The organism is Rhodopila sp. (assembly GCF_965277165.1).
Taxonomy (GTDB): Bacteria; Pseudomonadota; Alphaproteobacteria; order Acetobacterales; family Acetobacteraceae; genus Rhodopila.
The window spans coordinates 2,748,171-2,862,856 of sequence record NZ_CBDICE010000006.1 but is presented as its reverse complement, the minus strand read 5'-3'; the positions used below and the strand labels follow the sequence as shown (position 1 = coordinate 2,862,856).

General features: G+C 64.5%; 100 protein-coding genes, 1 tRNA gene and 2 pseudogenes (1 of these 103 only partly in view). 50 read left to right on the top strand and 53 right to left on the bottom strand.

Features of this window, described 5'->3' with window-relative positions; all coding sequences use genetic code 11:
• Positions 1-51: 51 nt before the first annotated feature.
• From ACQY4Y_RS25325 to ACQY4Y_RS25290, 8 genes are all read right to left on the bottom strand, one after another.
• Positions 52-357, bottom strand: a complete 306-nt coding sequence (locus ACQY4Y_RS25325; protein ID WP_428493326.1) for a hypothetical protein — start codon at positions 355-357, stop codon at positions 52-54.
• A 123-nt stretch (positions 358-480) separates the two neighbouring features.
• Positions 481-2,886: an endopeptidase La gene (gene lon / locus ACQY4Y_RS25320; RefSeq protein ID WP_428493325.1), complete on the bottom strand. Its 2,406-nt coding sequence runs from the start codon at positions 2,884-2,886 to the stop codon at positions 481-483.
• Positions 2,886-3,275 carry an Hsp20/alpha crystallin family protein gene (locus ACQY4Y_RS25315; RefSeq protein WP_428493324.1) on the bottom strand — a complete coding sequence of 130 codons (390 nt, stop codon included), beginning with the start codon at positions 3,273-3,275 and terminating at the stop codon, positions 2,886-2,888. Before ACQY4Y_RS25315 ends, lon begins: the two co-directional genes overlap by 1 nt.
• 79 nt (positions 3,276-3,354) lie before the next feature.
• Positions 3,355-5,082: a ubiquinone-dependent pyruvate dehydrogenase gene (gene poxB, locus ACQY4Y_RS25310; protein ID WP_428493323.1), complete on the bottom strand. Its 1,728-nt coding sequence runs from the start codon at positions 5,080-5,082 to the stop codon at positions 3,355-3,357.
• On the bottom strand, positions 5,079-6,692 hold the full coding sequence (locus tag ACQY4Y_RS25305; protein ID WP_428493322.1) for an AMP-binding protein: 1,614 nt from the start codon (positions 6,690-6,692) through the stop codon (positions 5,079-5,081). Before ACQY4Y_RS25305 ends, poxB begins: the two co-directional genes overlap by 4 nt.
• A gap of 80 nt (positions 6,693-6,772) precedes the next feature.
• Positions 6,773-7,573: an SDR family NAD(P)-dependent oxidoreductase gene (locus ACQY4Y_RS25300; protein WP_428493321.1), complete on the bottom strand. Its 801-nt coding sequence runs from the start codon at positions 7,571-7,573 to the stop codon at positions 6,773-6,775.
• 15 nt (positions 7,574-7,588) lie between these two features.
• The gene (locus ACQY4Y_RS25295) at positions 7,589-9,235 is read right to left on the bottom strand and encodes a flavin-containing monooxygenase (protein ID WP_428493320.1); all 1,647 of its coding nucleotides are present in this window, start codon (positions 9,233-9,235) and stop codon (positions 7,589-7,591) included.
• Between the two features lie 63 nt (positions 9,236-9,298).
• Positions 9,299-10,252, bottom strand: coding sequence for a peptidyl-alpha-hydroxyglycine alpha-amidating lyase family protein (locus tag ACQY4Y_RS25290; RefSeq protein ID WP_428493319.1), 954 nt, complete (start codon positions 10,250-10,252; stop codon positions 9,299-9,301).
• A 150-nt stretch (positions 10,253-10,402) separates the two neighbouring features.
• Between ACQY4Y_RS25290 and ACQY4Y_RS25285 the strand changes: the two genes are divergently transcribed.
• Positions 10,403-11,233 (top strand): SDR family NAD(P)-dependent oxidoreductase, encoded by an 831-nt coding sequence (locus tag ACQY4Y_RS25285; protein WP_428493318.1) that lies wholly within the window; start codon positions 10,403-10,405, stop codon positions 11,231-11,233.
• Positions 11,234-11,556: 323 nt separating this feature from the next.
• On the opposite strand, the gene ACQY4Y_RS25280 is transcribed toward ACQY4Y_RS25285, so the two are convergent.
• Together ACQY4Y_RS25280 and ACQY4Y_RS25275 are read right to left on the bottom strand one after the other, a co-directional pair.
• Positions 11,557-12,246: an SDR family NAD(P)-dependent oxidoreductase gene (locus ACQY4Y_RS25280; RefSeq protein WP_428493317.1), complete on the bottom strand. Its 690-nt coding sequence runs from the start codon at positions 12,244-12,246 to the stop codon at positions 11,557-11,559.
• Complete coding sequence (locus tag ACQY4Y_RS25275; protein WP_428493316.1) at positions 12,243-12,974, bottom strand: SDR family NAD(P)-dependent oxidoreductase; 732 nt, start codon at positions 12,972-12,974, stop codon at positions 12,243-12,245. The genes ACQY4Y_RS25280 and ACQY4Y_RS25275 overlap by 4 nt, the downstream gene beginning before the upstream one ends.
• 60 nt (positions 12,975-13,034) lie before the next feature.
• Between ACQY4Y_RS25275 and ACQY4Y_RS25270 the strand changes: the two genes are divergently transcribed.
• From ACQY4Y_RS25270 to ACQY4Y_RS25255, 4 genes are read left to right on the top strand one after another with little or no spacing between them, the layout of a single operon-like run.
• Entirely contained in the window at positions 13,035-14,036 is a 1,002-nt protein-coding gene (locus ACQY4Y_RS25270) for an ABC transporter substrate-binding protein (protein ID WP_428493315.1), read from the top strand.
• A 7-nt stretch (positions 14,037-14,043) separates the two neighbouring features.
• A complete protein-coding gene (locus tag ACQY4Y_RS25265; protein ID WP_428493314.1) occupies positions 14,044-14,778 on the top strand; it encodes an ABC transporter ATP-binding protein in 735 nt (244 codons plus the stop codon).
• A 42-nt stretch (positions 14,779-14,820) separates the two neighbouring features.
• Positions 14,821-15,570, top strand: coding sequence for an ABC transporter permease (locus ACQY4Y_RS25260; RefSeq protein ID WP_428493313.1), 750 nt, complete (start codon positions 14,821-14,823; stop codon positions 15,568-15,570).
• Positions 15,567-16,412, top strand: a complete 846-nt coding sequence (locus tag ACQY4Y_RS25255) for an SDR family oxidoreductase (RefSeq protein ID WP_428493312.1) — start codon at positions 15,567-15,569, stop codon at positions 16,410-16,412. The genes ACQY4Y_RS25260 and ACQY4Y_RS25255 overlap by 4 nt, the downstream gene beginning before the upstream one ends.
• Here ACQY4Y_RS25255 and ACQY4Y_RS25250 read toward each other — a convergent pair.
• The 3 genes from ACQY4Y_RS25250 to ACQY4Y_RS25240 are packed head-to-tail and all read right to left on the bottom strand — an operon-like array spanning position 16,368 to position 17,751.
• Positions 16,368-17,126 (bottom strand): alpha/beta hydrolase, encoded by a 759-nt coding sequence (locus ACQY4Y_RS25250; RefSeq protein WP_428493311.1) that lies wholly within the window; start codon positions 17,124-17,126, stop codon positions 16,368-16,370. The two genes, ACQY4Y_RS25255 and ACQY4Y_RS25250, sit on opposite strands and share 45 nt — an antisense overlap.
• 33 nt (positions 17,127-17,159) lie before the next feature.
• Complete coding sequence (locus ACQY4Y_RS25245) at positions 17,160-17,486, bottom strand: CcdB family protein (RefSeq protein ID WP_428493310.1); 327 nt, start codon at positions 17,484-17,486, stop codon at positions 17,160-17,162.
• Positions 17,455-17,751, bottom strand: a complete 297-nt coding sequence (locus ACQY4Y_RS25240; RefSeq protein WP_428493309.1) for a type II toxin-antitoxin system CcdA family antitoxin — start codon at positions 17,749-17,751, stop codon at positions 17,455-17,457. Before ACQY4Y_RS25240 ends, ACQY4Y_RS25245 begins: the two co-directional genes overlap by 32 nt.
• Positions 17,752-17,829: 78 nt before the next feature.
• Between ACQY4Y_RS25240 and ACQY4Y_RS25235 the strand changes: the two genes are divergently transcribed.
• Positions 17,830-18,972 (top strand): glycosyltransferase family 4 protein, encoded by a 1,143-nt coding sequence (locus ACQY4Y_RS25235; RefSeq protein WP_428493308.1) that lies wholly within the window; start codon positions 17,830-17,832, stop codon positions 18,970-18,972.
• Positions 18,973-19,075: 103 nt separating this feature from the next.
• Here the strand turns inward: ACQY4Y_RS25235 and ACQY4Y_RS25230 are convergent, their stop codons facing one another.
• The 3 genes and pseudogenes from ACQY4Y_RS25230 to ACQY4Y_RS25220 form a co-directional block, all read right to left on the bottom strand.
• On the bottom strand, positions 19,076-20,023 hold the full coding sequence (locus ACQY4Y_RS25230) for a bifunctional helix-turn-helix transcriptional regulator/GNAT family N-acetyltransferase (RefSeq protein WP_428493307.1): 948 nt from the start codon (positions 20,021-20,023) through the stop codon (positions 19,076-19,078).
• Positions 20,024-20,064: 41 nt separating this feature from the next.
• Positions 20,065-21,636: pseudogene (locus ACQY4Y_RS25225) on the bottom strand (ABC transporter substrate-binding protein).
• Positions 21,637-21,638: 2 nt separating this feature from the next.
• Positions 21,639-22,661 carry a histone deacetylase family protein gene (locus ACQY4Y_RS25220; RefSeq protein ID WP_428493306.1) on the bottom strand — a complete coding sequence of 341 codons (1,023 nt, stop codon included), beginning with the start codon at positions 22,659-22,661 and terminating at the stop codon, positions 21,639-21,641.
• A gap of 162 nt (positions 22,662-22,823) precedes the next feature.
• Here ACQY4Y_RS25220 and ACQY4Y_RS25215 point away from each other — a divergent pair, with 162 nt between their 5' ends.
• Complete coding sequence (locus ACQY4Y_RS25215; RefSeq protein ID WP_428493305.1) at positions 22,824-23,480, top strand: hypothetical protein; 657 nt, start codon at positions 22,824-22,826, stop codon at positions 23,478-23,480.
• A 265-nt stretch (positions 23,481-23,745) separates the two neighbouring features.
• Positions 23,746-25,620 (top strand): alkaline phosphatase family protein, encoded by a 1,875-nt coding sequence (locus ACQY4Y_RS25210; protein WP_428493304.1) that lies wholly within the window; start codon positions 23,746-23,748, stop codon positions 25,618-25,620.
• Positions 25,621-25,719: 99 nt separating this feature from the next.
• On the opposite strand, the gene cysE is transcribed toward ACQY4Y_RS25210, so the two are convergent.
• The 4 genes from cysE to ACQY4Y_RS25190 all read right to left on the bottom strand — a co-directional run bounded on the left by cysE (position 25,720) and on the right by ACQY4Y_RS25190 (position 30,376).
• On the bottom strand, positions 25,720-26,580 hold the full coding sequence (gene cysE, locus ACQY4Y_RS25205) for a serine O-acetyltransferase (RefSeq protein ID WP_428493303.1): 861 nt from the start codon (positions 26,578-26,580) through the stop codon (positions 25,720-25,722).
• A gap of 219 nt (positions 26,581-26,799) precedes the next feature.
• Entirely contained in the window at positions 26,800-27,831 is a 1,032-nt protein-coding gene (locus tag ACQY4Y_RS25200; protein WP_428493302.1) for a YihY/virulence factor BrkB family protein, read from the bottom strand.
• Positions 27,832-28,062: 231 nt separating this feature from the next.
• Positions 28,063-29,274, bottom strand: coding sequence for an MFS transporter (locus ACQY4Y_RS25195; protein ID WP_428493301.1), 1,212 nt, complete (start codon positions 29,272-29,274; stop codon positions 28,063-28,065).
• A 46-nt stretch (positions 29,275-29,320) separates the two neighbouring features.
• Entirely contained in the window at positions 29,321-30,376 is a 1,056-nt protein-coding gene (locus ACQY4Y_RS25190; RefSeq protein ID WP_428493300.1) for a glycosyltransferase family 4 protein, read from the bottom strand.
• Positions 30,377-30,638: 262 nt separating this feature from the next.
• On the opposite strand from ACQY4Y_RS25190, the gene ACQY4Y_RS25185 reads away from it, so the two are divergent.
• Positions 30,639-32,441: an ABC transporter ATP-binding protein gene (locus tag ACQY4Y_RS25185; protein ID WP_428493299.1), complete on the top strand. Its 1,803-nt coding sequence runs from the start codon at positions 30,639-30,641 to the stop codon at positions 32,439-32,441.
• 52 nt (positions 32,442-32,493) lie between these two features.
• Here ACQY4Y_RS25185 and ACQY4Y_RS25180 read toward each other — a convergent pair whose 3' ends face one another.
• Positions 32,494-33,168: a hypothetical protein gene (locus ACQY4Y_RS25180; RefSeq protein WP_428493298.1), complete on the bottom strand. Its 675-nt coding sequence runs from the start codon at positions 33,166-33,168 to the stop codon at positions 32,494-32,496.
• Between the two features lie 322 nt (positions 33,169-33,490).
• On the opposite strand from ACQY4Y_RS25180, the gene ACQY4Y_RS25175 reads away from it, so the two are divergent.
• Positions 33,491-34,387 (top strand): TauD/TfdA dioxygenase family protein, encoded by an 897-nt coding sequence (locus tag ACQY4Y_RS25175; RefSeq protein WP_428493297.1) that lies wholly within the window; start codon positions 33,491-33,493, stop codon positions 34,385-34,387.
• 12 nt (positions 34,388-34,399) lie between these two features.
• Positions 34,400-35,278 carry a TauD/TfdA dioxygenase family protein gene (locus ACQY4Y_RS25170; protein WP_428493296.1) on the top strand — a complete coding sequence of 293 codons (879 nt, stop codon included), beginning with the start codon at positions 34,400-34,402 and terminating at the stop codon, positions 35,276-35,278.
• Positions 35,279-35,344: 66 nt separating this feature from the next.
• Here ACQY4Y_RS25170 and ACQY4Y_RS25165 read toward each other — a convergent pair whose 3' ends face one another.
• On the bottom strand, positions 35,345-35,977 hold the full coding sequence (locus ACQY4Y_RS25165) for an ABC transporter substrate-binding protein (RefSeq protein ID WP_428493295.1): 633 nt from the start codon (positions 35,975-35,977) through the stop codon (positions 35,345-35,347).
• Positions 35,978-36,182: 205 nt separating this feature from the next.
• Here ACQY4Y_RS25165 and ACQY4Y_RS25160 point away from each other — a divergent pair, with 205 nt between their 5' ends.
• On the top strand, positions 36,183-37,502 hold the full coding sequence (locus ACQY4Y_RS25160; RefSeq protein ID WP_428493294.1) for a sulfotransferase family protein: 1,320 nt from the start codon (positions 36,183-36,185) through the stop codon (positions 37,500-37,502).
• 160 nt (positions 37,503-37,662) lie between these two features.
• Here ACQY4Y_RS25160 and xrtA read toward each other — a convergent pair whose 3' ends face one another.
• From xrtA to ACQY4Y_RS25110, 10 genes are all read right to left on the bottom strand, one after another.
• Positions 37,663-39,234 carry an exosortase A gene (gene xrtA, locus ACQY4Y_RS25155; protein WP_428493293.1) on the bottom strand — a complete coding sequence of 524 codons (1,572 nt, stop codon included), beginning with the start codon at positions 39,232-39,234 and terminating at the stop codon, positions 37,663-37,665.
• The gene (locus ACQY4Y_RS25150; RefSeq protein WP_428493292.1) at positions 39,234-40,499 is read right to left on the bottom strand and encodes a TIGR03087 family PEP-CTERM/XrtA system glycosyltransferase; all 1,266 of its coding nucleotides are present in this window, start codon (positions 40,497-40,499) and stop codon (positions 39,234-39,236) included. Before ACQY4Y_RS25150 ends, xrtA begins: the two co-directional genes overlap by 1 nt.
• Positions 40,500-40,541: 42 nt before the next feature.
• Positions 40,542-41,582 (bottom strand): FemAB family XrtA/PEP-CTERM system-associated protein, encoded by a 1,041-nt coding sequence (locus ACQY4Y_RS25145; RefSeq protein ID WP_428493291.1) that lies wholly within the window; start codon positions 41,580-41,582, stop codon positions 40,542-40,544.
• A gap of 5 nt (positions 41,583-41,587) precedes the next feature.
• The gene (locus ACQY4Y_RS25140) at positions 41,588-42,463 is read right to left on the bottom strand and encodes an XrtA system polysaccharide deacetylase (protein WP_428493290.1); all 876 of its coding nucleotides are present in this window, start codon (positions 42,461-42,463) and stop codon (positions 41,588-41,590) included.
• Entirely contained in the window at positions 42,460-43,431 is a 972-nt protein-coding gene (locus ACQY4Y_RS25135) for an AAA family ATPase (protein WP_428493289.1), read from the bottom strand. Before ACQY4Y_RS25135 ends, ACQY4Y_RS25140 begins: the two co-directional genes overlap by 4 nt.
• 8 nt (positions 43,432-43,439) lie before the next feature.
• Positions 43,440-45,224 (bottom strand): hypothetical protein, encoded by a 1,785-nt coding sequence (locus tag ACQY4Y_RS25130; RefSeq protein WP_428493288.1) that lies wholly within the window; start codon positions 45,222-45,224, stop codon positions 43,440-43,442.
• Positions 45,225-45,248: 24 nt separating this feature from the next.
• Positions 45,249-46,481, bottom strand: a complete 1,233-nt coding sequence (locus ACQY4Y_RS25125) for a P-loop NTPase (protein ID WP_428493287.1) — start codon at positions 46,479-46,481, stop codon at positions 45,249-45,251.
• A gap of 97 nt (positions 46,482-46,578) precedes the next feature.
• A complete protein-coding gene (locus ACQY4Y_RS25120; RefSeq protein WP_428493286.1) occupies positions 46,579-48,123 on the bottom strand; it encodes an XrtA system polysaccharide chain length determinant in 1,545 nt (514 codons plus the stop codon).
• 13 nt (positions 48,124-48,136) lie between these two features.
• Positions 48,137-48,826, bottom strand: a complete 690-nt coding sequence (locus tag ACQY4Y_RS25115; protein ID WP_428493285.1) for an XrtA/PEP-CTERM system exopolysaccharide export protein — start codon at positions 48,824-48,826, stop codon at positions 48,137-48,139.
• Positions 48,827-48,915: 89 nt separating this feature from the next.
• A tRNA-Val gene (locus ACQY4Y_RS25110) sits at positions 48,916-48,989 on the bottom strand.
• Between the two features lie 494 nt (positions 48,990-49,483).
• On the opposite strand from ACQY4Y_RS25110, the gene ACQY4Y_RS25105 reads away from it, so the two are divergent.
• The 9 genes from ACQY4Y_RS25105 (at position 49,484) to ACQY4Y_RS25065 (ending at position 61,738) form a co-directional block, all read left to right on the top strand.
• On the top strand, positions 49,484-50,245 hold the full coding sequence (locus ACQY4Y_RS25105) for a sugar transferase (RefSeq protein ID WP_428493284.1): 762 nt from the start codon (positions 49,484-49,486) through the stop codon (positions 50,243-50,245).
• A 33-nt stretch (positions 50,246-50,278) separates the two neighbouring features.
• On the top strand, positions 50,279-52,378 hold the full coding sequence (prsK, locus tag ACQY4Y_RS25100; RefSeq protein ID WP_428493283.1) for an XrtA/PEP-CTERM system histidine kinase PrsK: 2,100 nt from the start codon (positions 50,279-50,281) through the stop codon (positions 52,376-52,378).
• 83 nt (positions 52,379-52,461) lie between these two features.
• Positions 52,462-53,868 (top strand): PEP-CTERM-box response regulator transcription factor, encoded by a 1,407-nt coding sequence (gene prsR, locus ACQY4Y_RS25095; RefSeq protein ID WP_428493282.1) that lies wholly within the window; start codon positions 52,462-52,464, stop codon positions 53,866-53,868.
• Between the two features lie 5 nt (positions 53,869-53,873).
• A complete protein-coding gene (gene prsT, locus ACQY4Y_RS25090; RefSeq protein WP_428493281.1) occupies positions 53,874-56,636 on the top strand; it encodes an XrtA/PEP-CTERM system TPR-repeat protein PrsT in 2,763 nt (920 codons plus the stop codon).
• Positions 56,637-56,677: 41 nt separating this feature from the next.
• Positions 56,678-57,871 carry a glycosyltransferase gene (locus ACQY4Y_RS25085; protein ID WP_428493280.1) on the top strand — a complete coding sequence of 398 codons (1,194 nt, stop codon included), beginning with the start codon at positions 56,678-56,680 and terminating at the stop codon, positions 57,869-57,871.
• A 120-nt stretch (positions 57,872-57,991) separates the two neighbouring features.
• On the top strand, positions 57,992-60,016 hold the full coding sequence (locus ACQY4Y_RS25080; protein WP_428493279.1) for an FUSC family protein: 2,025 nt from the start codon (positions 57,992-57,994) through the stop codon (positions 60,014-60,016).
• A gap of 1 nt (position 60,017) precedes the next feature.
• Complete coding sequence (locus ACQY4Y_RS25075; RefSeq protein WP_428493278.1) at positions 60,018-60,212, top strand: DUF1656 domain-containing protein; 195 nt, start codon at positions 60,018-60,020, stop codon at positions 60,210-60,212.
• 102 nt (positions 60,213-60,314) lie between these two features.
• Positions 60,315-60,755, top strand: a complete 441-nt coding sequence (locus ACQY4Y_RS25070; RefSeq protein ID WP_428491809.1) for a hypothetical protein — start codon at positions 60,315-60,317, stop codon at positions 60,753-60,755.
• A gap of 89 nt (positions 60,756-60,844) precedes the next feature.
• Entirely contained in the window at positions 60,845-61,738 is an 894-nt protein-coding gene (locus ACQY4Y_RS25065; protein WP_428491786.1) for a hypothetical protein, read from the top strand.
• A gap of 11 nt (positions 61,739-61,749) precedes the next feature.
• Here ACQY4Y_RS25065 and ACQY4Y_RS25060 read toward each other — a convergent pair whose 3' ends face one another.
• Positions 61,750-62,724 (bottom strand): IS1595 family transposase, encoded by a 975-nt coding sequence (locus tag ACQY4Y_RS25060; protein ID WP_428491787.1) that lies wholly within the window; start codon positions 62,722-62,724, stop codon positions 61,750-61,752.
• Between ACQY4Y_RS25060 and ACQY4Y_RS25055 the strand changes: the two genes are divergently transcribed.
• From ACQY4Y_RS25055 to ACQY4Y_RS25040, 4 genes and pseudogenes are all read left to right on the top strand, one after another.
• Positions 62,660-63,067, top strand: coding sequence for a DUF6471 domain-containing protein (locus ACQY4Y_RS25055; protein ID WP_428491788.1), 408 nt, complete (start codon positions 62,660-62,662; stop codon positions 63,065-63,067). The genes ACQY4Y_RS25060 and ACQY4Y_RS25055 overlap by 65 nt on opposite strands.
• Positions 63,068-63,244: 177 nt before the next feature.
• Complete coding sequence (locus ACQY4Y_RS25050) at positions 63,245-63,991, top strand: hypothetical protein (RefSeq protein WP_428491810.1); 747 nt, start codon at positions 63,245-63,247, stop codon at positions 63,989-63,991.
• 48 nt (positions 63,992-64,039) lie between these two features.
• Positions 64,040-66,937: pseudogene (locus ACQY4Y_RS25045) on the top strand (beta strand repeat-containing protein); the annotation flags it as partial.
• Between the two features lie 90 nt (positions 66,938-67,027).
• Positions 67,028-69,850 (top strand): Ig-like domain-containing protein, encoded by a 2,823-nt coding sequence (locus tag ACQY4Y_RS25040; protein ID WP_428493714.1) that lies wholly within the window; start codon positions 67,028-67,030, stop codon positions 69,848-69,850.
• Between the two features lie 568 nt (positions 69,851-70,418).
• On the opposite strand, the gene ACQY4Y_RS25035 is transcribed toward ACQY4Y_RS25040, so the two are convergent.
• From ACQY4Y_RS25035 to ACQY4Y_RS25025, 3 genes are all read right to left on the bottom strand, one after another.
• Entirely contained in the window at positions 70,419-71,009 is a 591-nt protein-coding gene (locus ACQY4Y_RS25035) for an HU family DNA-binding protein (RefSeq protein ID WP_428493277.1), read from the bottom strand.
• Between the two features lie 255 nt (positions 71,010-71,264).
• Entirely contained in the window at positions 71,265-71,471 is a 207-nt protein-coding gene (locus ACQY4Y_RS25030; protein WP_428493276.1) for a hypothetical protein, read from the bottom strand.
• A gap of 599 nt (positions 71,472-72,070) precedes the next feature.
• A protein-coding gene (locus tag ACQY4Y_RS25025) for an IS630 family transposase (RefSeq protein WP_428490713.1) occupies positions 72,071-73,218 on the bottom strand; the annotation gives its coding sequence in 2 pieces (ribosomal slippage) (positions 72,071-72,759 and positions 72,759-73,218; 1,149 coding nt in all).
• A 121-nt stretch (positions 73,219-73,339) separates the two neighbouring features.
• On the opposite strand from ACQY4Y_RS25025, the gene ACQY4Y_RS25020 reads away from it, so the two are divergent.
• Positions 73,340-74,401 (top strand): IS630 family transposase, encoded by a 1,062-nt coding sequence (locus ACQY4Y_RS25020; protein WP_428493640.1) that lies wholly within the window; start codon positions 73,340-73,342, stop codon positions 74,399-74,401.
• Between the two features lie 295 nt (positions 74,402-74,696).
• On the opposite strand, the gene ACQY4Y_RS25015 is transcribed toward ACQY4Y_RS25020, so the two are convergent.
• Complete coding sequence (locus ACQY4Y_RS25015) at positions 74,697-74,849, bottom strand: hypothetical protein (protein WP_428493732.1); 153 nt, start codon at positions 74,847-74,849, stop codon at positions 74,697-74,699.
• 84 nt (positions 74,850-74,933) lie between these two features.
• Positions 74,934-75,626 carry a response regulator transcription factor gene (locus ACQY4Y_RS25010; protein ID WP_428493275.1) on the bottom strand — a complete coding sequence of 231 codons (693 nt, stop codon included), beginning with the start codon at positions 75,624-75,626 and terminating at the stop codon, positions 74,934-74,936.
• A gap of 156 nt (positions 75,627-75,782) precedes the next feature.
• On the opposite strand from ACQY4Y_RS25010, the gene ACQY4Y_RS25005 reads away from it, so the two are divergent.
• Both ACQY4Y_RS25005 and ACQY4Y_RS25000 read left to right on the top strand, forming a co-directional pair.
• Positions 75,783-76,466, top strand: coding sequence for a response regulator transcription factor (locus ACQY4Y_RS25005; RefSeq protein WP_428493274.1), 684 nt, complete (start codon positions 75,783-75,785; stop codon positions 76,464-76,466).
• A complete protein-coding gene (locus tag ACQY4Y_RS25000) occupies positions 76,453-77,886 on the top strand; it encodes a sensor histidine kinase (protein WP_428493273.1) in 1,434 nt (477 codons plus the stop codon). Before ACQY4Y_RS25005 ends, ACQY4Y_RS25000 begins: the two co-directional genes overlap by 14 nt.
• Positions 77,887-77,961: 75 nt before the next feature.
• Here the strand turns inward: ACQY4Y_RS25000 and gshB are convergent, their stop codons facing one another.
• Together gshB and ACQY4Y_RS24990 are read right to left on the bottom strand one after the other, a co-directional pair.
• The gene (gene gshB, locus ACQY4Y_RS24995; protein ID WP_428493272.1) at positions 77,962-78,945 is read right to left on the bottom strand and encodes a glutathione synthase; all 984 of its coding nucleotides are present in this window, start codon (positions 78,943-78,945) and stop codon (positions 77,962-77,964) included.
• Between the two features lie 107 nt (positions 78,946-79,052).
• The gene (locus tag ACQY4Y_RS24990) at positions 79,053-80,183 is read right to left on the bottom strand and encodes a glycosyltransferase family 4 protein (RefSeq protein ID WP_428493271.1); all 1,131 of its coding nucleotides are present in this window, start codon (positions 80,181-80,183) and stop codon (positions 79,053-79,055) included.
• A 292-nt stretch (positions 80,184-80,475) separates the two neighbouring features.
• On the opposite strand from ACQY4Y_RS24990, the gene hslV reads away from it, so the two are divergent.
• The 9 genes from hslV to ACQY4Y_RS24945 all read left to right on the top strand — a co-directional run bounded on the left by hslV (position 80,476) and on the right by ACQY4Y_RS24945 (position 87,717).
• Positions 80,476-81,054: an ATP-dependent protease subunit HslV gene (gene hslV / locus ACQY4Y_RS24985; RefSeq protein ID WP_428493270.1), complete on the top strand. Its 579-nt coding sequence runs from the start codon at positions 80,476-80,478 to the stop codon at positions 81,052-81,054.
• On the top strand, positions 81,054-82,376 hold the full coding sequence (gene hslU, locus ACQY4Y_RS24980) for an ATP-dependent protease ATPase subunit HslU (protein ID WP_428493269.1): 1,323 nt from the start codon (positions 81,054-81,056) through the stop codon (positions 82,374-82,376). The genes hslV and hslU overlap by 1 nt, the downstream gene beginning before the upstream one ends.
• Before the next feature lie 225 nt (positions 82,377-82,601).
• Positions 82,602-82,826 carry an AbrB/MazE/SpoVT family DNA-binding domain-containing protein gene (locus ACQY4Y_RS24975; RefSeq protein WP_428493268.1) on the top strand — a complete coding sequence of 75 codons (225 nt, stop codon included), beginning with the start codon at positions 82,602-82,604 and terminating at the stop codon, positions 82,824-82,826.
• Complete coding sequence (locus ACQY4Y_RS24970) at positions 82,823-83,206, top strand: type II toxin-antitoxin system death-on-curing family toxin (protein WP_428493267.1); 384 nt, start codon at positions 82,823-82,825, stop codon at positions 83,204-83,206. The genes ACQY4Y_RS24975 and ACQY4Y_RS24970 overlap by 4 nt, the downstream gene beginning before the upstream one ends.
• Before the next feature lie 193 nt (positions 83,207-83,399).
• Entirely contained in the window at positions 83,400-84,434 is a 1,035-nt protein-coding gene (dctP, locus tag ACQY4Y_RS24965; RefSeq protein ID WP_428493266.1) for a TRAP transporter substrate-binding protein DctP, read from the top strand.
• Entirely contained in the window at positions 84,435-85,022 is a 588-nt protein-coding gene (locus tag ACQY4Y_RS24960; RefSeq protein WP_428493265.1) for a TRAP transporter small permease, read from the top strand.
• A gap of 4 nt (positions 85,023-85,026) precedes the next feature.
• On the top strand, positions 85,027-86,307 hold the full coding sequence (locus ACQY4Y_RS24955; RefSeq protein WP_428493264.1) for a TRAP transporter large permease: 1,281 nt from the start codon (positions 85,027-85,029) through the stop codon (positions 86,305-86,307).
• Positions 86,297-87,106 (top strand): nucleoside phosphorylase, encoded by an 810-nt coding sequence (locus ACQY4Y_RS24950; RefSeq protein WP_428493263.1) that lies wholly within the window; start codon positions 86,297-86,299, stop codon positions 87,104-87,106. The genes ACQY4Y_RS24955 and ACQY4Y_RS24950 overlap by 11 nt, the downstream gene beginning before the upstream one ends.
• A complete protein-coding gene (locus ACQY4Y_RS24945; protein WP_428493262.1) occupies positions 87,103-87,717 on the top strand; it encodes a hypothetical protein in 615 nt (204 codons plus the stop codon). The genes ACQY4Y_RS24950 and ACQY4Y_RS24945 overlap by 4 nt, the downstream gene beginning before the upstream one ends.
• Here the strand turns inward: ACQY4Y_RS24945 and ACQY4Y_RS24940 are convergent.
• Positions 87,704-89,641 carry a hypothetical protein gene (locus ACQY4Y_RS24940; protein WP_428493261.1) on the bottom strand — a complete coding sequence of 646 codons (1,938 nt, stop codon included), beginning with the start codon at positions 89,639-89,641 and terminating at the stop codon, positions 87,704-87,706. The two genes, ACQY4Y_RS24945 and ACQY4Y_RS24940, sit on opposite strands and share 14 nt — an antisense overlap.
• Before the next feature lie 303 nt (positions 89,642-89,944).
• On the opposite strand from ACQY4Y_RS24940, the gene ACQY4Y_RS24935 reads away from it, so the two are divergent.
• Together ACQY4Y_RS24935 and ACQY4Y_RS24930 are read left to right on the top strand one after the other, a co-directional pair.
• A complete protein-coding gene (locus ACQY4Y_RS24935; protein WP_428493260.1) occupies positions 89,945-90,943 on the top strand; it encodes an AraC family transcriptional regulator in 999 nt (332 codons plus the stop codon).
• Between the two features lie 187 nt (positions 90,944-91,130).
• Complete coding sequence (locus tag ACQY4Y_RS24930) at positions 91,131-92,762, top strand: acyl-CoA synthetase (RefSeq protein ID WP_428493259.1); 1,632 nt, start codon at positions 91,131-91,133, stop codon at positions 92,760-92,762.
• Between the two features lie 6 nt (positions 92,763-92,768).
• Here the strand turns inward: ACQY4Y_RS24930 and bla are convergent, their stop codons facing one another.
• The 3 genes from bla to ACQY4Y_RS24915 are packed head-to-tail and all read right to left on the bottom strand — an operon-like array spanning position 92,769 to position 95,967.
• The gene (bla, locus tag ACQY4Y_RS24925; RefSeq protein ID WP_428493713.1) at positions 92,769-93,617 is read right to left on the bottom strand and encodes a class A beta-lactamase; all 849 of its coding nucleotides are present in this window, start codon (positions 93,615-93,617) and stop codon (positions 92,769-92,771) included.
• Between the two features lie 43 nt (positions 93,618-93,660).
• On the bottom strand, positions 93,661-94,569 hold the full coding sequence (locus ACQY4Y_RS24920; protein WP_428493258.1) for an alpha/beta hydrolase: 909 nt from the start codon (positions 94,567-94,569) through the stop codon (positions 93,661-93,663).
• Between the two features lie 30 nt (positions 94,570-94,599).
• On the bottom strand, positions 94,600-95,967 hold the full coding sequence (locus ACQY4Y_RS24915; protein ID WP_428493257.1) for an LLM class flavin-dependent oxidoreductase: 1,368 nt from the start codon (positions 95,965-95,967) through the stop codon (positions 94,600-94,602).
• 360 nt (positions 95,968-96,327) lie between these two features.
• On the opposite strand from ACQY4Y_RS24915, the gene ACQY4Y_RS24910 reads away from it, so the two are divergent.
• Both ACQY4Y_RS24910 and pstS read left to right on the top strand, forming a co-directional pair.
• Positions 96,328-97,806: an MFS transporter gene (locus ACQY4Y_RS24910; RefSeq protein WP_428493256.1), complete on the top strand. Its 1,479-nt coding sequence runs from the start codon at positions 96,328-96,330 to the stop codon at positions 97,804-97,806.
• On the top strand, positions 97,803-98,879 hold the full coding sequence (gene pstS, locus ACQY4Y_RS24905; RefSeq protein ID WP_428493255.1) for a phosphate ABC transporter substrate-binding protein PstS: 1,077 nt from the start codon (positions 97,803-97,805) through the stop codon (positions 98,877-98,879). The genes ACQY4Y_RS24910 and pstS overlap by 4 nt, the downstream gene beginning before the upstream one ends.
• Positions 98,880-98,980: 101 nt before the next feature.
• Here pstS and ACQY4Y_RS24900 read toward each other — a convergent pair whose 3' ends face one another.
• Positions 98,981-100,186: an amidohydrolase family protein gene (locus ACQY4Y_RS24900; RefSeq protein ID WP_428493254.1), complete on the bottom strand. Its 1,206-nt coding sequence runs from the start codon at positions 100,184-100,186 to the stop codon at positions 98,981-98,983.
• A gap of 144 nt (positions 100,187-100,330) precedes the next feature.
• Here ACQY4Y_RS24900 and ACQY4Y_RS24895 point away from each other — a divergent pair, with 144 nt between their 5' ends.
• Positions 100,331-101,515: an acetyl-CoA C-acyltransferase family protein gene (locus ACQY4Y_RS24895; protein ID WP_428493253.1), complete on the top strand. Its 1,185-nt coding sequence runs from the start codon at positions 100,331-100,333 to the stop codon at positions 101,513-101,515.
• A 23-nt stretch (positions 101,516-101,538) separates the two neighbouring features.
• On the opposite strand, the gene mscL is transcribed toward ACQY4Y_RS24895, so the two are convergent.
• The 3 genes from mscL to ACQY4Y_RS24880 form a co-directional block, all read right to left on the bottom strand.
• Positions 101,539-102,015 carry a large-conductance mechanosensitive channel protein MscL gene (gene mscL, locus ACQY4Y_RS24890; RefSeq protein WP_428493252.1) on the bottom strand — a complete coding sequence of 159 codons (477 nt, stop codon included), beginning with the start codon at positions 102,013-102,015 and terminating at the stop codon, positions 101,539-101,541.
• Between the two features lie 206 nt (positions 102,016-102,221).
• Positions 102,222-102,965, bottom strand: coding sequence for a flagellar type III secretion system pore protein FliP (gene fliP, locus ACQY4Y_RS24885; RefSeq protein WP_428493251.1), 744 nt, complete (start codon positions 102,963-102,965; stop codon positions 102,222-102,224).
• Positions 102,962-103,216 (bottom strand): hypothetical protein, encoded by a 255-nt coding sequence (locus ACQY4Y_RS24880; protein ID WP_428493250.1) that lies wholly within the window; start codon positions 103,214-103,216, stop codon positions 102,962-102,964. The genes fliP and ACQY4Y_RS24880 overlap by 4 nt, the downstream gene beginning before the upstream one ends.
• 213 nt (positions 103,217-103,429) lie before the next feature.
• Between ACQY4Y_RS24880 and flgB the strand changes: the two genes are divergently transcribed.
• The 8 genes from flgB (at position 103,430) to ACQY4Y_RS24840 (ending at position 108,354) form a co-directional block, all read left to right on the top strand.
• Positions 103,430-103,792, top strand: coding sequence for a flagellar basal body rod protein FlgB (flgB, locus tag ACQY4Y_RS24875; protein ID WP_428493249.1), 363 nt, complete (start codon positions 103,430-103,432; stop codon positions 103,790-103,792).
• Positions 103,793-103,794: 2 nt separating this feature from the next.
• A complete protein-coding gene (gene flgC / locus ACQY4Y_RS24870; RefSeq protein WP_428493248.1) occupies positions 103,795-104,208 on the top strand; it encodes a flagellar basal body rod protein FlgC in 414 nt (137 codons plus the stop codon).
• Entirely contained in the window at positions 104,205-104,510 is a 306-nt protein-coding gene (gene fliE / locus ACQY4Y_RS24865) for a flagellar hook-basal body complex protein FliE (RefSeq protein ID WP_428493247.1), read from the top strand. Before flgC ends, fliE begins: the two co-directional genes overlap by 4 nt.
• Before the next feature lie 3 nt (positions 104,511-104,513).
• Positions 104,514-104,786, top strand: a complete 273-nt coding sequence (gene fliQ / locus ACQY4Y_RS24860) for a flagellar biosynthesis protein FliQ (RefSeq protein WP_428493246.1) — start codon at positions 104,514-104,516, stop codon at positions 104,784-104,786.
• Positions 104,783-105,553 carry a flagellar biosynthetic protein FliR gene (locus ACQY4Y_RS24855; protein WP_428493245.1) on the top strand — a complete coding sequence of 257 codons (771 nt, stop codon included), beginning with the start codon at positions 104,783-104,785 and terminating at the stop codon, positions 105,551-105,553. The genes fliQ and ACQY4Y_RS24855 overlap by 4 nt, the downstream gene beginning before the upstream one ends.
• A gap of 3 nt (positions 105,554-105,556) precedes the next feature.
• On the top strand, positions 105,557-106,627 hold the full coding sequence (locus tag ACQY4Y_RS24850) for an EscU/YscU/HrcU family type III secretion system export apparatus switch protein (RefSeq protein ID WP_428493244.1): 1,071 nt from the start codon (positions 105,557-105,559) through the stop codon (positions 106,625-106,627).
• Positions 106,628-106,886: 259 nt separating this feature from the next.
• On the top strand, positions 106,887-107,927 hold the full coding sequence (recA, locus tag ACQY4Y_RS24845; protein ID WP_428493243.1) for a recombinase RecA: 1,041 nt from the start codon (positions 106,887-106,889) through the stop codon (positions 107,925-107,927).
• The gene (locus ACQY4Y_RS24840; RefSeq protein WP_428493242.1) at positions 107,896-108,354 is read left to right on the top strand and encodes a cytidine deaminase; all 459 of its coding nucleotides are present in this window, start codon (positions 107,896-107,898) and stop codon (positions 108,352-108,354) included. The genes recA and ACQY4Y_RS24840 overlap by 32 nt, the downstream gene beginning before the upstream one ends.
• A 237-nt stretch (positions 108,355-108,591) precedes the next feature.
• On the opposite strand, the gene ACQY4Y_RS24835 is transcribed toward ACQY4Y_RS24840, so the two are convergent.
• The 5 genes from ACQY4Y_RS24835 to ACQY4Y_RS24815 all read right to left on the bottom strand — a co-directional run.
• Complete coding sequence (locus tag ACQY4Y_RS24835) at positions 108,592-109,416, bottom strand: IS3 family transposase (protein WP_428490752.1); 825 nt, start codon at positions 109,414-109,416, stop codon at positions 108,592-108,594.
• Positions 109,389-109,739, bottom strand: coding sequence for a transposase (locus tag ACQY4Y_RS24830; protein WP_428489847.1), 351 nt, complete (start codon positions 109,737-109,739; stop codon positions 109,389-109,391). Before ACQY4Y_RS24830 ends, ACQY4Y_RS24835 begins: the two co-directional genes overlap by 28 nt.
• Positions 109,740-109,952: 213 nt before the next feature.
• Positions 109,953-111,095 carry an ISNCY family transposase gene (locus ACQY4Y_RS24825; RefSeq protein WP_428493241.1) on the bottom strand — a complete coding sequence of 381 codons (1,143 nt, stop codon included), beginning with the start codon at positions 111,093-111,095 and terminating at the stop codon, positions 109,953-109,955.
• A gap of 244 nt (positions 111,096-111,339) precedes the next feature.
• Entirely contained in the window at positions 111,340-112,341 is a 1,002-nt protein-coding gene (locus ACQY4Y_RS24820) for a hypothetical protein (RefSeq protein ID WP_428493240.1), read from the bottom strand.
• Between the two features lie 39 nt (positions 112,342-112,380).
• Positions 112,381-114,686 carry the 3' portion of a hypothetical protein gene (locus ACQY4Y_RS24815; RefSeq protein ID WP_428493239.1) on the bottom strand. Its footprint extends 1,078 nt past the window's final position, so 2,306 of the gene's 3,384 nt are visible here — the last part of the coding sequence; its start codon lies off the right edge, out of view; it ends in the stop codon at positions 112,381-112,383.

The following is a 114,686-nucleotide window of genomic DNA, read 5'->3' as shown; positions in this document are numbered from 1 at the left end:
GCCTGAGCAGGCGCCGCGACCCGACAGTGTATTCAAGGTCCTCGGTAAGATTCAGCTTTGGTCAGGCAGCCTGGCGCGGCGGCGCGTGGCATCATGTCTGGCCAGCCATCCGCGTCGCCAATCTTCATAGCGAATGGTGCCACGCGGATAGGGGTTTTCGTCCAGTCCTCGTTCCAGCGCCGCGCAGTAGCCTTCGTTGTCCAGACCCCGCAGCTCGGCTTGTTTGTGATTCCAGCCGGCTCGCCATTCGGCGTGACGAATCGTGCCGGGTGGGTAAGGATTGTCTGAAATCTTCTGTCCGTTGGCTGCGGCGAGGTATCCCTCGTCTTCCTGCTGATGGGTCTTGAAAGACGTCATGGCCGTAGCCTCCCGGTCATGCTGCTGCAGGCACTGTGGCGATCTTTTCGCGGTTCAACAACCTGCCCTTCGACGGCGCTTGCAAACGGGTTCGTCCGCGAGTGGGGCACCGTCCGAACGCGATCATCGCGCGGTTGCGGACACGCTTTCGGCGTCGGAGCGCCGGATCGTTCCGCCGGGGGCCTGATCGTCCGACGCCAGGGTCGCGGCGAGCGCGTCGCCGACGGTTTCCAGCCATACGAAGCGCAGCTTGTCGCGCGCGCTGGGCGGGATATCGTCCCAATCGCGGCGATTGCGGGCCGGCAGCATCACCGTGGTGATGCCGGCCCGGGCGGCGGCCACGACCTTCTCGCGGATGCCGCCGACCGGCAGCACCACGCCGCGCAGGCTGATTTCGCCGGTCATCGCGATCGCCGGGTTGACCGCGCGGCCCAGCATCAACGAGGCGAGCGAGACGAACATTGCCACCCCGGCCGAGGGGCCATCCTTGGGGATCGCTCCGGCTGGGACGTGGACGTGGATATCGCTGCGCTCGAACAGCGGCGGATCGATCCCGAGGTCGGTGGCGCGCGACTTCAGCAGGCTGAGCGCCGCCTGCGCGCTCTCCTTCATCACGTCGCCGAGCTGGCCGGTGAGGATGAGCTTGCCGCTGCCGGGCATGCGGGTGCTTTCGATGAACAGGATGTCGCCGCCGACCGGCGTCCAGGCCAGGCCGGTGGCGATTCCGGGCATGGCGACGCGATCCGCCACCTCGGGGTCGAAGCGGCCGGCGCCGAGGATGGGTGCCAGGTCATCGGGGGCGATGCGCACAGCGTCGGCACGACCTTCGGCGAAGCGGGCGGCGACGTTGCGTAGCACCGCGCCGATCTCGCGTTCGAGGCTGCGCACGCCGGCTTCACGCGTGTAGCCGCTGATGATCGCCGACAGCGCCGGGTCGGTGAATGCGACCTGCTGTTGCGACAGCCCGTTGTGCCGGAGTTGCCTCGGCACCAGGTAACGCCGAGCGATGGCGAGCTTTTCGTCCTCGGTGTAGCCGGACAGGGAGACGACTTCCATGCGGTCTCGCAACGGTGCTGGCACGGTATCCATCTGGTTGGCGGTGGCGATGAACAGCGCGCGGCTGAGGTCGAACGGCACGCCGAGATAGGCGTCGCGGAAGCTGTTGTTCTGCTCCGGGTCCAGCACTTCCAGCAGGGCCGAGGATGGGTCACCCTGGAAGCCGCCGGCGCCCAGCTTGTCGATTTCGTCCAGCATCATGACGCAGGCGCGCGACCCGGTTCGGCGGATCGCCTGGATGATGTTGCCGGGCAGCGAGCCGATATAGGTGCGGCGGTGACCGCGGATTTCGCTTTCGTCGTGCACGCCGCCCAGGCTGACGCGTATGAACGGGCGGCCGGTGGCGCGGGCGATGGATTGCCCGAGCGAGGTCTTGCCGACGCCGGGTGGTCCGACGAAGCACAGGATCGGCCCGCGTCCTTCCGGGTTCAGCTTGCGCACCGCGAGGAATTCCAGGATACGTCGCTTGATTTTTTCTAGCGCGTAATGATCCTGGTCGAGCACCTGACGTGCCTCGGCGATGTCGATCGGCTTTTCCTCGCCCAGTTTCCACGGCAGCTCGGAGAGCCATTCCAGATAGGTGCGGACCATGCCGGATTCGGGGCCGCCATCGGGCATCCGCTCCAGCCGGCGCAGTTCACGCCTGGCCTGGCGGTCGACTTCCTCGGGCAGGCCGGCCTGGTCCAGCGCGCGCTTGAGGTCGGCGAGTTCCGGCGAGGAGCCGTCGTCCTCGCCCAGTTCCTTTTGGATCTGCTTGAGCTGTTCGCGCAGCATGAACTCGCGCTGGCGGCCTTCCATGGACTGGCGGGTGCGGTTGCCGATGTCAGAGGACAGGCGCAGCACCTCGAGCCGGTAGGCGAGTCGCCACAGCACGCTGTCGAGCCGTTCGCGCAGGTCCACGGTTTCCAGGATGGCCTGTTTCTCGGCTTGGGTGAGGTCCAGCAGGCTTGTCACCAGGTCGGCGAGCATCCCCGGTTGTTCAAGGTTCTGCACGGCGGCGACCAATTCGGCCGGGGCCTGCTCGATCAGGCTGAGGGTTTCCAGCGCGCGTTCGCGCAGTTGGTGGACGCGTGCCGCGATTTCAGTGCCGTCGGTTGTCGGTTCGGCGATGCGCTCCACGGTGACGCTGGGATACGACGGGCCGTCGGTGCGGGTCAGGAGACGGATCCGGCCGACGCCCTGAACGATGGCGTGATGGGTGCCGTCGCGGGCGGTGACGTAGCGCAGCAGGCGCGCTTCCGTGCCGATCGGGTGGAGGTCGGCCAGGTCGGGGACTTCCTGCGCCGGATCGCGCTGCAGCGCGACGGCGACAGATGCGCCGTCCCGCGCCGCTGCCTGCAGCGCGGCGATCGTCTGTGAGTGAACCGGTGCCAGCGGCATCAGAACGCCGGGGAACAGCACGGTGGCGCTGGGAATGAGGATCAACGTGTTGTCCGGTGCTGTCGTGGCCTGGTCGGGTAATGTGGTGCCCATCAGGTCAGCCTCCGCAGGACGATGGTCAGGCAGCCATCGACGAGGTCGCGGCGGACCAGCTCGTAGGTGCCGGGGGGCAACGCCAGACGACGCTCGAAGCGCCCGTGCGGCAGCTCCATGCGATGGATGCGGGCCGGCCCGTGCACGGCGGGCAGGCGGCGAATGCCGGTGACCGCGATTTCGCCGCCGCCGATCACCAGGTCGACGTCGGCGGCGCCTACGCCGGGCAGTGCGACGATCATGGTGAGTTCGCCGGCGGTTTCCAGCAGGTCGACCGGCGGCTCCCATCCGAGCGATGCGGGGTGGAAGAAGTCTCGGTGCAGACGGTCCGCGCGGGCAACGACCGCGAGGGCATCGATCCACATCAATTCTGTTGCCGTTCGCGCCATGGGAGTTTCCCTAAGAGTAGAGCTCTGGTCGGATTTAGTTGGCGGGGGCCAGTGTTCCAGCGATCGCGCCAGCGCGTTGTCAGCGCAGCAGATTGGTGCGGGCCAGGTCCAGCAGTTGGGACCCGCGCCCGTCCATGATAGCCCTGAGGGTGAAAAGGCCGAAGCCCTTCACCTCGGCTGCCTTGATGTGCGGCGGGATGGTCAGTTCCTGGGTCGCGGTGACGACGTCGAGCAGTGCGGCGCCGGGGTGGTGGAGGAAGTCGGTGATGGCTATTTCCAGGTCTTTCGGGTCTTCGACACGAATGGCATGGACGCCGGCGGCGCGGGCCATGGCGGCGAAGTCGGGATTGACCAAGTTGACGCCCCAGTCGAGTTGGCCGGCGGCCTGCATCTCCATCTGCACGAAGCCGAGGGTGGAATTGTTATAGAGAACGACTTTGACCGGCAGGTCGGCCTGCTGCAGCGTCAGGAAATCGCCCATCAGCATGGCGAACCCGCCATCGCCGGACAGCGAGATCACCTGTCGGCCGGGGAACGCCGCCTGCGCGCCGATCGCGTGCGGCAAGGCGTTCGCCATCGAGCCGTGGACGAAGGATCCGATCAGCCGGCGCCGGCCGTTCATCGCCACGTAGCGGGCCGCCCATACTGTCGGCGTGCCGACGTCGCAGGTAAAAACGGCGTCGGCGGCGGCCAGCCTGTCGAGGGTCCTGGTCAGGTACTGCGGATGGATCGGCTTGCGGCCCGGCGTGCCCACGGCGAGGTCGTCGAGGCCGGTTCGCGCTTTCTTGTAGTGGGCGATGCTGTCGTCGAGATGCGTGCGTTCGGTACGTTCGGTCAGTCTGGGCAACAGCGCCGTGATCGTTTCGTTCACGTCGCCAACAAGACCAAGTTCGATCTTGCAGCGCCGGCCGAGGTTTTCCGGCCGCAGATCCACTTGCGCGATGCGCGCGTCTGTGGGGTAGAACTGCCGGTAGGGGAAATCGGTTCCGAGCATCAGCAGGGTGTCGCATCTGAGCATTGCCCGGTAGCCGGAGGCAAAGCCGATCAGGCCGGTCATGCCGACGTCGAACGGGTTGTCCCACTCCACCGCCTCCTTGCCGCCGAGGGCGTGGACAATGGGCGATTTCAGCCGTTCGGCCAGCCGCATAAGCGAGTCGTGGGCACCAGCGCAGCCGCGGCCGCAGAGCAGCGTGACCTTGCGCGATTCATTCAGCAGGTGTGCCAGCGCATCCAGGTCGTCGTCGTGCGGGCGCACCAGCGGAGGCGCGGGTAGCAGGGCTCGGGTTGCGGCCATGCGATCGACGTTCTCGGCTGCCAGCAATGCCACGTCGCCGGGGATGACGACGACGGCGACGCCACGCTGCCCGACCGCGGCGCGGATCGCGCATTCCAGGGTCCGGGGAAGCTGGTTCGGCGACGAAACCAGTTCGCAGTACAGGCTGCATTCCTGGAACACCCGTTCGGGGTGGGTTTCCTGAAAATAGCCTGAACCGATCTCGCCGCTGGGGATCTGGGCGGCGATGGCGAGCACCGGCACCCTGGAGCGGTTGGCATCGTAGAGGCCGTTGATCAGGTGGGTGTTGCCCGGCCCACAGGACCCGGCGCAGACCGCCAGCCTGCCGGTCAGATGCGCCTCACCGGCCGCGGCAAAGGCGGCGGTTTCCTCGTGGCGGACGTGGACCCACTGGATGGCATCGCGGACGCGCAATGCCTCGGTGATGCCGTTCAGACTGTCGCCCGGCACGCCGTAGATACGCTCGATGCCGGCGTTCCGAAGCGTGTCGACGACGAGTTCGGCGACATTCATGGATCGAGCCCCAGGCGACCGTCGGTCTGCCACTGCCGCAACTCCTGCTTGGCGATTTTTCCGGTCGGACCATGCGGCAATTCGTCAACGAACGCCACCGCATCCGGAAGCCACCATTTCGGCACCATGTGCGCCAGGTGAACCAGCAGGTCCTGCCTGGTCACCGGCGCCGTTACGACGACGATCAGCAGCGGGCGCTCTTGCCAGCGCCAATGCGGCATCGCGATGACTGCTGCCTCGCGAACCGCGGGGTGGGCGGACGCGGCTTCTTCCAGGGCCTGGCTGCTGATCCACTCGCCACCGGACTTGATGACGTCCTTGCTGCGGTCGACGATGTGAAGCGTGTTGTCGGCGTCGATCTTGGCGACATCGCCGGTCCGCAGCCAGCCGTCCGGGGTCATCGCCTCGATCTCCGGGCGGCGGAAGTAGCCGGCGGCGGTCCAATGGCCGCGCGCCTGCAGGTGCCCGGGGGTGACGCCGTCGCGAGGCAGCGGATTGCCGTCGTCATCGGCGATGCGGATTTCGGCGCCGAACACCGGCTTGCCTTGGGTGCGCATCGCCGTCAGGGCCTGATCCGGCGGCAGGTCGCGTAGCGCGAAGGACATGGTAGCGGCGCTGGTCGTTTCGGTCATGCCCCACCCGTGGATGGTGCGCACACTGTGATCGCGCAGGTAGGCTTCCATCATCGCCAGCGGCGGTGCGGCGCCGCCGGAGAACAGCCGGTTCAGCCGTCCCAGCCCGGCCCCGGTTTCCCGGCAGTGTCGCAGCAGGTCGAGGAAGATGGTCGGCACACCGGGGGCCACGGTGACGCCGTGGTCGAGGATCAGGCGGTGCAGGAAGGCGCTGTCGGCGCGCCGTCCGGGCAGCACCAGGCTGGCGCCGTACATCGGGCCGAAGAATGGCACCGCCCAGCCGTTGCAGTGAAAGAAACCGGGGATGGCGATGATCGCGTCATCGGCGCTGAGTGCCCAGGCATTGCCGCCGCCGGCGGATAATGCGTTCAGCACCGTGCCGTGATGGCTGTAGAGCGCCCCCTTCGGCGCCCCGGTTGTGCCGGAGGTGAAGCACAGCAGGCACGCCGCGCGTTCGTCCAGTAGTGGCCAAGTGAAGCCGGGGTCGCCGTCCGCCAGCAGGTCTTCATGGAACAATAGCTCTGGCAGCGTGCTGTGGGGCACGGCGCCGGGCGGTGCCATCATCACATAGCGCCGCACGGTCTGAAGTTGCGGCGCCAACTGTTCGGCCAACGCCAGCGTATCGGCGTCGATGAACAGCGTGTGATAGCCAGCGAAATTGATCGCATAGGCGATCTGCGCCGGTGGCAGTCGTGGATTGGCGGTGTGCAGCACGGCGCCGATCCCGGTCGCGGCATACAGCAACTCCAGGTGCCGGTGGGTGTTCCACGCCAGCGAGCCGACCATGTGGTCGGACCCGAATCCCAGATGCTGCAACGCAGCCGCCAGTCGCCGTGCCCGCAGCGCCAGCTGGGCATAGTCGAAGTCGATGCAATCGTTACCGTAACGGCCAATCACCTTCACGGCGCCGAACGTCGTGGCGCCGTGTTCCAGGACGGTGGAAAGCAGCAGCGGCAAATCCTGATTGAGCCCGTGCATGACTCGACGTTTCCCTGGCTGCGAGCCATTCCGCGGCCCGACGCACGATCGGACAAACGGATGGCACAGGCTGTGGCGCGTCAGTTTGCCGTCATGCCGCCGTCGATTACGAGTTCGCTGCCGGTGACCCAGGACGCTTCGTCCGACGCCAGATAGAGGCAGCCCATCGCGATATCGACCGGCTTGCCAAAGCGGCCAAGCGGGGTGGCGGCCATGCGTGCCTGGCCGCTTTCGTTGCCCAGCAGGCCGGGCCGCGCCATGGGGGTGTCGACGAATCCGGGGTGGATGGAATTTACCCGGATCTGATCCTTCGCGTATTGAATCGCCACCGACTTGGAGAAGATGCGAACCGCGCCCTTCGACGCGTGATAGGCGGCATTGGCGAACGACCCGACGATGCCGCAGATCGAGGAAATATTGATCACCGACCCGCCGCCGGCCCGCTGCATCGCGGCAATCACGCCGCGCGTGCCCAGGAACACGCCGGTCGCGTTGACTTCCATGATCCGGTTCCAGCCTTCCAGGGTCTGGTCCACCAGCGCGGTACCGGCGATGTTGCCGACCTGAACGGTCATGCCCGCGGGTCGACCCGAGATGCCGGCGATGTTCGCCAATACATTTATCTGGCCGAATTTGCCTTCGACAGCTTCGGCCAGTGCCGTCCATTCGGATTCGGAGCAGACATCCAGCCGCTGGTACTGTGCCGTGCCTCCGGCGTCGGTGATTTCATTCGCAACCGATTGGCCCATGTCGTCCTGCACGTCGCACAGCACGACCGAGGCACCCTGGCTGGCGAATACCCGAGCGGTCTCGGCACCGATGCCGGAGGCGGCGCCGGTGACGATCGTTACTTTACCTTTGATCCGTTCACCCTTTTGCACGTTGTCTTCTCCCTGCTACGTCGTCATCACGAAACCTTCGTAGCCGTTGTTGGCTACCGCGTCGCATTTCTGATTGTAGCCGGCGAAGCCGCCGACATAGGGCATGAATACCCTGGGCTTGCCGGGAATGTTCGCGCCGACATACCAGGAATTTGCCAACGGATAGAGCGTGCTGTCGGCGACCTCGTTGACGTGCTGGACCCATGCGTCCTGGGCCGGGCGAGCGGCTTCGATTTTAGTGAAGCCTTGCTCGCGCATATGGACCAGGCAATCGGCGATCCAATCGGTGTGCTGCTCGATCGCCAGGATCATCTGTGTCTTCACCGATGGGCTGCCCGGACCGGTCACCACGAACATGTTGGGAAATCCGGCCATCATCAGCCCCAGATAGGTGCGCGGGCCGGCCTGCCATTCGTCGGCCAAAGTGCCGCCGTCCTGGACTCGAATGTCGATTTCGCGCAATGCGCCGGTCATCGCATCGAACCCTGTGGCAAACACGATTGCATCGAACGGACCGTGTTCGGTGCTGGCGGTTCGCAGGCCGCTTGCGGTGATCTCGACGATCGGGTCGTGCTTGACGTCCACGAGCGAGACGTTGTTGCGATTGTAAGTTTCATAGTAGTTGGTGTCGAGGCACAGCCGCTTGGTGCCGATCGGATGGTCCTTCGGTGCCAGGATTTCGGCGATCGCTGGACTGTGGACGATGCCGCGGATTTTCTGGCGGACGAACTCCGCGGCCGTGTCGTTCGATGCCTGGTCCACCAGCAGGTCAGTGTAGGAATAGAGAAAGCTGATGCTGCCGCCTTCGGCCCATTTCGCCTCGTAGGCACGCTGGCGCTCTTGCTCGGTTACCTGCCGTGCCGATTGGGTCGGTGCCGGGTGACCGGCGATGCCGAACGGCGTTTCCAGGGCGGCACGCCGGCGCGCGGGGTAGTGTTCCTTGTGTCGGCGTTCCCTTTCCGGATCGAGCGGTGCGTTGCGTGCCGGCAGGCTGAAGTTCGCGGTGCGCTGGAACACGGTCAGGCGGTCCGCCTGCGCGGCGATCAGGGGGATCATCTGCACGCCGGAGGATCCGGTGCCGATGACCGCGACACGCTGGCTGGAGAAATCCACTCCTTCATGTGGCCAGAGGCCGCTGTGGTAGCATCGGCCGCGGAAGCCGGCGAGGCCCTTGAAGTCGGGCACGCGCGGGGTCGACAGATTGCCGCTTGCCATGACGCAGAATCGTGCGCTGACGACGTCGCCCGGTTCGGTCTTCAGCGTCCAGCGGCGCACATCCGGGTCGAACAGCGCCGAGGTCACGCGGGTGTTGAGCTGGATGTCGCGGCGAAGGTCGAAGCGGTCGGCGACGTGGTTGATGTAGCGCAGGATCTCGGGCTGGGTACCGTAACGTTCGGGCCAGACCCATTGCTGCTGCAGGTCGTTTGAGAACGAATAGGAGTACTCCATGCTTTCGACGTCGCAACGGGCGCCGGGATAGCGGTTCCAGAACCAGGTTCCGCCGACGCCGGAGCCGGCCTCGAATAGCCGCACGGTGAGGCCCAGCGCGCGCAGTCGGTGCAGCGCGTAGAGACCGCCGAGACCGCCGCCGACCACGATCACGTCGTAGTGCGCCGGGGGCGGCGCGGAGGCGGTGCGGGTTTCTTGCATTGCTTCTGACATGGTGAGGACTTTCGTCAGTGCCGGTAGCCGTCGTCGATCCGATCGAGCTTGCGCATCAGGGAGTCAGAGTTTGCGGAATTTCCGTAACGACTGCAGATCGTCGGGCATGGGTTGGTTCGGGAACAGTTGTGGCCATTGGGTCCAGGACACCTCGCCGACATAGATATCGCCTCGGCTGTCCACGGATAGGCCATGCGGCGCCAAGAATTGGTCCGGGCCCAGGCCGGCACGGATGCCGCCCAGCCTGGCCAGGTGTTTGCCGGTGTGGTCGGTGATGGTCACGCGAGGACCGAGGTTCGGAGCGTCACGGTTCACGCGCTGCACCGGGCCGAGTTCGCCGATGTAGCAGATCGGACATTTCCCTGCCGGCATGAACAATCCGCATGGGCGGTGCAGGTTGTTCCACTGGGTCTCGTATTTACCGTCGGCGTCGAATACCTGGACGCGGTGGTTCTCGCGGTCGGCGACGTAGACCCAGCCGTCGGCGTCGCAGGTGATGTTGTGGGCGATGTTGAACTCGCCGGGATTTGTGCCGGAACTGCCCCAGGACATCAGCAGGCGCCCGTCGGGAGCGTATTTGTGGACGCGGGCGTTGCCGTAGCCGTCGGAGACGTAGAGATCGCCTTGCGGCGACATCGCGGTGTGGGTGCAGCGGTGGAATGGATCGCCGCTCATGTAAGGGGCGGGTTTTCCCGGCGTGCCGAGGGTGAGCAGGATCTTGCCTTCGGTGGTGCACTGGCGGACGGTGTGGTCGGCGTCGTCGGTGAGCCACAGGGTTTCGTCGGGCGCGACGAAGACGCCGTGGGCGCGGGGGAAGATGCCCTCGCCCCACGAGCGCAGGAAGTTGCCGTCGCGGTCGAACACGATCATCGGGTGTTCGCCGCGGTTGAAGACGTAGACGTTGTCGCGGCTATCGACGCCGATGCCGCCGATTTCCTTGAACAACCAGCCGGGGGGAAGTTTGGCCCAGTCGTCGACCGGTTCGTAGGTGAAATCGCCGCTGCCCATGGTGGTCATTTTGGTTTCCCCTGTTGATTGGTCCGGGGGGAAGCTTGTCATGGGATCAGCGCCCGTGCCAGGGACAGGCAGCGTCGGCAGGTCTGCGGCGCCGCTGGGTTTGCCAACCGGGCCGCGGCCGTGGTGACATCCCGTTCCGGTTTCGCCGACATGAGGGACGCCGGATCGGAGAACGATGCGATGACGCCGAACGAGGAATGGGGCCTGGCGGGAAAGGTGGCGATCGTCACCGGTGGCGGGGCGCAGGGGGACGGGATCGGCAACGGCCGCGCGGCGGCGATGCTGCTGGCGCGCGGCGGAGCCAGGGTGCTGGTGGTCGATCGCGACGTGGCGCTGGCCGAACGCACGGTGGCGATGATCGCCGAGGAGGGCGGGGAAGCGGCGGCGGGCGGCTATGACGTCACTTCGTCAGATCAATGTGCCGCGATGGTCCAGGATGCGGTGTCGCGCTGGGGGCGGCTCGATTGCCTGGACAATAACGTGGGCATCGGCAGTAAGGGTAGCGTAGTGGAGGAATCCGAGGCGAACTGGGCGCGGGTGATGCAGGTGAATGTGGACAGCATGTTCCTGACCTGCAAGCACGCGATTCCGGCGATGATCCGCACCGCCGGCGGCGGGTCGATCGTCAACGTTTCGTCGATCTCGGCGCTGCGGCCGCGCGGCCTGACGGCCTATAGCGTTTCCAAGGGCGCGGTGATCGCGCTGACCAAGGCGATCGCGGTGGATCATGGGCCGCAGGGCATCCGGGCGAACTGCGTTGCGCCGGGACCGGTTTATACGCCGATGGTGTATGGCTCCGGCATGACGGATCAGGCGCGCGACACGCGCCGACAAGCCTCGGTGCTGGGGCTGGAGGGCACGGGTTGGGATATCGGGGCAGCGGTGCGGTTTCTGCTGTCGGGGCAAGCTCGTTACATTACCGGCCAGATTGTGGTGGTGGACGGGGGTGCCACGCTGGTTGGTCCAAAACGGGCGCACTGAGCACCAGAGTCGTTTCCTAGGATGTTGTCCCATCCATTGGTTGATTGTGCTTGCGTCGGGGCGGCCGGTGTCAAGCCCAAGCCGCCTTCGGCGGTCGCTGCGCGAGGCTTGACACCGGCCACCCCGACGAAGCGAGGCTCGGTATCGGATGTGTCGGGAGGTTTGGGCAGCTTGCGAAGCCGGCAAGGCGGATCAGAAGCAACCGATGGGCCAGAGGCGTGGAATAACAAGCTTTGGCGGTTCGGGGGCGTTTGCCAGGATGCGCAGGAATTGAAGCAGCGGCGCGGGTCGGGTGTGGCGTTGCGCGCGTGACGGCGCGCACTTCAGGGCAGCGCGAGGGCGCCGCCGTCGATCGGCAGGGCGTGGCCGGTGATGCCTCGGGATTCCGGCCGCAGCAGCCAGATCGTTGCATCGGCAACTTCCGCGGGCGTGGCGATACGCTGCGTAGGCACCGCGGCGGCGGCCTGTTCGGCGGTGATGCCCAATTCGGCGTATCGTTGCTCAGCCATCGCGGTATCGACCCAGCCGGGACACAGCGCGTTGACGGTGATGCCGCGCGGTGCCAGCGCCAGCGCCAGCGCTCGGGTGAAGCCGACCACGGCGTGCTTGGCGGCGCAATAGGCGGTCTGGTCGGGCACGCCGCGCAGGCCTAGCACCGAGGCGATGTTGACAATCCGGCCGGCGTCGTCGGGCAGCAACGGCAGCGCCGCCTTGCAGCAGTGGTAGGTGCCGTGCAGGTTGGAGTCGATGATGGCGTGCCATAGCGTATCGTCGCCATCAAGCGGGTTGGCCCCGGCGGTGCCGGCACAGTTCACCAACGTATCGATCCGGGTTAGCTGGGCAAACGCCGCGCGCACGGCGGCCGGGTCGGCGACGTCGCAGGCGATAAAACGGTGCGGCGATGGCGCCGGGTTTCGCGCCAGCACCAGCACTTCGCCCCCGGCCTGCGCCAGGCGGTCAGCGACCGCTCGGCCGATGCCGCACGTGCCGCCGGTGACGACGGCAAGCGTCATTGCGCGGTGCCGCCGCCATCGACCGGCAGCACAACGCCGGTGATGAACGATGCGGCGTCCGATGCCAGGAAGGCGACCGCGGCGGCGATTTCCGCCGGGTCGGCGAAGCGGCCGAGCGGGACGCCGGATTTGTAGGCCTCGGTGGAGGAGACCCCGAAGCGGTCGGGGTACCGGGCCGCCAGATCGCCGATCACAGTGTCCAGCATCGCCGTCTGCGTCGAACCGGGAGCGATACAATTTATCCGGATGCCGAAGCGGGCCCAATCCAGCGCCGCCGAACGCGACAGTTGGGCGATGGCGGCTTTCGATGCGCCGTAGGCGGCGCTGACCTGCTTGCCGATCAGCGCCTGGTCGGATGCGATGTTGACGATGGCACCTCGGCGGCGCTCGGCCATGTCCGGCAGCACCGCGCGCATCAGCGTATAGGCGGCGAGGAAGTTGATGCGGAACACCCGCTCGACCTCAGCCGGCGGGGTTTCGGCGACGCTGCCGAGTACCGTTACGCCAGCGTTATTGATCAGGATGTCGATCGGGCGGTCCCGAGTCAGCGCGGCCAGGCGATGTTCCAGCGTGGCGGTGTCGGCGAGGTCGAAATCGGGCAGGTCGAGGCCGATCACCTCGGCGCCGTCACGCGTCAGGACGTCGGAAATGGCGCCACCAATGCCGCCGCGATGGCCGGTGACGATGGCCCGCCGGCCGGCCAGTCCGAAACTCAGTTGCGCACCCATCTTGCCTCGCGGTGGATCGGTGCCATTGTCGCCGCGAATTACCGGAAAGGAGTCCCCCCGATGCGTCGGATGGTCGCGATCCTGTCTTTGTTGTTCGTCTCCGGGTCGTTCGTCTCGGGCGTCGCCCACGCCAACGACAAGGTCATCTTTGGTCTGGATTGGAAGGCGGAGGCGGAATATGGCGGGTATTATCAGGCCGTCGCCACCGGGATCTATGCCAAGCATGGGCTGGACGTGACGATCCAGCAGGGCGGCCCGCAGGTCAACCACACGCAGTTGCTTCTGGCCGGGCGGCTGGATTTCGACATCTCGTCGAATTCGTTCCTGGCGTTGAACTTCGCCAAGGAGAATATCCCGTTCCGCGCGGTGGCGGGCATGTTCCAGAAGGATCCCTCGGTGCTGATCGCCCATCCCGGTCAGGGGAACGACAGTTTTCCGGCGCTAAAGGGCAAGCCGATCATGATCAGCGCCGATACCCGCGTCGGCTGGTGGACCTTCCTGAAGGCGAAATTCGGCTACAGCGACAGCCAGATCCGGCCCTACACCTTCAACCTGGCGCCGTTCCTGACAAACAAGAAGGCAATCCAGCAGGGCTACCTTGGATCGGAACCGTTCTCGATCAAGCAAGCGGCGCATTTCGATCCGGTGGTGCTGCTGATCGCCGACGCCGGCTTCAAGGGTTATGCCAGCATGATCGCCACGTCTGACAAGAAGATCCAGCAGCAACCGGACCTGGTGAAGCGGTTCGTCGATGCCTCGATCGAGGGCTGGTATTCCTATCTGTATGGCGATCCGGCGCCGGGCAACGCGCTGATCAAGCAGGCCAATCCGGAGATGAACGACGCGCTGATCGCCTATGGGATCAGTACGCTGAAAGCGCACGGCATCCTGGATTCGGGGGATGCGCTGCAGTCCGGGATCGGCGCGATGACTGACCAGAGATGGGCGGAGTTCTATCAGTCCACGGTGGCGGCGGGGGTTTATCCGAAGGGGCTGGATGTCAGCAAGGCTTACACGTTGCAGTTCATTAATCATAAGGTCGGGATGGATCTGAAGCATTGAGCCCGCGTTGCTGAGCGTCAGCCATGTCGGGCGGCGGTTTCCAGGTGGCACGGAAGCGTTGCGCGACACCTCGCTGCGGCTGTCGGAATCGGACTTCGTCGCCCTGCTGGGGCCATCGGGCTGCGGCAAATCGACCCTGCTGCGGCTGATCGCGGGGCTGGACCAACCCGACGACGGCCGGCTGGAGTGGGATGGCGAGGCGCCGGCGCCGGGCGATATCGGCTACGTATTCCAGGACGCCACGCTGCTGCCCTGGGCGAGCGCGGAGGACAACGTGTTCCTGCCGCTGCGGCTGCGTGGGCTTTCGCGAGCAGCGGCAGCGGCAGCGGTGCGGGCGGCGCTGGCGCGCGTCGGGCTAGGCGGCTTCGAGCATGCCAGGCCGCGCGAATTGTCGGGCGGGATGCGGATGCGGGTCTCGATCGCACGCGCGCTGGTGACGCGGCCGCGTCTGCTGCTGATGGACGAGCCGTTCGCGGCGCTGGACGAGTTCACTCGGCACCGGTTGCAGGCCGATCTGCTGGAGGTGTGGCGGGATGCGGGGTGCACGGTGGTGTTCGTAACGCACTCGATCTACGAGGCGGCGTTCCTGGCGCGGCGGATTTTTCTGATGACGTCGCGGCCCGGACGCATCGACCGCGAGATCCAATCGGAGCTGACCCCAGGGCCGGAGACCCGGCTCGATCCGGCTTATGCCGCGTTGGTCGCCGAGATCGGGCACGGCCTGGAGGCGGCCCTGAGATGAAGTTTGCGGGAGATGAGGGTTGCGGGAGATGAGGTTGGGGCGATGAGGTATGCGCCGGCACTGTTCGGGCTGGGGGCGCTGGTGCTGTGGCAGGCGGCGGTGCGGATCGGCGGCGTGCCGGTGTATCAATTGCCCGGTCCGATCGCGATCGCAGGCGCGTTCGGTGCCGATCCGCTGGGATTGCTGCGCGCGCTGGCCTCGACCTTGCTGGTGACGTTCGCGGCGCTAGCGGTGGCGGCGGTGCTGGGGGCGGCGATGGCGGTGGCGATGTCGGCCAGCCGGCTGGCTCAGGCGGCGATCGGGCCCTGGGCGGTGGCGCTGCAGGTCACGCCGCTGCCGGCGATCGCGCCACTGATCATCATCTGGGTGGGAGAGCCGTTCGTTGCGCTGGTGGTGTGCGCCACGATCGTGGCGTTCTTCCCGTTGTTCGCCAACACCGTCGCCGGGCTGGCCTCTGCCGAACCGGAGCTGAACGACCTGTTCCGGCTATATGGCGCTAGCCGCTGGCGGACCATGGCGCTGTTGAGGCTGCCGGCGGCGCTGCCGTATTTTTTGTCGGGCCTCAGAATCTCGGGCGGGCTGGCGCTGGTGGGGGCGGTGGTGGCGGAACTGGTCGCCGGGTCCGGTGGGTTCGCATCGGGGCTGGCCTATCTTATCCTGGAGGCGAGTTTTCGCTTGGAGATGCCCAGGATGTTCGCCGCCTTGGTTCTGCTGGCGCTGGCCGGCATCATATTGAATTTCGGCCTGGGAGCGGTCGGCGGCTTCGTGTTGCGGCGGCGGGGCATGGCATGAACCGGCTGCTGATCTTCGGCCTGGGGTATTGCGGGTTGGCGATCGGGGCGTCAGCGCGGGCGCAGGGCATTTCGGTCAGCGGCACACGCCGCGACGGCGCGGACGGGGCGATTGCATTCGACGCAGCGGAGCCCGCGATCCGGTCGGCGACGCATCTGCTGAGCACCGCCGCGCCGGATGCGTCCGGCGATCCGGTGCTGGCGCGCTATGCGGGCGCGATCGCCTCGGCACCGGCGCTGCGCTGGATCGGCTATTTGTCCAGCACCGCGGTTTACGGCGACCGGGATGGCGGCTGGGTGGATGAGGATACTCCCGCTGCCCCGTCGCAGGCGCGCGGGCAGCGCCGGCTGGATGCCGAGGCGGCATGGACCGGTTTCGCCGATCGGTGCGCGGTGGATATTTTTCGCCTGGCTGGGATTTATGGGCCGGGACGATCGGCGTTTGACGACCTGCTTGCGGGTCGGGGTCGGCGGATGATCAAGCCGGGCCACAAGTTCGGTCGGATCCATCGTGACGATATCACGCGCGCCGTGGTGGCGGCGATGCGGCAGGACCGCGTGGGCGGCGGGCGGGTGCTGAACCTGGCCGATGACGAACCGGCGGAAAGCGCGGCGGTGGTGACCGAGGCCGCCGCTCTGCTGGGGGTGGAGGCGCCCCCGGAGGTGGCGTTCGAGACGGCGCGGCCGGCGATGAGCGCGATGGCGCTCAGTTTCTGGTCGGAAAACCGCAAGATTGCCAGCGCCAAGACCAAGGCCGCGCTGGGGATCGAGTGGCTGTATCCGAGCTATCGGGAGGGTTTACGGGCTACTTTGGTCGAGCAGCGCGGCGATGGTCTGGCGTAGCAGCGCCAGATCGGCCGGGCGAGACAGGCGGTGGTCGCCGTCTTTCACCAGGCTGACGCGGACGTCCTGGGATTCCGCCTGTTCGGCGATTTGCAGCGCCAGGTCCCATGGCACGTCAGGATCCGCTTGGCCGTGCAGCAGCCGCAGCGGGCAGCGGATCGGGATGCGGCGGCTTAGCAGCAGATGGTTGGCGCCGTCCTGGATCAGCGCGTGAGTGATCGGGGTCGGATCGCCATACTGGCTGGGCACGTATAGCACGCCGTCGCGCCGCAGCGTCGCCTGCTCCGCCGGCGTCATCGCGTCCCACATCAGGCGTTGGGTGAAGTCCGGAGCGGCGGCGATGCCAACCAACGCGGCGACACGGTCGGGTCTGGCGATGGCGGCAAGCAGCGCGATCCAGCCGCCCATCGAGGAACCGACCAGGATCAGTTGGCCGGTGGTCAGCGCATCGATCACGGCCAGCGCGTCGGCGCTCCAGGCACCGATCGTGCCGGCCAGGAAATCGCCGCTGCTGGCGCCGTGGCCGGAATAGTCGAAGCGCAACATGGCGTGGCCTCGATCGGCGCAGAACGCGGCCAGCGCGGTTGCCTTGTCGCCGGTCATGTCGGAGCGGAAGCCGGGCAGGAACACGACGGTGGGTTCGCGGCCCGGATGATGCGCCCAGGCGAGTTTGGTGCCGTTGCCGCGGTCGAGGTGGCCGGTGGGCTGGGTCATTTGGGTTGGGTCATTTGGGCTGGAATTTTGCAGTCAGATGCCAAAGAACAGCCAATCCAGGGCTCGGGTGAGGTCGTCACGGTAGTGGGCGATGGAGCCGACCGGATGGCGCAGCAGGCGGGTGGAGAGGTTGGTGATCAAATTGAACAAAACGGCGTAATGCTGGCCGTTGTGCTCCACGATCGGCACTAATCTGGTGGTCAGGCTTCGTGGCGGAACCGGCGTCAGTGGGGCGACGATCCGATATTGGCTCTCGACCGCGCGGGCCTGCAGGTCGACGAGGAAGGGGAAGCCTTGTCGCTCCTTGCGGCTTGGGTTGACAAACAGGTCATGCTGCATCGTCGCTCGGTTCGATCGCATCCTCCTCGTCCGGCATGAACATCGCCCGGGATTCGGGGAACGGGTGGCCATACTTGGCGACGATTTCTTCGACGAATCGTGAGGCTTCGCGAATTTCCTCCCGAATCTTGGCTTTCTCGGCCTGCTCGAACGCGGCGACCAAGGCGGCCTCGGCGACTCGGGAAATGTTGATGCCGTGGGCTGCCGATCGGGCGACCAAGTCGGCATTCAAGGTGACACTGACGGTGCGGCGCTTGGCGTTGTGATCGTAGAGCGTGGTCCACATGGCGACATTTCCGTGTCAACATACAAGGGTGAAATTACCCGTGCTTTCGGGCTTTGGCAAGCATGATAGCCTGCGCCGATGTCATCCTTGCCCGCGTCCGCGGTGGTGTTGCAGGTGCTTCCGTCGCTGGTCACCGGCGGGGTGGAGCGGAGCACGGTGGAGATTGCCCAGGCGGTGGCCGAAGCCGGCGGCACGGCGCTGGTGGCCAGCGCGGGGGGCCAGTTGGTGAGCCAGATCGAGCGGGCCGGCGGCATTCACGTCACGTTGCCACTGAACACGAAATCGCCGCTCGGCATCTGGCACAATGGCCGGGCGCTGGAGGCATTGGTCCGCGAACGAACGGTGTCGCTGATCCATGCACGGTCGCGGGCGCCGGGGTGGTCGGCGTGGCTGGCCGGCCAGCGCACCGGGGTGCCGCTGGTCACCACCTATCACGGCACCTATAGCGAGGCGCTGCCGTTCAAGCGGCGCTACAACAGCGTGATGGCGCGCGGATGCATCGTCATCGTCGCGAGCCGGTTCATTGCCGACCTGGTGGCCAGCCGGCATGGCGTCGATCCGGCTCGGATTCGGGTGATTCCCCGCGGCGTCGATCCCGCGGTGTTCGATCCGGCGGCGGTTTCCGCCGGCCGGATCGCCAAACTGGCGGCGCAATGGCGACTGCCGCAGGGTGTTCGCACCGTTGTGCTGCCCGGACGGCTGACCGCGTGGAAGGGACATGCGGTGCTGCTGGATGCGATCGCTCGGCTGGGGCGGCCGGAGGTTATGTGCGTGCTGGTCGGGTCGCACCAGGGGCGTCATCGCTACGCCGAGGGACTGCGGCGTCAGGCGGTGCGGCTGGGGATCGGTGAGCGGGTGCGGCTGGTGGGGCCGTGCGAAGACATGCCGGCGGCGCTGGCGTTGTCGGACGTGGTGGTGCATGCCTCGACCCAGGCCGAGGCGTTCGGCCGGGTGGTGATCGAGGCGCAGGCGATGGGGCGGTCGGTGATCGCCGCCGACCTGGGTGGCCCGGTGGAGACGGTGCGGCCGGGCGAGACCGGATGGCGGGTGGCGCCGAACGACCCGGTTGCGCTGGCCCGGGCGATTGGTGTCGCGCTGGATATGGACCCGGCGGAGCGTGCGGCACTGGGGGCGCGGGCCAGGGCCTCGGTGCCGACGGTGCGGGCGATGCAGGATGCGACGCTGGAGGTTTACCGCGCGGTGCTGGCGCAGGTTCGGTGATGCGCGTCAGAGCAATATCGGGTCCGGTTCATCCGATATTGCTCTGCGATTGTTCACGAGGGCGATTCACGCTTTTGGTGATGCCACCAAAAGTGATCGCGCTCTACAGGACGAGGTCCCAGGTCTCGCCGACCAGGTGCTTGCCGAAGGACTGATGCGGCTGGGTGTCGACACAGGTAAATCCGGCGGCCTGGTAGATTCGGCGAGCGGGCAGCAGCACGTCGTTGGTCCATAGCGTCAGGGTGCGATAGCCACTGTCGCGGGCGAAGTCGATGCAGGCGTCGACCAGGCGGCGGCCGAGTCCGGTGCCTCGGACGGCGGGTTCGGCGTAGAGCAGGCGCAGTTTGGCGACGGTTGCGGAGGCGCGCATGACGAACACCGAACCCATGACGACGCCGTCGCGTTCGGCGATCCAGCCGCGCTCGGTCTTGGGGTCGTGACGCTTGACGAAGGCGGCGAGGATCTCCGCCGCGAGGGCTTCGTAGGTTTCGTCCCAGCCGTATTCCTGGGCGTAGAGAATGGCCTGGCGATGGGCGATCCAGCCGAGATCGCCGAGCCGATGCGGTCGCAGGATGACGGGCGGGGGCGGCGGTGCTTCGGTGCTGATGAGCTGTTCGATCGTTCGCATGGCGCTGACAAGTTCCGCTGCCTGGGGTTGGCTCAAGCGGTCGATCATCGCCCGAACGTCCTGTTGCGAGGCCCGATCCAGCGGCGCGAAGGCGGCCGCTCCGGCCGCGGTGAGAGTGAGCAAGGTCTGGCGGCCGTCATGCGGGGATAGCGATCGAGTGATCAGGCCGCGCTGGTCGAACGCCTTGAGGATTCGGCTGAGATAGCCGGCATCCAGCGCCAGGTCGCGGCTGAGGTCGGCCGCGGTTGGCGCCGGGCGGTGGGCGAGTTCGTAAAGCACGCGTGCTTCGGTCAGCGAGAAGTCCGATTTCAGCAGACCCTCGCCCAGCAGGCCGAGTTGGCGGGTGTAGTAACGGCCGAACCGGCGGATGGCGGCGATGGTTTCGGCCTGGATGACTGGGGTTATGGCTTGGGACTCGGTCATTGCCTGCGCAGGGTCGGCAATTTAGTTGACTGAGTCAAATTTCAGGTTTTGCGCAGGTTCCAGAACACGGCGTAGCCGGTCAGCACATCGGTGACGGAACGGGCGTAGACGGTCGGCGGCAGAATTTGACCGAGCGGGATGTAGGGGACGTCCAGAAAGGCTTGTTGCTGGATTTGCGCGGCGATGCGCTTGCGATCGGCGAGGTCGGTGGCGAACAGCCAGTCGTTGCGCAGTTGCTCGAGCTTGGCGCTGGTCGGCCAGCCGCGCGAGGCGGCTTTGCCATTGCCTCGGATATAGGTGTGCACGGCGGGGTCGAATTCGTCGAGGCCGGACCAGTAGGTGTGGAACAGGCTCCAGCCGCCTTGTTCGACCGGATCCTGTTTCGCCAGACGCTGCAGCACGCTGCCCCAATCGGCGTATTGCGCATCGACGTTGATGCCGATGCGCTTGAGCAGGTCGGCGCCGACGTCGCCCAGCGCCTTCAACACCGGGAAGTCGGATGGGATCAGCAGCACCGTACGCTCATTCTTTTAGCCAGAGGCGACGACCGCCTTGGCCACCGCGGCGAGGTTGCGCGGACTGGTCAGCACCGCCATGCCGGCATCGCTTGCCATCGGCGAGGCCGGGCAGAAGATGCCGACACCGTCGCGCCAATTTGTCGGATCACCGGCGGCCGCTGCCATGTAGTCGTCCTGGCTGACGGCGCCCAGAAGAGCGCGGCGCAGGCTTGGGTTGTTGAACGGCGGCTGCAGGTGGTTCAGCCGCATGTTGCCGAGGAAGCCCAACGGGTCGGGCGGCGGCAGGGTGAGATTTTTGCTTGCTCTCAGTAACGGCAGCAGATCGAAGGTCGGCGCCTCCCACCAATCCATTTCGCCCGCTTGCATGGCGGCCGCGGCGGTGCCGGGGTCGGGGATGACGGTCCACTCGACCCGATCGACGTGGACGATCTTGGGGCCGGCGGTGAAGCTGGGGATGCCATCGGGGCGCGGCAGGTAGGCTGGATTGCGCTGGTAGACGACGCGGGCGCCGGCGACGCGCTCATCGGCCTGGAAGCGGAACGGTCCGCTGCCGACCATCTGGGTGACCTGCTTGAAAGGGTCGGTGACGGCCAGTCGTTCCGGCATCATGACGCAGACGTTGGAGCCTGGCTTGCCGAGGGCGGCGAGCAGCAGCGGGAAGGATCGTTTCAGACGAAAGCGGATGGTCTTGTCATCTGGGGCGGAGAGTTCGTCGGTGACCGCCATGACGGACTGGCCGAAGCTGTCGCGGGCGCCCCAGCGGCGGATGCTGGCGACGCAGTCGCGGGCGAGCACTTTTTCGCCGTCGTGCCAGAACAATCCGTCGCGCAGCGTCATTTCCCAGGTCAGGCCGTCGGCGGTGGTGGTATCGCCGGCAACCATCTGCGGCGAGACCCGGAACGCGCTGTCGGTGCCGTAGAGGGTATCGAACACCATCATGGCGTGGTTGCGGGTGACGTAGGAGGCGGTCCAGATCGGGTCGAGCACGGCGAGGTCGGACTGCGGGATGAAGCGCAGCACGCTGGCCCCGGCGGCGCGGCCGATGCGCGGCGCGGTGAGCGCCGTGGCGGCGGCGAGCAGGCTGCGGCGGCGCATGGTCAGATCAATTCCAGGCCGGTGAGGAAGGCGGTCAGGTTGGCGGCGAGTCGTTCGACCAGATAGCCGCCTTCCTGGATCAGCACGGTCGGCAGGCCCAGTGCGGCGATCTGGCGACCGACCGTTGCGAAGCCGGCGGCGGTGACGGCGAGGTTGGCGGCAGGGTCGCCAAGCTGGGCGTCGAAGCCAGCCGACACGATCAGTGCCGATGGTCGCCTGGCGGCGATGGCATCGAGCCCCTGCTCTACCGCCGCGGTGAAACCGTCGTCGCCTGTGTCGGCGGGCAGCGGCAGGTTGAGGTTGCAGCCGAGGCCTGGGCCTTCGCCGGTTTCGTCGGCGTATCCGGCGAACCAAGGATACAGGCCGGCGGGGTCACCGTGGATCGAGACGTAGTGCACGTCGTCACGTTGGTAGAAGATCTGCTGGGTGCCGTTGCCGTGGTGGACGTCGAAATCGAGGATGGCGACGCGGCCGCTGCCTCGGTCGAGCATGCGTTGCGCCGCGATCGCTGCGTTGTTCAGGTAGCAGAAGCCGCCAGCCATGTCGGTGTGGGCGTGATGGCCGGGCGGACGGCACAGCGCGTAGGCATATCGTTGTCCTGAAATAACGTCGTCGGCAGCGTCGATCGCGGCGTGGGCGGAGCCGAGCGCGGCGGACCAGGTGGCGGCGACGATCGGCGCGCTGACGCTGCTGAGATACCAACCGGCCTGTCCCATTACCGCGTCGGGCCGGCGTGCCTTGTGGCGCACCGCGTAGGCCGGGGCACGCAGGATCGGACCGGTGTTGGCGAGCGCCTGAAAGCGGCTGAAAGCGGTTTGCAGGAAGGCCAGATAGCCGGCGTCGTGCAGACGCTGGATCGGGGCCAGGCCGTGATCGGCGCAGGGCTTGGTGGCGAGGCCGGCGGCGCGCACCGCACCGAGCAGCGCGTCGGCTCGCGCTGGGGTCTCCCAGTAGGGGCGGGTATCGCCTGGGTTGGTGAAGCGGTCGGGATCGTGGGCGGCGTGGTCGGTGGTGATGACGATCATTCAGATGCTCCAGCGGGGCGCCGTGGTTGGAGGAGGCAAATGTATCGACGTAGCGTACGGCTGGCCTGGATGGCGCGCAAATTTGTACACTTGCGTTTCCCGGTGTGCTCGGCCTTGATGCTGCGTCTTGGTTGCACAAGCAAATTGATGGGGGAGGCTGCGATGGCGAATTTCAGGTCTGTGGTATTTGTTGCGGCTGCAAGCCTTGGGATTGGGTTGTTCGCGGGTTCGGTGGCGGCGGCACCTGCCGGTCAGGAAGCGCGGCCTCCGACCGCTCAGCCGGCGGCCGGGGTCAGCCGGGTGCGCGGGGTGATCGATGTGATCAACCCGCACGAAATGCGGGTTGCCACGCGCTCGGGCCATGAGGTCTCGTTGAAGCTGGCGAACAATGCCACGGTGACCTGGATCGAGCCGATCGCGGTGACGGCGATCAAGCCGGGGTCGTTCATCGGCACCGCCGCGGTGAAGCAGCCGGACGGCACGTTGAAAGCGCTGGAAGTTCAGGTATTCCCGGAATCGATGCGCGGTGTCGGCGAGGGCCATCGGCCGTGGGACCTGGGGGCCGACAGCAGCATGACCAACGGCACAGTCGGCGACCTGAAGGTTTCCAACGGGCGCACCTTGACCCTGACCTACAAGGGTGGCGAGCAAACTGTGTTCGTGCCGGAAAAGGCGCCGATCATCACCTATGCGCCGGCGACCACGGCGGCGCTGACAAAGGGCGCTCACGTCATCGTGTTCGCGATGCAGAATCCGGACGAGACGTTGACGGCGACGCGGGTTGGCGTCGGCAGGAATGGGCTGGTGCCGCCGATGTAGGCTGGTTGGCGTTGTGCGGGCGGCACGGTTCGGCCGGCCGGAGTGCTGATTCGGACGCCACGTATTTTGGGGCGGCACGGTGAGTGGTGCGCAGGTTTGCGAGGGGGAAATATTTGCAGTTTCGTGAGTATTCAAACCGCCATTTAACTGTCAGCCGAATGTAACCTTGCGGCGGTAGGTATTCCCCTGCCTACCACCAGGCCAGTGAGGAAGCATTATGCTAAGGGAACGTCGAAAAACTGTCAGTTATCTGGCAATGTTATCTATGCTAACGAATTTCGTTGCACCGCTGGCGTTCGCTGCGCCGCTGCAGGCCAATGATGACAACACCACGACGCCGATCAAGCATGTGATCGTCATCTATGGCGAGAATCGCAGCTTTGATCATCTGTTCGCCACCTATACCTCGCCATCCGGCGACAAGGTGAACAACCTGCTTTCCGAGGGTATCGTCAACGCCGACGGCAGCGCAGGGCCGAACTTCGTCAAGGCGGTGCAGTCGATGGCGAGCGACACCTCCGGTTTCCAGATCGCGCCGTCGAAGACCGGTCCGTATCAGACCCTGCCGCCGTTGAACGCCGGTGGTCCAACGGCCAACAGCGACAGCGCTCCGCCGTTCAATACCATCGCGCAGGCGCAGGACGCGACCAGTGACCTGCTGCCGCGCGGCTACAAGCTGTTGTTGACCGGGGCGACCGGGCTGACCTCGGGGGCGTTGGATACCAGGCTGCCGAATGTCAGCAGCTTGCCGAACGGGCCTTATTCGTTGACCCCGGGCATTTCGTATGACGCCTACGCGGCCAGTCCGGTGCATCGGTTCTACCAGATGTGGCAGCAGGTGGATTGCGATATCAGCCACGCGAGCTCGAGCAATCCCAGCGGCTGTCTGAATGACCTGTTCCCGTGGGTCGAAGCGACGATCGGGGCCGGCACCAACGGCGCCGCGCTGACGCCGGGCGGGATCACGCCGTCGGGCGAAGGGTCGGTGTCGATGGGCTTCTACAATGTCGCTCAGGGCGACATGCCGTATTTCAAGAAGCTGTCCGACAACTACACGATTAGCGACAACTACCACCAGCCGGCCAAGGGCGGCACCGGCTTGGACAGCATCTTCGCCGGGTTCGGCGACGCGATCTGGTACAGCGACGGCAAGGGAACCGCGACCCCGCCGCCCAGCGGCCAGATCGAGGACCCCAATCCGCAGAGCGGCAGCAACAACGTCTATACGAACGACGGTTACGGCAGTTCGACGACCGGCAAGGGCGGTTCGTACAGCGAGTGCAGCGATTCAAGCCAGCCGGGGGTCAAGCCGATCCTGGACTACCTCGGCGCGCTGCCCACCAAGGTCAATCCCAATTGCGACGCGGGGCATTACTACCTGCTGAACAACTACAATCCTGGCTATTATTCTGACGGGTCGATCGATCCGACGACGTTCACCATTCCGCCGGTCTCGACACCGAGCATTGGCGACGACCTGTTGAACAACGCGGTGTCGTTCGCGTGGTTCGGCGAAGGCTGGGATCAGTCGGTGGCGGAACCGGCGAACCCGAACAACGTCTACTGCAACATCTGTAACCCGTTCAATTACGAGTCGAAGTTCATGGCCGATCCGTCGCTGCGCAATGTTGCCACGCAGGATACCGCGGATTTCTATAATGACTTGCACACTGGCACGCTTCCGGCGGTTTCCTTCGTCAAGCCATCCGACGTGAATGACGGTCATCCGGGTTCCTCGAAATTCGACATTTTCGAGAACTTCACCCAGAAGCTGCTGCGTGAGCTGCGCAAGAACCCCGATCTCTGGAAGTCCACGGCGGTGTTCATCACGGTCGATGAAGGCGGCGGCTACTGGGACTCGGGCTATATCCAGACGCTGGACTTCTTTGGCGATGGCACGCGGATCCCGCTGATCGTGGTGTCACCGTATTCGACGGGTGGGCACGTCAATCACACCTACACGGATCACGTCTCGATCCTGAAGTTCATCGAGAAGAACTGGAGCCTGCCACCGATCTCGCGCCGCAGCCGGGATAATCTGCCAAACCCGCAGGCGGGGCCGAGTGCCTATATTCCGGGCAACCGTCCGGCCATTGGCGACCTGATGGATATGTTCAACTTCAGCAGCCAGGGCGGGTAGTGACCGAGGCGACGATGAATGCAGGCCGGAGCAGGTTGCTCCGGTCTTTTGCGTTGTGGCGGAGGGAGTCCCGGCCGGGGGTGGGAATGGCGCGGGGATTCAGATGGTGTAGTTGAACGACGCGTAGCTGAGATCGCTCAACGCCTGGTCCATCGACCGCGATGGCTCGTCGGTTTCGACGATACGCACGACCTTGGCCGGCACGCCGGCCACCGTGGCGTGCGCCGGTACCGACTTCAGCACGACCGAACCGGCGGCGACGCGGGCGTGCGGGCCGACCTCGATATTGCCCAGGATGGCGGCGCCGGCCCCGATCACCACGCCATTGCCGACCTTGGGGTGACGATCGCCGGAATTCTTGCCGCTGCCGCCGAGGGTGACCTGGTGCATAAGGGAGACGTTGTCGCCGATTGTTGCGGTCTCACCCACGACGAGGCCGGTTGCGTGGTCGAGGAAGATGCCGTGGCCGAATTTTGCTGCAGGATGGATGTCGGTCTGGAACACCTCGGACGATCGGCTTTGCAGGTAGAGCGCGAAATCGCGTTCGCCGTTGTGCCACAGCCAGTGGTTCAACCGGTGTGCCTGGATTGCGTGGAAGCCCTTGAAATAGAGGAACGGCTCGATCAATCGGTTGCAGGCCGGGTCGCGGTCCAGCACCGCGGCGATGTCGGCCTTGGCGGCCTCGACCAGGCAGCCATCATCCTCGGCCGCCTTGCCGAAGGCCTGCACGATCAGCGGCAGCGAGATGGTGTCGCTTTTCAGCCGGGCGGCGACGCGGTGGAAAACCGCGGCCTCGAAACTGGGCTGATTGAGGATCGAGTCAAAGAACAGCGAGGCGAGCTTGGGTTCGGCCTCGTAGGCCGCCTCGGCTTCCTGGCGCAGCCGGGCCCACAGCGCGTCGGTGACAGCGGCGGCGTGATCGGGATGAACCAGCGTCAGGTGGCACGGGCTTGGGCGCATGTCCTTGGGGTTTCCGCGGTTTCGAGCTGTCCAGGATGGGACGCTTTGACACTACATGTTCGGATCAGCGGGGGCTTCGTCAACTCCCTTTATCGACCTGTCGCGTGCCCGGGTCCGCTCGAGGCCGGTAACACCCAGGCATGGCGTTGTTTTCGCTCGAACTTCCGACACTGGTGGCGGTGCCATCGCGGGTCGGGATGAATTGGTCTTCTGGCAGCGTCAGGATGCTGTCTCGCCGATCACGCTGGCGGCGCGGGCGCGAAGGCCGGGTGTGGGCTCGGGCTGGACGACGGTTGAATCGGCGTCGGTTTGTTTTTCGGCCTGGGCGTTGATCACCGCGCCGAACAAGGTGACGAAGGAGGACAGATACAGCCAGGTCAGCATCACGATGACCCCGCCGAGCGATCCGTAGGTTTTATCGTAGCTGTTGAAATGCGAGACGTAGATGGTGAACGCCAGCGATCCGATCAGCCACAGCAGGGTGGCCACGATCGCGCCTGGGGATACCCAGTGCCAGCGCGCAATGTGGCGATTGGGGGCGAACCGATACAGCAGCGCGAGGCCCAGCATGACCACCACGAGAAGCAGTGGCCATTCAAGCACCAAAAGCAGCCATTTGGCTGACCCGGTCAGGCCGACGAACTGGATCACCGCCGGCAGCACGCCGATCAGGGCGATGACGATCGTTCCGCCGACCAGCACCAGCAGGGTCAGACCAATGGCGAGCAGGTTGAGCTTGAAGAATCCCCTGGTCTCTTTCTGGTCGTAGGCGATGTTGAACGCGCTGATCAGGCCACTGATGCCGCGTGAGGCGCTCCATAGCGCCAGCAGCAGGGCGATGCCGGCGCTGATGCTGAGCGATCCATGCGGGGCGGTGACCAGGTTGTGCAACTCGTCACCGATCAGTTGCGCGGTTTGCGGCGGCAGCACGTTGGACATGGAGGCGACCTGGCGTTCCACCTGCACCGGGTCGAACAGCAGGCCGTAGATCGAGACCAGCGCGGCAAGAGCGGGGAACAAGGCGAGCAGAACGGCGTAGGTCACTCCGCCCGAAGCCAGGAAAATGTTGTTGTCCGAGACCTCTTTCCAGGAACGGACCAGGATGTCCTTCCAGCGGCGCGGTGGGATCTGATGCGGCTCGTCGGCGAGACCCCGGACCTGTCGCGCGGTCTTGCGGCGTGGCGTTTCGGTGGATGGGGGCGCGATGACGTCAAGGTCGCGCTTCAACTTGTCAAGGCGTGACTGGGTCATCGTTGGGTTCCCTGACGGCGTCACGTGGATAAACGGTATTTGCCTGCGGCGGTTCCGCATTCGGCCGGACGATGCCGGGCGGAGTAGGGCCGGGCGGAGTAGGGCCGGGCTGAGTGGGACTGGGCGGAGTAGGGCCGGGCGGAGTAGGGCCGGGCTGAGTGGGACTGGGCGGAGTAGGGCCGGGCGGAGTAGGGCCGGGCGGAGTGGGGCCGGGCTGAGTGGATCGCGGCGTCAGTGTGCCGGCTGGCGAATTTGCGCAGCAGGCTTGGTCCGTCTTGTCTCCGGCATGGCGATCCAGAGCAAGCCGACCGCGGCGGCTCCGACCGCGGCCAGCAGCAGAAACGTCGTCGCCTCGCCGAACCGATCGCCGATCCAGCCGGCGATCAGCGTGGCGCAGGTGGCCCCGAGGCCGGACGCCAACCCAAGCGCGCCGATCGCCAGGTTGAGAAAGCCGGTTCGCCGGGTCAGGTCGGCGGCGATCAGCGGCAGCATCAAGCCGAATACCGCGGCACTGACGCCGTCCAGCGCCTGCAGGACGGTCAGCGGCAACGCGCCTGGCACCACGGCGAACAGCAGAGCACGCAGCGGCACGGCGGCGAACCCGACCATCAGCACCGGGCGCCGGCCGATGCGCTGCGCCAGGGTGCCAGCCCAGGGCGCAAGCATCGCGGTGACGATTTGCGGCACGATGATCGTCGCGGAAACCACCAGGCCGGGCGCTCCGCCGCCGCGTGCCAGCCCGTTCAGCGCGATCGGCAGCAGCGCGGCGTTGGCAAGCTGAAACAACACGACGGCGGCGGCGAACACGTGCAGCGTCGGATCGGCGAAAATCTGCCAGGGTTTGTGCTCTCGCTCGCGCGGGTGGCGCAGCGCCGAGTGGTCATCTTCGGGGTCGACGCAGTCCGCCATCCGGATCATCACCAGGCTGGCCAGCGCCGGCACCACGAGGCCGGCGGTCACCAGGAACACGGCCCGCTGCGAGATCGCCGCGGCCGCCGCGCCAAGCAGGGCAGCTGACGCGGCGTTGCCGAGCGCGTCGTAGCGGGTGTTCTGACCGAGTCGTTCGCTGTAGCTGTCGTGGCCGCAGATCGAAAGCGTCAGCGCGGCGATTGCCGGGGTCATGACGCAACTGGCCAAGCCGTGCAGGATCTGGGCGCTGAAGACCAGTGTATGGGTCGGAGCGAGGCACAGCATCAGGGCACCGGCGCCGAGTGCGATCAGCGCGCCGGCGGCGGGGATCCGTTTGCGGTGGATCTGGTCAACCAGCATTCCGCCGGGAAGTTGGCCTAGCAGGGCGGCGAAGGTGCCGATACTCAGCGCCAGGCCGAGCGCGCCGAGCGTCCAGCCGCTGAGTGTCAGCCAGACTGCGATGAACGGGCCGAACCCAGCCTGGACCGCGGCTGTAAAAAAGTTCAGTCCGTTCAGGCCCAGCCGGCTTCGCACGTGATCGATCGCCTTGAGCGTGCCGGCGCGGTGCCCGCCGGCAGTCCTACGCTGTCAGAGCGTGCAGCTTGGGAGTCGGCTGGGCAAGTTCTTCATAGAGATCGACGTAGTCCTCGGCCATGCGGCGGGCGGTGAAGCGGCGGTCGAACGTGGCGCGGACACGGGCGCGATCGATGGTGTGGAGCTTGCCGCAGGCGGCGACCGCCTGATCGATGTCGTCGACGATGAAACCGCTGACCCCTTGATCCAGCACTTCCGGTACCGACCCGCAGTTGAAAGCAATCACCGGCGTGCCGCAGGCCATCGCCTCGATCATCACCAGGCCGAACGGTTCCGGCCAGGCGATCGGGAAAATCAGTGCGTGCGCCGCGGACAGGAAGGCGGGCTTCTGCGCGTCGTTGATCTCGCCGATGAATTCGACGTCGGGGTTGGCTTGGATCAGCGGCTTGATCAGGGTGTCGTAGTATTCCTTGTCGGCGTTATCCACCTTGGCGGCGATCTTCAGTTTCATCCCGGCTCGGCCGGCGATCCTGATGGCGCGGTCGACGCCCTTTTCCGGCGAGATGCGGCCGAGAAACGCAGCGTAGTGCTGCGCGCCTGGTTGTGGTGTTAGCAGGTCGGCAGGCATGCCGTGCGGCACGGTGCGCACCCAGTTCAAGCGCGGGATCGGCCGGCGCTGGCTGTCGGAGATCGAAACGAAGGGACAATCGGCGAAGCTGGCGTAGGCGTCGACGAACTCCTGAATATCAAGCCGGCCGTGCAAGGTGGTCAGGAACGGCACTTGCTGTCGGCTGAACAGTGATAGCGGGAAATAATCGATGTGGAAGTGCAGGACGTCGAAGTCGTCCTTACGCTGGTATATCAATTCGACCATACGATGGTATATGGCGATCCAGTCCTTGACCGAGGGATCCAGGCGCAGCGCCTGATCACGCATTGGGGCCAGCTTGGCGGAGGTTACTGAATCGCCGCTGGCGAACAGGGTGACGTCGTGGCCCATGGCCACCAGTTCCTGGGTCAGCGAGTAGACCACACGTTCGGTTCCGCCATACAGTTTTGGTGGCACCGCCTCAAACAGGGGCGATATTTGAGCAATACGCATAAGTATTCGGCCCCTGAATGGACTGGCGGTTTAGTGGCAGAAAGCGCTTTTTTCTTGTGATCGTGTCCACACAACTTATGCTTGACTTCACAATCCAGAGGCACTTATCTATAGTAGGTTATAGCTTTTGAATGTGGCGAAAAGTCGGCGTGTTCGGTCCAATCTTCGGGTTTCAGCCCGATGGTTCCCAGGGCGGGACATGGCGAAGGCGAGCCAGCGGCCCGGGTCCGCGTTTATCCCGGTTGAGGAGCCCGCCTTCGTTATGCCGCACCGACCGGGTATCCAGGTCCCGCGTTCCGAAGCCTTCCCCGCGATGCGCAGCCGCGCGCTGTCGTTTCTGTTCGGCTACATGCGCGGCCATCCCGCCGGTCACCTGGTGGTGGTGGTGTCGGTAATCGCCGCGGTGACCTGCGCGGTGTCCACCCAGTACGGCATGAAATACCTGGTCGATATCGTGGCATCCGGGCCGCAGGCCGCCGGGGCCCAGGTGTGGACCGCGTTCGCCTTGTTGTGTGCCCTGGTGGCGGCGGACAATCTGTCGTGGCGGGTCGGCAGCTACGCCGCGCATCGGGCTTTCGTCGCGGTCACCGGCGACATCAGGCGAGACTTGTTCGCTCATCTGGCCGGGCACTCGCCGACCTACTTCGCGGACCGCCTGCCGGGGGCGCTGGCAAGCCGCATCACCGCCACTGCCAACGCCGCGTTCACCGTGGAGAGCACCGGGGCCTGGAACGTGCTGCCGCCGAGCTTCGGCGTGCTGCTGTCGATCTGCGTCATCGGCACGGTCAATCTGGCGCTGGCCGCAACCCTGATGGCGATCGCCCTGCTGCTCGGCGCGGTGGTTTTCGTCATGGCCCGCCGCGGCACCGCACGCCACCGCGACTATGCCGAAAAGGCAGCCGCGGTGGATGGCGAACTGGTCGACATCCTGGGCAATTTCGGCGTCGTGCGAGCGTTCGGTGCGACCTTCCGCGAGCAAACCCGGGTCGGCGATCGGATCCGGACCGAGATGGCCTCGCGCCGCCGCAGCCTGTTCTACCTGGAGCATATCCGCCTGCTGCATGCGGTGCTGACCGCGCTGCTGATCGCGGGGGTGATCGCCTGGGGCATCATCCTGTGGCAGAACGGCCAGGCCAAGGTCGGCGATCTGGTGCTGATTACCTCGCTGGCTTTCGGCATCCTGCACGGCAGTCGCGATCTGGCGGTGGCGCTGGTCGATCTGACCCAGCACGTCGCCCGGCTGCAGGAAGCGATCTCGACGCTGCTGGTGCCACATGATCTGAACGATCGGCCGGGCGCCGGCGCGCTGCCCACCGGACCTGCCCAGCTGGCGTTCGAGCATGTGCGCTTCGCCTATGCGGAGCGCGCCGCCGTGTTGAACGACTTCAACCTGCTGATCGCTCCGGGCCAGCGCGTCGGGCTGGTCGGGCTGTCGGGTGCCGGCAAGTCAACCGTGCTGGCCCTGCTGCAACGCTTCTACGAGGTCGATGGCGGACACATTTCGATCGATGGGCATGACATCCGCGAGGTGACCCAGGACAGTCTGCGCAACGTCATGGCGCTGGTGCCGCAGGATGTGTCGCTGTTCCACCGTTCAGTGCTGGAGAACATCCGCTACGCGCGCCCCGATGCGACCGAGGCCGAGGTGCTGGCCGCCGCCGACATGGCGCACTGCCGGTCGTTCATCGAGGCCATGCCGGACGGTTTCGCCACCATCGTCGGCGACCGCGGGGTGAAGCTGTCGGGCGGACAGCGCCAGCGCTTGGCGATCGCCCGCGCGTTGCTGAAGAACGCGCCGATCCTGCTGCTGGATGAGGCCACCAGCGCGCTGGATACCGAATCCGAGCAGGCGATCCAGCACGCGCTGGACCGTCTGATGGCGGGCCGCACGGTGATCGCCATCGCCCACCGCCTGTCGACGCTGCAACGCTTCGACCGCATCATCGTCATGGATCGCGGACGTATCGTGGATGACGGCACCCCCGCCGACCTGGCCGACCGGCCCGGACCCTATCGCGACCTGTTGCGCAAGCAAGGGATGGACCCGGTGGCCGCGGCGGCCTGAGGCATCAACGTTGCCGTTCGACGCCGCCGCTGGGCGAGGCTGACATCGCCACTCAGGCGAACAACATCGCCGGTGGCTGGCCGGAGGGATGGGCATGATCGAACACCACCCAGGCGTGGTGATGCTGGGCGTGGTTGGTCCGCTCTCCCATGTCGAACCAGCGGATGCGATGGGTCAGCACGATCACAGCGGCGAACGGCGCGGCCGACATCACCTGTGCCACCCGTTTGCCGGCAATCCATTGCAGGCGCACCAACAACGCAAGCTGTCCTTCCGTGCTGGCGGTCAGCTTCAGCGCATGGCGCAGAAAGCCCATCATCGCCGCCGAGGAGCGGGACTGGCCCTGATGCGAACCGGAATCGCCATAGGGCGGATTGGTCACGATGCTTCGGCACCCGTCCGGCACCGTCCGGCAGGCGAGGAAATCGACCCCCGAACGGCCGAAGCCGCGTTCGGCGATGTCGGTCGACACGACGCCGTAGCGATGCGCCGCGAGCACGCTGGACATCGCGCCGTCGCCGCAGCAGGGCTCCCATATCGGGCCGCGGAATTGCACATGATTTAGCAGCGCCTCGGTCACCCAGGAGGGTGTCGCGTAGAAATCGCGCGCTTCGCGCTGATAGCCGGAAACGTGGATCGCGCGAACATCGACCGGCCGCGGAGGTTTCGCGACTGGGGAGCGGAGCGTGTCGGCCTCGGCGATTGGCAGTCCGAGTTGGGGGAGCATCAGGCCATTCTCATGCATGGGGTCGGGTTTGCATTGCGATACTCCGGTGCGGAATCCTTACGCCGCGCCACGACTCGGCAGAGCAAAAATCCAGCCGATTCGGAGGCGAATAGTACCGTGCGCGCGGTGGGCCGAGCAAGCAGCGGATGATGGCCGCGAGCGGAAAAGGCAGCCCCGAAACGGATGGCAACCGCGATCGATCAACGTCGGCTCGGTTCTTGCCGGCACTTCCCCGGCGGCCCGTATTGGAGAACCGGCGCTGTCGCGGTTACACTCCCCATCCGTTCGATAGACCACACCGCGGCGAGAGGCGATCAGAAGCATGCGCATCACGGCGTTGAATCCGGACTTCGTCGGCGAGGTGTCCGACATCGATATCAGCGCGAAGCTGTCATCCGACGCGGTGGCGGCGATCGAGGCCGGGATGGATCGCCATGCCGTGCTGGTGTTCCCGGGCCAGACGCTGACCGACGAGCAGCAATGCACCTACAGCCGCAACTTCGGCGAACTGGAGGCGACGTTGATCGGCCAGATGTCGAAGCCCGCTGAACGGCGCCTGGGCGCGGTGGAGATCGGCGACATCTCGAACCTCGACCCGGCCGGCCGGTTGCGTGCGCGCGACGACAGCCGGCGGATGTATTCGCTGGGCAACCGGCTGTGGCATTCCGACGCGTCGTTCCGGGCGACCGGCGCGGGGTATTCCCTGCTGTCGGCGCGCGTTGTCCCGGGTGCGGGGGGCAATACCGAGTTCGCCGACATGCGTGCCGCCTACGACGCGCTGGAGGACGCGACCAAGGCCGAAATCGAGGATCTCGTCACCGAACATTCGATCGCCTTCTCACGCGGCGAGCTGGGGTTTTCCGACTACGGCGCGGGCAACGAGGACAAGGTCCGCCCGGTGCGCCATCGGCTGGTGCGGACCCATCCGGTCACGGGCCGCAAGTCGCTGTATCTTTCGGCCCATATCGGCACCATCGTGGACTGGCCGATGCCGGAGGCGCGGGCTTTCATCCGTGACATGACAGAGCACGCGACCCAGCCGCGGTTCGTGCATGCGCATCGCTGGCGGGTCAACGACCTGGTGATGTGGGACAACCGCACCACGATGCATCGCGTTCGACGCTACAGCGACCTGCGAGAGGTGCGCGACCTGCGGCGGACATCGATCAAGGGAACCGCAATGACGGCACCGCAGGCCCCTGCTCTCGCCGCTGAATAACGGAGGACCGTCATGTCTATTACGATCAAACAACTGACACCGGGCTTCATCGGCGAGGTTTCCGGCATCGACGTAACCCAGACGCTGACCAGCGCCCAGGCCGCCGAACTCGAGGCCGGCATGGATCGCTATGCGGTGCTGATCTACCACGATCAGCGGTTCAGCGATGACCAGCAGAAAGCATTCAGCCGCAATTTCGGAGCGCTGGAGGACACCGCCTCGGCCACCATCGTCACCGGGCGGCGACTGGATGCCGACATGGCGGATGTGTCGAACCTCGGCGTGGACCACAAGCCGCTGGCGCGCGACGACCGGCGCCGGCTGTTCAACCTCGGCAACCAGCTCTGGCATTCCGATAGCAGTTTCAAGGCGGTGCCGGCGAAATTCTCGCTGCTGTCGGGGCGCGTCGTGGTCGATGCCGGCGGCAACACCGAATTCGCCGACATGCGCGCGGCCTACGACGCGCTGGACGACCGGACCAAGGCCGAGATCGAGGACCTGGTCTGCGAGCATTCGCTGATCTATTCCCGCGGCTTGCTGGGCTTCACCGACATCACGGATCAGGAAAGAGCGAGCTTCCGGCCAGTGCGCCAACGCCTGGTCCGGGTGCATCCGGCCAGCGGGCGGAAATCGCTTTATCTGTCGTCCCATATCGGCACCATCATCGGCTGGCCGATGCCCGAGGCGCGGGCGTTCATTCGTGACCTGAGCGAGCACGCGGTGCAGCCTCGGTTCACCTATTCACACAAATGGAGACCGTTCGACCTGGTGATGTGGGACAACCGTGCCACGATGCATCGGGTGCGGCGCTTCGATGAAACCCAGGTGCGGGATATGCGCCGGACCACGGTGGCTGGCGACAGCGTGACCGCGGAGCAGTTGGCGGCGTGACCGGCGGTCGCGTTGGCGCGCGCACCCCTGGGGCGGTCGTGTTTCGGGGGGACGCGCTTGCCCGGATCAGGCGGCCCCATCGGACAGGTCTATGGACTTGTTGCGCAGGCTGTCAGCCAGGGCCTGCGGGCCGCCCCGGGTCAATAGCCGGCGAAAATCCGAGCGCTGTACCGCCACGCGGCTGATCGACCCGTCGGCCAGCACATCGACCACACGCCAGCTGGACCCGCTGTCACGCATCACGTAATCCAGCTCATGAGTGGTCCCCGATTTGGGAATGATCCGGGTCTGCACCACCTGCTCGGCGCCGACCGCTCGGGTTGTCGGGGCGATTTCGAAACGCTGACCGTTGAAGTGGTTGAAGCTGTTGACGTAGCTGACCACCGTGTAGCGGCGGAACGCGTCGGTCAGCATGGCCTGCTGCTGCGGTGGCAACGCCGCCCAGCTGGCGCCGACCGATTCCTTCAGCACCGCGCCGAGATTGAAGGTCTGATCGATCACCGGGGCCAACATGGAGAAGCGCTGGCGAAACGGCGTCGCCGGACCGGCCTTCATGATCTCCAGCAGGCCATCGATGAGGCGGCGTATCGGCTCAATAACCGCATTGGTGTCGGTTGCGCGGGCCGGAACCGCCGCGCCGACGAAGATTGCGGCGACCCCCGCCATCAATCCGCGCCGGCGGCAGTAAATCGTATTCATCGGAGCAATCCTATACCCGATAGGCGTTTTCGGCATCCATGTTGGGTTTTGGACTGACATCATCCAGATACAAAGACATCGTTGTATTTCATCCGGTGTTTCCGGATCACCTCGGCTCACTACTTTGTGTCCTGGAAATAGGTTTTCGACTCCTTGGCTCATTATCAGATGGCAGGATCGCAGCGTTTCAGCGGGAGACTTGACTTTGACGATCACGACCACGGCGCTTCGCCTGTCGGACAAGGTCGGTGCGTCACTAGGCTTGATGGACCGGCCGCTCGACCCCGATCCGCTCATTCGCAAGGCGCGACACCAAACCGGGCTGAGCGATTTCGGCGATGCGTCTTTCATTGGCCCGCTGACCCGGTTGCTTGACGCGTGTTACGCCGAATCGGCACTCAGCATCGTGGGCCGGCAGGCGACGAAGTGGGATGTCGTGCGGTTCCTGTCCAACCTGCTGATTCTGCAGGATGCCGCGGTTCGATGTCCGGCAATCGAGGAGACGCCGATCCGCCGGCCTGTGTTCATCACCGGCCTGCCGCGCAGCGGCACCACTTTTTTGCATCGTCTGATGTTGATGGACCCGGCGAACCGGGCGCCGGCGGTGTGGGAAACGATTACCCCGTCCCCCTCGGCCGGGACGCGTGAGCAACGCATTGCCCGTGTCACCCGCCAGTTGCGGACCTTCGAGTGGCTGGCGCCGGAGTTCCCCGCGCTGCACCCGCTGCGGGCGACCTCGCCGCAGGAATGCAGCGAGATCACCGCCCATGTATTCCGCAGCCTGCGCTTCGATACCAACTACCACATACCATCCTACAGCGACTGGTTGGATGCCGATGTTGTCCGCCACCTGCCTGCATACCGGTTCCACAAGCGGTTCCTGCAGTTTCTGCAGCATCAGGATGGGCGCGATGGGGACATGTCGGGCGTAACCTTGGGCGGGGCGCGGCGATGGGTGCTGAAATGCCCGGAACATCTGTTTGCGTTGCAGGCGATCCGTGCGGTCTATCCGGACGCGAGGCTGGTTTTCGTGCATCGCGATCCGGTGAAGGTTCTGCTGTCCCAGGCCCGGTTGACCGAGGTTCTGCGCCGTCCGTTCACCCGCCGGCTCGATCCGCGCGCGCTTGGTCCACACGAGAGCCGGCGTTGGCTGGATGGGACTCGGCGGATGATGACGGCGGGCGACGACGCCGGCTTCCTGGACCCGATCTGTCACGTTCACCACATCGACCTGATCAGCGATCCGATCAGCACGGTCGAGGGTGTGTATCGCCATTTCGGCATGACGCTGGCACCGCGGCTGGCGGCCGATATCGAAGCGCGTGTCGCGTCCAATCCCAATGGTGGTTACGGCGAGCATAGCTACCACTTCGAGGACCACGGGCTCGACGAACAGCAGGAGAGGGCCAAGTTCCGGCCTTATATGGTGCATTTCGGCGTGACCGCCGAGGCCGGGCCGAGGCGTCGAGCCAATCCGGGATCGCAGCGGGTCGCCTGCGGTGAGGAGCCGACGCTGCAGTCCTGACTTGCGCCGACGACAGGCCGATGGCGCCGCGCCCTGTGACCGGGCCGAACCAGTGGGCCGATCCCAGCAGAAGCATCCCATGCGGTCGGATGAACTGGGCCACAAAATCAACCCTAGTGGTTCAGATCAGGCGGCACTACTTTCGGCCTGATTCGAACCACTAGCGGGCCGACAGGCGGGCGATGGTTGGGTCGAGAGCAGCGTGGGAGCGCAGGAAGGTTGCCAGGCCGGCCTCGGCCTCGCTGCGTTCGCCGGGGGAAAGCGCGGACCAGTCCACCGCCGGGGTCAGGGTCACGACAATCGGTGTGAAGGGTGATCCAAGAAGACTGTCGATCGCCATTCCGATTCGCATTGCCAGCCCCGGCCGAATCGGCTTGCCGTCGACCCAGACTGACACGGCGATAGCGAACGCGGGATCGTTGGAGGTGATGATCCGCCAGGTGCTGGGGGTCGCCTCACCGGTTGCCAGCCAGTGCTCCTCGTGCCCCTCGGTGTCGGCGCGCATCACCAGGCGGCCACGCTCGGCCATCAGCGGCGCGGCGGTGATCCAGGGCGAGAACACCCGCCAAGTCATCCGCATCGGCAGACCGCCGCACAGGACAAGTTGGCTACGGGCGGGAAGCACGGCGGCGTCGGAGGCGATGGCGCGCACGGTGCAGCCGGGTGCAACATCGATGGCTTGGGGCGCGGCAACCGGCGCCGCGGTGGCGCTGGTCAGCGCGGCCGCCAGCGTCGGGCTGAGCGCCGCCACGATGACCGTCGCCAGTGCGATGAAGCCGGCGCGAAGCATGGTCGGCGGAATGGCGTTACGCTGGGTTCGCGATCCGGCGGACGGCGGGTGCGGCGTTGCCGGGGCGGTGCGAACCTGATCCTGGCGGAACGGCAGTCCCAGCACGACCAGCAGCAGGAGTACTGCCGAGAAGAACAGCCAGCCGTAGATGATGTGATCGGCCGCCGCCGCCTTGGCGCTGTTCAGAAGATATCCCAGATAGACGATGCCAAGGCCGCGGAACCCGTTGGCGATGACCGGCACGATGATGGAAACCAGGACGAACACCCCCCGCCGCAGCGGAGTGCGATACATCAACAGCGCATAGAGGCAGCCGAAGGCGATCGCGGCGATCAGGAAGCGCAGCCCGGCGCAGGCCTCGGCGACGAAGAAGGTGCCTTGGGGGATTTCGATGGTGTAGCCGTCGATGTAGGCGGGAATGCCAATTATCCGCAGGCCGACACGGATGAATCCGGTGGTGAAGGCCTGCAGGTCCGGCGTCAGGAACTCCCCGAACGGCACCAGAAAGTAGAGATACAGCAACGGTCCGGCCATCGCCCACCACAGCCGCCGGCCGAGCAGCGCGAAGAGCAGCAGCTCGACGAAGCTGACGGCGACGAGTTGCCTTCCCTCCATGATGCCCAGCCGTTCGGCCAGCAGCCAGACGCCGGCGAGCGGCAGTCCGAGCAGCACGGCGGCAGGCATCGGGCAGGGGGATGACGCGGTCAGATCGGAACGTCGGTCCCACAGCAGATACAGCGCGATCGGTATGACCAGGTAACAGTGATTATAGGCGGTGGAGTCGTTCCAGGTTTGGATCGCGGCCACCACCTCCGGGCGGAACAGCGCGGCCAGCAGCAGCACGCCGACACCGGCTGCCAGCCCGACCCGCCGGCGGTCCTGAGCGGCGGGGTCAGCCTGAAGCCGGTGCGGTGCGACGTGGTCGAGCACGGGCGCGTCCATCAGTGGCGGCTTTCGGCGCGTTGCAGACGTGGTGAGCGGTGCTCAGCCTGGACCGCGGCTTGTGGCACCAAGGGGCACAGGATGTCGTCGAAGCCGCGCAACGTCACCTGCCAGTCATAGTTGCTGATGATACGACGGCGAGCGGCGGTGCCGATGGCGACGCCTTCCTTGGTGGTGGCCAGGCGAGTGCAGGCGGCGGCGAAATCAGCCGCGCTGTCGGCGAGGATGGCTTCCAGCATCGGCACGGCGGCGATGCCTTCAAGCGCGTCGGCGGTGAGCACGACGGGGCGGGCCATCGCCATTGCCTCCAGCACCTTGTTCTGGATGCCGCGGGCGATTCGCATTGGGGCGACCCCGGCGGTGGCGTGGGCGATATAGGGGCGGACGTCCGGCACTCGGCCGGTGACGAAGACGCCATCGCGTTGTTGCAGCTTTCGCACCTCGGGGCTGGGGTTGCTGCCGACGACATGGAACTGGGCGGCGGGGAGGCTGGCCTGGATCAGCGGTAGGATCTCGCCGGCGAACCAGACAGCGGCATCGACGTTCGGCGGGTAATCCATGGTGCCGGTGAAGACGAAGTTCGGCCTCGTAGTGTCGTATGGCGGCGGATACTGCGGCCCTGGGTCGAAATAGCGATGATCGACGCCGTTGCTGACGCCGCGGATGGTGTTGGCGCAATCCGGGTTGTGGCGGGCGAACAATGCGGCCTCGGCGTCGGAGACCAGCACGGAAAGCGCGGAGTGGCGGGCGATGCGTCGCTCCAGTTCGGCGATCTTGCGCCATTCGCGGCGGTAGACCAGGCGCATTGGGCCTTTCGTTGCGTCAGCGAAGGCGCGCCATTTCTCGGAATCGACATCAACCAGATCGACCACCGTCGTGCCGGTGTTGGGTAGGTCGAGCACGTACGGCGCCATGTTGGAAGAGTAGACGAAGGTGATCGCCGGGTGGATCGTGTCGGCGACCGTGTTCACCCAGTCGATCAACCCGCGGTGACGGAAATACGTCACGCTGAGCGCGTCAGCGGTCAGCAGGCCGCCCAGGCAGACCAGCCGAGCGGTTCGCCGATTGATTTGCCCGACGTAAATGTCGCGACACAGCGGTCGCAGCGCGTCGATGTATTGGCGGTCGTCGGGATCGTCGATCAGGCAGCCGAGGTGGATGTCGTACCATTGCGCCAGGTATTTCAGTTCATGGAAGGCGCGGATCTTCTCGCCCTTGGTCGGCGGATAGGGCAGGCGTTGCGCCAGGAACAACAGGTCAGGCATTGGCGGCGGGCCGGTGGCGGGGGGTGGGTCGGGTCATCATGGCTAGCCGATGCCGCGGACGATGGATGGACCCAGCAGATTGGCCAGCGGCAGCGGCAGGCGCTTCCACGCGGCGATGAAGGTTCGGTATTTCGGGTTCAGCGGGTTGTGGTCCGGCATCGCGTGGCCTGGTTTCAAGCGAAACCGATAGTTCAGCGGCGCGGGATCGAAGCCCCAGTTGTGCTTGAACGCGAACGATCCGGTGCCGATCTTGGAGCGGCCGAAGTCGAACAGCCGGCAGCCGCGATCGGCGGCTCTTCGCATGGTTTCCCAGTACAGGAAGTCATTTCCGGCGCGGCTGCGGGCGGCGGCCGAACCGCCGCCGTAGTAGGGCAGCACCTCGTCGCGAAAATAGAAGTTCATCACGGTGGCGATCGGGGTTTGCTGGTCGAGCACGGTGACGATGTCGGCGGCATCGGCAAAGGTATCCATCAGGATGCGAAAGTAGTGGCGTGAGAACACCGGGGTGCCGAGGTTGCGCACGCTTTCGGCGTAGATCCGGTGCAGCGTGCCGACATCTTGGTTGGCGATGGAGGTGAGACCGTTCTGGATGGCCTTGCGCACCATCGCCCGCTGTTTGCGGGGGATCGCCTTCATGTTGCGGTCGTGGTCGGCCTCGATCGGTTTGCGGAAGGTCACGTAGAGATCGGGCCGGTCGGTCCAGCCGGGGGGCGCCGGTTCGCCGCCATCGCGATAGCGGAATTCGAGCGCGCTGGAGGGGCTGCGGGCCAGCAGTCGTTCGGCGTGAGCGATCAGCGCCGCCTGGCTTTCGGCATCGACGGTCAACGGCCCGCCGTAGACGCAGAACGGGCTGGAGATCAGGGTGTCGCCGAACAGCAGGGATTTGACCCGCGCCAACGGCAGCACTCCGGTGATGGCGCCGTCGCGTTCGGTGAAGCTGTAATGGGTTTCGTGACCGAATGCGGCCTCGATCACCTTGGCCCAGGCGGCGAGGTGAAAGAAGGTGCCGGCGGGCATCGCGGTGACGAAGCGGTCCCAGGCGGGTTCGCTGGCGGCTTCGAGGGTGCGGACCGAGACCGACATCGCGGTCAGGCCGCCTTGGCTTCGGCGGGGCTGGTTGGGTTCGCGGTCAATAGCGGGGCGAACACCCGATCCATCCGGTCCCAAGCGAAATCACGCAGCAGGTGGTCGAGATCGGCGGCCATGCGCGAGAGGTTGGTGTAGTGCCGCAGCCGGGATTTCCAGCCGGCGTTACGGATGCGCGGTTGGGCTGGGTCGATCTCCCACGGGTGGAAGTAGAAGATGCCAGGCTGGCCGGCGCGGTTGATCCGGGTCAGCCCGGCGCGGTAGAGCGCGGTGGGCAGCAGGCGGAAATAGCCGCCCCCCGAACACGGCCAGTTGCGGCCGGCGAGGCGCAGCGTGGTCATCGGCAGTTCGATTACCCCGTCGGGGTCGGGGCGGAACGGGACGCGCGGTGCGTCCGGCATGCCGTAGAGATCGTGCCGGATCGGATTGATGCTGGAACTGTAGCGGTAGCCTTCCTGGCGCAGGATCGGGAATGCCCACAGGTTGCGCGCGCCGATCGAGAATGTCGCCGCCCGGTAGCCGGTGACGGTGGTGCCGCCGATATCCTCCAGCAGCGCGCGTGTGCGGCGAATGTCGGAGCGGAAGGTTTCCGGGTCCTGGCGATCGACCCTGGTATGGTCCCAGCCATGGCTTGCCAATTCGTGGCCGTCGTCGACGATGCGGCGGATCAGCGCCGGACAGCGTTGCGCCACCCAGCCCAGGGTGAAGAAGGTCGCGCTGACGCCGGCGGCGGCGAACTGGTCGAGGATGCGGTTGGTGTTGGCCTCGACGCGGGATGGGAACGAGGCCCAGTCCGAGCGGTCGATACAGTGGGCGAATGCCTGGACCTGGAAGTAGTCCTCGACGTCCACCGTCATGGCGTTTTGCATCTGCGTCATAGTGCCCCCATGGCGGCGCCGGTGGTCTGTGCTTCCATCAGGTCCAGAACCTGCTTGAACAGGGTGTCCTGGCGTGCCGAGTGCTGTTCCAGGGCGGTGACGCGGTGGCGCAGATCGTCGCTGACCGGGGATGGCGCGGGTTGGGATCCGACGCCGAGGTCGCGGTTGAGCTCATCGGCGGTGGCATCGACCATGTCTGCGGTCACCGCGTGGGCTTGTTCGAGCGCGGCGAACAGCAGTACGCGGGAACAGAGCGTGTTGATCCGGCGCGGGATGCCGCCGGTGTGGCGATGGACGGCCGTGAACGAAGCATCGTCCCACAGCGGGTCGTTGCGCCAATCGACGGTGCGCAGGCGATGTTCGATATAGAGGCGGGTTTCCGGTTCGGTCAGCGGGCCGAGATGGGTGGAGGCGAGCACGCGCTGGCGCAGTTGGTCCCAGTCCTGGCTGGCGAGGATCGGGCGGAACTGGGGTTGACCCAGCAGCACGGTCTGCAGCGAGGCGCGGCCGTCGACGGTGATGTTGGACAGCATGCGCAGTTCCTCCATCGCCGCCAGCGACAGGTTCTGCACTTCGTCGATCACCAGCAGGCAGCGTCGACCCTGGCGGCGCTGGTCGCGCACCATGTGTTCGAAACGGCGCAGTAATGTCGACTTTTCCGTGCCGGGGGTGTCGCCAAGGCCAAAATTGGCCATCGCCAGGCGCAGCAAATCGTCGCCCGAGACCTGGGTGGTGACGACCCTGGCGATGACATAGGTGTTGCGGTCCAGTTGTGAGCACAGTTGCTCGGTCAGCGTGGTCTTGCCGGCCCCGACCTCGCCGGTGATGACGATGAAGCCTTCTTGCTGCGACAGGCCGTAGACCAGGTGCGCGATGGCTCGGCTGTGGCCGGCCGACCCGAAGTAGAATCGGGTGTCGGGCGTCAACAGGAACGGCAGACCGGAGAGGTTGTAGAATTTGTCGAACACGGAGGCTTTCAGAAACGTTTGGTAATGCCGAGCAGGAGGATGTTTTGGTAGAAGTCAAATTCTGTAACGTCGGCGGATCGTTGTAGGAATGTATAGCGTACGTTGGCGCTGAGGGTAGCGGAAATCTGCCACGACCAGGCCAGGGTCGCGGCGAACGAGGTGTTGTTGCCGGGATTGAAGGCGGAAATCGCACCGGCGGACTGGTCCTGGATGGCGTAGGAAAATGCCGCGCTGACGGTCATGTCGGGGCGCATCTGGTGCAGCCAGCTTATGGCCGCGGTCTTGCTTTGGGTGGTGCTGGTGAAGGCGCCGCCGAAGCCCTGCTGTTTCGCCAGCAGGAAGCTGATCGAGATGATGTCGCGGTTCAGCGTGGTCTGGCTGCCCAGGGTCAGGGTCGAGGTGCGGAACACACCATCCCGTACCGCCAGCGCATTGGTGGTGCCGAATAACGACCCGCCGGTCTGCCCATTCACCAAGGCTCCGTTCGGGGTCGCGGTCGCCAGGTTGAGCTGGTTCTGCACGTATTCCAGTTGGGTGCCCAGGGTGCTGCCGTAGCTGGCGAACACCCGGGTGCGCTGGGTGAGCGCGTAATAGGCGTCGGCACTGAACGAGTTGAAGCCGTCGAGGTGGCCGTAGCTGAGGGTCAGCGAGCTGTCAGGATTGGGCGCGAAGGTCGCACCCAGGCTCCAGATCAGGTCGTGAACCGATTGCTGGCCGAGACCGGTATAGACGATGTCCTCATGCCCGCCGGAGGCGAACACCGAGAAGCCTCGGAACACCTGGTAGGTGAGCTTGTCGTTGAAGATGGCGCGGGTAGAGGAGGAGTTTTGGGTGGCCTGTTCTGGCAGGCCGGTGACGAAATCGGTGCTGCCGGCGCCTGCGGTGGTCTGGTCCTGGCGCAGGTCGATGTCGAAGCTGTCTTGCAGCGAGGCCAGGTAGTCGCCGGTGTCGAAGTGCGCGATTTCCTCGTTCGACACGAGTGTCTGGGCATTGGCGCCCCCGGTGGGGAACGGTGAGGCGGCGAAACCGGTCAGCGGATCGGATTCGGTGACGTTGAAGGAATAACCGAGCTTGGCGTTGCCCCAGTCGCCGAGGTGGCGGAGCAGGTAGGGGGAGATGCCGAAGCTGGAGGTCTGGACCTCGGTATTTCGGGTCAGACCTTGGCTGTTGCCGGCCAGCGTGGGGATCGTCGCCTGGGCCGCGGCGGCGGAACCGGATGGAGCGCCGACGCCACCGACACCGCCGATGCCGCCAAACTGGTTCTGCACGCCGGCGATGGCGCGGACATCGACATAGGCCAGGTCGGGCACCAGGGTGATGCTGGCGAGGCCGTTCATCTGCTCGGTCAGCGAGTTGAGGTCGCCGGTGCGCCCGTAGAGCGCCAGTGTAGGGGCAAAATCGAACGAGAGCTGGATGCGCGGCAGGTCGCCGGCGAGGCTGAAACCGGGGGAGAAATAGCTCACCAGGTCGGTCCGCCGCGGACTATGCAGTTGCAGGACGTTGTCGGTCAGTTCTTCCTGCAGGTCGATCCGGGGCACAAACGTCCAGCCGCCGCCGAGCGGTGGCGCGAAGCCGTTGACCAATTGCAACTGATGCTGCAGGTCGCTGACGTCGGAGGGGGCGAGTTCGGTGCCGGGCGGGGTTTGATCGGCGTCGCTGGCGTCCAGCAGCGGGAATGCGATCGCACCGCTTGCGGGCAGCAGCAGCGCCGCGGCCAGCACGATGGCGCGCGATCGGATGCGGCCTGATCTGCGCGCGGAGGGGCGTGGGGAATGCGGTTCGGCGGCGGTCATCGCGGGATGGCGCGGCTTGGCGGTTCAGGCGGCGTAGTACGACGAGTAGGCGCCGAAGCTGTGGCGCGTCGAGGTCTGCTGCTTGTTCAGCACCATGGTGATGGTGGGGCAGGCCTGGACCAGGTCGAGCGCGGCCTCGATTTCCTCGCGCTGGGTGCGGTCGGCCTCGACCACGAACAGAATCTGGCCGACCAGTTGGGCGAGCAGCGCCGGATCCGAGGTGGACAGGCACGGCGGCGCGTCGAGGATCAGCAGACGGTCGGCATAGCGCCGGCCGAGGTTTTCGATCAGCCGCGCCATTTCGGTGGCCGAGAACAGCTCGGCGCTGCGTTCGCGCTCGCGGCCGATGGGCAGGATCGATAGAAGTTCGATCGGTGTCCTGGCGATCATCGGGGCGGGATCGAGCCGCGGGTTGGCCGCCAGGTCGAGCAGCCCAGGTGCGTCGGCCAGACCGAGGCTGGAGCAGATCGATTCGCGTTTTGCATCAGCATCGATCAACAGCACGGGGTGATCGGCCTGGCGGGCGATGCTGGCCGATAGGTTGGCAGCGATGAAGCTTTTGCCCTCTCCTGGTCTGGCGCTGGTCACCAGCAGCAGGTTGGAGAAGCCGGGCTGGGCGTCGGGGCCGAAGGCGGCGCGCAGGATCTGGCGCTGCACCAGGCGGAATTCCTCGGAGATGCGGGTGCGGCTGCGTGACCAATCGATCATGCCGGCGCGCTGCAAGGCAGCGGCTGCGATCGTTGGGGAAGCCTCCGGGCGCGTGCTTGCGGGGTCGGCCAGCGGGACTGGGGCCAGCGGGACTGAGGCCAGCGGGACTGGGGCCAGCGGGACTGGGGCCAGCGGGACTGGGGCCAGCGGGACTGAGGCCAGCGGGACTGGGGCCAGCGGGACTGGGGCCAGCGGGACTGGGGCCAGCGGGACTGGGGCCAGCGGGACTGGGGCCAGCGGAACCGGGGCCAGCGGATCCGGGGTTAGGGGGACTGGGTCGCGGGCGGTTGACCGCGGCTGGGCGGTGGCGGGTTGTGGCGGCGCTGCCGGCGGGCGTGGCCGGGAAAACAGCGAGGATCGCTGTGCCGGCGTGGCGGGCTCCACCTTTTGGGCGGGTGCGGACAACGGCGTGTCGCGGACCGGTGGGTCGGCGACGGCCGCATCGGCGGGCGAATACAGCAGTTGAGTTTCTGGATTGTTCAGGCCGCCGGACCGCAGCAGGCGCTCGGCCGCCCGTTCGACCAGATGGGAAGATTTCGGTGTCAGCATGGCAGGACGGCTCCGTTGGCCGGGAACGTCGTCACAGAGCCGTCGGGTGTGGATGTCGGACGGCTGTGGGGACGTGCGGTGCGGGTCGGATGGGTCACTAGATCAGCGCCGTCGAATGCAGGATGTGCAGCACGAGTCCGCTGTAGATACAGACCAGCAACGCGACCGCGGTGGCGACCCGGAATGCGGCCATCAGGCGCCGCCGCAACGGCACCAGCGTCAGGATCGAGATGCCGCCGAGCACGGGAAGCCCCAGACCGCGCAAGTCGTCGGCGGTGGCGAATGAGCGGTCCAATTGCGCCAGCAACACGGTGACGCCGACGCCCGCCGCCAGCGCGCCCAGCAGCACACCGGTAACCAGCAGCACGCGGTTCGGCGCCACCGGCAGCCGCGGCACGCGGGGTGGGTCGATGACCTGCAGCTTAACCTTGTCGGCCTGGGTATCGGCGGCCTGAGCGATGTTGGCCGACTGCAGGCGTTCCAGCAGTGCCTCATAGTTTTGCCGCAGCACGTTATAGTCGCGGTCCATGTTCTGGTATTCCGCGATCAGGCCCGGCTGCTCGCGCTGGATCTTTTCCAGGCGGTCGCGATAGCGTACCGCGTCGTCGCGCTGGCGCTGCAGCGAGACCACGGTGGCATCGGCATCGACCAGCTTGACCTTCAACTGGTCGTAGACCGCGTTGGGAACCGAGCGGCCGGCGGAGAATGTTGGGGTTCGCGGCCCGTTGGCGGTGGGAACGGGGGCGCTGTCGGGTGCGTGGCGCAGCGATTCGATCAGCTTGCGCTGCGCGATGACGTCGGGATGTTGGTCGGTATCCTTCAGCAGCAATACGCGAAGCTGGTCCTCGGCTTGCTGCAGCATGGTTCTGCCGGCGGGGCCGCCCGCTACGCCGCCGGCCTCGGTGAGCAACATCGGCGGTGTGCTGTCGACCTCTTTTTTCAGCGCGGCGCGGGCAGAGAGCGCATCCTGCAGCCTGCCGTCCAGCGCGTCGACCTGATTGCGGGCACCGTCCAGGGCCGGAACGTTGGGGCTGTTGTCGGCGGGCAATACTTCGATGTAGCGGGCGCGGAAATCCGCCCGCCGCTGTTCGGCGGCGCGCAACTGCTGTTCGTAGGATTTGATCTGCTGTTCGAGAAACCGGCGGGCGTTCTCCATGTCGGCGCGGGACCCGCCGGTGGCGCTCTCGACGAAGATGGTCAGCAGGCTCTGCACCACGTCGTGCGCCAGCTTGGGGCTTTTGTCGCGATAGGTGATGGTGAACAGGTTCCTGGTCTGCGGATTGACCTTGATCGCGCTGGCCAGGTGGGTGAGCAAGCGGTCGCGGTCGGCGGCGCTGTCGAGTGTCAGATCGAGACCGGTCTTGGAGATCAGCTTTTCCAGGTTGGGTCGGCTAAGCAGGGTGCGTTGGAGGATTTCAAGCTGGCCGCTGGGCGCCGAGTCGGCGGCCAGACCGTGCAGCAGCGGGGTCAGCACCGCGTCGGCATCGACATACAGCCGCGCCGAGGATTCGTACTGGTTGGGGATCGAGTACACCGCGGCCCAGCCCAGGCTGCAGAGCAACCACGCGACGATTACCGCCAGCCAGCGCCGCCGCCACGCCGCGCGCAGATAGCGGGAAAGCAGGACGCGGGCTTGGTCCATCGGCGGTCGTTCCTCAGAACCAGGACTGCGGCACGATCAGCGTATCGCCGGGGTTCATCTCGATGTTCTGGTTGATATCGCCGTCCTTGATCAGGTCGGCGAGGTGGACGTGGATGGTCTGCTGCTTGCCGCCGGCTTCTGTGCGCACGATCACCGCGCGGTTGCCGGCGGCGTATTTGGTCAGCCCCTTGGTGGCGATCATGACGTCGAGCAGGGTCATGTGGTCGCGGTACGGGATGGCGATCGGATCGACCGCTTCGCCGATCACCCGCACCTGACGGTCGGGCGGGCCGATGAAGCCGCGCACGATGACCGTCACGTTGGGGTCCTGGATGTATTTGGTCAGCCGCTGCTCGATCTCGCGCGCCAATTGGGTGGGGGTCTTGCCGGCGGCGGCGATATCCTCGATCAGCGGGGTTGAGATGCGTCCGTCGGGGCGGACCGCGACGTCGGCCTCACTGAGATCGGGGTTGCGGTAGACGAAGACGCTGAGCTGGTCGCCGGAGCCGATGATGTAGTCGTCCGCCGGCTTGGCCGCGGTGGTGTCCACCACCGGAGGCGGCGGCGGAGACCCGAACAGGCCGCAGCCGCCGAGTGCCAGCAACAGCAGCAGGGCGGGGCCGGCTCGGTGGACCGCGTTGGGCCGGCGTGGACGGAACCCGCCAGTGAGCCAGGGATCGTTGCGTCGCGTCTGGTCGGTCACGTTAACCTCAAGTAAGGATCGGAGCACCACGGGGCGTCTGGTTGGTCGAACGAGGGTTGGGCACGTCGCGTTCGGACAACGGCGGGCGATGGTAGGCGTGGAAGGAATCGAACCCCCTCTTCTGCCATGTTGAGGCAGCGCTCTGCCAATGAGCTACACGCCTTCCGGCGCCATCGGGATGGCCGCCGCGACCCGTGGGGACGCGCTAAGCGCAACCGGCGAGGTTTCCGATCGGCTGTGACGGCTTCGTTATGATCAATCAATGCAAACATCCGAACAACCGCCGGCGGATCAGATTGCTACTTCGGATTGTTATCAACCGTGATAGCCTGCCCTTGATAGCAGGTTCCACGACAATCACAAGGATATTGTCTAACCGCGACGAAATTGCATGCACATTCCGCGGGATTTCAGAATTCGCCGAGCGAAGCCGAATATATCAGTATATATCAATTGACACGCATTATACCGATCTGCAACGTTCTTGTTAGGTATCGGCCTTGTGTGCGGTCGGTCCGTTGGTTTTGTCTTTGAGCAATCTGTCATTACAGCGCCAAAAGCGACTCCGCGAGGACTTGTGGTTGCGGCTTGTGGTTTGCGCGGTGCCGCACCGGCGCCGGCGATGACGGCGGTGCGGGGATTGAAAGGAACGTCTGGATGCAGCGCACAGCGGCGCATCGTTCGCCTCTCCCGGTGGCCGGGTTGTCGAACCGCGAGCGGCGCGGGCTGGCGCTGCTGGCTCCCGCGGCGCCACGGCGAAGCCATCTTGGTCGGATTGACCCGGACCGGCTGACCGCGGAAGATTTTTGCTCCGGCCAGGGCTTGACGCCCGGGGCGGCGTCAAGGGCGATAAAACGGCTGCTCGACGGGGTGATCGGCGGTTGCCTGCTGGTCGGGCTGCTGCCACTGCTGGTGATGGCCGCGATGGCGATCAGGCTTGACAGTCGCGGCCCGGTGTTCGATTGCCAGCCTCGTGTCGGGTGGCTGGACCGGCCGTTCACCCTGTTGCGGTTCCGCTGCATGACCACCGATCTGGCCACTGGCTTCGACCGGCGGCGGGCTAGAGAGGCCCGCGTCACCCGGGTTGGCGGTTTCCTCCGCGCCAGCGGGATCGAGGCATTGCCGCAATTGATAAATCTGGTTCGCGGCGATGTCAGCCTGGTCGGACCCCGTCCGGAACGGCCGCATGTGGTGGGACAGATGGCGCGCGCGATCCGGCTGTATCACCAGCGCCACGATGTCCGGCCGGGCCTGACCGGCTGGGCGGAGGTCAATCTAGGCGCTGGCGGATCGGTCGAGGACGCGCGCAAGCGGCTCGCCTACGACCTGTACTATGTGAAGCACCACGGCCTGATGCTGGACCTGGTTACCATGCTGGCGACGATTTGCATCGGGCTGTCGCGTCGGGGCGGCGGTTGATCGCGGTCACGGAGCGATGACCGGCGCGGGCGGATGACCTTGCAGCTTCCGACGATCCTGATTCTGTATGGCGCCTGCGCCGTGGTCTACGGCGCCCTGGCGGCGCTGATCCTGGCGCGCCCGCCTCTAAGCCGCAGCGCGGGCTGGCTGGCGTTCGCCTGCGCGGTGACCGCGCTATGGGCAGCCGGATTTGCCGTAGCCTGGTCGGGCGCCGATTGGCCAGCCTGGATCGGGCGCGTCGTTTCTTGGCTGGAGATCGGCCGCCTGGTCGCCTGGTACGGGTTCGTTTTTCACCTCTATCGCCGGGCGGTGGGATCGGGGCAGCAGGTGTCCAGTGCCTTCAGGACGATGGGGCTGCTGGGGTTGCTGATTTTCGCGGTGGCGCCACTGCTCGACTGGCTCGGCGCGTCTGGGGCGGCCAGCCTGCTGTCGCTGGGTACCGCGACCAGGATCGGGCTGGCGGTGGCAAACCTGCTGATTCTGGAGAACCTGTATTTCAACACGCCGGCCGAGACACGCTGGCACATCAACCTGCTCTGCGTCGGGCTCGGCGCGGTGTTCGGCTATGACCTGCTGCTGTATGCCGATGCCGTGCTGTTCCACCGGCTGTCATTCGGCCTGGTCGAGGCGCGCGCTCCGGCGGTCATGCTGGCGGCGCCGCTGATCGCGCTGGCCTCGATCCGCGACCGGCGCTGGAAGATCGACATCCATCTCTCCCGCGATGTGGTGTTCCACAGCTTCAGCCTGATCGCCAGCGGCATATTCCTGCTGGCGATCGCGCTGACCGGGGAGATGGTGCGCGGCGGCGGGTCGGAATGGGGCCGGGTCGCCGAGACGTCTTTGATCTTCGGTGCCATCCTGGCGGTGGCGGTGATGCTGACGTCGGGTACGGCGCGATCGCGCATCCGATCGATTGTGGTGGAGAATTTCTTCACTCATCGCTACGACTATCGCCGCGAGTGGATGCGCTGCATCGACGCGCTGACCGCGCCGGACGCGTTCATCGCGCTACACAAACGAGCAATCCGGGCCGCGGCCGAGGTGGTGGACAGTCCGGCCGGCGCGCTGTTCGTGCGGCCGCCGCAGGACGTCGCCTTCGGCTGGGCGGGGTCGTGGAACATGCCGGCGGTGACGGCGGCGATTCCGCCGGGCCATCCGCTGGTGGCCTGCTTCAGGAATGGCGACTGGATCGTCCGGCTGGAGGAACATGCCGGGTCGGCTGGCTGGCTGGCGGAATTGCCAAGGTGCTGGCTGGTCCTGCCGCTTAGTCATTTCGGCAAATTAATCGGATTCGTTGTGCTGGCGCGATCACGGGCGCAGTTCAAGCTGGACCGCGAGGCGTACGACCTGCTACGCGTGATCGGGCGTGAAATCGCCAGCCGTGTAGCGGAACAGCGTGCCATGCAGGTGCTGACCCAGACGCAACAGCTTCGCGAATACAGCCAGCGTTTCGCTTTCGTTATCCACGATATCAAGAACGTGTCGGGCCAGTTGTCCATGCTGCTGACCAATGCCGAGGTTCACGCCGACAATCCCGCCTTCCAACGCGACATGCTGGCGACGGTGCGGGCCTCGGTCGGCAAGATCACCCGGCTGTTGTCCAGGCTGCAGGTCGAGCGACAGGAGCGCAGCCACGCCCTGATCACGCCGGCCGACCGGTTGCGCGACTTGATCGAGGCCTGCCGGATGACCCGGCAGCGCGAGATCGTGTTTGCCGATCGCAGCGAGGGAGCCGGTGCGGCGATTGATCCGGATGCGTTCGATGCGGTGGTCACTCACCTGTTGAACAATGCCGCCGAGGCGTCCGATCCGGGCGCGGCGGTAACGGTCGATCTGCGGCTGGAAGCCAGCCGGGTGGTTGTCGACATTGTCGATCGCGGCCCTGGGATGGCAGCGGAATTCGTCCGCGACGAGCTGTTTCGTCCGCTGCGCAGCAGCAAGGCCGACGGTCATGGCATCGGCGCCTACCAGGCGCGCGAGTTGTTGCGCGATGCCGGCGGCGACCTTCTGGTGCTGACCCGCCCGCTGGTTGGCACCACGATGCGGATCATGCTGCCGCTGGTGCAGCACGGTGTCGCTGAACCGCCGCGTGATCATGCGCCGGCCGATTTTCAGCCCGAGGCGGCATGTTGAAAACGTTTTTTCCGAAGCACGATCGGTTTGCCGCGCTGTACTCGATCGCGGTTCCGGGCGCCGACCTCTGACAGGAAGTCTTCATGTCGAAACCAAAACTGCTGATCGTCGAGGATGATGAGGGGCTGTGCTCCCAGTACCGGTGGGCGTTTCCGGCCTGCGACGTGTTGCTGGCGCATGCCAGGGCACAGGCGGTGGCGCTGGTCAAGCGCGATATCCCTCCGGTCGCCATCATGGACCTTGGCCTGCCGCCCGATCCGGACGGGGTCAGTGAAGGTTTCGCCACGCTGTCGGAGGTGCTGCGGATCGCGCCGCAGACCAAGGTGATCGTCGTCACCGGCAATGGCGAGCGCCAGCACGCGCTGCGCGCGGTCGCCACCGGGGCCTATGATTTCTGCGAAAAACCGGTTGCGATCGAAGTGCTGCGCACGATCATCGATCGCGGCCTGAACCTGCATCGGCTGGAGGACGAGAACCGCCGCCTGCTGGCCGCGCCGGCGCGATCGCCGATCGAACGCATTGTCAGCGCCAACCCCGGCATGCTGAAGGTGTGCCGCGATATCGAGAAGATCGCCACTACCAACGTTCCGGTATTGCTGCTGGGCGAGAGCGGCACCGGCAAGGAGGCGCTGGCGCGCGCGGTGCACGACCTGGGGCCTCGCGCCGCGCAGCCGTTCGTCGCCATCAACTGCGGCGCGATTCCGGAAAACCTGCTGGAAAGCGAATTGTTCGGCCACGAGCGCGGCGCTTTCACTGGGGCGGTAAAGCAGACCATCGGCAAGATCGAGAGCGCGCATAAGGGCACGCTGTTCCTCGACGAGATCGGTGACCTGCCGCATCCGCTGCAGGTCAAGCTGCTGCGCTTCCTGCAGGACCAGATCGTCGAGCGCATCGGCGGGCGGCAGAAAATCCAGGTCGATGTGCGCATCGTGTCGGCGACCAATGCCAACCTGGAAGACAAGATCAGCCAGGGGGTGTTTCGAGGCGACCTGCTGTATCGGATGAACGCCTTCACCATTCGCATTCCGCCGCTGCGCGAGCGGGGCAGCGACATCATGCTGCTGGCGAACTTTTTCATGAACCGCTTCAACCAGGAATTCGGCCGCAGCTTCCGCGGCTTCACCGAACATGCCACGCACGCGATGAACGGTCATGAATGGCCCGGCAACGTGCGGGAACTGGAGAACCGGCTGAAGCGTGCCGTGGTGATGGCCGAACGGCGGCTGATCGATGCCGTCGATCTGGAGCTGGCGGTCCCGGGCGCGGAACTGCCGGACCTCGATATCCGCGGCGCTCGGCTGCGAGCCGAGCGCGAAGTCATTCAAGAGGCGTTGCTTCGCAGCAATAATACGCTGGCGGTGGCGGCGCGGCTGTTGGGCATCAGCCGGCCGACCCTATACGGGCTGCTCGACGTCCACGGGCTGGGGCATGGGCTTGAGGCGATCAGCGCCGATGTCGGCGAAACGACTGTGCAATGCGATCAGGGGTAAGACGGATGCGTTACAGATCTCTCGGCGGGATGATGATCGGCGCCTGGGTCGGCCTATTGCCGATCGCGGCGCACGCGGACTATCTGTTGGACGCCAAGGCGGCGTTGAAAAAGGGCGATCTGAAGACCGCCCAGATCGAGCTGCGCAATGCCGTGCGTGGCGACCCGCAGAACGCCGAGGCACATTACTGGCTGGGCCGGGTCAGCCTGGAACTGGGCGACAACGTTGCCGCCGAACGCGAGGCGATCGCGGCGCGCGACCGCGGCTTCGACCCCCGGCAGAGCGTGCCGCTGTTGGGGCGGGTGCTGTTGGCGCAGGGCAAATACGACGACCTGCTGGCCAGGTTGAAGCCGGACGGCAAGGACAAGCGGCTGGATGCCGCGATCCTGGTGGCGCGCGGCTACGCCGAAATCGGCTTGAAACGCCCCGACGAAGCGGCGGCGTCGTTTACCGCGGCCGAGCGGGACGCTCCGGAAGCGGTGGAGCCGTTGCTGGCTGACGCCAGGCTGGCGATCGGACGCGGCGACCTGGCCGGGGCCGCGGCGAAGATCGATCAGGCGATCGCGGCGCAACCGAAATCAGTGGACGCGCTGCTGGCCAAGGCAGAGGTGCTACGGCTGAAGGGCGACGTTCCGGGCGGCATTGCCGTGCTGGATGGGCTGATCAGCGACCAGCCGGGCGTGCTGGCGGCGCATCTGACCCGCGCCCAGTTCGAACTGGCGGCGGGCAAGAACGACGCTGCCAGAACCGATATCGGCACGGTGCTGAAGGCTCAGCCGGGCAACGTGCAGGCGATCTATCTGCTGGCGATCACCGATGCGCAGACCGGCAAGTTCCAGGCCGCCGACGCCGACCTGGAGCAGCTCTCGCGCGTTGCCGACCGCCTGCCGCGCTATTACTTCGTGCAGGCCATGGTGAAGGCTCGGCTTGGTCAGAACGAGCAGGCAGAGCAAGCGGCCGGCAAGTATCTGGCGCGGGCACCGAACGATCTGGCGGCGTATAAGCTGTTGGCCAGGATCCAGTTGGCCAAGCAGCGGCCAGACCAGGCGGCGGAGACGCTGAGCAGGATCGCCGACTCCGGCAAGGGCGACGCCGAGGTTTACGACATGCTGGGCAGCGCCTATGCGGCCACCGGGCGGGGCACCGATGCGATCGCGGCGTTCCGGAAGGCCGAGGCGCTGGCGCCCAACGATGTCGGGGTGCAGACCCGGATGGCGTCGGTGCGCTTGGGCATGGGCGATCCCGACGCCGCGGTGGGCGACCTTGAGCACACTCTGAAATTGGCGCCCAAGGCGCCGGCGGTGGGAGAGGCGCTGTTTTTCGCCGCGCTGGCCACCGGCGACAACGCGAAGGCGGCCGACGCGCTGGCGAAAATTCGCGCCGCGGAGGGGGATACCGCCTCGGTCGGCAACCTGGATGGGTTGCTGAAGCTTTCCGAGATCGACTTTCCGGGGGCCAAGGCGGTGTTCTCCGCTCTGGTGCGGAAATACCCGAACTTCGGCCCAGCCAAGATCAACCTCGCCCGGCTCGACATGATGATGGGCGACAAGGCGACGGGCGAGGCGTTGCTGAGCGATGTGCTGGCGGCGCAGCCGACCGTGCAACCGGCGTTGTCGATGCTGACCTCGGCCTATGTGCAGTCGAACCGGCTGGCGGACGCGATCGCCTTGCTGCAGCGGGCGCACGCGGCCGCCCCGACCTCGACGCCGGTGACCGTGGCGCTGGGCGAGGTCTACATCCGGGCCGGTTCGGCGCAGAAGGCGTTGGACCTCGCGGCGGCGCAAACCGGCGGCAATGCCGACGCGGTCAATATCGTGGGCCTGAAGGCCGCGGCCTATTTGGCGCTGGGAAGCAAGAAAGAGGCGCGTGACAGCCTGCGGGAAATCCTCAAGCTCAATCCCGGGGCGGTCGGGGCCCGGCGTGAACTTGTCGCGCTGCTGGTGGAGGCTGGTGAATTCGAAGGTGCGCGCAGCATCGTCAGCGCCGGGATCGCCGCCAATCCGGGCAATTATCAGCTCTATCAGGACTATGTATTGGTCGATCTGAAGTCCGGCGGGGTCGCGGCGGCGTTGGCCACCGCCGATCGGCTGCGGTCGGAGAACCAGGACTTCCCGGCGCTCAACGCGCTGCGCGGTGATATCTATCTGGCGGCCAACCGGCCGGCCGATGCGGTGACGGCGTATACGCAGGCCAACAACGCGGCGCCCTCCGGCCTGCTGGTTGGCCGGCTGGCGGCAACCTTGCTGCGTTCGGGGCGGGGGCCGGACGCCGAGGCGCTGTTGCACGATTGGCTGGGCAAGCACGGCGACGACATGGCGGCGACCGAACAGGCCTCGGAGGTGGCGATCGCCACCGGCCAATACGACAAAGCGACAAAGTACCTGGAAACGCTGCTGCAGCGGAAGCCGCACGATCCGGTGGGGTTGAACAACCTGGCCTGGGTGTACCAGCAACAGGGCAATGAGGTGAAGGCTCGGAGCCTCGCGCGGCAGGCCTACGTGCTGGCACCCAGCCCGACGACCGCCGACACACTGGGCTGGATCATGACCATGTCGGGCGACGCGCAAGGCGGCGTGGCGCTGCTGCGCCAGGCCAGCACGGGCGGGTCGGATCCACGCATCCGCTACCACTATGCGGTGGCGCTGAAGGACACCGGCAACGCCCTGGAAGCCAAAAAGCAACTCGAACGCGTGGTCGAAAACAAGGGTTCGTTCAAGGAGAAGGACGACGCCCAAAAGATGCTGAATGACATGGCGAAGGGAACCTGACGCCTGATGAGGCATACGCGGCGGCGGCGGCGGGCGTCGGCATGAGGCCGCTGCGGCTGCTGACCTTCTCCACCCTGTTTCCGCACGCGGCCAGGCCGAACCATGGGATCTTCGTGGAGAACCGGCTGCGTCACCTGTTGGCGAGCGGCCACGCCAGCAGCACCGTGCTGGCGCCGGTGCCGTGGTTCCCCAGCCGATGGAAGGGCTTCGGCGACTGGGCGTTGAACGCCGCGGCACCGGACGTGGAGGTGCGGCACGAGATCTCGATCCGCCACCCAAGGTTTCCGGCGATCCCGAAGCTGGGCATGGCGGCGGCACCGTGGCTGCTGTATCGGGCGATGGTGCCGCAGGTGGCGCGCCTGCTGGCGTCGGGCCATCGCTTCGACCTGATCGATGCGCACTACGTCTATCCCGACGGTGTGGCCGCCACCTGGCTGGGGCGGCGCTTCGGGCTGCCGGTGGTGATGACGGCGCGCGGCACAGACGTGAACCTGATCCCGCGCTACCGCCTGCCTCGGCGGATGATCGAGGCGGCGATCCGCGACGCTGCGGCGCTGATCGCGGTCAGCGCCGCGCTGAAGGCGGTGCTGGTCGAGCTTGGCGCGCCCGAGGACAAGGTGACGGTGCTGCGCAACGGGGTGGAAACCGAGTTGTTTCGTCCGCCCGAGGATCGCGCCGCGGTGCGTGCGGCGTTGGAGTTGACCGGGCCGACGCTGATCTCGGTCGGCGCGCTGATCGAGCGCAAGGGTCATCACCGCACGATCGAGGCGATGCTGCGGCTGCCCGGCTTCGCGCTGATGATCGTCGGCGAGGGGCCGGAGCGAGCGCGGCTGGCGGGGTTGATCGCCCAATGCGATCTGGGGCATCGGGTGCGGCTGCTCGGGACCAGGCCGCATCGTGCGTTGGCGGAGCTTTACGGCGCGGCGGATGCCTCGGTGCTGGCGTCATCGCGTGAGGGTTGGGCGAATGTGCTGCTGGAATCGATGGCCTGCGGCACGCCGGTGGTCGCCGCCGATATCTGGGGCAACCCCGAGGTGGTTCGGGCGCCTGCGGCGGGGCTGATCTACCAGCCGAATACGCCGGATGGGATCGCCGCCGGGGTGGTCCGGCTGTTTGCCGCGCTGCCCGAGCGGGCGGCCACGCGGGCGTATGCCGAACCGTTCAGTTGGGATGAGACGACCGCCGGCCAGTTGGCGCTGTTCAGGCGCGTGGTTGGCGGAGCGCGGGTCGGCTGATCGCTCGCTACTGTGTGATTGGTTAAGCTGTCGCCAACGCCCCAGCCGGCGGGTTCAGGCCATTTTCAGGCTGCCGACGATCGTGCTCTATGCCTTGGGTGAATCCACGGAGCGTCGTCGATGTCCGCCTCTGTCATGGCGCAGCCGGGCGAACCATGGTTGGAGCTGCCGGGCGGGTTTCCGCCGGACACGGTGGGGTTTGCCGTGCGGACCACGCTGGCGCTGATGCTGGCGTACTATTTCTGTTTCTGGATCCAGCTCTCCAGCGCCTCGACCGCCGGCGTCTGCGTGGCGATCGTGGCCCAGCCGCAGTTTGGCGGCACGATGTCCAAGGCGGTGTATTGCGTGGCCGGCACGTTGATCGGGGGCGTGGCCGCGGTGATCGTGACGGCGCTGTTCGCCCAGGATCGCAGCATGATGCTGATCGTGTTCACGCTGTGGCTGGCGGGCTGCAGTTTCGTCGCCTCGCTGCTGAAGGATTTTCGCGCCTACGGCGCCACGCTGGCGGGCTACACGTTGGCGATTGTCTCGATCACCGACATCGACATGCCGCAGGCCGTGTTCCTGACCGCGCTGGACCGGATCGCGGCGATCCTGGTCGGGGTTTGCAGCCTGGCGCTGGTGAATGGGCTGTTCGGGCGGGCCGATGCGTGGCAGGCGCTGACCAAGCAGTTGCGGCAGTTGATCGCTGAGAAAACCGAACGGGTGATCGGGGCGTTGCGCGGCGAGGCGACGACCGAGTCGGTTGTCGACGAGGCGCAGTGGGCGACGGCGGTGCTGGCGCTGCGCACGCAGGCGAGCTTTGTCGCCGGTGAACTGCCGGCCGGGCGGATTCGCGCGGCGGGGGCGCGCCGCGCGATCGCGGGTTTGCTTGGGATGGCAGCCGCCAGCCAGGCGATCAAGGCCGGACTGGCGCGGGCGGAGCCGGATGCAACGGTGCGGCTGGCGATCGAGCGGACGATCGAGGCGCTGGGCAATCCCTCAGCCGGCAATCCGCGTCTCGATCTGTTGGCAGACGGGTCGGCGGAGCTTGGACAGGTGTTCCTGCTGGAGCGGTTGGACGACGTGGTGGCGCAGCATCGCTTCGCGCAGGACGGGCTGGGCGCGCTGACCGATGGGCGGGCGCCGCTGCGGCGGGTGCGGTTGCCCAGCCAGCCGGATCTGGTTGGCGCCGCGCTGAATGCGACGCGCACCGCGATCGTGGTGGGGCTGGCGGCGTTGTTCTGCATCTATGGCAATTGGAGCGGGGCGACGTTCCTGCTGGTGCAGCTCTCCGCCGTGGTGGCGCTGTTGGGGATGCAGCCCAATCCGACCCGGGCAGCAGTTCTATTCGGTGCGCAGTTCCCGCTGGCGATCGTTGCCGGCGGATTAGTGGAATTCCTGCTGTTGCCGCAGGCCGGCGATTTTGTGCTGTTCGTGCTGGCGGTGGCGCCGTTCGCGTTGATTTCCTGCGTGCTGGCGCGTCATCCCAGCCTGGGCGCGGGCGCGGGCACCGGGATGTTGATCTGGTACGTCCTGATGCTGGCCCCGGCAAATCCGCCGACATACGACCTTACGTCGTTCTTCAATATCGCGCTGGAGATGGTGGGATCGGTACTGGCGGTGATCGTGGGGTTCGCGGTGATCCTGCCGGTTTCGCCGCCGCGTCGGCTGGGTCGGGTGATGCACGCCGCGTTGCGCGACGTGCGCCGGACATGGCGCCGGCGGCGTCGGCTTGATCGGGTGCGGATGCTGTCGTTGCAATACGACAGGCTTGCCGCGGCACTGCTGTGGCTGGGGCGGCGGACGCCTGCCCGGCTCGGCCTGCTTTCGCGGATCCACGACCTGGGGGAGTTCAGCGCCGCGCTGAGCCGGACCGATGACGCACTTCAGGCCACCCTGCGCGATGCCCCGGCCCTGGCCGGCGAGGTGGCGACCGCCAGGGCCGCGCTGTTGCGGCCATCGACCGCGGCACTGCATGCCGCCGGGGCTGCCTTGCTGGCCGCCGCGCGAGCGCCTGGGTCGGGTGTGGCCATCGCCTCGCCCGACGCGCCTGGGGTCTTGCCTGGCGCTTTGCACGCGGCATCGGGGTTGTATGGCGCGGCCCTGATCATGCCTCGGACGCGATGCCTGCTGCGTCTGGCGGGGCTGCCGGCGGGGTCCTGAAATGTGGAAAGAGACCGACATCGGCGGCGTCTTCATGGCACCGATCCTGGCCTATATGCTGGTCGCGCTGATCATCTATCTGCTGTTGCGCCCGATCCTGGTGTGGCTGCGCTTCGCGCGCTGGTCCTGGCACACACCGCTTGCCGAGACAGGGCTGTATATCTGCATCCTGTCGCTTTTGCTCATGTTGTTCTGAGGCGAATAGTCGCATGTTGAAGGCGGGTCGACGCGGTATTAGGTAGCAGTCGCCACCACAGGATAGAGGCGCGGCGCCGTGGCTTAGCCTACCATATGTGGCATGTCGAATTCATTTGTAATCAGCGGCTTGGTCGAGAAGCGCGCGGAGTTATCAGGTCTCATCACAGACCTGGAAGAGCGCACGCACCAAGCCCGCGCGGACATGGCGCACATAGACGCGGCGTTGAAGCTCTTCGATCCGGATTCAGTCCCGCAGAACATAAGGCCAAAGGCTCCCGCTGCGGCGCGCTCCGGGTTCTTCGCCAACGGTGAGATATCCCGCCGCTGCCGTGAGGCTGTCAGGCGAGCCAATGGTGATCCCATTTCAGCCGAGGATATCGTCCGGTGGACCATGTCGGAGAAGGGGCTTGACCCGGAGGACGCCAAAATCCGTTACAACATGATCAAGCGGTTTCTCGGTGCGCTGCATCGGCTGCAAATGTCCGGCGCAATCGGCAAGATAGGGCACGGGCTGGGTGCGCGATGGACGCGGCGCCCTTGAGGATTGTTAAAGAAGACTCAATGATTTGAGTCTCTTAGTATTTACCTAACCCATTGACTCTAAAACGGTTTTCCTTCTACAATGGCTGCATGAGTCGCGCAGAGTTTACGATTGCCTATGACGGACCGGCGCTGCGCGAGCACGCAATGGATGTAAGGGACTTGGCGCCAGCAATGCTAGGTCTGGGTCAACTCTTTGATGCGGCGAATACAATTCTCAACGGCGACATCGCCCGCGTCAAAGTTCAAGTTAAGGCCACCGAACCGGGGTGTTTTCAGATTACGTTTGAAGTTATTCAAACGGTCGGCGAACATCTTATGGCTCTGCTTACCGGTCCGGGCATTACTGCCGCCAACAACTTGGTCGGTCTTTTGGTCGGCGTTCCAACAATGGGTGTCGGGCTCATTGGCTTAATCAAACGCTTCAAGGGCGGTGAATTAGATAAAGTCGAGCCACTACCCGAGAACATCGTGCGCTTGATTAGCGGCACTGAGCAAATAGACGTACCGACGGCTTTATTGCGATTATATCAGGATATAGCGGTTCGTACCGCTGCGCAAAAAGTGATCGAGGAACCCCTGAGAAAAGAGGGAATTAACTCATTCGAAGTTCGAGAGAAAACCAGAGAGATTGTCAGAGTCACAGAGTCTGAAGCTTCTTACTTTGCAAAGCCCCATATCCCAGATGCAACTTTGGTTGATGATACTCGGGTCACCGCGTTCTCCATAATTTCTCTTGCTTTCAAAGAAGATAATAAATGGCGGCTCAATGACGGAACCAATGCAATCAGCGCCGCGATCGAGGACGCTGGCTTTTTGAGCAAAGTCGATACCAATCAGATATCTTTCTCCAAGGGTGACATCTTGCTTTGCAAGGTTAGGGTTGTCCAAAAACAAACCGATGGCGGCCTTAAAACAGAGTACACGGTGGTGCAAGTTATTGAGCATCGTCCGGGCATCAGACAAATTCCTCTGCCTCTGTAACCGGCCGCAAACTAATTAGCACGCTGCCAATACCCGCACCAATCAACCGAGGTAGGCGCCAACATCGCCAGCCCCGCTACGGCTTTGACCTGCTGGCCGTTGGCAACCCGGCGGTAATCCTCACGCCACGCGCTTTCCTGGGCATAGCGGACCAGATAGCGGCCTGCGATGTGGTGATGATGTCCAATCTCGGCCCGGCGCATCCGGGAGAAGAACTCCTCCGCACCGTTCGTGTAGACGCCTGAGCCGTCGCTGTAGAGCTTGCCGTGGTCAATCCGGGCCACGTCAAACCCGGCATGTAGGGCGTTCCAAGACGACGCTTCGTCAACCACGATCCTCGAAACCGGGCTCACCCGCTGGACGATGAACCCCATAGCGTCCACCTCGGCATTGAAGACGGCTGGGACGGTACGGCCACCGCGCTCTTTGACCACCACTACGACCTGACGCTTTCCGTTCTGGTTTTTGGCAAGGCGTCGGTCGCGGCGGTTCTCGCGATGGTTGGCAGGCTTCACGTACCCACCGAAGTAGCCGCCATCGATTTCGACAGTCTCGCCCTCGCCCCCGACGCGCATCCCCTTCAGTTCGAACGCCATCGCCTCCCGCAGCTTATGCGCCAGGACAAATGCGGTCTTGTATTGGCAATCCAAATCACGGGAGAGAGCCAACGCGCTCTTGCCCTTAACCTCGTTCACGAAGATGGCGATGGCCGCGAGGTATTGCCGCAGCGGCATCTTGTGGAATGCAAACAGGGTGCCGCTCGTGATGCTGAAGTCCTTGCGACACGCCTTGCAACGGAACCGCAGCGCGCCGGATGGGCGGCGGCATTCATAGACGGTCGGGCAACCGCAGTGCGGGCAGATTGCCTTGCCTTCATCCCAACGTACGGCCCGAAACACAGTCTCAGCTTCCAAGGCCGTCATGCGCATCACCGACGCTAGCGAGAGCGTCCGGGCTTTGGCTGAGAGAAGGAAATGCTGTGACATCATCGTATCCGGTGTTGATGCACCGAATATGATGACAAACAACCCTGTTGTCAATGGTCAAAACATCGAATATGATGATCTAAACACTGAATCCGGAGATGGTATGGCGACAGATATTGAATGGCAAAATCTGGTGAAGGGTATGCTCCGAGCGGAGCTGAAGCGCCGGAACGTCGGTTATCGTGAATTGGCGGTGAAGTTAGGAGAGATCGGCGTTCAAGAAAGCGAGCGGAACATAGCTAACAAGATCAGCCGAGGAGGATTTACGGCCGTGTTTTTTGTCCAGTGCCTCGTTGCAGTCGGTTGCCACACACTGCGATTGGGAGAACCTGCAGACGGTTAGCGTCTTTCACAATGTGGCTTAGAAAGATTGAACAATTAAGCTTCCAACGAAAATTACAGGCCACGCAGATGCCGCCAACAAAATTGCAACGATGGTCCAGGCTCTCCCTTCACGGGAGCCCGTTTGGTATGCCGCCGCCATAAGAATGCAGCCGAGAAGGATTGCCGGAAATTGTGGATGGACTGGCTTCGCCACGTTTGGGCGGCGGCGTGGGCTTCCGATGTCAAGTGGACGGATGTCGCGATTGTCCTGTTCACCTTTGGACAGGTGTGGATTGGCATTCAGCAAGCAAAAATTGCTCGGCGACAAACAGGGATCGCTGACGAAACCCGCGACATAGCTGTGTCTGCCCTTGGCCGCCCGTACGTTTTTATCGAGCGAGTCACTCACAACTATTCGGATTGCTATCGGGGAGATTCCGAAAGACTGCGGTTCATCTTCCAACTTGTAAATCACGGGAGTGGTCCGGCTGTTATATTGGGAGTATTTGCCGATGTCATCCTTAGCCCGGGTCCGATCAGTCTTAACCGGCAAGAAGAGAGCCCATTGACTCCATTTCCACCGAAGACGTCTTTTCCCCTCACGGGCTATCATATTTGGTCGGCTTACACTAAAATCGAACTTAGACCGCAAGAAGAGAGCTGGCGTTACGATTCTATCCCGTTCATCCTCCGCGCCGGAGAAAGCAGCCGCATCTTTGAAAGCGAAGCGTTTTGGACTTTCCCTCGGCCAGAGACCCCGGATTACAATCGCCTCCCTTTCATAATTCCAAGTGGGCATCACGGGACTGCGCCTTGGTTGATCGCCAGCGTCCGATATGAAAGCCCGTTCGGTACGAAGCATCATACCGGCTTGAGCGCACGCGGCCGCATGAATAGCGGCGCTGATCCATATAACGAGAAACCATTTACCGACCGTACCTAAACGCGGCCTGTGGTGGCGACTGCTACCTAATACCGCACCTTCACCTTCGACACCACCGCACCGGTGGCGCCCAGCGCCCTTGTACTATCGGCGGCCTCGGACACCGGGGCCTCCAACTCGGACGACATCACCAATGTCCCCCTGCCCACTTTCACCGGCGCTGGTGAGGATGGTGCCACTGTCACCCTGCTCGACGGCACCACCACGATCGGCACCGGCGCGGTATCCGGCGGCGCCTGGTCGATCACTGCCACCACGGCGTTGAACGAAGGCCCCAACAGCATCACCGCCACCCAGACCGACGTGGCGGGCAATACCTCTGTCGCCTCCAGTGCACTGAACGTCATCCTCGACACCACAGCGCCGACGGCGCCAAGCGAGCCCGACCTGCTGGCGCTCTCGGACAGCGGCTCCTCCGACACGGACAACATCACCAACGTCACCCTGCCCATCTTCAGCGGCATTGGTGAGAGCGGCGCCACCGTCACCCTCCTCGATGGCGGCAACCCGATCGGCACCGGCACGGTGACCGACGGCACCTGGTCGATCGCCGCCAACACGATGCTGATCGAAGGCGCCAACAGCATCACCGCCGAACAGACCGATGTAGCCGGCAACACCTCTGTCGCTACCAGCGCACTGAACGTCACCCTCGATACCGTGGCGCCGGCGGTGACGGCCGTCCTGGCAAGCGACACCGGCACCTCGTCAAGCGACTTGGTAACCAGTGATGCCACGCTGAATGGCACCGGCGACGCCACCGCGCTGGTGACCTTGACGGAAGGCGTCACCACACTCGGCACCACCACCGCCGACAACAGCGGCGCATGGAGCTTCACACCCACGCTGACAGACGGTTCGCACACCATCGTCGCCAGCGAGACGGATACCGCCGGCAACACCGGCACGACCTCCGTAGCCTTCACCCTCGACACTTCCGCGCCGGCGGCGCCGGGCGCTCCTGTTCTGGCGGCGGCCTCGGACAGCGGAGTCTCCAGCACGGACGACATCACCAACGTCGGCCTGCCCATTTTCACTGGCACCGGTGAGAACGGTGCCACCGTCACCCTGCTCGACGGCACCACCACGATCGGCAGCGGCACGGTGACCGGCGGCGCCTGGTCGATCAGCGCCGCCACGGCACTGACCGAAGGCGCCAACAGCATCACCGCCACACAGTCCGATGCGGCGGGCAATACCTCCACCGCCTCCGACCCGCTCAACGTCACCCTCGACACCATGGCGCCAGCGGCGCCGGGCGCGCTTGTTCTGGCGGCGGCATCGGACAGCGGCACCTCCAGCACGGACGACATCACCAATGTCGTCTTTCCCACCTTCAGCGGCACCGGTGAGGACGGTGCCACCGTCACACTGATCGATAGCGGTACTACGATCGGCACCGGCACGGTTTCCGGCAGCACCTGGACGATCACCGCCACCACGCAGCTGACCGAAGGCGCCAACAGCATCACCGCGGTGCAGACCGATGTGGCCGGCAATATCTCCGCCGCGTCCAGCCCACTTGACGTCACCCTCGACACCATGGCGCCGGCGGCGCCGAGCACCCCTGTTCTGGCGGCGGCCTCGGACAGCGGAGCCCTCAACTCGGACGATATCACCAATGTCGGCCTGCCCATCTTCACCGGCACCGGTGAGGACGGCGCCACCGTCACCCTGCTCGACGGTATCATCACGATCGGCACCGGCACGGTATCCGGCGGCGCCTGGTCGATCACCGCCACCACGGCGCTGAGCGAAGGCACCAATAGCATCATCGCCGAACAGACCGATGTGGCCGGCAATCCCTCCACCGCCTCCAGCCCGCTCACCGTCACCCTCGACACCATACCGCCGGCGGTAACGGCAACCCTGACAACCGATACCGGCGCCTCCTCAACCGACGGGGTCACCAAGAATGCCGCGCTGAGCGGCACCGGCGACGCCAACGCGGTGGTAACCTTGACAGAAGGTATGACCACGCTCGGCAGCACCACCGCCGACGGCAGCGGCGCGTGGAGCTTCGTGCCCATGTTGACGAATGGGCCGCATACCATCATCGCCAGCGAAACAGACACCGCCGGCAACACCGGCACGGCTTCCGTCGCCTTCACCCTCGACACCATGGCGCCGGCGGCGCCGAGCACCCCCGTTCTGGCGGCCGGCTCGGACAGCGGAGCCTCCAGTACCGACAACATCACCAATGTCACCCTGCCCAGCCTTACCGGCACCGGAGAGAACGGTGCCACCGTCACCCTGATCGATAACGGCACCACGATCGGCACCGGCGCGGTATCCGGCGGCACCTGGACGATCACCGCCACCACGGCTTTGAGCCAGGGCGCCAACGGCATCACCGCCACGCAAACCGACGTTGCCGGCAATACCTCCGTCGCCTCCAGCGCACTGAACGTCACCCTCGACACCATCGCGCCGGCGGCGCCGAGCATGCCCGACCTGCTGGCGCTCTCGGACAGCGGAAAATCCAACACCGACAACATCACCAACGTCACCCTGCCCATCTTCAGCGGCATCGGTGAGAACGGCGCCACCGTCACCCTGCTCGATGGCAGCACCACGATCGGCACCGGTAAAGTATCCGGCCGCACCTGGTCGATCACCGCCTCCACGCCGCTGATCGAAGGCTCCAACAGCATCACCGCCGAACAGACCGATGTGGCGGGCAATACCTCCAGCGCCTCCAGCTCGCTCGGCGTCACCCTCGACACCATAGCGCCGGCGGTGACGGCCGCCCTGGCAAGCGATACCGGCGCCTCGTCAAGCGACGCGGTGACCAGCGACGCCGCGCTGAACGGCATCGGCGACGACAACGCGGTGGTGACCTTGACGGAAGGCGCCACCATGCTCGGCACCACCACCGCCGACGGCACCGGCGCATGGAGCTTCACGCCGCCCACGCTGGCGGATGGGCCGCATACCATCATCGCCAGCGAGACGGATACCGCCGGCAACACTGGCACGACCTCCGTCGCGTTCACCCTCGACACCTCCGCGCCGTCGGCGCCGAGCACCCCTGTTCTGGCGGCGGCCTCGGACAGCGGAGCCTCCAGCACAGACGACATCACCAACGTCGGCCTGCCCAATTTCAATGGCACCGGCGAGGACGGTGCCACCGTTATCTTGCTCGACGGCACCACCATGATCGGCATCGGCACGGTATCCGGGGGCACCTGGACGATCACCGCCACCACGGCGCTGAACGAAGGCGCCAACAGCATTTCCGCCCGACAGACCGATGTGGCAGGCAATACCTCGAGTGCCTCCGGCTCGCTCGGCGTCATCCTCGACACCATGGCGCCGGCGGTGACGGCGGCCCTGGCAAGCGATACCGGCGCCTCGACAAGCGACTCGGTGACCAGCGACGCCGCGCTGAACGGCACCGGCGACGCCAACGCGGTGGTGACCTTGACTGAAGGTGCCACCACCCTCGGCACCACCACCGCCGACGGCACGGGCGCATGGAGCTTCACGCCGCCCATGATGGGGGATGGGCCGCACACCATCATCGCCAGCGAGACGGACACCGCCGGCAACACCGGCGCGGCTTCCGTCGCCTTCACCCTCGACACAATGGCGCCGTCGGCGCCGAGCACCCCTGTTCTGGCGGCGGCCTCGGACAGCGGAGCCTCCAGCACAGACGACATCACCAACGTCGGCCTGCCCATCTTCAGCGGCACCGGCGAGGACGGTGCCACGGTCACCCTGCTCGATGGCGGCAACCCGATCGGCACCGGCACAGTATCCGGGGGCACCTGGTCGATCACCGCCAGCACGGCGTTGATCGAGGGTGCCAACACCATCACCGCCGAACAGACTGATGTGGCAGGCAATACCTCCAGTGCCTCCGGCTTGCTAAGCGTCACCCTCGACACCATGGCACCGGCGGCGCCGAGCACCCCTGTTCTAGCGGCGGGCTCGGACAGCGGAGCCTCCAGCACAGACGACATCACCAGAGTTCGCCGGCCCATCTTCACCGGCAGCGGTGAGAACGGTGCCACCGTCACCCTGTTCGATGGCGGCAACACGATCGGCACCGGCACGGTAATCGCCAACGCTTGGACGATCACCGCCGCCACGGCGCTGCACGAGGATGCCAACAGCATCACCGCTGAACAGACCGATGTGGCAGGCAACCCCTCCGTCGCTTCCAGTGCCCTGACCGTCACCCTCGACACCATCCCCCCGGCGGTGACGGCCGCCCTGGCAAGCGACACCGGCGCCTCGTCAAGCGACTCGGTAACCAGTGATGCCACGCTGGACGGCACCGGCGACGGCAATGCGGTGGTGACCTTGACGGAAGGCGCCACCCTGATCGGCACCGCCATGGCTGACAGCACCGGCGTATGGAGCTTCACCCCCACCGCGCTGCCCGATGGGGCGCACACCATCACCGCCAGCGAGACCGACACCGCCGGCAACACTGGCGCGACCTCCGTCGCCTTCACCCTCGACACCACCGCGCCGGCGGCGCCCAGCATCCCAGTTCTGGCGGCAGCCTCGGACAGCGGAGTCTCCAGCACGGACGACATCACCAATGTCGGCATGCCCACCTTCACTGGCACCGGTGAGAACGGCGCCACCGTCACGCTGCTCGATGGCACCACCACGATCGGCACCGGCGCGGTAACCGGCAGCACTTGGTCGATTACCGCCACCACGGCGTTGAATGAAGGCGACAACGGCATCACCGCCGAACAGACCGACGCGGCAGGCAATGCGTCTTCGTCCTCCGACCCACTGGTTGTCACGCTGGATACTGTTGCTCCGACCGTGACAGACGTGACGGCATCGCCCTCCGACGCGACTGTACAGACTGGACAAACAGTTAGCTTCACGGTCGACCTAAGCGAGGCGGTCATCGTCAATGCCACCGGCGGCGAACCGACGCTAACTCTGAGTGATGGCGCCATGGCAACCTATGTGTCAGGCTCCGACACAAACGCCCTGACGTTCAGTTACACGGTCGCTGCTGGCCAAACGTCACCCGATCTGGCGGTGACTGGCGTGGACATGAACGGCTCAACCATCACCGACGCGGCGGGAAATGCCGCGGATCTAACAGGGGCGGCGACCAACCCAGCCGGCACGCTGACGATCGCGGGCGTGGCACCGGTCGCGGAGTTCGACGCTGCCTACTACCTGGCGAACAATCCGGACGTGGCCGCCGCCGGGGTGGATCCGGCGGAACATTACGCAACCATTGGCTGGAAGGAGGGGCGCAACCCTGATGCCTTCTTCAACACCGATTACTACCTGAACCAAAACCCTGACGTCGCCGCTGCCGGCATCGATCCGCTGACGCATTACGAAACCATCGGCTGGAAGGAAGGCCGCGATCCCAGTTCGCTGTTCAGCACCGACGCCTATCTGCAGGCCAATCCGGACGTGGCCGCCGCCGGCATCGACCCGCTGCAACAGTACCTGGAGTTCGGCGCCCCGGAAGGACGCATGGCGTTCATTGCCCAGCCACATGGGGTCGGTGAGCAAAATCCGCTGGTCGACAACACTTATTACTTCGCGCAGAATCCGGACGTGCGGGCCGCCGGCGTCAATCCGTTCACGCAATACGACACCTTCGGGTGGCATGAAGGGCGAAATCCGGATGCACTGTTCAATACCAACTATTATTTGCAACAAAATCCAGACGTGGCCGCGGCCGGAGTGGATCCTCTGCTGCATTATGAGCAATATGGCTGGCTCGAGGGTCGCAACCCGAGCCCTGACTTCTCGACCACGGCCTACCTGAACGCGAATCCCGACGTCAAAGCGGCAGGTGTCAATCCTTTGGTCCAGTACGAGGAATTCGGGATCCACGAAGGGCGCGCTATCTTCCACGTGTAGCAGGCTGCTCCCTTGCCCCGACGCGGGCGGATCAGATCCGATAGCACCTCGGATCGACAGCGAGGTATGGTGTCGGATGCGGGCTTCTGATCGGCGACCGGACGGGCTTTTCAGCGACCTGAGCTCGGAGAGCCGGATCCCCCATAGCCACCTGCTTGCGAAGCGGCGCGGCGGCGGGCGCAGCGTGCAGTTCTGCTAGGCAGCCGGACTTGCGGCTACGTCATCCATCGCCGCATCGGCAAACGCCAGGGTGGCCTGCGACGTGGTGGCGCCGTCGATGATCCGGATGGAGGAAGGCCCTCGACGTATCCTGGTCTTGCGGTAATCACCCACGTATCACAGCACGAAAAACCGTCGTCCACTGCCTGCCCTCAACCATGCCGGCTTGCATCCGCGCCAGGACAATGGGCAATCGGCGGCGATTGCCGATCGGTATCTCGCGTGCGTCAGCGTTGAACGGGGACATGCAAAGCGACCTCCGAAGGCGGCTCGGGCTTGACGCTGGTCCCGTCGGCGCAAGCGAAATCCGTTATCGGAAGGGATAACCTCATGGACAACGGCAGCCGGACTACACGGCGTCCTTGAGTTCCTTGGCCGGTCGGAACGCGATCTTCTTGCTGGCCTTGATCTGGATCGCCTCGCCGGTGGCCGGATTGCGCCCGGCGCGGGCGGCGCGGTTGCGGACTTGCAGAATGCCGAGACCGGTGAGGCGGATCTTGTCACCCTTCTTCAGATGCTGGGTAGCGAGGCTGACGAGGTCGCTCAACAGGGTCTCGGTCTGCTTTTTCGGCAGGTCATGGCCATCGGCCAGCGTTGCGGCCATCTGACGCAGCGTGATCGTCGCCTGCGGCGCGGCCATGGCTGAGGACTTCTTTGGCGGGGCGGCCTTCCTGGCGACGGCCGCCGCCTTCTTGGCCGGGGCTGCTGCCTTCTTGGCGGCGGCTTTTTGAGCTGTCGGCATGACGATCTCCGATTGGTGAAGGCGCGATTCGGCAGTCTGAAGCGTGTTACTCTGCTCTAATTCACTGGATTCGGACAACCACTTCACATTATCAGCCGCCGATTCCTTCGTTTCGGCGTGGACCGACCCGCAGCGATGTCGCGTCGCTGGCCGTATACCCCAGCGGCTATGGTGTTGACAGGCGGTCAGGGTCCACATCGCGGTCGTCCAGAGTGTGGCACCCCTGAAGAATCACGGTTTGCCGCAGCCAACCTCCTCCCTCCCACGGTCGGGCCGGAAGCGCTCCCAAAGAGCCGAACCCGCGCCGCGGATATCCAGTGGGCGATCAGCAACCCCGTGACTGCGCCATCCAAGTGAGCCCTCGGCCGTCCGGCGGAGAAGGACACCGTTTCCGGGCAGCTATGGGTTGATGCGGCACGACCGGATCGAGCCGAACTTGGCGATCTCGCCCCGCTACTCAGCCAGTCTGAAGGGATCGGCGACCGCGTGGCCGCCGACGTTGTTCCAGAAATTCTCCCCGATGCAACCGTAGTCCGGCAGGTTCTCCTTGGAGGGTATGAGTATCGCGTTCGCTGTAGGCAGTTTCCAGTTGGCCTGAAGCTCACACCCGAGCGCAAAGGTGGTGACGAACTCGACGCCAGCGTGAGCCATGCGGGACATCGTCGCCTCGATCTCCTAGTAGTTCCATCCCCCGCACGCGTCGATCACCGGGAACACTTTGTAGCCGTCATTAAGCATCGACAGCCTAGGATAGACGCCGCATGTCCCAATCGTACATGCGGCGATGATGATATGCCGCCTTCCCTTCGACTGGACGAGGTCCTCGAACACCCTCCGGAACGACGGATCCTCGTGGCGTTGATGATTCCGTTTCGCAGGTAGATTGGCTGGTCAGGAAACAGTTCCTTGATCTCAGTGATCGTGTCGTCGTTCTGCCCATTAGGTATTTGAAGAACTGAGGAGCGTCGAGATCTCGAGCGCCTTGGCGATCTTCGCAAGCCCGACAACGTTGCTCTTGAACTCGGCCAGCGAGTTGGTTTCGCGCATGCCCGCCATGAGCCCGATCTGATGGTCGAGCAGCAGGACAATGCTGTTTCGCGAGGTCGGCTTGTCATGCCCGAAGCGTCCGGCGGCGATCGCTTGCGCGGCCTTAACACGATTGACGTCGTCCGGGGTCGGACTGACGGTCCGAGACGCGGGAAACGGGATCGTCGGGCTTGGATTTCTTCTTCGTTTTGACTTCTAGTACTTCGAGTCGTTCATAGTGCGGGGTACAACCGCTTCAGCTTGACGCGGGCATCGGCGGTGGTGAACTGCCAGTCGGCTTTGACATGTTTCTTGTTACGGCTGCCCTCCCATGCGGCGACTTCCTCGGTCAGAGTTTGCTTGTCCGCGATCCGCCGATCGAGGCACTGACCCGACAAGGCGCTGAGCTCGGATTCAGCCATATCCAGCCAACTGCCGTGCTTTGGCGTGTAGTGCCATTCGAACCGCTCCACCAGCCGGCGGGCCTCTGCGGCGGGAAAAGCCTCGTAGAGCGACGCCGGCTTGTGGGTATTGAGATTGTCTTGCATCAGCACGATTTTCTTCGCCTTCGGAAAATTCATGTCGGCTATGGCTTTGAGGATCTGAGCATAATCCACGGCCGTGTGGCGATCTGTCACCTCGACATGGCGCCAGCCTTCCAGGGGGGCGAAGATCATGAACAGATTAGCGGTTCCATTACGCTTATACTCGTAATCGTAGCGTGCCGGTTGCCCAGGCCTGCCAGCGATGGCTACACGCGTTTCGGCGACCAATTGTTTCGAGGTCTCGTCCACGCAGACCACAGGATACTCTGGATCGTGCGGCCTCTGATAAACCTCAAGAACGTCCTCCATTCCGGCTACAAAGGCGGCGTTGGCGTCCGGCGGGATCACCCATTGCTTTTGTAGATGCGGCTTAAGGAGGTTTTTTTTAGCGTCCGCCCGATCGTGTTGTCGCTGGCGCGGTCGACGATCTTCAGTTCGACAACGTGCTCTTCAAGGAGTTGTAGCGTCCACCGCTTGCGACCCTTCGGCGGGTCGGAACAAGCCAGCGCGATCAGTTTAGCCTCGGCGGCTCCGTCGAAAATGCGCGGTCTGGCCGAGGCTGGGGAATGCTTGCGGACCAGAACGGCCTCGAACCCCTCTTCCACCATTTGCTGGCGGGTCCGTGCGACCGTGTCGACGCTGGTATCGAGGGCTGTTGCGATTTGTCTGTCGCTCCAGCCGTCGCCCGCTTGCGCGCTGTCGGCCTTCAACAGAATGCGGGCCCGGGTCAGTTGCCGGGCCGGGTGGTTGCCCGCGTGGATCAGCGTGTTGAGGCGATCCCGCTCCTCTTCGCTGAGCTTCACCACATACCTTTTTCCAGCAAGTCGTTCCGCGATCACGAAGCATCTCCGTCGTTGCGGAACTATCGATTCGAAGAATGGCCGCGAAATCAATGACAGGAGGTACTAGTACCCACTATCGCTGAAGCGCGAGTCATGATTCGTAGGCGGGATGAAGATCATTCCTGCTGCGACGACGGTCGCGTTGACGCCTGAGGACCGGCAGGTTCTGGAGGCGTTGGCTGCTTCGCGCAAAACCGAGGCCCGGATGCGCGATCGTGCGCGGATTGTGCTGCTGGCAAGCGCCGCTATGGCGTCTCGCGCGATTGCCCGGGAAGTCGGTTGCACGCCCGGCACGGCCTCGAAATGGCGGGTGCGCTACGCTAACCAGGGAATGGCTGGCCTGAGTGAGACTGGCGAGCGCGGCAACGAGCCCAAGTATGGTCCTGAGCACGGGCGGCGCATTCTGGCCCTGTTGGATCAGCCACCCCCGGCTGGGTATGCTAACTGGACCGCCCCGTTGTTGGCACGCGAACTGGTGGATATCCACGAGCAGCATATCTGGCGGTTCCTGCGTGTGCAGAAAATCGACCTGTCCAGGTGCAAATCCTGGTGCCAAAGCACGGACCCGGATTTTGTGCCCAAGGCCGCTGACATCGTTGGGCTTTACCTGGCCCCTCCGAGCCATGCCGTGGTGCTTTCGGTCGATGAAAAGCCATCGATCCAGGCGCTGGAGCGGACACAGGGATACCTGAAGTTACCCAATGGCCGGGCGATGATCGGCCAATCGCATGACTACAAGCGACACGGCACCTCGACGCTGTTCGCCGCGCTCGACGTTGCCACCGGCCAGGTCATCGGCAAGCACTACAAACGCCGTCGCCGATCGGAGTTCCGCGACTTCATGAACCGGGTTGTCAAGCAACATGAGGGCAAGGAGATCCACGTCATCCTTGACAACCTGTCAACCCACAAGCCGAAGCGGGATTTGTGGCTAGCGCGGCACCCAAACGTACATTTCCACTACACGCCGACCCACACGTCATGGCTGAACCAGATCGAAATCTGGTTCTCGATCCTGGCGGGCCAGTCATTGAAAGGCGCCTCATTCGGCAGCGTTGCCGAACTGGTGACCCACATCGAAAGCTTCATCAATAGCTACAACAAAAACGCCCGCCCCTTCGTCTGGACCAAAAGCGCCGTTCACCAAAAACGGCTCAAGCCATGTTTCGCGGTTTAGCGATTCTGGGTACTAGTGTGGAAGTAGCACGAGGGCCGGTGCGCAAAAGCGATTTACTCCGCGCCGTCGAGGGACCCTCACAGAAGAGGCTGACGCAAACGCTGCGCAGTTTGCACGGATACCTGCTCGTCCAACGAATGGAATCAGTGCCAGCGTTGAGTACTCGCTGAATGCGCTCGGTGTTAGTCTTGCCGATAGGCTGACTGTATTGGGGGCATGGGCGATCGACAATTTCGACGAGCTCGGCACCGATGCCACTCTCCGTCGACATGAGGGTCCGTCTGGAACCGGTTTTTCAACGAGCGAGCGCTCGTAGCCTGAGTGCCCTGCCATCGGTGTCCACCATGGCCTGACGTTTGCGGCCGTTGATCTTCTGGCCACCTTCGTAACCGCCCCGCGCGGCTATGTTGCGCGGGTTGTCGGAGTCCACATCGAGATGCTCGTCCAAGGTGTCGGGATCCCGGATGTTTCACGGTTTGATCCGGCCATCCAGCCCCTATCCGATCATGCTGTAGCGTTTCCGGACATACTGTCAGGGACGGGCCGGCGCATCGGGTGCGCGGAGCATGTATCCGGCACCGACGACGGTATGGATCAACGGATAGGCGAAACCCTGATCAATCTTCTGCCGCAGCCGGTGGACGTGCATGTCGATGATGTTGCCGCGCGGTTCGAAATCGTAGTTCCACGCCGTCTCCAGCAACATGGACCGGGTGACCACCTGCCCGGCGTGGCGCATCAGGGAGACCAGCAACAGCAACTCGCGCCGCTGCAACACGATCTCCCTGCCATCGCGGGTCACCCGGCGCGAGCGGGTGTCGATCGTCAGGTCGCCGACCTGCAGCACCATCTGGCGCCGCGCGCGGTTGGTGCGCCGGGCCAGCGCCTCCAGCCGGGCCAGCACTTCGGCGAATGCATAGGGCTTTGCCAGGTAGTCGTCGCAACCGGCGCGCATGCCCTCGACCCGGTCGGCGGTGTCGCCGATCGCGCTGAGCACCAGGACCGGCGTATGCGGGTCCTGGTGGCGTAGCCGACGGATCAGCGTCAGGCCGTCTAGTCGCGGCAGGCGGCGATCGACGATCAGCACGTCGTAGAGCCCCTCGCACGCCAGTGTCAGGCCGGCGTCCCCGTCGGCGGCGCGATCGACGATATGGCCACTTTCGGCCAGCCCGCGCGCCAGGTAAGCGGCGGCGGTATCGTCATCCTCGATGATCAACAGGCGCACGAGATCTCCTGTGAGTTACTTTTCATCCATGTCCGGGGATGTGCGTCGGCGGCATAGAGTGCTCTGGGTGATAATAGGTCGGTTGTGGGCTGGTATGTTTGGTCGTGCATTGCGAGAATCGGCGGCGGCACCAACATCGGCGTTCGAGGTGACGATATGGCCCGCGTGCTGGTGGTCGAGGATGATCCGCAAACCGGCGCCGAAATCAAGGCGGCGCTAACCGATCATGGTTTCCAGGTGGACGCCGCAATCAGCGGGCGAGAGGCGCTGCTGCAGGCAGCCAAGGAAAGCTACGACGCGATCGTGCTGGACCGCATACTGCCCGGCGGGCTTGATGGGCTGGGCGTGCTTTCCACCCTGCGCGCGGTCGGGGTTGAGGCACCGGTGCTAATCCTGAGCGCGTTGTCGGCGGTGGACGAGCGGGTGGTCGGATTGCGGGCCGGCGGCGACGATTACCTGACGAAACCGTTCGAGTTTCTGGAATTGACCGCCAGGCTCGATGTGTTGCTGCGCCACCGCGACTCGCCGGGTGTCGAAACCATGCTGCGCGCCGGCAGGCTGGAGATGGACCTGGGGTCGAAGATCGTGCGTTGCGGCGGACGCGTCGTCGAATTATTGCCGCGTGAATTCCGCCTGCTGGAATTCCTGATGCGCCATGCCGGGCAAGTGGTCACCCGAAGCATGCTGTTCGAGGAGATTTGGAATTACCGCTCGGTCGGGCCTACAAACGTGATCGACATGCATATGAGCAAATTGCGCCGCAAGCTGGACCCGGACAACAGCGAATCGCTGATCTGGACGATCCGCGGCGCGGGATACATGCTTCGTGCGACTGGTTGACCTGCCGCGCACCACCAGCTTCCAGCTTGCGCTGCGCTTCCTGCTGCTGTTCGGCGCCGCGTCGCTGATCCTCTTCGGGTTCCTGTACTGGCAGACCGCGGTCTACGTCAGAGGCCGCGTCGATGACTGGTTGACCCGCGAGCAGTCGGTCTTCGGGCCGATGGAGCGCGACAATCTGTTGCGCCGGCTGACCGCGCACGTGGTCGCCGATCCGACGTTGGAGCGTCCTTTCACGCTGTTCGATGGTAGCGGGCAGCGGGTCGCGGGAACCACGCTGGATTTGCCGGTGGGGATGCTCGCGGCGATGCCCCAGGATGTCGCGATGGCGTTCGATCTGGCACGCGGCGGTCAGGACATCAAGTTTCGCGGCATCCTGCATCGCCGCCCAGCGGGGGAATTGCTGCTGATCGCGCGCAGCATGGAGGGGCAGCGCAAGTTCGCCGCCGTGCTTATCGACGCATTCGTCTGGGGCGCGCTATTTACCACGCTGCTGGGTCTGATCGGGGCGGCGATCGTCGGTGCCGATTCGGTGCGGCGCATCGATGCGGTGACGCGAGCGATCCGACGCATCGTCGGCGGCGATCTCTCGGAACGACTGCCGACGCATGATCGTGCTGACGACCTCGACCGCCTGGCCGTGGTGATCAACGATATGCTCGGCGAACTGGAGCGCCTGATGCGGGAGGTGAAAGGGGTGTGCGACAATATCGCGCACGACCTGCGCACCCCGCTGACAAGGCTGCTTGCCGGGCTGGAGCGGAGCCGCCGGCGCAACGGTTCCACCGAGGACTACGCCGCCGCGATCGATGAGGCGGTGCAGGAAACACGCGGCGTGTTGAATAGCTTCGCGGCGCTGCTCCGCATCGCCGAGGTCGAAAGCGGTGCGCGGCGGACGGGGTTTCTGGACACCGATCTGCGCGAGGTGCTGGCCGACGTCGCCGAACTGTATGAGCCAGCTGCGGAGCAGGCTGGTGTGCGGCTACGTTTGATCGCGGACGGCGGCGCCCCGTTGGTGATGCGCGGCGATCCCAGCCTGCTGTTCGAGGCGGTCGGCAACCTGGTGGACAATGCGTTGAAGTTTACCCCGCGCGGAGGTTGCGTCACGCTGCGCGTTGTATCCGGTACGGGCGGTATCGGCATCGAGGTGGTCGATACCGGCCCAGGGATCCCACGCGACGAGCAAGACGCGGTGCTACGGCGATTCTACCGCGCTGAAGCCAGCCGCCAGACCCCGGGCAGCGGCTTGGGGCTGGCGCTGGTTGCCGCGGTGGCGCGGCTGCACGGCATGGACCTGGCGATCAGCGATGCCAGACCGGGGTGCCGGGTCACGTTGGTTCGGCTCGATGCGTCCGATGATGGCGCCGCGGTCGTTACCCAGGCGGTGGCGCTGGAACGGCGCTTGTTACCCACCTCGCTATGATCCGAGGTGGCTGGGGCGTTTCGGATCGAGCAGGGCACCCGCTGTTGGGCGGGTTCGCAGCCTGGCGCGGTGGGGTCAGGACGCGATCTTGGCCTCGATCCGCTCCCATATCGGCTTTTCCAGGTGCAGGCCATCGAAGCGGGCGATTTCCTGCAGGCCGGTCGGTGAAGTGACGTTGATCTCGGTCAGATAGTCGCCGATGACATCGATGCCGACGAAGATCATGCCCAGCTCGCGCAAGGTGGGCCCGATTGCTTCGCAGATTTCGCGGTCCCTCACCGTGAGCGGTGATTTTTCGGCGCGGCCGCCGACATGCATGTTGGATCGCGCCTCACCCTGCGCCGGAACCCGGTTGATTGCGCCCATCGCTTCTCCATCCACCAGGATGATGCGCTTGTCGCCGGCTCGGACTGCCGGTTCGTAACGCTGGAACATCAGCGGTTCGCGCGAATGGGCGAACTGCATCTCGAGCAGCGCGCCGAGGTTTTCATCGTCGGGCTTGATTCGAAACACGCCTGCGCCGCCGTTGCCGAACAGCGGCTTGACGATGATGTCTTTGTACTCCGATCGGAACGAACGGATCGCGTCGAGGTCCCAGGTGATGAGTGTCGGCGGCATCAGGTCGGGGAAATGGGTGACCAGGATCTTCTCCGGCGCGTTGCGCACCGCGGCTGGATCGTTGACCACCAGCGTGCCGGGCTGAATGTGCTCCAGCATGTGGGTCGCGGTGATGTAGGCCATGTCGAAGGGCGGGTCCTGGCGCATCAGCACCACGTCCATGCTGGCGAGATCGATCGTCGCCATCGGGTCGAATTCGTAATGCGCGCCGTGACGACGAGCCAGCTTGATTTTGTGGCCGCGGGCGAACAGGCGGTCCTCGCGCCGGCCGCCTCCGGGGCGCGGCACGCCCTCCTTGAGCGCCATGTGGCGCACTTCATAGTGCCACAGCGCGTGGCCGCGGGCCTGTGCCTCCAGCATCAGGGCGAACGTCGAGTCGGCGTCGATGTTGACGGTATCCATCGGGTCCATCTGGACCGCGACCCTGAGCGGGCGAGCCATTGCTTGTTCCCCTGTCCGGTTGTTGTCGCGTCTATAGCACCATTCGCCTGCCATGGATGTGGCGTTCGGGGCTGGGCGTTCGGGGCTTGGCCTGGGAAAGGCTCAGGCTACTGCGGCATGAGCTCGAGCTGATCGTGTAGCCGGGCGCCGACGGCGTCCCAGGTGAACAGGTCATGGCCGCGGCGGTAGCCGGCTTGTCCCATGGCGCGTGTTCGTTGCGGATCGGCCAGCAGGTCGCCCAATGCGCCGGCCAGGGCGATGGCGTCGTCGGGCGGCACCAGCAGGCCGGTCTCCCCGTCGCTGACCATGCCGGGAAAGCCGCCGACGGTGGTGGCGACGACCGGCAGTTTGAATGCCATGGCCTCGACCGAGGCCACCGCCGACGGTTCGATCAGGCTGGGCAGACAGAAAATCGAGGCGTCGGCCAGCAGGGCTGCGACGTTGGCGCGCGGCAGCAGGCCGGTGGCGCGGGCGCGCGGATGCGACATCTGGGGCGAGCATCCCGCGATCGTCAGGGTCGCCGCGGGGAACCGCGTGGCGACGGTGTCGAAGGCGGCGAGCAGGGTGGGGCCGCCCTTGCGCTCCCACTCGATGCCGACGAACAGGATGCGGCCGGCGGCATACCGGGCGAGGTCGTCGGCCGAGGCGGTGGCATCGACGTTCGCCCCGATCAGGATGGTGGCGACGCGACCGGGATCGCAGCCATAGGAGTTCACCAGGGTGCGCTCGACATGAGTGGCGGTGGTGAGGATGCGATCGGCCCGCAGATACAGCGCGCGCTCGAGGCCGAGCAGGGTCTTGGAGCGGAATAGGCGGGGATCGCTGTGGCGGTATTCGCGATGACTGGCGATTGTATGGTCGGTGTAGATGACGAACGGTCGTCCGGGCAACGCGGCGTTGAACAGGCCCTGGGTTTGCAGCACGCAGCGGAAGCTGTCGGCCTCGGGTCCGAAGCGGTTGACGATCACGGCCGACAAGTGGCGGAACATCAATGGGGTGAGGAAGAAAAACGCGTGCCGGGCGGACGCAGTGGACAGCACCGATGGACCGTAGGTCATGACCTCGACGACGAAATTGAGTGCGGCCAGGCCGAACCGGCGCTTGACGTAGTCCTTTACGTCGAATGTAACGATCTCGCAGTTCGGAAACCGCGCGGCCAGTTGTTCGAGCACCCGCTCGTTGGTATGGGAGAAGGAACCCAGCTTGACGAAAAGGATGCGGTTCGGCCAGTCGGGCACGCGGCGCTTCATGCGGTTCAGTATTTGAAAATCGCGGGTTGTAGTGATGTCATGTGCGGGTTCATGATGTTCAGGCGGGTTATGGCGATGGTTGGACGATTTGCGTGGTAACACTTGGTTTATGTCGCTTTCGACATTTGTGTCGCTTTCGACCGACATTTGTGTCGCTTTCGACAATTTGTTGCTTGTACGACCCGATATCTTCGGGTCTCGAGGATCGTGGCGCGTCAGCGTGGGGGTGGTGAATGGCGGGCCTTGTCCAAACTGGTCAGCGTCGCCACCTAGCCGCGTTATGGACAGTTCAATTCACGCCTCCGGAGCTCCGTTTGGTGACCCGATCGGGTGGCACGGCACCACCATCCTTTGTGTCAGGCGGGATGGCAAAGTGACCATGGCGGGTGACGGCCAGGTCAGCATGGGGCAAACGATCGTCAAGGGGAATGCACGCAAGGTGCGCCGCATTGGAGCCGACGGCGGCGTGATTTCCGGCTTCGCCGGCGCCACGGCCGATGCGTTCACCCTGCTGGAGCGGCTGGAGAGCAAGCTTGAACGCTACCCCAACCAGCTTGAGCGGGCCTGCGTGGAACTGGCTAAGGATTGGCGTACCGATCGCTACCTGCGTCGGCTGGAGGCGCTGATGGCGGTGGCCGACAAGGACCGCAGCTTCACCTTGACCGGGAATGGCGACGTGCTGGAACCGGACGACGGCGTGATCGGCATCGGGTCGGGCGGCAACTACGCTCTGGCGGCGGCGCGTGCGCTGATTTCGGTTCCCGACATTTCGGCCGAGGAGATCGCCAGGCGGGCGATGCAGATCGCCGCCGATATCTGCGTCTATACCAACGGCAACGTTATCATCGAGTCTCTGTAATGGACGTCCCGACTTATTCTCCGCGAGAGATCGTCTCGGAACTCGACCGCTTCATCGTGGGGCAGGGCGACGCCAAACGTGCGGTCGCCATTGCGCTGCGCAATCGCTGGCGGCGCCAGCAGCTGCCGGAGGGCCTGCGCGAGGAGGTGGTGCCGAAGAACATCCTGATGATCGGGCCGACCGGGTGCGGCAAGACCGAGATCGCGCGCCGGCTCGCCAAGCTGGCGCAGGCGCCGTTCCTGAAAGTCGAGGCGACCAAGTTCACCGAGGTCGGCTATGTCGGCCGCGATGTTGAAAGCATCGTGCGCGACCTGGTCGATTCCAGCCTGAACATGCTGCGCGAGGCCAGCCGAAAGGGGGTCCAGGCCAAAGCGCAGACGGCGGCCGAGGAACGTCTGGTTACCGCCCTGGTGGGCGAGGGGGCGGCGGCCGACACCCGGTCAAAGTTTCGCCGGATGCTGCGCAACGGCGAGTTCGAACAGAAGGAGATCGAGGTCTCGGTGTCGGATGCCGGCGGCATGCCGATCGGGCAGTTCGACATGCCGGGGATGCCCCCCGGTCAGGTGATCAACCTGAGCGAGATGATGAAGGGGCTGATGGGCAACCGTCCGCAGCAGAAGCGGCGGATGACGGTGGAGGCGGCGCGTCGGGTGCTGGAGGCCGAGGAAGCCGACAACCTGCTGGACAACGACTCCTTGACCAAGGAGGCGGTGGCGCACGCCGAGAACAACGGCATCGTGTTCCTCGACGAGATCGACAAGATCTGCGCCCGCACCACCGAGGGCGGGTTCCGTGGCGGCGACGTCAGCCGCGAAGGCGTGCAGCGCGACCTGCTGCCGCTGATCGAGGGCACCACGGTCAACACCAAGTATGGCCTGGTGAAGACCGACCACGTCCTGTTCATCGCCTCGGGCGCGTTCCACCTGGCCAAACCGTCCGACCTGCTGCCGGAATTGCAGGGCCGGTTGCCGATCCGGGTGGAATTGCAGCCGCTGTCGCGCGCCGACCTGCGGCGTATTCTGACCGAACCAGAGCATTCTTTGCTGAAGCAGTACGAGTCGCTGCTGGGGACCGAGAACGTGACGCTGGATTTCCGCGACGAAGCGGTGGATGCGCTGGCCGATCTGGCCTCCGACATCAACGACCGGGTAGAGAACATTGGCGCTCGGCGGCTGCACACGGTCCTGGAGCGGCTGTTGGAGGATATCAGCTTCACCGCCACCGACCGCGGCGGCGAGACATTTGTGGTCGATGCCGCCTATGTGGCGGAGAAGGTGGCGCCGCTGGCGCGGAAGGGTGACCTGAGCCGATTTATCTTGTAGTTGGGTATAACGTGTGTTATAATCCGGCGTTGGTCTGATCACGGTGCCGCGGGCTGGGCCAGGATGCGGCGGCCCGGTCAGGGTGTGGCGGCTTGGCAAGGATGTGGCGTGCCGGCCAGGGTAGTGGGCTGGCAATGATGTGGTGAGCCGCTCAGGGTTTGGCGGGGCCGGCCAGGCGGTCAGATGGGCTTATAACTCTGCGTAGGTCGCCAGAAGGGCAAAGCCATGCACGCGTTGAAACTCACCCAGATCGGCAATTCTGTGGGTGTTATTTTGCCCAGGGAGATGCTTGCCAAGCTGGGGATGGCGAAGGGTGATACGATCTATGCCATCGATCAGCCCGATGGTGTGCGTCTGACCGTCGCCGACCCGGATTTCGCTGCGCAGATGGACGTTGCGCGCCAAGTGATGAAGGATCGCCGTGCGGTGCTGCGCGAACTGGCTAAGTGACGGTCTGGCTATCGCGCGAACTCATCCTCGCCATCCATTACGAACAACTGACCGAGCACTGGGGCGCACCGGGCCTGCGTGACCCCGGATTGCTGGATGATGCGCTGGCCCGCCCGCTCAATCGCGCCGGCTACGGTGAGCCGGATACCGCCGAATTGGCAGCGGCTTACGCCCTGGCGATCGCGCAGAACCGTCCATTTGTCGATGGTAACAAACGTACCGGCTTCGTCGCGCTGGAGCTTTTCCTGCGCTTGAACGGCTGCATGTTCGGCGTGGGCGACGCCGAGGCGGTGGTGATGATGTTGGCGATGGCGGCGGGCGAACTGCCCGAGGGCGAGTTCATCGCTTGGTTGCGGATGCATGCCGAAGCCTCGGGCTGAGGCCGCCGCCGCAGGCCGCTTGACCCGGCGTTGCCGAGGCAATGTCTGACGCACCATGGCCGCAACCGGGTGTTACCGGACTCCGGGCGATTTGACTGTTTCCAAAACGGCTCGACCCCTTGACGCATGCCAGCCGAACGGCCATCAGTCCGGTTGCTCCTCGTCCGAGGGAATGTCCAAGAAAGGTTTCACAATGAGGCAAGGTTTGTCCCGCCGGGCGCTGGGACGCTCAGCGGTTGCGGTGGCCGGAACGTTCGGCATCCTGCGGCACGCGCGTGGCGAGCAGGCGCTGAAGATCCGCTGCTCGCTGGATACCGCGCCGTCGCACGTGCGCAACATCTCGGTCGCCGATTACTTGAAGAAGGTGCAGGATGCGACCGGCGGCAAGATCACCAGCGAGATCTTTGCGTCGGGGCAGCTCTATGCCGACCTGAACGTTGCCAAGGCGCTGTTGCAGGGCCAGGTCGACATGGCGGTGCCGGGCAACTGGACGCAGACCGGTATCGTTCCGGACTGCGATTTCGTGCAACTGCCGGTGTTCTATGGTCAGCCGATCGAGGCCACCAACCGCGCCGCGGACGGCAAGGCGGGGGCACTGATCGACAAGCAGATCGAGGCCAAGCTGCGGGTTAAGTTGCTGGGACCGTGGCTCGATCTGGGGTTTCAGAATTGGTACACCACGCATAAGCAGATCAAGACCACCGAGGACATCAAGGGGCTGAAGATTCGCAGCCCTGGCGGTGCCGGGATCAGTTGGCGTATCAGCTTCTTCGGCGGTATCCCCAACGTCACGGCATGGCCGAACGTGCCGCTGGCGCTGTCGCAGGGCACCTTCGACGGGTTCGTATCGACCAACGAAAGTGTCGCCACCGCCAAGTTGTGGGAGGCTGGGGTCAAATACTCGTATCAGGACCACCAGTATGTCGGCATGTACATGCCGATGATCAGCGGCACGTTCTGGGCCAAGCTGGAGCCGTCGATGCAGAAGGTCATGGTCGACCTGTGGGCCAGCAACATCGCCACCTACCGGTCCAACGCGGCGACGTCGCAGGAACACGGGCGCAAGGAGATGGCTGACCATGGTGTGGTATTCACCGATCCGCCCCAGGCCACCCTGGACGCGGCGCGCAAGGCGATGCAGGCGGACGTGGCGACCCTGATCAGCGCCGCTAAGCTTTCGCCCGAGGTCGTTCGCCTGGCCGAGCAATCGGTGAACGGAACGGCCTGAGTGGGGGTCCGCCCAGCTCGGATGTGGCCCGGCCGGATGTGGCCCGGCCGGATATGGGACGGCATCGAGCGCACGCTGGCGGGTATTCTCGGCGCGATGGCGATGGTGATCGGGCTGGTTCAGGTGCTCGGCCGCTATTTCTTTCCGGCGTTGGCGATCTCCTGGGCCGAGGAGGTCATTGTCTATCTGATGATCTGGGCGGTGATGATCATCTCCAGCCAGTTGGTGCGTACCGATGGGCACGTCCGGCCGGACCTGGTGCTGCGACTGGTACCGCCTGGCGGACAGCGCTGGCTGGAGGCGTTCAACTGCGTCGTCGCGCTGATCTTCTGCGCCGGCATGATCTGGTATGGCTGGCAGATCGTCGATACCTCGCTGCTGCTGGATGAGCGCAGCTCCAGCGGGCTGCAGTTCCCGATGTGGATCTATTATACGGCGCTGCCGGCGGGTGGGGTGCTGATGACGATGCGCTACTTGATCCGGCTGTATCGTTACCTGTTCCGCTTCGATCCGGCGACGATGACCGTCGGGCATCATATCGCGGACAGCGAACTGTCGCCGGACCTCGCACCGCTGGCCGATCTCTAAGCCTGTGGAGGCGGTGCTTTTCCTGGCGATGTTCTTCGGCCTGCTGGCGGCCGGGATGCCGATCTTCCTGGTGCTGGGGGCGTGCGCGGCGGTGCTGTACCTGGTGTCCGGCCAGCCGATGATCGGCGTGGCTCAGGTGATCATCGACGACCTGAACTCGTCTACTCTTATGTCGTTGCCGCTGTTCGTCATGGCGGCGGCGTTCATGCGCCAGGGTGGCGTGGCGAAGGCGCTGGTCGACGTGTCGGCGGCGTGGCTGGGCGGCATCAGGGGGTCGCTGGGCCTGGTGACGGTGGTGGCCTGCACGCTGTTCGCGGCGATCTGCGGATCGTCGGTCGCGACGGCGCTGGCGATGGGCACGATCCTGCTGCCGGCGATGATCGAGAAGGGTTATCCTCGGTCGTTCGCGCTGGGGGTGATCGGCGCGTCCGGCACCATCGGCATTGTCATCCCGCCCAGCCTGGCGTTGATCCTGTATGGGATCGTGGCCGAGCAGTCGGTGCCGCGGCTGTTCCTGGCGGGGATCCTGCCGGGACTGCTGCAGGCGTCGGCGTTCTTCGCCTGGGTGTGGTATGACGCGCGCCGGCGCAACTTTCCGCGCGAGCCATCGCTGCCGGTGGGTGATCGGTTGTTGGTGACGCTGCGGGCGTTGCCGGCGCTGGCGGTGCCGGCAGTAGTGCTGGTGGGCATTTACGGCGGTCTGGTGACCGTCACCGAGGCCGCGGCGCTGGCTGCTGTGGCTGCCTTGCTGGTGAGCCTGGTGTTCTATCGCGGGTTCCGCGTCAGCCAGACGCTGTCGGTGATCGCGGACGCGCTGCGCAGTGCCGGAACGATCATGCTGATCGTGGCGACCGCGTTGGCGTTTGGCCACTGGATGACCGAGTCGGGCGCTCCGGCGCAGTTGGTGAACTGGGTGGTGGCGCACAACTTGCCCACTTGGCTGTTCCTGCTGTCGATCAATGTGCTGCTGCTGGTGCTGGGGTGCTTCCTGGAGGTGGTGGCGGCGCTGCTGCTGGTGATTCCGATCCTGGCGCCGGCGCTGAAGCCGCTGGGCGTCGATCCGGTGCATTTTTCCATCATCTTCACCCACAATATGGAGATCGCGCTGATCCACCCTCCGGTCGGGTTGAACCTGTATGTGCTGTCGACGATCTCGGATGCGCCGATCGGCGAAGTTATCAGGGGCATCCTGCCGTTCCTGATCCTGCTGCTGATCGTGTTGGGAATCATCACCTATGTGCCGGCGCTGACCATGTGGCTGCCCGGGGTGGTATATGGCAACTGAGGGCGACGATGCTGCTTCGCCACTGTTCGCGGCCAAGGACCACGCCGCGGCGTCGCTGTTCCAGCCCGAGAACCTGCTGCGCGAGGCTCGGCGGCAGAAGAGCATCCCCCCTGGCAACGTCCCCGCGATCTGCGTGCTGGACCCGGACGGCGACATCGTGCGCGCCGTCCGGGCCGACGGGCAGGCAAGGCGAAGCCCGTTTTGGGCCTGCTACCACACCGAGATGTATGACGTTGACCACGACGGCGAGACCCTGGGCATCGTCGGCTGCGCGGTTGGCGCGCCGTTCGCGGTTCTTTTGGCGGAGCAAATGTTCGCCAGCGGTTGCCGGTTGCTGATCAGCGTCACCTCATCGGGGCGGATCGGCGACGCGGTGCCGAACGGCGGCTTCATTCTGATCGACCGGGCGTTGCGCGATGAGGGCACCAGCCTGCACTACCGGCCGCCCGAGCGCTTCGCCGTCGCCGATCCCGCGCTGATCGGCCGGATCGACGCCGCCCTGGCACGGCATCGGCCGAAGGTCTCGCGGGGCGCCACCTGGACCACCGATGCGCCGTTCCGGGAAACCGATACCGCCATCGAGGCGGCCAGGGCGCTCGGTATCCAGGCGGTGGAGATGGAGGCGGCGGCGCTGTATAGCTTCGCGGCGGCGCGCCGGTGCGCGGTGGTCTGCTTCGCTCATCTGACCAACCAGATGGCCAGGGTTGACGGTGACTTCGAGAAGGGCGAAGCCAACGGCGCACGCGAGGCGCTCAATCTGATTGCGGCAACCGCGCGGGCCTGGCGGAGCGAACGATGAAAACCGAACCCAACATCGCTACCGACACGATCGCGTTTCTGACCAAACCCGACTGGCCGACTGCGGTTTACTGGATCGCGCTACTGGCCAGCATCTTCATCGCGGTGCGCGCATGGCGGGACGACCCCGGCCAGCGCGGCTTCCACGCTGCTGGCATCTGGGCATTGCGGGTGCTGATCGGCACCATGTGGTGGCAGGGATCTCTGTGGAAGATCCCGCCCAACTATGCTGGCCTGCTTTACTTCATGAAAGAGGTCGTCGATCACGCCGCCATCCCGCTGCAGAGGACGCTCTACGCCAACCTTTTCATCCCGAATATCAACCTGTTCGGTCCGCTGATCTATCTCACCGAGGCCGTCATCGCACTGTCGCTGATCGTTGGGGTGTTCACCCGCTGGTTCGCGTTGCTGGGCCTGCTGATGGCGGGCAATCTTTGGCTCGGGTTGTATTCGGCGCCGGGCGAGTGGCCGTGGACGTATGGCTACCTGATGGTGATCCAGGCGCTGTTCATCCTCGATCCGCCGGGGCGCTGCCTGGGGCTGGATGCGCGTTGGACAGACGGCTCTAGCCATGATCGCGCACGGCTTGGACCGCTAACTACCCGAGCTTGAAGTCGTTCAGGGTGCCGGCCAGAGCCTGGTTTGCGCCCTGGCCGTAGTGCACGCGCAGCAGGTCGTCGGCGCCCGCCGCCACCGTGGTGCCGATCATTGCGCTGAGGTCGTTCGCCAGACCGCCGCCGGCGTGCGCGAGGTCGGTGGTGATCTTGGGGTAGTACAGGCTGGCAATATCCGTCCCCAGCGTGGTTGCGGCCGAGTTGCTGAGCATCGCGGAGGTCAGGGTCTGACCGAGCAACTGACCAAGCTGCGCCTGCGAGATGTCGGTCGCGGTGAAGTCGTTGACCAGCTTGGTGGTGTCGGCGGCGGTGGACTGGTGGGAGACGGTGTCCTTGTAGAACTGCAGGATGTCGGAGCCGATCTGTTTGAGTTGCACGGTCGATGGCGGCGGCGGTGGGTTCACCGTGACCGATGCGGTGCCGGGAGGGGTCGTGGTCTGGCCCGCTGAGTTGGTGTCGGCGATGGTGAAGCTGGTCTTGCCGAATTGGCCGAAGGCGGGGGTGAACTTCAGGGCGTCGATTTCCGTCGTGACCGTGCTCGCCTTGCCGGTCAGGGTGATCGCGCCGTTGCTGGCCTTGCTGCCGTCGGTGGCGGCGCTCGGGTCGGACAACGTGCCGGAGGTGGTGCTGCTGGGGGTGATGGTGACGGTCTCGGTCGGACTGCCGGCGTTGGGATCGGTGATGCTGACGCCGGCGAAGGGCGTCACCGGCGTAAGGCCCGTGCTGGTCTGTGTCTGGTCCGACGCGGGGACTGTGATGGTCGAGGGCTGGTCGGCTGGGCTCGCGGTCACGGATGTCGTGCTGTCCTTGGCGGTCTCGCCAAGCGAGTCCGTGTCGGTGATCGTGAACGTGGTGGTGACTGATTGGTTGGACGCGGCGGGTATGAACACCAGCCCATCCAGAGCGGCCGTGACCGCGGCGGCCGAGCCGGTGATGGTGTAGACGCCGTTGCTGCTGGAACCGCCGTCACCGGCGTTCGGGTCGGACAGCGTGCCGTTGGCGGTGCTGCTGGGCGCTACCGTCACCGTTTCACTCGGTGTCCCGGAATTGGGGTCGGTAACACTGACATGGGCGAACGGATCGATCGGGGTCTTGCCCGTGGTGGCCTGGTTGGCAACGGTGCCTGCGATGACGGGGGCCGATAGCGGGGCGATCGTGACCTCGCCGTTGCCAGCGACCGTGGCGACGCTGACCTGCTGGTTTGTGCCGCTGTCGAAGGACGTGCCGCCGGCGCCACCGAAATTAGATGCGCCTGTGAACTGGCCGCCATTTCCGCCTGTGTAACCACCACCACCGCCGCCGCCGCCATCGGCGATGCCTCCAGCGCCGCCGCCGCCGAAGCCACCGTCACTGTCAAATTGACTGCCGGTACCACTGCCAGTACCACCGGTTGCACCATTCGCGAACGAGCTTCCGCCGCCACCGCCGTTGGACCCATCCCCACTACCGCCAGCGCTGCCGTTTCCCGTGATGCCGCCGCCACCACCGCCGCCGCTGCCGAACTGCTCACCGCTGCCCCCACTTCCGCCGCCACCACTGCTTGTGGCAACGCCACCGCCATTGCCGCCGTTCAAGCCAACTTCATGCGTACCGCCGCCGCCACCACCGGCGATGACCAGAGGTATCGTGGTACTCCCAGCTTCCTCGACCACAAAGCTGCCGCCGCCGCCGCCGCCGGCGAACGTGGCGCTCGTCCCGGCGCCGCCAACGGCGATCTCCAGAACTTCGCCCGCCGTGAGCTGAACCTCGCCACCGATCACGGCGCCGAGGCCGCCTACGCCGTCCGTCGGGCTACCACCACTATTACCGCCGCTCGCGCCGGTGGCGGTGATGTCGTAAAGACCGCTGGTCTGCACTTGGTAGCTGACGATACTGCCGGTGTTGGTGAAGGTTTGGGTAGTGCCGCTTATCGAGCCGGACATGCTTAATCCTCCTTGGGACGTTGTCTCTCTCGGCGCGACCGGCCGTGCCGTCCTGGCAGACTTGTCGGTTGCCGAGTCTAGGCGGATGCCGCGCGGGTCTGAGCGTGTTGGGTTTCTACGTGTGACCGCCCTGAGCGGGTCCGGTGACTGAACAGCGGGCGGCGGCAACCCAAATACCGCGGGCTGGATGGAAGTTCATCCGCTATTCGCCTTGTTCGCCGCGCTGGACGCCAATACTGTCCATCGGCTGCGAAATCTGTATATTCTACTTGGTCCAGTTGTGAGCTCTGTGGGAGACCTTCGATGAGGCCCGCACTTCTCGACGCGATGCGTGTGGTTGAAATTCGCAAGTCCGACCTGGTTCGGTGTCAGGCGGAGGCATGCAACTACGGCCCTATGCTCTACCGGCTGCGTGAACCGCAACGCGTCGAGTCCTCCGATGAGACCCTGAGCAAGATTGGCGACAGTGCGATGGGTCCTCTCATGCTGTCCTGCGTCAGCGAACGTTTCGGCACCGAGGTCACCTTCCAAGAGGCGCATCCATACTCCTTTTGCGTCATGGCGGTGCTGCAAGGGGCGGTGCACTACCGGTCCTTCGGATCGGAAACGGCAATCACGGCCATGGCCGGTCATCTGCTGCTGGGCCAGACCAAACCCGGCGCCCAGGCGCTGACCGCGGATGGCAGCGAGCGGCTGAACCTTTGGATCAACCGGCGATCGCTGGTCCGTTGTCTGGAGGCAATGCTGGACCGGCCGCTGGATGCGCCACTGACCTTCGTGCCGGAGCAGGCGTGGCCTCGGGGTACCGCCGCCAGTCTGAACCGGCTGGTGCGCTACGTCGCGGACGAGCTGACCGACCCGTATTCGTTGTTCGCGGGCGGCGTTGGTGTCGCCGGGTTTGAGGACCTGGTCATTCGGACAATACTGGAAGGCACGATCCACAGCTACACCGAGCCTCTCGTTCGGGCGCCGAGCGTGGCGCCGCCCCACGCCGTGCGGCGAGCGACGGAGTTCATGCGAGAGAACCTCTTGCAGCCGCTCACGGTAGAGGACATCGCGCAGGCCACAGGTTGCTCTGCTCGTGCCCTTGCGGCGGCCTTTCGGTCGCAATGCGGACAGACTGTGACGTCGGTCTTGCGCGAGCTCAGGTTGGAGGCTGCTCGCACAGCGCTTCTGGCGGGAGACGTTGCGATCGGCGCCGTATGCGCTCGTTTCGGCTTCAGTAATGCTGGCCGGTTCGCCGCGTTATATCGCGAACGCTTTGGGGCGTTGCCGCTTCACACACGGAATGAGCGACGGTGATTGAGTCAGGCCAACGCCGGCTGGCCACCCATGATAGCAATGGCCGACCCCTTCGACGGGCTTCCTACGTGTCAGGTCATTAGTTGTGGTATCCATCAAGTCGAGTTTGCCGGGCGCATTCCCGCGGATTATGTCATCCTTGATCGAAGTAACGGCCTGCCAGAGCCCGCCCCAGGGAGACGCCGCCATGAACAGTCCCTATGCTGACCTGCCGAAGAACCAGGCGAATTACGCCGCGCTGACGCCGCTGACGTTCATCGAGCGCGCCGCCTACGTCTATCCCGACCGACTGGCGGTGGTGCATGGGGATCAACGCTGGACCTGGAAGCAGACCTACAGCCGCTGCCGCCGGCTGGCCTCGGCGCTGGCGCGGCGCGGTGTCGGCAAGAACGATACCGTCGCGGTCATCGCGCCCAACACGCCGCCGATGTATGAGGCGGCATTCGGAGTGCCGATGTGCGGCGCGGTGCTGAACACGCTGAACACCCGCCTCGATGCACAGGCGATCGCCTTCCAGCTTCGCCACGGCGGCGCCAAGGTGCTGCTGACCGATGGCGAATTTTCCCCGGTCATCGAAGCCGCCCTGGCGCTGCTCGACGTCAAGCCCTTGGTCATCGACCTCGACGATCCGGCCTGGCCCGAGGGCAAGCGGCTTGGCGACACCGAATACGAAACGTTCCTGGCCGAGGGCGACCCCGACTACGCTTGGGCGAACCCGGCCGACGAATGGGATGCGATCGCGCTGAACTACACCTCGGGCACCACCGGCGATCCGAAGGGGGTGGTCACCCACCATCGCGGCGCGCATCTGAACGCGATCAGCAACGTGCTGAACTGGGGGATGCCGCATTATCCGGTGTATCTGTGGACGCTGCCGATGTTTCACTGCAACGGCTGGTGCTTTCCATGGACGATCGCCGAACGGGCCGGGGTGAATGTCTGTCTGCGCCGGGTCGAGGCGAAGCCGATGCTGGATGCGATCCGCGAGCATGGGGTGACGCATATGTGTGGGGCGCCGATCGTTTACTCGATGCTGATCAACGCCCCGGCCGCGTTGCGCGCGGGGATCGGTCACCGCATCGCCGGTCAGGTGGCTGGCGCCGCGCCGCCCGCGGCGATCATGGAGGGGGCCGAGCAGATCGGCATCGAACTGACCCACGTGTATGGGTTGACCGAGGTGTACGGGCCGGCCGGGGTGTGCTCGAAGCACCAATCCTGGAGCGAGATGCCGATCGAGGGGCGGGCCGAACGCAACGGACGGCAGGGGGTGCGCACGCCGTTGCAAGAGGCGATGACGGTGCTGGATCCGGTGACGATGCAGCCGGTTCCGTGGGATGGCGAAACGATGGGCGAGATCATGTTTCGCGGCAATATCACGATGAAGGGCTATCTGGACAATCCCGACGCCACGGAGCAGGCGTTCGCCGGCGGCTGGTTCCATACCGGGGACCTGGCGGTGACGCAGCCGGACGGCTACGTGAAGATCCGCGATCGATCGAAGGATGTCATCATCTCGGGCGGCGAGAATATTTCCTCGATCGAAGTCGAGGAGACCTTGTATCGCCATCCTGCGGTGCTGAGTGCCGCCGTGGTGGCGCAGCCCGACGAAAAATGGGGCGAGACGCCGTGCGCGTTCGTCGAACTGAAGCCCGGCGCGTCGGTGACGGCCGAGCAATTGGGCGATTTCTGCCGCCAGCATATGGCTCGGTTCAAGGTGCCGAAAACGTTTGTGTTCCGGGAGATCCCCAAGACCTCGACCGGAAAGATCCAGAAGTTCGCGCTGCGCCAACTGGCCCGGTCGGCGGCGGCGATCGAGTAGATTGGGTCACGCCGGCAACGAGTCCCGCACGGTCCTGGCAACCGCGGCGATCGTTCTGTCACTGCTATCCGAACCGGATTTGGTGTCGGTCAGGTAGACGCAGACGATCAGCGGCTTGCGGTCGGGTGGCCAGATCACCGCGATATCATTGCTGGTGCCAAACCCGCCGCTGCCGGTCTTGTCGCCCACCCGCCAGTCCTCGGGTAGCCCGGCCCGCAGCTTCGCCCCGCCGGTTTGATTGGCAACCAGCCAGGCCGCGAACTGGTCACGCGAGGCTCGCGACAGGCTGTCCCCGGTGACCAGCATGCGCAGATTGGCCGCCATCGCGACTGGGGTGGTGGTATCGCGGACATCGCCTGGCTGGGCCTCGTTCAAAGCGGTTTCGATCCGGTCGAGCCGGGTCACCGGATCGCCCAGCGATCGCGCGAACGCGGTTACCGCCGATGGTCCACCGAGGCTCGCCACGATCAGGTTGGCGGCGGTGTTGTCGCTGACAGTCAGCGCCGCTTGGCACAGTTCCGCCAAGGCCATGCCATCGCCGCCGACCCGATTCCTGGTTACCGGGGAATAGGTGACCAGGTCCTTGGCGGAGAACCGGATGCGCCGGTTCAGATTGTCATGGCCGGCATCGACACGTTGCAGTATCGCCCCGCAGCTCAGTACTTTGGCAGTGCTGCACATCGGGAATCGTTCGTTCGCGCGATGGCCGTAGTGCTGCCCGGTCGCAGTGTCGTCAATCGCGACACCCAGGCGTCCGCCACTGCCGTTTTCGATACGGTCGAACGCGGCGGCAACAGCCGGGTCGGCGGCCCTGGCAACGCGCGGGCCAACTGCCAGCAGGGTTGCCAAACCCAGCCAGCGCCGGCGCCCCAGAGGGCGCCTCAGCGTCGGTCGCACGTCAGAGCGCAAGCCTCGGACGCACCCAGGCGGCAAGTTTCGCGATTGCCTCGTCCGCCTCCGGCGCCACGCCGGCGAGGAATTGGAACACGTGCTGCATGTCGGGGAAAACGTCGAGCTTCACCTCGACGTCGGCGCGCTGCAGCGCTTCGGCCAGGCCGCGGCTGTCGTCGAGCAAGGTTTCGTCACCTCCCACCTGGATGTAGGCCGGCGGCAGGCCGCGCAGATCGCCGTGCAGCGGATTGGCCAGCGGGTCGCGCCGGTTCCCATTCTCTCCAAGAAATGTTTTTGCCATTTCCAGCAGCATCTCGTGGGCCACCAGAACGTCTTTCTGCTGGTTGCTTTCGAAGCTGCCGCCGCCGCCTTCCATATCGAGCCACGGTGACAGCGGCATCGTAGCTGCCGGCATCGGAAGGCCTTGCTCGCGCAGCCGCAGCAGGGTTGTTACGGCTAGGCCCCCGCCCGCCGAGTCGCCGATCAGCGCGATATGGTTGGGTCTGATCCCCTGATCGAGCAGCCAGCGATACGCCTTCGCCATATCGTTCACCGGCCCGGGATGGGGATGCTCTGGCGTGCGACCATAATGCACGATCAGCGCGCGGCAGCCGATCATCTTCGCACAATGTCCATACAACTTGCGATGCGTGTACATCGATCCGAAGCAGTATCCGCCACCATGCGCGCACAACAGCACGCGGTCCTGTGCGCTGCCTTTCGGCACCACCCACATCGCCGGTACACCGCCCGCCTCGACCTCGGCGTAATCGATGCTTCCCGGTTCCGCCGTCACGTCGCCCATGTGCTCGAACAGGGCGCGGACCTCGTTCAGCGGCATGTCCGGGCTGGCATCGAGTTCCGCGAGCAATCCCTTGTAAGAGGTAATCAGCCGTTGGCTTTGCTTACTGGCCATGGTTGTTTCTTTCGTTACTGATGATGACCATCAGGCATAGGTGATTCCGCGCACCGGCAGGTCCACCTTGCCGCCGCACTCACGGGCGATCACCGGCATGACGTCCTCGGCGAAGAGCTGCATCTGGTCCTCGATCTCGCGGCCCTCGAAGCCGCCGAGTTCGAACCAGCCGAGGAAGCAGAAATCGTCGTAGCCAATTTCCTGCTTCATCTTCATGATCTTATCGATGACAAACTGCTTCGACCCCTGGATGGCGATCTCGCGCTCGCGTAGCATCTCGGCGGTGACCCGCTTGTTGAGGTCGAACATCGGCTCATCGAGGCGCGCCACGACCGCGCCGAAGCCGAACGGCCCGTAGTAGTCGAATTGCAGTTCCATGGCCCGAGCCGCGCGTTCCATCGCCTGCTTCTCCTTGCCCGGCGTGGTGATGTGGATATAGCGGCTGGTCATGATGCCGCGGCGCTTTTGTGCGTCCCAGCCATATTTGAATTTCCCCCGATTGAGCATGTCGGGCCAGCCGGCTTTCTCCGCCGCTTCGTAGTAGATATCGATATTTTTCTTCAGCCGGTCGTTTGGCTCGACGATCATCACACCGTTAACGCCTTGCTCGGCGGCCCACTTGAGTGATCGAGAACTGGTCACCGGTTCCCAGATCTGCGGATGCGGCTTTTGCACGGGTTGCGGAAACACCTGCAGCTCTTTCAGGGTCGTCGTTGTGGCCTGGACCGGGTTGCCGGCCGAATACATGTCAGGCGCGCCGATCGCGATCACGTCTTCCAGCCGGCGCTCGACCTTGTCCATCTGAAAGTAGGCGATGGTCTGCTTGTGGTTCCATTTGGTGTAGGTCGGCGGGATGGAGAAGTTCTCGCCGCGATGCGCGAATGACGGTTCTGTCCAGCATTTCCGAATGATCGCGACAGCTTCCTCGAACGCCTTGCGGTTGCGCTCCTGGTCCTGGATCGTCGAGCCGAAGGGCCGGCCGAGTGTTTCGTTTTCGCGTGGCTGGTAGCCGCGGCCCATGCCGCATTCCACCCGTCCGCCGCTGATGACATCGAGCTGCGCGATCTGCTCGGCGATACGCACCGGATGGTGCCAGACGACGATGTTGGCGCATTGGCCGAGACGAATGGTCTTGGTCTGGGCGGCGATCGCCATCTGGGTAAATAGCGGGTTCGGGCTCATTTCCGCCCCTTCAGGCTGGAAATGGTGTTCGGTCAGCCAGAACGACTGAAAACCGAGCTTCTCGGCCAGGATGCCTTGGCGGACCTGGTTTATCAGGACTTCCTGCGCCGCCTTGTGCACCTCGGTCAGCGAGCCGTCGTTGACCGCGACCCCGTCCTTGGTGACAACGACGGGAAGACTGGACGCGCCATTATGGAATACGCCGATCTCGAACATTTTGTTCCTCCCTGGACCATTTTGGCCTCTGTTGTCGCAACGCTCCGCCGCCGACCGGCGGACTGACGATAGGGAAACGCCACGAGCAGGCTGGCGTGAAAGCCGGGACAGTCACTTCAACGTGTGCCGACTTGGTTTGATCCGTCGCCGCGAAAAACCAACAGTATCGCCATGCTGAGGCTGCTTTGCCGGCGCTTCGGCCAGCGCGGTTGAAGCGGGATGGCGGGCGAACCCGCCCGCCATCAAATCTTCACATCTCATGTGCTGGCGCCGTCATACCACGCATGGCAGCTTTTATCCGCCGCCGGCGCGCTTCGCCGGCTGGCCGCGCGCCTTTGGCAACTGGATGGAAGACCCCTGATGAGCGCTGTCGCCGAGGCCGACCGACCCAACACCCCGCAGGCCAAGTCGGTGCAGGAATATATCGACGAGCGCCCGACATGGCCCGACGGCACCACGCTCAAATCAGCGCCGATGACCGCCATGCAGTGGCGCATCTGGTCGCTTGCCGCGGCGGGCAAATTTTTTGAAGGCTTCGTCGTGTTCATGACCGGTGTCGCGCTGCCGCTGATCGTGCGGGAGTTTCATATCGGCGCCGCCGAGAAGGGCATCGTCAGCGCCGCCAGCCTCGCTGGCATTCTGGTCGGCGCGGTGCTGTTGGGTGGCTTGTCAGACTATTTCGGTCGCAAAAGAATGTTCATCGCCGAGATGGTGCTGTTCTGCGCCTTCCTCGGCCTGCTGTTGCTGTGCCAGAATTTCCTTTCATTGGCGATCTGTCTATTTGGCCTCGGCATGGCGCTGGGCTGCGACTATCCCACCGCGCACATGATCATCTCCGAGAGCATCCCTAGCCTGGCCCGAGGCAAACTGGTGCTTGGCGCCTTCGCTTTTCAGGCGATCGGGGCGCTGGCCGGCACCGGCGTCGGCTGCCTGGTGCTTGTCCTGGTGCCCGACCTCAGCGCCTGGCGCTGGATGTTCGCCACCGCGATTATCCCGGCGCTGCTGGTCACCCTGGGACGCTTCTTCATCACCGAAAGCCCGAACTGGCTGTCCGCCCGAGGCCAGCACGACAGAGCCGAGGCCGCGGTCACAAGGCTGCTGGTGCGCACACCGCAATATCCATCGAACATTACGCTGACGCGCCAAGGCGTCGCCTCGGGTCACGCAAAGCCGTCGTTTGGTGCGCTGTTCAGCCAAAGCAACCTGCGCGCGACGATCTTCGCCTCGGTGCCGTGGTTTCTGCAGGATCTTGGCACATACGGCATCGGCATTTTCACGCCGACGATCCTGGCCGCGGCGCTGGGCGGGGGGGCCGACCACATCCGCAGCGTGAGCGACCTGATCACCGATGGCATCCTGGCGGCCAAGGGCGCCGCGCTGATCACCTTCCTGCTGATCGTCGGCATCGCCTTCGCCGTGGTCCTGGCAGACCGGCTGGGACGCATCAAGCTACAGATCGGCGGCTTCATCGGCTGCGCCCTCGGCCTGCTGCTGGCCTCGTTCTCGATCGACTTCGAGGGATCGAGCAAGATCCTGCTCATTTTCGCCGGCTTCATGACGTTCAACTTCATGACCAATATCGGTCCGAACGCGCAGACCTACCTGCTGGCGGGTGAGGTGTTTCCGACCGCGGTTCGCGGCATGGGCGCAGGGTTTGCCGCCGCGTTCGCCAAGATCGGTGCGGTGGCCACGGCGTTCCTGTTCCCCATCTTGCTGGTCGCGATCGGAACCCGGGCGTTGCTGTATGGCCTGGTGGTCACCTCGATCCTGGGCGCGATCGTGACCTGGATCTACCGGATCGAAACGACCGGGGTGAATCTGGACGAAATCGGCCGATGACGTTGATCAGGACAGCCTCGCGCGTTCGCCGCCGGACTTGTGGCTGGGGCGCCGCCGTCGTGCTGGCGGGCCTTGTCGCGGCGGTGCCGGCTTCGGCGGCTGACACAGGTTTGAAGGAGACCGGATCGACCCTGCTGTTTCCGCTTTTCCAGCTCTGGGTCTCCGGCTACAGCGCCATCCGGCCGGAGGTGAAAATCGATGTCACCGCCAGCAATTCGGGCGAGGGGATCAAGTCGGCGATCGCGGGCACCGTCCAGATCGGCGCATCGGACGCCTATATGTCGGACGAAGAGGCTGAGCGAAATCGCGACATCATCAGCGTTCCGCTGGCGATCTCGGCGCAGACGGTGAACTACAACATCCCGGGCCTCGGTGGCGCCGGGTTACAATTGGACGGGCCGGTGCTTGCGGGCATCTACGATGGTAGTATTCGCCAGTGGAACGACCCCATGATCGTTGCGCTCAATCCGGGGATCAGCCTGCCATCGAACCCGATCGTGCCGATCCGGCGCGACGACCCTTCGGGCGACACCTTCATGTTCACCCAGTTTCTGGATTTCTCGAACCAGCGCTGGGAGAATTCGGTGGGGTACGGCACCACGATCGAGTGGCCGACGGTGCCTGGGGAGCGCGGTGCCACCGGCAACGACGGCATGGCCAAGGCGATCGCCGCCACGCCGTATTCGATTGGATATATCGGCATCAGCGTCAGCCGCCATGCGGCCTTGGGCACCGCGCGGCTGAAGAACCAGAGCGGCAAGTTTCTGCTACCGACAGCGCAGACGATAAGCGCCGCCGCGTCGGTGCTGGATCCGCGCACTCCGGCGGATGAACGGCTGAGCCTGGTCGATGCGCCCGGCGAGCAGTCCTATCCGCTGATCAACTATGAATACGCGGTGCTATCGACCCGGCAACCCAACAACGAGATCGCGGCGTCGATCCGCGATTTCCTGTTGTGGTCGATCGCCGTCGATGGTGGCAATGCGGCAAAATACATCGACGCCGTCGGGTTCATCGCGCTGCCGGACTTCATCCGCGCGCTGAGTGAGAAACAGATCGGCCGCATCAAGTAAGCAGGCGCCCGCCCGTCGAGGCGTCGCCCCGACGGGCGGGCGCCTGATCGGGCCGTGGGGCGCTCGCGAGCAGCGTGGTTGGCCCGCAAGCGCCGTTTGGTTCAGGCGGCGATCCGCTGGTGGGCCGGTACCTCCAGCTTGAAGAACCGTGCGGCGTTCAGGCCGAGGATCTTGGCGCGTTGGACGTCGTCGAGGCCGGGCATGGTCCGCTCGATGGCTTCGGCGGAGTGCGGCCAGGTGCCCTCGTGGTGGGGGTAGTCGTTGGCCCAGGCGAAGTTGTCCATCAGGCCGAACCGTTCCGCCAAGGCCAGGCCGACCGGATCCTCCTGGAAGGTGGACAGGCCGTGGGCGCGGTAATAATCACTGGGTAGGCCCTGCAGTTTTGGGCGCACCCACATATGGTGCTTGCGGTAGGCCTCGTCCATCGCGGTCAGCAGCCAGGCCACCCAGCCGATGCCGGCCTCGACGGTGGCGAAGCGGAGTTTCTTGAACCGCTCCAGCACCCCGGACGCGCACAGATTGGCAACCGGTTCGATGGTCGGCGCCAGCGAGTGCGTCACGTAGTTCACCACCGCCCCGCCATTGCCGCGCGCCGCGCGGGGGTCGCGCCCGGTCGAGACATGGAAGGTGATCGGCAGATCGACCTCCTCGATCAGCCGCCACATCGGATCGAAATGCGGCAGGTTGTAGTTGACGTGGTCGACGTCATGCCCGCCCCAGATCGGCTTGCACGGCAGTGACAGCGCGCGGAACCCCAGCTTGGCGACCCGCTCGATCTCCTTAATCGAGCCGTCCAGATCCCCGGTTGCGATCGACGCCACCGGCAGCATTGCGCCCGGATGCGGCCCATACTGCTCCCACGCCCAGTCGTTCCAGACCCGACATTGCGCATTGGCGAACACCGGATCGGGCGTCGCCCACATCGCCAGTCCCTTGTTGGGGAAGATGATCTCCACATCGACGCCGTCGGCGCGGTTGTCGCGGATCCGATCGGCGACGTCGGCGCCGGCCTTGGAGCGCACCCAGTCCTCGCCCTCGAAGCTCATGACCCGCACCTTGTCGGGGCGATAGCCCTCGCAATAGCGCCATTGCACGCCCTGTTCGTCGGTGATGATGCGCGGCACCCGGTCCTTGTATTTCGAGTCGATGCGCTGCTCCCACAGGTCGGGCGGCTCGTTGGCATGGCTGTCGGTCGAGACCATGAAGTATTTCTTCGGGTCGCCGACCCGAGCCGTGCGGTCCCACCCGGAGTGGCCCGGGGTGTCCAGCCGCCACAGGTTCGGGGCGTTGATGGGGATTTCGTTCATCGCGTCACTCCCTTATGTCGTTGAAGGATTTACCGGCTAGTACCATCTTCGTACCATCAGGTAGCTTCAAAGGAAAGGCCCGGCAGCTTGCCTGGCTGTGGCTGCCGTGTCATCCAACCGACCATTTAGCAAAAGGCCAGCACCATGCAGCGCGAAGTTTACATCGTCTCCGGCGTGCGTACCGCGATCGGCGATTTCGGCGGCAGCTTGAAGGAGATTCCGCCGACCGAGCTGGCCGCCTCGGTCGCCCGCGAGGCGCTGTCGCGCGCCGAGGTCGGTGGCGATGAAGTGCAGCACGTGGTTTTCGGCAACGTGGTGCACACGGAGGCAAAGGACATGTATTTGTCGCGTGTCGCGGCGGTGAATGCGGGGATCACCCAGGACGCGCCGGCGCTGACCTTGAACCGGTTGTGCGGGTCGGGGCTGCAGGCGATCGTCTCGGCTGCGCAGGCGGTGACGCTGGGCGACGCCGACATCGCGGTGGCCGGCGGGGCCGAGAGCATGAGCCGGGCCGGCTATCTGGCCAGTGGCATGCGCTGGGGCGCGCGGATGGGCGACAGCGCGATGGTCGACATGATGACCGCGGCGCTGCACGACCCCTTCGAAAACATCCACATGGGCATGACGGCGGAGAATCTGGCGCAATCGCATCAGGTCACCCGCGGCCAGCAGGACGAGTTGGCGCTACGGTCGCATCAGCGCGCCACCCGCGCCATTCAGCAGGGCCGCTTCAGGACTCAGATTCTGCCGGTGGCGTTGAAGACCCGCAAGGGCGAGACGGTGTTCGACACTGATGAGCATGTCCGGACCGACGCCAAGGCGGATGATTTCAGCAAGCTGCGTGCGGTGTTCAAGAAGGATGGCACAGTGACCGCTGGCAATGCCTCGGGCATCAATGACGGGGCGGCGGCGGTGGTGCTGATGGATGGCGACAGTCTGGCTCAGCGCGGGGCGAAGCCGTTGGGCCGGCTGGTGGCTTATGCGCACGCCGGGGTTGATCCCAGGGTGATGGGCATTGGTCCGGTGCCGGCCACGCGCGCCGTTTTGAAGCGCGCCAGGCTGTCACTCGATCAGATGGATGTGATCGAGTCAAACGAGGCGTTTGCGGCGCAGGCGTGCGCCGTAGCCAAGGATCTGGGTTTCGATGCGGAAAAGACTAACCCGAACGGGTCTGGCATTTCGCTGGGTCATCCGGTCGGCGCAACTGGGGCGATCCTGACGGTCAAGGCGTTGTATGAACTTGCCCGCATCGAAGGGCGATATGCGCTGGTGACGATGTGCATCGGCGGCGGTCAGGGGATCGCGGCGATTTTTGAACGGGTGCAGTGAAAGGCAGGCGGGTACGCCCCAGGCTAAATGGCGGAGCCTCCCGTGCGGCTGATGCCGCTCGTGGTTGATTCCGGCCGGGCTGCCAGCAAATCCCGAATCTCGCCCAGCAAAACCTCGGATTTATCGGGAGCGGCAACCGCGTCCTGCCGGACGTGCAATCGGGTCAGGGCCTTGACGAGCCAGAACACCGCGAAGCTGACGATCAGGAACTGAATGATTGCATTGATGAACAGGCCGACATTCATGGTCGGCGCACCGGCTTTCTGGGCGTCGGCCAGATTGGCGTAGTGCTGGCCGTTAAGTGCGACGAAGATGTTCGAGAAATCGACGCCTCCCGTCGCCAATCCGAGCAGCGGATTCAAAACGTCCTTCACCAGGCTGCTGACGACGCCAGTGAACGCCGCGCCGATGATGATGCCGACCGCCAGATCGACAACGTTGCCCCGCATGATAAAAGCTCGGAATTCGGACATCCAGGACGGAGCCTTGGGTGCGAGCATAGCGTTCGTTCCTTCAAAATCACTTTGGGCTTATGGCGCTTGCAGGCTGACTTTAAAGGCCGGCAGCGCTGTAACTTCTTGTTTTGTGCCACGGTTTATGCGCGCCTGAACGGCGATCCGACCTCAGTCGTTGCATTGTGCCCGATCTTGCAGCATCTGGCGATGTCCAGAGCCGATGCTCATGGCACCGGGGGGCGCAGTTGCTGTCAGGAACCGCCGGTGATGAAACTTTGCACCAGGCTGCCTGCCACCAGACGCCAGCCGTCGATCAGCACGAAGAATATGAGCTTGAAGGGCAGGGACACGGCACTCGGTGGGAGCATCATCATGCCAAGGCTCATGAGCACGCTGGCGACGACGATGTCGATGATCAGGAAAGGCAGGAAGAGGAGGAAACCCATCTCGAAAGCGCGGCGCAACTCGCCGACTATGAATGCCGGCATGAGCGCACGCCATGGCACCGAACTGGCGTCCTGCGCGGGGGGCAGGTGTCCGAGGTCGAGGAAGAAGCGCAGGTCCTCGTCTCTGACATTGTCGGTCATGAAGGTGTGGAAGGGTTCGGTCGCCAGGCGCAGTCCCTCGGTTTCCGAAATGCGGCCCTCGGTCATCGGCTGAATGCCCGTGGTCCAGGCCTGCGTCATGGCGGGCTCCATCACGAAGAAGGATAGGAAGAGTGCCAACCCGATCAGGACGATGTTCGGCGGTGTGCCTTGGGTGCTGAGCGCGCTGCGGAGCAGCGAGAGCACGATGACGATCCTGGTGAAGGATGTGACCATCATCAGCAGGCTGGGAGCCAGCGACAAGACGGTGACCAGGGCGGTAAGTTCCACGATCCGGGCCGTGGCGCCGGCCTGGCCGGCGGTGCCGAGGTCGATGCTGACCGATTGTCCGTGTCCGACTGTAGGAAGCAGCAGCAAAAGCGGGATCAGGACCCATGTGGCAAGCTTCATGGGTCCTGCATCCAGCCGATTACCAGGTCCTGGGCGCCCCCGGTGAGCAACACCACCTGACGTTCTCCGCATTGAAGGAGGTGGACCCGACGACGTGGATCCAGGGCGATTGACTCGCGCAGGATCAGGGTCCGTCCGGGGCCGGACTTTGGCCTCCAGCCGGCGAATTGGAAGAGTTTGGCAGCCGCGCCGATCAGGGCGATGACGCCTATCAGCGCTGCCGCGGCGAGCAGGATGTTTTGCCCGGTCACCGATGCGCCCGGCTTTTCGGGGTCGCAACCGCAAAAATCATGTGGCTCGCGCTGTCGGTGGGCCGATCCTTAGAACGCGGGCGTGCATCTATTTGCATGCACGCATTTGGCGGCGAGAAGATGAACAAATGCTTAAAGAGCGGGATTAACCCTTTATAAAGGTTTTGTCGTCAGATTGGGGTCATGGACCCTACCAGCATTGGATTATTCGACGTGGCCGAGAAACGGCTTGTATGGACGGCGCAGCGCCAAAGTGTGCTGGCGGCGAACATTGCCAATGCCAACACACCAGCCTATCAGGCCCGTGATGTTCAGTCGTTCGAAAGCATGCTGGCAGGTGCCGGGTCGGTTGAGCCAGCGATGACCCAACCGGGACATATGGCAGGGACGGTTCCGACCGGCCTGGCTTCGCTGACCACAAATCCCCCCAGTGCGCGTGCGCTGGATGGCAACTCGGTCTCGTTGGATGAGCAATTGACCAAGGTCGCCGACACGGAGACCACGCAGGCCCTGGTGACGACCATCTGGAAAAAGTATGTGGGGATGTTCAATATGGCTCTAGGTCGGTCGGGCTAGCCATGGCGGGTGATCTGAACCAGGCGCTCGACGTTTCCGCTACGGGAATGGATGCGCAGACCGCGCGCCTTCGTGTCATCGCCGAGAACATCGCCAACCAGGACACCACAGGTTCGTCCCCGGGCGCCGACGCCTATCGGCGCAAGACGGTCACCTTCGAGAGTGCTGTCGACCGCGCGGCTGGGGTAGAGACGGTCAAGGTCAAGAATATCGGCGTCGACGGCAGCGACCTGCCGCTTCGCTACGACCCCGCGAACCCGGCGGCCAATGCACAGGGATACGTCAAGCTACCGAACGTCAATACCTTCATCGAGGTTATGGATATGCGCGAGGCGGAGCGGTCCTACAGCGCCAACCTGTCCGTCATGCAGGCGACACGGAGCATGCTGAACAAGACGATCGATCTACTGAAATGAGCACGATCCCGACCGTCGTCATTACACCGTCCGCCGCGGCCGAGGCTTATAGCCGCAATGCCAGCGGCGCGCCGGCCGCTGGTTCGGCCAGCTTCGGCTCAGTGATGACGCAAGCGCTGGACCAGGCTGTGCAGACGGGGCATGTCGCGGACGATCAGGCGATGAAGGCGATCAGCGGTGGTGGCAACCTTACAGAGGTGGTTGCTGCTCTGTCGCACGCCGAAATGACCCTGCAAACCGCGACGGCGATTCGCGATCGAATGGTGCAAGCCTATCAGGACATCATGAAGATGCCGATCTGAACCATGAGCGGTACAGACGTTGCCGGGCTGATCCATGACTGCATGATCGTGACCATGAAGTTGAGCTTTCCGGTGCTTGGTGTGGCCCTGGTGGTGGGGCTTCTGGTTTCCTTCATTCAAGCGGTCACTCAGATCAATGAATCCACACTGGCGTTTTTGCCGAAGTTGGTCGCGATCGGGCTTGCGCTTGTGCTGCTGGGCCCGTTCATGGCTTCAACGCTCTCGGCATTTTCGCACCGAACGTTCGACCGGATCGTCGCTATCGGTGGGTCGTGAATCTTACCCAGGCTGCACTGTCGGTTTGGGCACCCGCCTTTGTGCTGGTGCTGGCGCGGGTCGGCGCGGCGATGGCGCTGCTGCCTGGCCTTGGCGAGGCAGTCGCGCCGGCGGTGGTGCGCATCGGCCTGGCGCTCAGCATCACAATCCTGCTTCTGCCGGACATCTTGCCAATAATGCCATCGGTTCCGGCAGCGGGTCTGAGTATGGGCTTAATGGTTGCCGGCGAAGTCGTCACGGGGCTGTGGTTCGGCTGGACCGCGCGGATGATTGCTCTGGCGCTGCCAGTTTGCGCGCAGTTCATTGGCTACCTGATTGGGCTGTCAAGCGTTCTACAGCCAGATTCGGAGCTTGGTGCTCAGTCCGGGGCCTTGGGGAAACTGTTCGAGATGGCGGCCCCTGTCTTATTGCTGGTGTCGGGTCTATATAGACTTCCGGTGATCGCCCTGCATGGGTTGTTCGAACTGATCCCGCCGGGCCACATGCTGCCCGTTTCGGATAGCACTGAGTATGTTGTCCGGGCCGTAAGTACAGGGTTTAATTTGGCCCTGCAGCTTGCCTCTCCGTTCGTCGTGGTTGGCATCGTCTGGCAGGTCGCCATGGGGTTGGTCGCTCGTGTCGCATCCCGCATGCAGATCTATTTCATGTCGATGCCCGGGCAGATACTCGCGGGGCTGTCTCTGCTAGTGATCACCGGCAGCGCGATCATCCTCGCGTGGCAAGACGGCGCACAGGCCTATTTCTTAGCACTTCCAGGCGGCCGTTAGTTCGTGGCCGGGGGGGACCAGTCCGACGAGGAACGGACCGAGGCAGCAACCCAGAGACATCTGGATCAGGCGCGCGACGAGGGACAGGTTCCGGTTTCCCGAGAGGTCGCGACGTTTGCCAGTTTTGCTGCCGTGGTTCTTGTTCTCGGCTATCAGTCGCAGGCCTCGGTACAGCATTTGCTGCCTGATCTGGTCGCGCTTCTTGCCCACGCGGGCGACGCGGCGATGCTTGGACAAACTTGGTTGCGACCGGTGTCTGCAGGGGTTCTAGGTGCGATCATCCCGGTGCTCACTGCCGCAGTGTTGGCTGGCGCGGCCGCGGTGCTGGTGCAAACCAGATTTCTGCTGAACGCGGGTGCGCTTCAGCCAAAATTTTCCCGGATCAATCCGATCGCCGGTGTCAAGCGCGTCTTTGGCTTCAACGGCGTCGTGGAAGTCGTCAAATCCCTCATCAAACTGGGCTTGCTCGCCGCTGCTATGTGGATCGCGATCAGAGGTGACTGGTCCCAACTGATGCATCTGCCGGGGCAGGATGTCCATGGTCTTCCACGGACGGTCGCTCGTCCGGTGTTCCATCTCTTTATCGCGGCTGTATGTGTCCAAGGGATCGTGGCGGCGGCTGATCTGGGTTGGGTGCGTTTCCGCCATACCCGCGACCTGCGAATGAGCAAGCAGAGTATCCGCGACGAATTAAAGGATACGGACGGAAATCCGCACGTCAAAGCAAGGATACGGCGAATTCGCGTGATGCGGGCCCGCAAGCGCATGATGGCCAAGGTTCCGACTGCGACTGTGGTAATCACCAACCCAACCCACTATGCTGTCGCCCTTGCCTACGATCGTGTGACCAATCCTGCTCCCCGCATCGTTGCGAAAGGTTCAGATTCCCTGGCCGCGCGGATTCGTGCAGTTGCCGAGGCCAATGGCGTGCCTGTCGTTGCCAACCCGCCGCTGGCGAGGGCATTGTATCCACTGGATCTCGACACCGAGATCCCGTCCGAGCACTACAAGGCCGTGGCGGAGATAATCGCATATGTGTGGCGTCTACGGCGTCCCGCCCAGGCAATTCCGTGATGCACAGCCTGCGCTCGGGCCAGTTTAGGGCTTCCCGAATCGACGGTCCAAGGCGATCCTGTGATCCGAAAGAGGGGTTCGTTCGCAGAAAGTTCTTGCTCTTCGAAGAGGTCAAGAACATATTGAATACAAAGCTTAACGAGACAGAGAGCGCTTAATCTGCAGCAGATGCACACGTCCCAGTTGCAAATAAACTTGTTATGCTGGTAAAACAGACTGACAGGCCTGCAGAAAATATCGAACCGAGGGATAAAGCAAAATGGAAAAGAACAAGGCGCTCGACGCCGCGATGGCGCAAATCGAACGGTCCTTTGGCAAGGGTTCGATCATGCGTATGGGGGCACGGGCCGGCGATGAGCAGATTGAGGTGATTCCATCGGGCTCACTCGGCCTTGATCTGGCGCTAGGCATCGGTGGTCTACCGCGCGGCCGCATCGTTGAGATTTATGGTCCGGAGAGTTCCGGCAAGACGACCTTGGCGCTTCACGCGATCGCCGAAGCTCAACGGCGTGGCGGAACATGTGCGTTTATCGATGCTGAACACGCGTTGGATCCAACCTACGCGCGCAAGCTGGGCCTCGATGTCGATAGCCTGCTGATCAGCCAACCGGACGCGGGCGAACAGGCTTTGGAGATCGCCGATACGCTGGTGCGTTCGGGCGCGATCGACGTTCTGGTCGTCGACAGCGTTGCTGCCCTGGTGCCGCGGGCGGAGTTGGAAGGCGAAATGGGCGACAGTCACATGGGCCTGCATGCCAGGCTCATGAGCCAGGCGCTTCGCAAGATCACCGGAAGCGTCAGCCGCAGCAATTGCATGCTGATTTTCCTCAATCAGATCCGCATGAAGATTGGAGTGATGTTTGGCAATCCGGAGACCACGACAGGCGGCAATGCGCTGAAATTTTATGCGTCCATCCGGCTGGAGATTCGTCGCATCGGTCAGATTAAGGAGCGTGATGAGGTCGTGGGCAATCAGACCCGCGTAAAAGTGGTCAAGAACAAGCTGGCGCCCCCATTTCGCCAAGTTGAGTTCGACATCATGTATGGTGAGGGCATCAGCAAGGTCGGCGAGTTGCTGGATCTTGGCGTCAAGGCCGCCGTTGTGGAAAAGTCCGGCGCATGGTTCAGCTACGACAGTCAGCGCATTGGACAAGGGCGGGAAAACGCGAAACAGTTCCTTCGAGACCACAGAAGTCTCGCGGACGCTATCGAGGCGAAGGTGCGGGACCAGTCTGGCGTCATCGCGAACACCATGTTGGCGGCCGTTGATGACGCTGAGGAAGCCGAAGCGGCTGAATGATGCGATCCTACCGGATGTCACGCTGACAGACGGCGACCACGAACTGATTGCAGCAGCAAATGTGGTGCTGGAAAATCATTATCGGCCATTTTGGCATATGGTCGCAGCGGCGATCCGTTCCCAGGATGGCCGAATATGGACCGGCCTACACATCGGAACAACGGTCGGGCGGCTCTCTGTCTGCGCGGAGGCCGTCGCCTTCGGGCGAGCGCTATTGGACGGCGACGGCACGATCCAGACGGCCGTTGCGGTGCGGCATCCGAAGCCAGAAGAGGAGAACCGCGAACTCGCCGTGGTCCCGCCATGCGGCGCTTGCCGGGAGATGATCCTGGACCACGCTCCCGGTGCGATGATCATCGTCAAAGACACCGATATTCTGATCAAGCTACCGATCCGAACGCTCCTCCCGCTTCCGTATCGACGTTAGCTAACAAAAAGGCGAGCCGGTCCGTAAATTTGTGTGTGAGGCATAACCCACGCCAAGGAGCGTCTGATGCCGAGCGAAGCGAAGAAAGTAGACCGAGCGGTCTTCTGAGCGGCGAGGCGATCAACGAGGCGGGTCTGTCGTGCGGCGGCTCCGGTTTTCTGGACAGTGGGATAAGCTGAGGGCTGACCGGTCCAAAGAGGCGTGAGACGTGGAGTGCGCCCCTGCGGGTGGACAGAATCAAGCCAGCATTTTGACCGTCTGGCGGGTGTGTTGATCCTCAAACTGGGCCGGGCTGAGATAGCCAAGCGCTGAATGCAGTCGTTTGGTGTTGTAGACCTCGTCGATGAAGCGTGGAAGACCGGCGGTAACATCCTCGAAGGTTTCATAGGCTGCCAAGTAAACCGCCTCGACCTTCAAGGTTTTCATGAAGCTCTCGGCTTTGGCATTATCATAGGGATTGCCGCGTCGGCTCATCGAACCTTTTAGGCCGTACTCGGCAATCAAAGTGCGATAGGCGTCCGACGCGTATTGCGCCCCCCGATCGGAATGGTGAACACAATCCTTGGGCGGCTGACGCAGGCGGATGGCGGCCTTGAAGGCGGCGATCGCAATCCGGGCATCCATCGATCGGCTGATGGCGTAGCCGATCACTTTGCGCGACCAGGCGTCCAGGATGGCGGCGAGATAGACGAAGCCACCCGGGATCGCCACATAGGTCAGGTCCGCGATCCAGAGCTGATTGGAGCGCTCGACCACCAGGCCCTTGGTCAGGTTCTTGAAGATCGGGCTGGCATGGTTGCTGTCGGTGGTGACGACATGCCGTCGGCGGCGCTTCGGTTGCAGATCATGCTCGCGCATCAGGCGGCGGATCTTCTTGCTATTCACCACCATACCCTGGTGGCGGAGGGCCGCACTCACCCGTCGGTACCCGTAGCACTCAAATTCGTCACAGATCTTGCTGATCCGTTGGACGAGATCGTCCTGAGACGCCGCGATGGGCGGTGCGTCGTAGAACGTCGAGCGCGCCAGCCCCATCAGTTCGCACCCCCGGCGGGCGGTGATGCCACGGGGCCGGTGACGACGGAGGTATTCGCGCTTTTCGGCCGGGGTGCCTGCTTGAGAGCCCCCTTTAGCATCTCGATCTCCAGCGCCTGGCGACCGACCATCCGCTCCAGAGCTGCGATCTTGGCTTCGTATTCCTGAAGCAGGTCAGCCGCCTGGACATCATCATCCAACGCCCCGGCTTCAAACTTGCCAACCCAGATCCGGATCAGCTGGCGCGAGATGTCGTGGCGCTTGGACAGCGCATGCAGCGCCTCCCCGGCGATGAATTCCTCGGCTACCTGCCGCTTGAACGCCGCACTATGGGAACGATGCTTGGTCATGGCTTCTAGTCTCCAGAAGCCCGATCAGGGGGGTCAAATCTACGAACTCAAACTGTCCACCCGCAGGGGCGCACTCCAGTCGGGGGGCCTTTTTGCGTGCCCATGTCGCTAGCTCGTAAACCTGTCCGGTTTTCGTAGCTCATGATCTGTCCGCTTCGTTCTTGGTCTGATCCGGGGCATGCCCCGGATCAGACCCGCCATCATGGAAGCGTGTCATGCGGCGAGCCGCTCGGGCGCGATGATCAGGCCTTGAGCGTCGTAGTCACCCAGCCGGTGCGGACCCCAGAACACCGCCAGGCGGCCGTCCGGATAGGCATGCACCCGCACCGTGGTTTTGACGAAGTGCGGCCGCAGACGGCTCGGCGGCAATTGCAGACTGAGGCGGTCCCATTTGACCGTGTTGTCGGGCCCCACCACGCGGTCGTCCTGCAGGCACAGGATTTCCCGCCACGCACCCGTTGCATCAGCCACGAAGGCCGACCCCTCCTGCTCCGCCTCAACCGCAAAACGCTTGTTGTGCTCCGGGATGAAGCTGTCGCGAAGCCAAATGTTGGCGGCCTCGACGCTGTCAACCCCGGCCAGCTTGAACTCCTTCGGAAGACGATCCTGCAAGGTCTGGAACACCCGCTCCGAGCGGCCCCGCGCCTGCGGCGAGTAGGCCGCGATATGTTCGATGCCAAGCTGGCGCAGCGCCCGTCCGACCTGCGTCAGCGCCGTCTTCGATACCTTGCCCCCCGCCTCGGGGGTGAAGAAGTAGTGGCTGCCGCGGTCGGTGTAGAGCGAGCAGAACAGGCCATGCCGCGCCACCACCTCGCGCAGTCCCCGGAAGCTCGATGCGGTGCCCTCCTGATCCACCAGGAAGGCCGAGTAGAGCGCGCTGGTGGCATCCTCCATCGTCACCACCAGGTCGTAGACGCGCGCCTCGCCAGGCAACCAGGCATGCGTCGAGGCGTCCTGATGCAGCATCATGCCGACCATCGGCCGGCGCGGCCGCTTCTTGCGGTGCGCCGAGCGCGTCTTGGCCCGAACCACCAGGCCTTCGCGCTGCAGGTGCAGCTTGGTCACCGTGTAGCCCAGCACATAATTGTGCCGTTTGCGCAACTGCTCGTGGAAGTGCTGCACCGTGAAGCCGCGGTAGAGATCCCGATACAGCCCCAGCATCCGCTCGATCTCCGCCACCGGAGCGCGACGCAGCGACGGCGCCAGGCGCCGGTCGTCCAGACCAGGCAGGCCAAACTCGCGATGCCGGTCACGCCACCGGCGGAAGCTCCGCTCGCTGATCCCAAGCAACTCAGCCGCTTCCATCTGGCTCAGCTCCGACCGCTCCGAGCGGCCCAAAACATCCGCAAAACGCATCCGACGTATGCCCTCGTGAATGCGTGCCCGATCCATCCGCAAACCCCCGACCCAGGAGATCCAGATGACCGGACACTTCACGAGCTACCAAACCCGGACAATTCATTAGCTAGCCACACCTTTTTGCGTGCCCATTGACAGGGGGCCCTTGTTGCTGGTTGATTCGGCGCCAGCCTGGTTAAAGCCGATGGCGGACAAATCGTGGCTCCTCGGGCCTGGTCCCCATTGGACGGTCCGGCTCGGGTCATGCCTGTGGCTGAGAACCTCCAACCGCAGCCATCGCTGCGAAGGCGATAGTGCCACCGGAGTAAGTCAAGCAGAGGAGCGTTGCGGACTGCCAGGAAGCGAGCAAGAGGCTGCCGTTAGAGCTAACGAAACCTGGACCAAGTGTTACGGTACCGCTGCTCGCGTTGATCACGACGCATTGGAACCCGCTACCCATGCTGGTTGTCGAAGGCGACAGCGTGATCGGCTGGCTACAAACAAGGATACGGCCGTTATGCGCTGCGGTATCAAGGCTCGTGTTGGCTGTGATCTCGACAACCAGGGCCTTGTATGTCGGAAGCTTGCTGGCGATCCACCCCCAGATGGCTGTGAAGGTCTGGCTGGCCATAACGTTGCTGCCCTGAGTAACCCAGATCAAATCTGAGTCTCCAGCAGGCCCCGCAGGCTGTGCCTGATCAATTGTCACGCCAGAAATAAAGTTATCGTAGTTGATCGCGTAGTCGAGGCCGGCGTGACTTACCGCGACCAGGTCCTGAGAGCTAAGTTCTGTAACCACCTGAAGTTGGCCAATCGAATTTCCAGCCTCGACCGTTCCTGTGATCGTGCCAGTCGCGGTTGCCGATATGACCCCGTTTGGATCGATAGCAACATTCGTGCCCGCCGAGAACAGGCTTCGCAACAGGGAAGCTTGCACAAGCATTGGGCTGCCCTGATTCGAGACCACCAAGTCAGATTCGAGTGAAAAGCTTGACGCGACAGGAAACACCGCATGGTCTGATCCGTTGGCAACCAGCGTGTTGCCGGAAAAGTTGATTCCTACGCCAATATTGACCTGCTCCGGGCCGCCCGATCCCAAACTAGTACGCCCGACAAGAGACGGCGAGTCCACAGTGATAGCCGACTGGGCTGAGGCTAGCAGCGAACCGACCAACGTTGTTCGCGCCGTGCCGCCTTGGCTTATAAGCACCTCATCGGTGGCCGCTACTAACGGCGCTACAGGTAGTTCAGATATTGTTGGCATCTATGACCTCGACTTGGAAATACGCGGCTGAATGCGCCGCTAAGCAGCAACCGACGTGCCGCTGCACGAGGAAATCCAGTGTTGACCATCAAAGAACACCTCGACACCACTTCCGGCCCCAACCGCCTCGCCAGGCTTGCGGCCATTCGACGCAAAGGCCTTGGCCCCGGCGGCCACTCCGGAAGGCAGATTTACAACTGTGTAGGACGGCAGCACAATTGGCGCCTGAAAACGCGGCGAAACGGCGTTCGTTCGGAATACTTCATGCCAAAATGACGTGCCATCAGAAATAAGGTGGTAGCGGTCATACAGATGAAGAACGATGGGGCCGCATTCGATGCCGTCCGAACCGCTTGGTAGAATACTGACAGGCCCAGTTCCCGTCGCCGAGAAGGTAAAGCCGGTTCCCGCCGCAACTGTGTTCGCTGGAGGCAGCGTAATCGAATAAGCAGTCTGCCCCGTCAGAAGAATCATAAACCCCGAGATGTAGTTCGGAAGTGTCGCCGAACTGGCATAGGTAAATACCCATCCGACCGAGATGCCCTTGCCGACAGCATAGGAAAAGGCACCTTGGTTCCATCTCAGCGTCCCGGTCGTGCTGTCGAATGACAACCGATTGCTATTGCTTGCTTCGAAGGCAATGGCCTGCCCAGCCGACATCTTGATGACCGGAGCACTATTAATCGACTGAGCAAAGCTCGTATCCATGACCGCAATGGAAAACGGCACGCCAATGCCGAAAACGGTCTTGGCGCTACCCGAGGATCCGGCGCTCAGATAGACCCCGATAATATTGGCGACCTCGACCGGTGGGCCCGATAGATTGTTCTGGCCGATCACCAGGCTTTGAATCGTTCTGTTGTTGGCGTCATCCAGGCCGTTTCCAAACCAATCCATCTCGACGGTTAGCGATGCATTTGTCGCACTAGATGGTTGGCCCGTCGTGTCTCGATACTCGAGGCACGCGGTCCATAGTTGCGGCTGTGGTAGGAATGATCCGTTGGATCCCGTTGTCGCTGCCTGCCGGAACGTCTGCATGTACCGGGCCACATGCTGGGCAGGCCCCTGACCGCTCGGAGTCTGTGTCCCAACCCATAACAGACGGTCCAACCCGCCCCAGACATAATTGCCAGGGCTGGCATAGATGATTGTGTCCGCCCGGACGTTCGAAATCACTGCACCACTCGGGCCGCCACTGTGATTGACGATGTAGGAGGACTGATTGACCGCAAGGTCGGTCGGTTGCGATGCGCCTTGCGAAGTTGTCAGCCCGGTATATGTGCTGCCCGAAACAAATCCCGGCAATACGAGAGCGACCGGTGCTCCGCCGGTTGGGATCGCGGCGGCGAGCGGGGTACCGTCAGCCAGCACCGTCCCGTCCACGATCCACTTCACTCGCTTAGTAAGAGAAATACCCCAATTGCTTGGCAACTGCAAGACCGTAGAGCCGTTCGGGACGTAAATCACACCGCCAGTCGCAGCCGCCTGATAGGCCGCCTTGAACGCTGCCGTATCATCCGTCACCCCGTCAATTCGCGCACTATATGGCGGCAGCGTCACATTGATCACGCCGGCGGAATTGGGGTTAGCGTCGACATAAGACTTGGTGGCTGCTTGAAATGGCGTTGTTGGCGCACTAGCCAACATCAGTGGGCCCGTGAGAGTGCCCCCGGAATTAGGCAGCCCCGTTGCTACCTGACCATCAACATATTGCTTCGTCGCCCCGTGGAGCGGACTTGTCGGAGCCCCGGCCAGCGAAAGCAATCCTGTCAGCGAGCCGCCCGCAATCGGCAGAGCCCGAGCAGCTTGAATATCAACATAGTTTTTCGTTGCCGCTTGAACGGGACTAGTCGGGTCGGCATAAAGCGTCAGAGACCCAGTGAGGCTTCCGCCTGTACGCGGCAAAGTGTTTAGTAACTGCGTATCAACGTAATTCTTGGTTGCCGCCTGCGCCGATGTTATCGGATCAGACGCTAGAAGCAGGGCGCCCATGAGCGTATCGCCACTGCGCGACAGCTTGCCATCAGCGTATTGTTTGGTTGCAGCCTGCGACGCCAAGGTAGGAGCACTCGACAGGATCACCGGCCCCGTAAACGTGCCACCGGCGGTGGTAATCGACGTCAGAAGTTGATTGTCGATATATTGCTTGGTTGCCGCTTGCAGTGGCGCGGTTGGATTTGCCGCAAGGTATAGCGCACCGGTCAAGCTATCGCCGTTGCGCATAACCCGGAGATCGACATACTGCTTTGTGCTGGCTTGCAATGGTACCGCCGGATCGGACGCCAACAGCAACGCACCACTCATCGTCGACCCAAGTTGCGAGACCGTACTCGTAACTTTTGCAT

What these genes read in the sequence shown, in the direction of transcription:
- ACQY4Y_RS24940 (WP_428493261.1), bottom strand. Translation starts at nt 89,641, where the DNA reads ATGTCCGGCTCGATAAGCGGCACTACCCAAACCTTCACCAACACCGGC.
- ACQY4Y_RS24930 (WP_428493259.1), top strand. Translation starts at nt 91,131, where the DNA reads ATGAACAGTCCCTATGCTGACCTGCCGAAGAACCAGGCGAATTACGCC.
- ACQY4Y_RS24820 (WP_428493240.1), bottom strand. Translation starts at nt 112,341, where the DNA reads ATGCCAACAATATCTGAACTACCTGTAGCGCCGTTAGTAGCGGCCACC.
- ACQY4Y_RS25150 (WP_428493292.1), bottom strand. Translation starts at nt 40,499, where the DNA reads ATGCCTGACCTGTTGTTCCTGGCGCAACGCCTGCCCTATCCGCCGACC.
- ACQY4Y_RS25285 (WP_428493318.1), top strand. Translation starts at nt 10,403, where the DNA reads ATGAGGGACGCCGGATCGGAGAACGATGCGATGACGCCGAACGAGGAA.
- ACQY4Y_RS25220 (WP_428493306.1), bottom strand. Translation starts at nt 22,661, where the DNA reads ATGATCGTCATCACCACCGACCACGCCGCCCACGATCCCGACCGCTTC.
- ACQY4Y_RS25030 (WP_428493276.1), bottom strand. Translation starts at nt 71,471, where the DNA reads ATGTCCCGCATGGCTCACGCTGGCGTCGAGTTCGTCACCACCTTTGCG.
- recA (WP_428493243.1), top strand. Translation starts at nt 106,887, where the DNA reads ATGGAAAAGAACAAGGCGCTCGACGCCGCGATGGCGCAAATCGAACGG.
- dctP (WP_428493266.1), top strand. Translation starts at nt 83,400, where the DNA reads ATGAGGCAAGGTTTGTCCCGCCGGGCGCTGGGACGCTCAGCGGTTGCG.
- ACQY4Y_RS25315 (WP_428493324.1), bottom strand. Translation starts at nt 3,275, where the DNA reads ATGGCGCGAACGGCAACAGAATTGATGTGGATCGATGCCCTCGCGGTC.
- ACQY4Y_RS24830 (WP_428489847.1), bottom strand. Translation starts at nt 109,739, where the DNA reads ATGACCAAGCATCGTTCCCATAGTGCGGCGTTCAAGCGGCAGGTAGCC.
- ACQY4Y_RS25290 (WP_428493319.1), bottom strand. Translation starts at nt 10,252, where the DNA reads ATGACCACCATGGGCAGCGGCGATTTCACCTACGAACCGGTCGACGAC.
- ACQY4Y_RS25250 (WP_428493311.1), bottom strand. Translation starts at nt 17,126, where the DNA reads ATGACCCAGCCCACCGGCCACCTCGACCGCGGCAACGGCACCAAACTC.
- ACQY4Y_RS25085 (WP_428493280.1), top strand. Translation starts at nt 56,678, where the DNA reads ATGAGGCCGCTGCGGCTGCTGACCTTCTCCACCCTGTTTCCGCACGCG.
- ACQY4Y_RS25120 (WP_428493286.1), bottom strand. Translation starts at nt 48,123, where the DNA reads ATGGACCAAGCCCGCGTCCTGCTTTCCCGCTATCTGCGCGCGGCGTGG.
- ACQY4Y_RS25140 (WP_428493290.1), bottom strand. Translation starts at nt 42,463, where the DNA reads ATGACGCAGATGCAAAACGCCATGACGGTGGACGTCGAGGACTACTTC.
- ACQY4Y_RS24935 (WP_428493260.1), top strand. Translation starts at nt 89,945, where the DNA reads ATGAGGCCCGCACTTCTCGACGCGATGCGTGTGGTTGAAATTCGCAAG.
- ACQY4Y_RS25270 (WP_428493315.1), top strand. Translation starts at nt 13,035, where the DNA reads ATGCGTCGGATGGTCGCGATCCTGTCTTTGTTGTTCGTCTCCGGGTCG.
- ACQY4Y_RS25170 (WP_428493296.1), top strand. Translation starts at nt 34,400, where the DNA reads ATGTCTATTACGATCAAACAACTGACACCGGGCTTCATCGGCGAGGTT.
- ACQY4Y_RS25200 (WP_428493302.1), bottom strand. Translation starts at nt 27,831, where the DNA reads ATGACCCAGTCACGCCTTGACAAGTTGAAGCGCGACCTTGACGTCATC.
- prsT (WP_428493281.1), top strand. Translation starts at nt 53,874, where the DNA reads ATGCGTTACAGATCTCTCGGCGGGATGATGATCGGCGCCTGGGTCGGC.
- ACQY4Y_RS25245 (WP_428493310.1), bottom strand. Translation starts at nt 17,486, where the DNA reads ATGCGATCGAACCGAGCGACGATGCAGCATGACCTGTTTGTCAACCCA.
- ACQY4Y_RS25180 (WP_428493298.1), bottom strand. Translation starts at nt 33,168, where the DNA reads ATGCTCCCCCAACTCGGACTGCCAATCGCCGAGGCCGACACGCTCCGC.
- ACQY4Y_RS24975 (WP_428493268.1), top strand. Translation starts at nt 82,602, where the DNA reads ATGCACGCGTTGAAACTCACCCAGATCGGCAATTCTGTGGGTGTTATT.
- xrtA (WP_428493293.1), bottom strand. Translation starts at nt 39,234, where the DNA reads ATGGACGCGCCCGTGCTCGACCACGTCGCACCGCACCGGCTTCAGGCT.
- ACQY4Y_RS25125 (WP_428493287.1), bottom strand. Translation starts at nt 46,481, where the DNA reads ATGCTGACACCGAAATCTTCCCATCTGGTCGAACGGGCGGCCGAGCGC.
- flgC (WP_428493248.1), top strand. Translation starts at nt 103,795, where the DNA reads ATGGCGGGTGATCTGAACCAGGCGCTCGACGTTTCCGCTACGGGAATG.
- ACQY4Y_RS25255 (WP_428493312.1), top strand. Translation starts at nt 15,567, where the DNA reads ATGAACCGGCTGCTGATCTTCGGCCTGGGGTATTGCGGGTTGGCGATC.
- ACQY4Y_RS25060 (WP_428491787.1), bottom strand. Translation starts at nt 62,724, where the DNA reads ATGTCACAGCATTTCCTTCTCTCAGCCAAAGCCCGGACGCTCTCGCTA.
- ACQY4Y_RS25080 (WP_428493279.1), top strand. Translation starts at nt 57,992, where the DNA reads ATGTCCGCCTCTGTCATGGCGCAGCCGGGCGAACCATGGTTGGAGCTG.
- ACQY4Y_RS24840 (WP_428493242.1), top strand. Translation starts at nt 107,896, where the DNA reads ATGACGCTGAGGAAGCCGAAGCGGCTGAATGATGCGATCCTACCGGAT.
- ACQY4Y_RS24920 (WP_428493258.1), bottom strand. Translation starts at nt 94,569, where the DNA reads ATGGCCAGTAAGCAAAGCCAACGGCTGATTACCTCTTACAAGGGATTG.
- ACQY4Y_RS25075 (WP_428493278.1), top strand. Translation starts at nt 60,018, where the DNA reads ATGTGGAAAGAGACCGACATCGGCGGCGTCTTCATGGCACCGATCCTG.
- pstS (WP_428493255.1), top strand. Translation starts at nt 97,803, where the DNA reads ATGACGTTGATCAGGACAGCCTCGCGCGTTCGCCGCCGGACTTGTGGC.
- ACQY4Y_RS25325 (WP_428493326.1), bottom strand. Translation starts at nt 357, where the DNA reads ATGACGTCTTTCAAGACCCATCAGCAGGAAGACGAGGGATACCTCGCC.
- fliQ (WP_428493246.1), top strand. Translation starts at nt 104,514, where the DNA reads ATGAGCGGTACAGACGTTGCCGGGCTGATCCATGACTGCATGATCGTG.
- ACQY4Y_RS25230 (WP_428493307.1), bottom strand. Translation starts at nt 20,023, where the DNA reads ATGACCGAGTCCCAAGCCATAACCCCAGTCATCCAGGCCGAAACCATC.
- ACQY4Y_RS24910 (WP_428493256.1), top strand. Translation starts at nt 96,328, where the DNA reads ATGAGCGCTGTCGCCGAGGCCGACCGACCCAACACCCCGCAGGCCAAG.
- ACQY4Y_RS25260 (WP_428493313.1), top strand. Translation starts at nt 14,821, where the DNA reads ATGAGGTATGCGCCGGCACTGTTCGGGCTGGGGGCGCTGGTGCTGTGG.
- hslU (WP_428493269.1), top strand. Translation starts at nt 81,054, where the DNA reads ATGGACGTCCCGACTTATTCTCCGCGAGAGATCGTCTCGGAACTCGAC.
- cysE (WP_428493303.1), bottom strand. Translation starts at nt 26,580, where the DNA reads ATGCGCCCAAGCCCGTGCCACCTGACGCTGGTTCATCCCGATCACGCC.
- ACQY4Y_RS25175 (WP_428493297.1), top strand. Translation starts at nt 33,491, where the DNA reads ATGCGCATCACGGCGTTGAATCCGGACTTCGTCGGCGAGGTGTCCGAC.
- ACQY4Y_RS25240 (WP_428493309.1), bottom strand. Translation starts at nt 17,751, where the DNA reads ATGTGGACCACGCTCTACGATCACAACGCCAAGCGCCGCACCGTCAGT.
- poxB (WP_428493323.1), bottom strand. Translation starts at nt 5,082, where the DNA reads ATGAATGTCGCCGAACTCGTCGTCGACACGCTTCGGAACGCCGGCATC.
- ACQY4Y_RS25055 (WP_428491788.1), top strand. Translation starts at nt 62,660, where the DNA reads ATGCGCATCACCGACGCTAGCGAGAGCGTCCGGGCTTTGGCTGAGAGA.
- gshB (WP_428493272.1), bottom strand. Translation starts at nt 78,945, where the DNA reads ATGGCTCGCCCGCTCAGGGTCGCGGTCCAGATGGACCCGATGGATACC.
- mscL (WP_428493252.1), bottom strand. Translation starts at nt 102,015, where the DNA reads ATGCTCGCACCCAAGGCTCCGTCCTGGATGTCCGAATTCCGAGCTTTT.
- ACQY4Y_RS25165 (WP_428493295.1), bottom strand. Translation starts at nt 35,977, where the DNA reads ATGAATACGATTTACTGCCGCCGGCGCGGATTGATGGCGGGGGTCGCC.
- ACQY4Y_RS25005 (WP_428493274.1), top strand. Translation starts at nt 75,783, where the DNA reads ATGGCCCGCGTGCTGGTGGTCGAGGATGATCCGCAAACCGGCGCCGAA.
- ACQY4Y_RS25235 (WP_428493308.1), top strand. Translation starts at nt 17,830, where the DNA reads ATGTCATCCTTGCCCGCGTCCGCGGTGGTGTTGCAGGTGCTTCCGTCG.
- ACQY4Y_RS25145 (WP_428493291.1), bottom strand. Translation starts at nt 41,582, where the DNA reads ATGTCGGTCTCGGTCCGCACCCTCGAAGCCGCCAGCGAACCCGCCTGG.
- ACQY4Y_RS25280 (WP_428493317.1), bottom strand. Translation starts at nt 12,246, where the DNA reads ATGACGCTTGCCGTCGTCACCGGCGGCACGTGCGGCATCGGCCGAGCG.
- prsR (WP_428493282.1), top strand. Translation starts at nt 52,462, where the DNA reads ATGTCGAAACCAAAACTGCTGATCGTCGAGGATGATGAGGGGCTGTGC.
- lon (WP_428493325.1), bottom strand. Translation starts at nt 2,886, where the DNA reads ATGGGCACCACATTACCCGACCAGGCCACGACAGCACCGGACAACACG.
- ACQY4Y_RS25035 (WP_428493277.1), bottom strand. Translation starts at nt 71,009, where the DNA reads ATGTGGACCCTGACCGCCTGTCAACACCATAGCCGCTGGGGTATACGG.
- ACQY4Y_RS24945 (WP_428493262.1), top strand. Translation starts at nt 87,103, where the DNA reads ATGAAAACCGAACCCAACATCGCTACCGACACGATCGCGTTTCTGACC.
- ACQY4Y_RS25185 (WP_428493299.1), top strand. Translation starts at nt 30,639, where the DNA reads ATGCCGCACCGACCGGGTATCCAGGTCCCGCGTTCCGAAGCCTTCCCC.
- ACQY4Y_RS25105 (WP_428493284.1), top strand. Translation starts at nt 49,484, where the DNA reads ATGCAGCGCACAGCGGCGCATCGTTCGCCTCTCCCGGTGGCCGGGTTG.
- ACQY4Y_RS25050 (WP_428491810.1), top strand. Translation starts at nt 63,245, where the DNA reads ATGGACTGGCTTCGCCACGTTTGGGCGGCGGCGTGGGCTTCCGATGTC.
- ACQY4Y_RS25305 (WP_428493322.1), bottom strand. Translation starts at nt 6,692, where the DNA reads ATGCACGGGCTCAATCAGGATTTGCCGCTGCTGCTTTCCACCGTCCTG.
- hslV (WP_428493270.1), top strand. Translation starts at nt 80,476, where the DNA reads ATGGACAGTTCAATTCACGCCTCCGGAGCTCCGTTTGGTGACCCGATC.
- ACQY4Y_RS25070 (WP_428491809.1), top strand. Translation starts at nt 60,315, where the DNA reads ATGTCGAATTCATTTGTAATCAGCGGCTTGGTCGAGAAGCGCGCGGAG.
- ACQY4Y_RS25215 (WP_428493305.1), top strand. Translation starts at nt 22,824, where the DNA reads ATGGCGAATTTCAGGTCTGTGGTATTTGTTGCGGCTGCAAGCCTTGGG.
- ACQY4Y_RS24900 (WP_428493254.1), bottom strand. Translation starts at nt 100,186, where the DNA reads ATGAACGAAATCCCCATCAACGCCCCGAACCTGTGGCGGCTGGACACC.
- ACQY4Y_RS25190 (WP_428493300.1), bottom strand. Translation starts at nt 30,376, where the DNA reads ATGCGTATTGCTCAAATATCGCCCCTGTTTGAGGCGGTGCCACCAAAA.
- ACQY4Y_RS25210 (WP_428493304.1), top strand. Translation starts at nt 23,746, where the DNA reads ATGCTAACGAATTTCGTTGCACCGCTGGCGTTCGCTGCGCCGCTGCAG.
- fliP (WP_428493251.1), bottom strand. Translation starts at nt 102,965, where the DNA reads ATGAAGCTTGCCACATGGGTCCTGATCCCGCTTTTGCTGCTGCTTCCT.
- ACQY4Y_RS24895 (WP_428493253.1), top strand. Translation starts at nt 100,331, where the DNA reads ATGCAGCGCGAAGTTTACATCGTCTCCGGCGTGCGTACCGCGATCGGC.
- fliE (WP_428493247.1), top strand. Translation starts at nt 104,205, where the DNA reads ATGAGCACGATCCCGACCGTCGTCATTACACCGTCCGCCGCGGCCGAG.
- prsK (WP_428493283.1), top strand. Translation starts at nt 50,279, where the DNA reads ATGACCTTGCAGCTTCCGACGATCCTGATTCTGTATGGCGCCTGCGCC.
- ACQY4Y_RS24950 (WP_428493263.1), top strand. Translation starts at nt 86,297, where the DNA reads ATGGCAACTGAGGGCGACGATGCTGCTTCGCCACTGTTCGCGGCCAAG.
- ACQY4Y_RS25130 (WP_428493288.1), bottom strand. Translation starts at nt 45,224, where the DNA reads ATGACCGCCGCCGAACCGCATTCCCCACGCCCCTCCGCGCGCAGATCA.
- ACQY4Y_RS25065 (WP_428491786.1), top strand. Translation starts at nt 60,845, where the DNA reads ATGAGTCGCGCAGAGTTTACGATTGCCTATGACGGACCGGCGCTGCGC.
- ACQY4Y_RS24825 (WP_428493241.1), bottom strand. Translation starts at nt 111,095, where the DNA reads ATGCGTTTTGCGGATGTTTTGGGCCGCTCGGAGCGGTCGGAGCTGAGC.
- ACQY4Y_RS24915 (WP_428493257.1), bottom strand. Translation starts at nt 95,967, where the DNA reads ATGTTCGAGATCGGCGTATTCCATAATGGCGCGTCCAGTCTTCCCGTC.
- ACQY4Y_RS25275 (WP_428493316.1), bottom strand. Translation starts at nt 12,974, where the DNA reads ATGGGTGCGCAACTGAGTTTCGGACTGGCCGGCCGGCGGGCCATCGTC.
- ACQY4Y_RS25295 (WP_428493320.1), bottom strand. Translation starts at nt 9,235, where the DNA reads ATGTCAGAAGCAATGCAAGAAACCCGCACCGCCTCCGCGCCGCCCCCG.